Genomic DNA, 115,343 nt, shown 5'->3' on the forward strand with positions numbered 1-115,343 from the left:
ACTGAAAAAGATCAAGCTGCTACCTGCGTACATGACCATTGCACTAACCAATGGTCGTAACAACACATTTAAGTAATCCCAGAGGCTTAATTTAAGGCAACGGCAAATGGCCCAGGTAAAAAGAGGAAACATGAGTAAACTTGTAATCAATACGGCGTAGGCAGCCCCCATATACCCCGAGGAACCGATAAATAGCACCATCAGCGAGAGTAAAATAGTCACTCTCAAAGCTAGAAGGCCAGTGGTATATTTAGGTTTGCCGATGGCCATAAACACATAACCCACATTGGTATTTACACAGATTAACGCGCTGGCTAAGGCTAGCAAATGCAGGATTGGAATAGTCGTCAGCCAATTTTCCCCCAATATTACCGGAACAAAATAAGGGGAGATTAATGCAAGGCCAAAACTAGAAGGGATACCAACCATTGCGATGGATGACAGAACACTAAGATAGAGTGCTCTTAATTCTGCTCGGTCATGAGCTACTTTCGCGTATCCGGGGAAGGTGGCTCTATTAACCGAAGCGACAAATTCCGTGCTGGGTAAGTTTGCAAACTCATCACCAATACTGTAATGACCTACATATTGCACGCCAGCCATCTTACCTATGATCAAATCTTTGGATTTCATATTTAGGTAGCTCAACACATTGTTTAATAACAGCCAGCTACTAAAAGAATAGAGTTCTTTGCATTTGCTAAGACAAAAAGTGGGTCGATAAGTGCTCATTGTATAGGACAGCAGCAATCGAATCACAGTGTTAAACAGCATACCCAGTGCCAGGGCCCAATAATTTCTGAGCAAATAGGCGGCAATCAGGGTAAATGTTACTGCTAGTAGTTTGACCAGGAACTCGAAATGAAACTCTCTTTTGAAATTGAGTTCTTTTCTGAAGTTTACTGTGCCGATATTGCATAAACCATTAATGACAAACATGCCGGATAAGCAATAAGCCAGATGCTCTACACGAACGTCCTGATAGAAATCAGCAAGAGGTGATGCTGCAAATAGCATCATAAGGCAAGCCAAAAAACCGAAAATTACCTTCAAGGTCCACGACGTATTATAATGTTCCTCGGTTGCTTGTTGATTTTGAATTAGTACAACGTCAAAACCAAATGCATTGATCAGTTCAAGCAATGCATACACAGACATAACTAGTGCTATCAAACCGAAGTCTTCTGGTAGCAGCAGCCTGGCCAATATAATAGTGCTGACCATACCCATAGATTTTACAGCTAGTCTCAGGGCAATCATCAACATGGCCCCAGACAACACCTTGCTGTGTGTCGTTGTCATTAATTCCTATTCCAAACGTAAAAATGGCTGGCTACTCAGCTTTGGATATTGCACCAATTACTGACGGAGTGGTTAATTCCGTTTGCTTAATCTTTCTGGCAATTAACGAAGCTGCATACAGACTTGGATGATTATCATCAAAATACAACACATTACCATTCATTGCTGCAGAGCAGTATATGGCGTCACAGAAAATTTCACTGGGGTCGATAGCGATTAATCGTTCGGAGAATGGAAGACTATTCATTTTCTCTAAAAGTATGACATTTTTATGTTGATGTTCCTCAAGGGTTAATGCTTTGTCTAATTCTATTGAGAATTCATCTGACCAAATCGATCTAGGGGTTATCAACTTATTAATATGGTGCGGCAGTTCTGGTATTGGATAGGTCAAGTAAAGTGTTTTACCAGCCTTCAATAACCGGGTAATGATAGCTGTCAAGCCTTGCCAATGCAGCTCCCCAATTTGAGTCTCAGGCAGATGCTGGTATGCCCGTGGAATAAAATGCTTTGGGGACTGCCATCCTTGATGACTTTTGAATCCATACCAATAGGCACTGTAACGATACGTCAAAACAACATGGCTAATCTCGGTTGAATGTTCGAGCAAATAAACAGCCTCATTTGTCCAGGCTTTGCACCCCTGGGATGTTACTTCCTGAGCAAGGGTTGGCGGGCAGGAGCTGAATGTTAGGTGTAGCAGACCTTGATGCTGTTTGGCCAAGATCTCCCCTAATGCATAAGCCAGTTCAACACCATGACTGTCACCTAACACGGCCCACTTCACTGGTTTACTAAAGTAACGGCAGGCATCTTGGGGTCTGAGGTATTCGCTAGAGTCTGTGTGACATTCATTTCGTTTGGGGCTGTGTTGAATCGTGTTTGCCAAGTTAGGTAGCAAGAAACGTTGCGGTAGACCATCCATGGTTACTACAACTAATGCCGAGGTGCCTATCAGGGCGGCACCAACTGCAGAGAACTTAAAAATTCGTTGCTTTGATACTTTTTGTATATCTCTGAATGGCGCCTCTACATATCGCCAGCTTAGATAAGCCAGTAAAACACTCAGAAGTATCAGCAAAATGTATGTCTCTTGGGATGGGATTTGTATCGATTTAATCCGAGCAATTGCAAATAGCGGGTTGTGCCAAAGATAAAGTGAGTAAGAAATGAGGCCAACACCTACCAGTAATGGGTGACAAAGTAGCTTACCTATAAATGTGCAAGGGGTACAAAATAACAGTAGTATGAGGGTGGCAGATACTGGCAAGACGGCAGGTAAACTCGGCCAGGGAAGGTTACTGTCATAAAAAATTATACACCCGAACAATACCAATAATGCCAGCAGACTCATCAACTCCTGCTGCCAACGCTGAAAGCGCTCAGCTGTTATCCCACTCAGGGCAACAAGTGATCCGGCCAATAACTCCCAGCTCCGGCCGAATGGTAAGTAAAAGTTTGCGTCTTTCTGCCCAATGATCCCCAAATAAACGGAATAAACCAAAGATAATAGAATTAGAGCAAGAATTATCCACATGCGTTGAGTTCGGCTGTACTTCCAAATCAATGCTAGGAGTAGGGGAAACACGACGTAGAACTGTTCCTCTACCGCTAAACTCCAGGTGTGCAATAGCAGCAGCTCTTCCGAACTCGGAGCAAAGTACCCGGATTCCAAATAGAAATAGAGATTCGATACAAAGCCAAGAACGGCCAGGCTGCTTTGAGCTAAATTTGCAAAAGCATCTGCGTCAATTAATGAATAGGCGAGAAAACCACTGACCAGAAGCATAAAGAATAAGGCTGGCAGAATACGTCTGGCGCGTCTTTCATAAAATGTCAGGATGGAAAATTTATTTTGCTGTAAATCCGCCTGAATAATCGAAGAGATCAGATAGCCGCTGAGCACAAAAAAAATATCTACACCAATGAAGCCGCCCTGAAATCCATCAAAGCCAGCGTGGAAAAACAACACAGGAATTACGGCAATTGCGCGAAGACCGTCGATTTCTCGTCTGTAAGATGTCATTCGAAGTGTTCCGCATATTATTTAACGGTTACTTCGATACATCCGAGGCTGTACTAGGACTTTGTGCTGCTTATGACAAGGGCCACTTATGAGTAATACTTGATCTCGGAAGCTTAAAGGTTGATATAACGCCTAAGCATAGGGCCAATTGCTTTTGTCACACCAAGGGGCATATGCCGCCAAGTTTTTTCCGCCAACAGCCTGGCGGATGATGAGGTGCTGAGTTTATCTTCTTGCAGCTGTTTATAAGCAAACCACTCCAACGCATGTGGAGTCGCCCCCCATTGCGCTTTGAACTTATAGGTACCTTCGTTAGGCGTCGAACGACCGAAGTCAAATTCCTTGCGACCTGAATCAGCTATCCGGGCCAGCAACGACCAGTATAGCATCATGTTCGGCGCAAGCCGGTTGTATTCCTGTATAGTGGAAGCCCAAGGAATTGACGCGCGGTCTTTAGTCATCAACACAATTCCACCACCAACAGGTTTATTCTCAGAGTAGACTACCGACATCAGAATGCTATCTCCATAGCATTTTTCCAGTTGCTCAAACAGAGAAAAACCATGCACAGGTGAGCCTAAGTCTCGCATGTTGGCAACAAATACCTGATAAAAGTCATTCAGTAGTGTGTCATTTCTGCCTAGTTGACAGGTCAGGCCATTTTTTTCGGCCTTACGAATCTGGCTGCGCAGTTTGGACTTAAATGATGCCATTAAAGTCTCTGCATCTCCTGGCAAGGTAAGTAACATTCTCACTTTGGCCTGTGCTGATAGTTCCTCTTCTGGAACGGGCTTTCCAGCTAAGCGCAAACTGAATAATTCTGGCTGTTCCGCACAAAGCGACTCGGCGGCAAAATCAATAAGCTGTTGTGCAGTTTTGTTATCGTTTGCCAGAGGTCCGCCAACATCGCAGAAAGGCAGAGAGCAGTATTGAGTCGACTTAAGCGGCGGCTTTATCGCAACAACAGGCAGTATACCGACTATCTGACCGTCTTGTTTCGCTGCAAAATAATAACTAGTGTGTTTGTAAGCCGAAGTGATTGCTTGTCCCCAGCCGACATGATGGTAAGGGGTGGCATCAGGGTGCTGGTCGACATAAGCCTGCCATTCACCAAGCTGTTCCTTTTTTAACTGACTAAATTCCATCATTTACGCCTACTCATTGCACGTCCAAAAATCCGTTTAATTTGACCTCAGGCGCGCACAGCTTGCAAGCTAAGCTTTAATTTGCAATCAGCCAATTACTTGCTGTAGTTTGAGAAAGCAGCCTAAGTTACAGCTTGTATAGAATAGATTTGACCCCCAGCTATGGGACATGATTCGATATAAAAAGAATTGACACCCGGTGGTTTTCTGAACGCCATTATCTGATGTATAAGTGTGAGAATAAAAAAACGTCTATTGTATGTGGCTTACCACTATCCTCCCATTCAAGGTAGCAGTGGCGTGCATCGCACCTTGGCTTTCACGCGCTATCTTTCTGAACAGGGATGGGCAGTGACGCTACTCACAACCAGTCTGTCAGCCTACGCTGATTGGCATCCTCAGCAGGCAGACTACATCCCCAAGCGAGTAAAGGTTTTACGCGCCTGGGCTTGGGATGCGGTAAGACAATTGTCTTTCAGAGGTAAATACCTGAGCTGGATGGCATTGCCTGATCGTTGGCAAAGTTGGATCCCCTTTGCGGTAATACGTGGCTGGTGGGCCATCAGGCGCGAGCGCATCCCCGTTGTGATATCGACTTATCCTATTGCCTCTGCGCACATTATTGGTTATTTGCTGCACAAGCTTACCGGCGTGGCGTGGATAGCGGATCTACGCGACCCAATGGCTCAGGACTGCTTTCCAAAAGATGCACGTTTGAAACGTGTTTTCTATTGGATCGAAAGTAAAATGGTGAAGCATTGTCAGCGCATATTAGTAACTACTCAAGGCACGTTAGCGCTATATCGAGAGCGATATCCTGAGAAGCCTGCTTCATTCTGGCAATTGATACCAAACGGCTATGATGAGGTGCTAATTGATCCATTGATGGCAGATGATGCCAGAACGCATGCTGTCAGTTCATATTTTACCCTCTTGCATAGCGGCACAATAAATACCTATGACCGTCATCCAGGTCATTTGTTTGAAGCCATCGCGCAATTACAGACCGAAAAAAATCCTGCTATTGCCCGCTTGAAAGTCGTTCTAAGGGGGACTGGCATGGATGCCTACTGGCAAGAGCAAATCAGACGTCTGAAAATTACAGATACTGTTGAAGTGCAACCACTTTTGCCGGTTAAACAAGCGCTTTTGGAAATGAAGCAGGCAAGTGCATTACTGATTCTGCAAGACGTTAGCTGTAATTATCAGATTCCTGCCAAGACCTATGAATACATCAGATTGAAAAGGCCCATATTCGCGCTTACAGATGAAAAAGGGGATACCGCGGCACTGCTTAATTTAGTCGGTGGAAGTGTTGTTGTTCCGCTTACCGACACGTCTGCTATAAAGCAGGCGCTGTTGGCTTTATTATCGCCGAACTCTGTATTTCGTTTTCTTTCAGATGATGAGCTGAAACAATACTCCAGAGGTCATCAGGGTGAAACCTTATCTGCCTTGTTAATGCGAGTAATCAGTGAATAACATCTCGAAGAGCGTGCGGAGTTTGCACTGCGTAGTTTGTATTGACAAAACCGCCATTTATAAGGGTTTTACGCTCGGTGGCTATATTGTTTAAAAATGAAAATATCGCTATATGCCTGGAAATTTCGAATTAGGTTCTATTCGCCTTAAAGTATCGGTATATTCCGCATAGGTAAATGCATAAATTTATTGGAAAAACTACAAGCATTGTGTACCAGTAGGTTTTACAATCAAAGCTCGATGAAATTTCCGAATGCTGGATCTCATAGCCACCAGGGGTTTGTCATCAGTTAGTAAAAACACCGGTTCAATATACATTTGGTTAGAAGCTGATTTGTTGGGACATGGATTTAATGTGGTCGTTTGAATTAAAGCAGAAAGACGTTGGTGAATCAGGACAGTCGTATCACTGGACAGACGGTCTTAATTCTACACTGAGTTTCACTTCTCACCGAGACATGCATGTCTGGCAGTCAGAAAAACTCCATATTGGAGTGCTTGGCAGAATTCGCCCTTATGGGCAGCCTTATCCGAATCAATCTGACCTGGAATGGCTCGAAAACCTATGGCTCGAAGAGCCTGACCCCGCTGCTTTTTACCCTAAGATAAGTGGTTTCTTTATTTTATTGCTTGGCTGTCGTCGTAGCGGGCAGTTGAAAATGATCAATGACCATGTCGGTGCCTTGCCTTTGTATTGGCGGCATCAAGCTGGAACTACCCAAGCGGGTACTCGATTAGCCTACGTCGCGGGCGATGACGCCTCGGTTTCGCCGCAATCTGTTTACAACTATTTCTACTATCACTGCATTCCTGGCCCTTATACCTTGTATGCCAATGTGCAGAAATTGTTGCCTGGGAGCGGGATATCACTGAGTGAGCAGAGCGTTAAGCCCTTGGCGTTGTATATACCCCGTTATGACGTGGATACTGATATTCAAGCTTTGCAACGAGAGTGTTTCAGCCTCGTAGAGAAGGCTGTGGCTTGGAATGCGGGGCCAGAGTGTGGCGCTTTTTTAAGTGGTGGTTTGGACAGTTCAACCGTGGCAGGTATGTTGGCCAAGCAGCAAACACCGGCAAAAACCTTTTCTATCGGTTTTCACGCTAAGGGTTACGATGAAACACCTTATGCTGAGATTACTGCCAAACACTTTACCACTGAGCACCTGACTCACTATTTAGAGCCGGGTGAGATTACCGAGCATTTTATTGAGGTTGCAGCGGCATTCGACCAGCCTTTCGGAAACTCTTCAGCGCTTGCCGCGTATATTTGTGCCAAATTCGCTAAGCAACATGGTGTTTCAGTCCTACTGGCGGGAGATGGTGGCGATGAATTGTTTGGAGGCAATGAACGCTATGCAAAGCAAAAAATATTTGAGGTTTACCACAATCTTCCAGGATGGCTACGTGGTACTGCTGATGCACTTTTTTATGATTCACCGCTTGGACAATTACCCGTTGGAAAGAAAGTTCGTAGCTACATACAACAAGCCCGGGTGCCCATGCCGCACCGATTGCATACATACAATTTCTTAAAGCGCATGGATCCTGCCAGCATGTTTACTGACAATGTGTGGCAGGCTGTTGATCCCAATGTGCCAGGGGAAATGTACCAGCAACGTTATGACGCTTGCCCAGCCGCAGATATGCTGGAACGAATGCTTTACTTGGACTGGAAATTTACCCTGGCAGACAACGACCTGGTGAAAGTCACGCAAATGTGTGAGTTGGCTGGTGTCGAAGTACGCTTTCCTTTAATTGAGAAAGAGCTCGTCGACTTCAGTTGCCGTGTTCCAAGTAGTGAAAAACTACCGGGCAACAAGCTTCGCTATTTCTACAAGAACAGCTTCAAAGGATTTTTGGCTGATGAGACCCTAAATAAATCCAAGCATGGGTTTGGTTTACCATTTGGGGTTTGGATGAAGCAAGAACCGGCGTTGCAGGCTTTGACTAATGAGTTGCTTACTTCCTTTAAAACGCGGGGGATCATGCAACCTGAGTTTGTTGATCAAGCTATGCATATCTATCAGCAAGGCCATCAGGGTTACTATGGCGAATTAATTTGGATCATGTTGGTATTTGAAGCTTGGATGCAGAGACAATGATAGAAAACTTGCTGCATTCCATGTTGGCGTTGGGGGGACGTGTACTGACCCAGGGGCGGCTGTCCATTTTAATTTATCATCAGGTTTTACCATCATATGATGCCTTGCGACCAAATGAACCTACCGTTGCCGTATTTGACTGGCAGATGGCTTTGATTCGACGTTATTTTACGCCGATTTCCCTGACGGAGGGAGTAAGGCGACTAGCTGATAAAACCCTACCTAGCAATGCGGTTTGCGTCACTTTTGATGATGGCTATTTGAACAACCTGACCCTCGCCCAACCGGTGTTAGAGAAACATGGGATACCAGCAACCGTTTATATTGCCACCGGCTTCAGTGAAGGGAAAAATATGTGGAATGACCGCATATTACATTTGTTTGAACAGCGTGACCTGAAGCAGTTGAACTTACCCGGTGAAACTATTCAGATTCCAGAGCAGGATGAAGCCCGCCGCGAAATTGCCTATAGCCTGTTGAGGAAGAGTAAGTATTTACCGCCAGTTCAACGTGACGCCTTTGTTGACGAGCTTTACGCGTTGAATCCTCAGGTTGTCGAAGCGCAAAGTAAAATGATGACACCGGAGCAAGTACGCCAACTAGCAGCCCTGGGTGTGACAATTGGAGCCCACACGGTGGAACATCCTATTCTGGCTGTGTTGGATGAACAACAGCAATTGCAGCAAATTCGGGACAGCAAGCAACGTTTAGAAGCCTGGTTGCAACAGCCCGTTGAGCACTTTGCTTATCCCAATGGGGTATGGCCAAAAGATTTAACACAAGACACCATTAATATCGTCAAATCATTGGGATTTAGCAGTGCAGTGATAACAAATTGGGGTGCTGCTAAACAGGAGACGTCTGCGTTTGCATTGCCTCGTTTTACGCCCTGGGATCGCTCAAAGCTGAAATTCCATATACGGCTTCTGCTGAACATTTTGCGGCATAAGATTTAGGTTATGAGACGTAAGCCCCACCCAACGCCCACACTTACCTCAGTGTTGCCAAGTTTTACTGGCAATGTCGTGGATGAGTTTGTCCAAAAAGGCGGCGAATTTTCCTACAAAGCCAGAACTGCGCTGTACGATGTCTTTTCGCGTATAGATAAATCTATATTTGGTCAGCGAGTGCTGATACCTGCATTTCATTGCCCTACCGTTGTTCAACCTATTTTGAAGGCGGGATTCGAAGTTGAGTACTACCGCATAAAGAAAGATCTTCAGATCGATTTTGCAGAATTGGCTGACAAACTGAATGAAAATGTTGCAGCTGTAGTGATTATTAATTTTTTCGGCTTCGAGCAACCTCTTCAAGCGTTGCCAACGTTATGTGAGGCGAACAACACGTTACTTATCGAGGATTGTTCTCATTCTGTTGCAGCGATTTCCCCTGTTAGATTGTCGGGCGGCAGGGGAGATATCAGCATTTACTCTTTTTGGAAAATGCTACCGTCTGTTCAAGGAGGTGGGTGGGTAGCTCGCGCACCTGCTACTTTGCAGAAAACAGAGAAGAAGAAACCCGCACAACCCTTAATACAGTCACTCAGGTTGGGAAAGCAGATTGCGGAGCATATTTTTGACAATATGCTGTTGGGCCTGCGATGTATTCTGGGGCACTATCACTATCAGGATGATGTGAGGGTTGATTTTGACGCGCCGGTCGAAACTTCTCAGGAGGTTACGTTTTATCCGGTTGATGAATTACATTACGATTTTGACATCCCCTGGCTGAGTAAATACATAATTAAAAATGCCAGATTCAATTCCCAAGTAGCCGGGATCTTGAAGAACTATCAGGATTTATCAGATGATTTTTCCAAAGTTGAAGCATTTCACCTTCCCTATGCAGACTCAGAGCTTAATGTTGTGCCTTGGGCTGTTCCGGTGATATTGGAAAATCGCCAGCAGTATGACTACAAACTGCTGGCGAATGACGTTAGCTTTTTCACCTTTGGTGAAGAACTGCATGCCTCTCTCTACGATGGAAAAAGTGCCTCTCAGGCAGCGGTGGATGACGCCCGCTACTTATCTGGTTCAATGATCTGTTTTTCTATCCATCAAAATCTTAATTCGATTGATATTCATCATACCAAAAAAGTGGTGAATACGTTATTTAGTCAAAAAAGCTCCCTGTAGAGCTATCTGAAACTCAACTCTTTCGGTGCTAGCGTGGAATATGAATTAAATAAATTGCTGGTTTCAAGTATACCGGATATCACCAGTCCTGGAGTCTGCAATACGGCAGAGTGGTTTGCTGCAGTTAATGATGTTCACCAGTTGCCTGACGTTGTTGAAATTAATGCAGTTGACAATTCGGGGGCCGTTTGTTTTGTAGGTTTTGTTGAGAAAGAATATCGATTTTTGCCGTTCAAAACATTACACCAAGGGTGCTGGAAATACTCAACGCGAAGCAGTGTGGCTATCAGACTCGCTGCGCCTGTAGAGTCTATGGACGTGTTCCTGGATAATTTGCAAAGTCTGCAAGGATGGCACAAGAGTCGTTTGCTTCTGGTAGATAACTCCATTGCGCAAAATCAGTTAGTGGCAAGCCTAAATAAAAACGGCTTGAGACACCAGATTGAACAAGTCATTCAATCTCCCTATATCTGCTTACCATCGTCACTGGATGAATATACTGCGAGGTTCGATAAGAAGTTTCGGTATACCCTAAGAAATGGTTTGAAAAAACTGTCAGAGCAAGGGAAGGTGCAAGCCAGATTATATGAGACGCCGGAAAGATGTGCTGAAATGCTGGAGCACATCTACGAAATTGAGAAAAATTCCTGGAAAGAACAGGATGGCACCTCAATAACGAAAAATCCGATACAGAAGGCCTTTTACGAAAAATTCTCAGAGGTTGCTGCGCAACAAGGCTGGCTAAAAACTTTTATCCTCTTTGTCGATGAGCAACCGGTCGCGCATTGTTATGGCATGCTTTTCAATGGTGTATTCGAAAATCTAAAAATGAGCTACAAAAGCGAATTTAATGCATATTCTCCGGGAAATCTATTGAACCTGGAGATCATTAAATACCTGATAGCGCATAATGTGACGGTTTACGATTATATGGGAGTAGTGGAGCCATCAAAAATGAAGTGGACCAATGATATTTACTCTCAAAGCCAGGTTACTTTTTATAGAAAGAGTCTGAGCGGTAGACTGTTCTATTACTTCGATTTGTTTAAGTCCTGGTTTAAAAAAAGGTTTTCTAAATAGTGAATTGCTGTATTACGTCATAGGTCAATCTAAGGATAGTTAGCGTGTCGAATAAAGTATTGATGATCGCATTTCACTACCCGCCATTTTCAGGAAGCAGTGGAGTGCAGAGAACGCTCAGATTCAGCCAGTATTTAGGCGAATTTGGCTGGCACCCCATGGTGTTAACTGTCAATCCAGCGGCACACGAAAATATTTCAAACGGTCTTGATGTACCCGAACAGGTTGTGGTTAAACGCTCTCTGTGTCTGGATACCGCCCGACACCTTGCATTTCGTGGGAAATACCTCAATTGCCTGGCTTGGCCGGACCGTTGGTCGAGTTGGATATTCAGCGCAGTACCTAAAGGTTTACTGCTTAATTGGCAATTCAAACCTGATGTCATCTGGTCGACCTATCCTATTGCTACCGCACACTATATCGGCTGGGCAATAAGCCGGCTAACGGGGAAACCATGGGTTGCCGATTTTCGCGATCCTATGGTGGAGTTTAATGCGGTAACTCAACATTGGGCCCCGGCGGATAGGTATGTCAGGAAATTTCGCTTATGGATCGAGAAGCAGGCCGCCAAACATGCGGCTAAGTTGGTGTTCTGCACCGATGGCGCTAAACAGATCTGTTTCGAGCGTTATCCATGGATGGACCCGTCAAAACTCTGTGTTATCGAAAATGGTTACGATGAAAAGGTGTTTCAGGACATCAGCGCGCAAGTTTCTATTCCACCGCCTGAGGCAGAAAAACGAAAGAAGACTTTGCTGCACAGCGGCGTCTTGTATTACAGCTCTGACCGCAATCCCCAGGTTTTTTTGCAGGCTGTAAGGGAACTGAAAGAATGCGGAAAGGTTAGCTCGGATAATCTGGAGATTATCTTCAGGGCTAGTGGTTATGACTCGGTGTATCAAGACATGATTAATCAGTTAGGGCTAGACGATATAGTCAGATTGGCGCCGGCCATTCCATACCAACAAGCCTTAACTGAAATGGCTAATGTCGATGGATTGCTTATTTTTCAGGGGGCCACATCCAACCCGGCGGTTCCCGCTAAGCTCTACGAATATCTGCGGTGCCACAAACCCATTTTAGGTTTGGTGGATGAGCAAGGTGAAACGGCAAAGTTGTTGGCAGACTTTGATATGCACTGCCGGGCACCTCTTGATGATGTCGCAAAGATTCAAACGAACCTCCAGGCGTTTATGGATGCTTTAGGAGGGGCTCCTAAAGCTGAGCATTTGGTTAAAATTCAGCAGTATTCCCGCCGAAGTTTGACTGCCAGACTGGCCCAGACATTGAATGAACTGGTGGAAATCAGAGATAACCAGTCGGATAATCTTAAACACTAATTTTATGGGTATGCTGTTGTGCAAAAGCTGGTAAGCAAGATAGTTGCGCTGGATGAAGTTACTAACCAGAGCGGTCAGGAATGGGAAGCGCTGATTGAACGTTTTAGCTTTAATCCGTCGATGCGCCCTGGATGGATTGCTTGTTGCAGTGCTGCATTCTCCCAACCCGTAAAGGTGATGATGTTCTATAAAGACCAGCGTCTTGTTGGGGCGTTGCCCTTTTATGTATCTGCGAGACATCCGGGGCGGATCGAAGCGGCCGGAAATATGGTGTCGTATCATCAGCAACTGATTGTGGAACCTGAATTTACCCATGATGTGTTGTGTACTTTGCGAGACAATATGGCCGAAATGGATCTTAGCATGCTGTCTTGGGTTGGGGTGACAAAGGATGCTCAGCTTTTACAAGCGTTGCAGAGTGATAAGGTGTTTGGCTATCTTGAAATGGTTGGCGATAGTTCTCCTTTTATGCCTCTCAAGGAAGACTGGAAAACTATCCTGAGTGCTAAGAGTCGCAAAGTCAGATACAAAATTAATCATCGTCAAAAAGAACTGGAAGGTCGGCCTGAATTGCAAGTACGCCGTTTCGAGCAGGCGTCACCCGAGTTGCTGGAGATGATTTTATTTATTGAGCAAAAGAGCTGGAAAGTAGACGCTGGCATGGATATTTCAAGTAACCAGCGAGAGTCATCTTATTATGAAAAGTTGCTCCCCTGGCTGGCAGCTCAAAATAAATTGTGGGCAAGTGTCTTGTTGTCTGAAGGGCAGCCCATCGCCTATAACCTGTGTTATCGTGACCATGGTGTAGTGGGGCAGATGAAAACCTCATTTGACAATGACTTTAATGACATTTCGCCAGGTGCAATGCTGGTGGAAGATGACCTTCGTTTGTTAATAGACCAAGGTTATCAGGAATTTGATTTTCTCGGTGATATCATGCCCCACAAGATGATTTGGTGTAATGATGTTCGGGAGCATCTATGTGTGCATTTATATCCCAACACGTTTAAGGGACAGGTTGCTTTTTTTAGCGCTAAGTTGAGAAGATGGTTTAAAGCGACTTTCTTGCGTGTGAAAGGAAAAGAGTAAGAACATGAAAAAGCTGGTAGCTCTGTTGTTGCTTAACTGTTTATCATTTCAAGTGTTCTCCTTGGGATGGTTTGGCAATACGTTGAATGGACGGCAATGTGAGGGGAACAGTCAAGGCTTTGGCCCTTATGATTACTTTGAAGTTGTGGCGTCGGGTGAAAACAGTGAACTATGGAGTAAAGCCCGATTATGGGAAATAGACAGAATTCACTATGGTAAAGGAAATCGGCACGTAGCAGATAAATCGACGCTAACAGAAATCAATTACAAATTAGCCATGCAGGAATATGACTATACGCTCAGGGCCTACCCTAATCACGTCCCTGCATTGCAAGCTGTGATGGATTTGGAGAGACGAAGAGAACGCGAGTCGGCTATTCGTAAGGTGACTATTGTTCCCTTCAAAACTCCCCCTGAATGCTACTTTCAGCGAGCTATTCAGTTCCAACCTGGCCAGGCGCATCTCTATTTGGTTTATGCCGTTTACCTGCATAGGCAAAAGCAATTTGAGTTAGCTGAGCATCATTATCGTGAAGCCTACAAGCGCGATGAAAATCCGGAAACGGCTTATAACCTGGGTCTACTGCTGTTTAATAAAGGCGACTATGATGAAGCCCGTCGTTACTATGAGCTAGCCAGGGAAAAGCAATTTCCACTCGACGGTTTAGACAGATTGTTAAAAGCGAAGGGGTACTAGTTTCATATGAGTGGCGTAGGACGATTACTTGCTAAAGTGCGATGTTCTTTTTTGACGCTCTGCCTATTCACAGCAGGCGTACTTGCTGAGCCACAAATATTGTTGCAAGGAAAGCCGGTTGCTTCATTGGTCGATGCTTTTGCAGAGGCTAAACCCGGTGACGTGATTGAGCTTGGGGCAGGTATTTATAACCAGGCAGCTGTACTGAAAACTGATTTTGTCACTATTCGTGGTGTACCTGGCCAAACGCATCTGCGAACGGCCGCTATTGAGGGAAAAGGCCCGTTAGTGATTCGGGCTTCCGATATCGTCATTGAACATATTGAATGCTCCGGGATCAGCGTGCCACATAAGAATGGAGCATGTGTGCGGTTTGAGGGGAAGAATCTGGAACTCAATCATGTGTATTTTCATGATTCAGAGCAGGGACTCTTAACCGGACATGAACCTGGGCTGGTGGTTATTCGTAATAGTCGCTTTGAACGCTTGGGCAAAAATGGTCAAGCTCATGGCATCTATGTAGGTGGTGGAGAACTTTATATTGTTGATTCGTTTTTTCTGGCATCAAAAAGTGAAGGGATGGAAATCAAGTCTCGGGCACAGAAGACGGTGGTAGAGAGAACGACTGTTGCGTCGTTGGATGGGGTAGATAGCAGGTTACTGGATATTCCAAACGGTGGGGTGTTGGTTATCAGAGACAGTGTTTTACAACAAGGTGAGCAAACGTCTAACGGTGATATGATTGGTTATGGTCTGGAAGGCTATAAGCACGAAGTGAATAGCATCGAGGCCAGTGGCAATATCTTTTTGATGGAGCGAAATGGTATTAATACCTTACTGCACATTAAAAATGACCAGGTTGTGCCCTACGTTGTTGGGAATTTAATTGTGGGCCGTCCTGCAGCGGCGTTGCGTGAAGGGAATATGGTGTTTTCGAGTCGCGAAGAAGCCGGACTGCCAGCTGCGCCGGCCTTACCTACACTTCAGTAGCTGACAAAATAATCACAACAGAAAACTCAATAAAGGAACGCCATGTCAAATGCACCCGCCAGTGATCCCCCGGTTGAACTGAGTATTATTGTTCTGACCTTTAATTCTGCCAAGTGTGTGGAGAAATGTTTGCAGTATGCTTTTGGAGCGATGGAAAAGGTCGGTATTGATGGTGAAGTGGTGATCTTTGAAAACGGTTCTATTGATGGGACGGTAACTCTGCTTAACGCTGCCCAATCACAATACGGAGATAAGCTTAAGGTACTGTATTCCGAGATTAATTTAGGCACTACACGTTCCAGAAATGCAGCAATTAAGGCGTCCGAAGGGCGTTTTCTGCTGGTATTAGACTCCGATGCTTTTTTAACTCCGGAATGCCTGCGAAGAATGCATGACTTTCTGGATAGCCATACTGATTACGGAATGGTGGGGCCGAGACTGAATTACCGTTCCGGTAATTTTCAGTTGTCTTACGATGAGTTTCCTACCTTACAGCGCAAGCTTAGTCGTTATTTCTTCCTGCGTGGCATGGAACAAAATACCGAACAGCCTCAGCAGACTATTGAAGTGGATTACTTGATTTCCGCCTGTTGGTTATTACGCAAAGAGGTATTTGACATTGTTGGGCCACTTGATGAGGAAATTTTCTATGCTCCAGAGGATGTGGACTATTGTCTGCGGGTATGGAAAGCAGGATTCAAAATTGCTTATCTGCCTGACGTGGCTATGGTGCATGATGCTCAAGAACTGTCACGAGGCATAAAGTTTAACCGTTTTGTACTTAAACATGGTATGGGACTGTTGTATTACTTTAAAAAGCACGGCTATTTCTGGTCATTAAGTAAAACCAAGCAACAGATCGCCGAGCGAGTTCAATCGAGAGCGTCTTAGCACTAAACGCTCTGCTCGAGTGCTTATCCATTCACCCAATTAAAGATGAGAATAATGACGATATCCGGTCATTTTGTACCCACTACAGATGGAAATCTTTTTGCTACGCAGTTTGGTCCGATGTCCAAACATGCGGTGTTAATCTTGCCGGCCTTGTTTGAAGAAATGAATTTGTCCCGGGCGGTTATCGCCAAGCAGGCGCAGGCTCTCGCTTCGCGAGGAATGGGCAGTGTGCTGATGGATTACTATGGCACTGGGGATAGTGAGGGGGAGCTATCAGAGGGCTGCGCGCTTAGATGGCGTAAAGATGTTGTTGCTGTAGGTCAGTGGATGATTGGGCAAGGTGTGCAAACGCTGACATTGTGGGGGGTGCGTTTTGGTGCCCTATTGCAATTAGATGGACAAACCGAATTGGTTAAGCAGCTACCCGTAACTCGTCAGTTAGTTTGGAAGCCTATTACCTCGGGTAAAACATTGGTCAATCAACTGATGCGCTTGAAAGTAACCAATCAGGCCTTGGCTGGAAATGCCGAGAAGGTAGATTGGCGGGGGAAAATTCGCCAGGGAGAATCGGTAGAGATCGCTGGATACCTCCTGTCTGAAACCTTAGTGGCGAGCTTGGAAGCTATGCATATACCCATGGACGAGCCACTGTCCTCACTTTGTTGGCATGAATTGGGCAGCACCACTTTATTACCTGCTGTGGACAAATATCGTCTGGCGTGGCCAACCCATCAGTTTTTTGCGTTACCCAGCAAACCATTCTGGCAGTCTCCTGAGATCTTTGACGAGCCGGACTTAAATGAAGCGGTATTGAAAGGGGTTGGAATTGATGCATAACGAAAAGGCGATAAGTTTTGAGGTGGGGCAGCATCGCTGTTTAGGCATTGTGCACAAAGGCAAAGGTGAATCGCCTGCGAGAACGGGTGTGCTGCTGATTGTTGGGGGGCCGCAATACAGGGTCGGTAGTCACAGGCAATTTGTTCAACTATCCAGGGCGCTTGCTGATGCTGGTATTCCATCCATGCGTTTCGATTATCGCGGTATGGGCGACAGTCAGGGGAGAAAGGAATCCTTTGATGCAATAGATGACGATATTGCACAGGCAATGCAGGCCTTCCATGCTAATGCAGATATCGATAACGTGGTAATTTGGGGACTTTGTGATGCTGCGTCGGCGGCAATGATTTATGCCTCTAAAGATGACAGGGTTAAAGGCTTGATTCTACTTAATCCCTGGCTCGAGAACAGTGGCGCTAAGGGACAAACCATGCTGCGCCACTATTATTTGAAAAGACTTTTTAGCAAGGCATTTTGGAAAAAATTGTTAAGTGGTGGAGTTAACCTTAGCGGTAGTTTGCGGGATGCCGGTGGGCACCTTAAGGATAGTGTCAGCAAGCAGGCTGCTGAACAGGGCAGTTATCAACAACGTATGCAAAATGGCTTCAATGCTTTCGGTGGTACCACCTTACTTGTGCTAAGTGGCGTGGACTTGACGGCCAGAGAGTTTGAGCAACAGGCGCTTGGAACAAAAGGATGGACTGGACTTAAAAAGGAGAAAGTCCAAATTCATCGTATCAGCGAAGCCGACCATACTTTTTCCTGCCAGGCTTGGAAGCGTGAGGTAGAAAAACTCACCATTAATATGGTCATGGAAATGTCCCAAGATTAACATTGGGTTTTACCTCTCCCCCAGCATCAGACCCTTTAGTCTTGGGGAGAACTTTGTCATAACTTTGTGCATTAGTATTGCGATAATCAGGGAAAGAGGACTTGCAGTTAGCCAATATAATAGATAGCTGTTTTCGCCATGCTCAGGCTTGCCAAAAAGATACCAAAGAATCAGAATTACCGGGGCGTGAGACATAAAAAGGATGAAGCTGTACTTAGAATATCGTACTAGGTGGCTACCAAGCGCACTGCCAGCCAACTTCCCAAGAATGGGCCAGATGAGAAAAGGGGCAAGCATTCGAAGACCCTCTCGATTCTCAACTTTAAACAACACCAGATAGATGCAAAACCCGATAAACAGAGTGAAAAGCATCCAGGCAAATCTGTCCAATTTGCGCGGGTCAACCCCATACCAGGCTACCATAGCACCAGTTGCAAAACTGATGAGCATAGAATTACGGATTACCAGCATTCCATCCAGATTCCAGTAATATACAGCGGCGAGACAAGCGACAGTCAGAATAAAATTTACCCTCAGTAATAGCAGCAAGAGAGGGGACAGCAGACAGACCGCATATAGATCCCGTAAGAAGTTCAAGGGGTAATTGACAGGTTGCGTGTAAAGTCCAAGTAGCCCGTCCAACCATGCGTCAAGGCTGAATGGATATAACTGCGCGGAAAAAGGATGGTCTGATAAATGGTACATCTGCGCTATAAAAATGGCAGCAGCCAGAGGTATGTTCCATAGCAACAGCGGTAGGAGAATGGTTTTGCTCTTTTTCTTGAGCAACAGCCTAGGCTGCTGTGCCAGTGCAAACTTGAAAACTAAGTAACCAGACACCGCGGTGAGTACAGGAACGGAAGCCCGAAAAACGCCGTATGAAAAAAATGCCCGAACATAGCTGAAAAAATCCTGACCAACCTCGGCTAGGGGCTGATGGGGAGGTAGATGCAGAATCACAATGCCAAATATCATCACTATTCGGGCGATAGATATGCGTTGGCTGATATCCTTGTCAATCTGCATTGATGATTTTATTTATAACAGTATTTCGGTGACATGAGGGTGTCCGAGAAAATCCTGGGGGCTGGCTGTGGGGCCATAGGCACCAGACTGGAATATTACCAGCCAATCTCCGATAACGGCTTGAGGCAGCGTCATTTTATCTGCCAGTGTATCCAATGGCGTGCAAAGTGGTCCGACAGCCATAACTTTAGCCTCAGTTGGCACGTCTCCCATCTTATTGCCTATGGCAACAGGGTAGTTTTTTCGGATTACTTGGCCAAAGTTGCCTGAGTTTGACAAGTGGTGATGCAAACCGCCATTGGTCATCAGGAAGGTTTGGCCTCTGGATACTTTTATATCGGTAATTTTGGCGGCATAGATGCCAGCTTCCGCCACTAAGAATCGTCCCAACTCTATTACCAATTCTATATCAGCAATGAGAGGATATTGTTCGAGCAAGCGCTGCAGATTTTCTCCAATCGGTGTGAGATCTAAGCGTTCTTCGCCGGCGAAGTAGGGGATACCAAAGCCGCCACCCAGATTGATAGTTCTAACGGCAACTGGTGTTGCTTCAATAAGCTTATGGGCCAGGGCAAAAGTGTTATCATGGGCTTCGATAATGGCGTCCTGCTTTAGGTTCTGCGAACCCCAGAAGATATGGAAGCCACGAAAATCAAATTGCGAATAATCCAGTTCTGGCAATAATTCAAACAGACGCTCTTCATCGATACCAAACTGTTTAGGCCCGCCGCCCATTTTCATACCCGAGGCTTTAAGCTCAAAGGCAGGATTCACGCGAAAAGCGACAATAGGTTTTATACCTAACCGCTGCCCTTCATCTATAGCACGTTGCAGTTCAGTTTCTGATTCTACATGCAGGGTCACGCCCGCTACTATTGCAGCGCGAATTTCCCCAGCCTGTTTGGCCGGGCCAGCAAAACTAATGTCTTCGCTTGGCATACCGCTTTGCAATGCAAGTAGCATTTCTTTATGGGATGCAACATCAAATCCCGCCACTAATAGCCGCATACTGTTTACCAAAGCGGGGTAAGGATTGGCTTTGATGGCAAAGTGTAACTTGATAGAAGACGGAATATGCTGATGAAAAATCGCGACCTGGCGCTTTATCACCTCGAAATCGTAGGCATAAAACACCTCTTTATCCAGTATCGCCGCTATTTCATCCAGGCACTTGCCACCAATCAGTAATTGCTTGTTTTTAACGTCAAACTGATTCATGGGTGCATGCACCGGCACTGCTTTATTCATTGTGCATACCTCGATTTCAATTCCTGACTAATTGCACTTCTGTCTACCTTGCCATTCGGGTTGCGTGGCAGAGCATCAACCAGCTCAATATACTTAGGGTGCATAAAGTTAGGGGTGTCCTTTTTAATCAGTTTAAGAACCTCCTCCTGAGTTAATGCGCAGCCTTTTTTCAGCACAATTTTTACTGCAATGGCTTGCCCCAGTTCTGCATCAGCGACCCCACAGGCGACAACTTCGTCAATCAGGTCGGATGCTGCATAACAGGCGTCTTCAACCTCCATTGGGCTGACCCGGTAGCCTGAGGTTTTGATCATTTCATCACGACGTCCTACAAAGTATAAATAACCGTCCTTGTCCTTCTTGACCGTGTCACCTGACCACACCGCCATCTCAGTCAGCATCAAGCCGTTGACTGCTTTGGGAACAGGTTTAAAACGCTCGGCGGTCTTGTCTGGCGCATTCCAGTAGCCAAGACTGACATGAGGACCTCGATGGACTAGTTCACCAGGTTCATCCGGTGCGCACTCTGTACCGTCTTCCCGTACCACCATAATCTCCGCGTTGGGAATAGCCTTGCCCATAGAGCCAGGGCGTTCATCGACTAATTCAGGCGGCAGGTAAGTACTGCGAAATGCTTCAGTTAAACCGTACATTAAATAGGGTTTGGCCCTGTGAAATATGCGTCTAAGTTCGGCTAAAACCGGAGCGGGCATCGCCCCGCCGGAATTAGTAAAGTAACGTAATGATGCTGTGGCCTGTTCTGTCCACTTGGCTTTAATCAACTGTTGCCATAAGGGCGGAACGGCAGCCAGTCCGGTGACGCCGTGTTTCTCAATGGTTTTTACCACATCTCCGGGTAACAGATAATCCATCAACACACAGGTGGCGCCGGTTAAAAAGGCCGTCGTTATCTGATTCAGGCCGTAGTCAAAGCTCATGGGGAGCAACGCCAGGATCACATCGTCCGGGTGATTACCCAGGTACTCAGACACGCTTTCAGCACCAGCTAGAATATTCCGGTGCGATAGCACCACGCCTTTAGGTTTACCTGTGCTGCCTGATGTATACAGGATAGCAGCCATATCATTGTCTGTTGCTGTCACCAAAGGGCGGGCAGTGGCTGAGTCCAGCAATGAAGACAGAAAGTGCATCTGCTGGGGGATAGCTAATTGCAAAGGTTTATCTACCAGAATTACATGTTTTAGTTGTTCACATTGCGGCAAAGTACCTTGTAGAGTTTTAGCTCGATCCGAACTTGTTATTAGCACACTGACGTCGCAATCCGTCAGGATATGTTGGACTTGTGGTGCTTTGAGTACGTGATTAATTGGAACAAAAACTCCACCTGCAGCGCTACTGGCAAACAAGCTCAGCACGGCTTCTGGGCATTTGGGTAGGTAAACGGCAACTCTGTCGTGCCGCTTTATGTTTAATTCAGTCAATGCAGATGCCAGCCGTTGCTGTTCATTGTGCAATTGCTGGTATGTAAAATGTTGTTGCTTAAATATCAGCGCCGTTTTTTCAGGCGAGACATGTGCTGAATGCGTAATTAAATGATGAACAAAGCGGGCCATACGACAGCATAATTCCTTTGTAACCAGGCGGTTCCTAAATCACTAAAATAATGAAACAATGCGTATATTGAACAAGCGTATCGCCAATGTCCACGGATAGGCGGACGGAAAAACTAATTATTTTCAATTTACAGGAAATTTCATGGTTGCCGAGCACGTTAGAACTATCATTGTTAGCACTTTGCAATTAGACGAAGAGACCCAATTTGAACAGGATACGCCGTTACTTGGTGCTATTGCTGAATTTGATTCTATGGCCATTGTTACGTTGTTGACCACCTTAGAAGAAAACTTTGGGTTTGAAGTGGATGATGATGAAATCAGTGCGGATGTATTTGAGACTTTTGGTAGCCTGGTTTCATTTGTTGAAAACAAAATTTAGTTTTGGTGTGTAGCTATGTCATACAAGAATATTTTATTGGTCTTTGGCACTAGACCTGAGGCCATAAAAATGGCGCCATTGGTTTTGGCCCTGCGCGAGCATCCAGAGTTGAATGTAAAGGTATGTGTAACGGCTCAACATCGTCAGATGTTGGACCAAGTGTTGAGTCTGTTTGATCTGACCCCCGACTACGACCTGGATTTAATGCAACCAGGGCAGGATCTGTATGACATTACGAGTCGAGCATTGTTGGGCTTGAAAGGTGTAATGCAGGATGCCAAGCCTGACTTGGTTTTAGTCCATGGCGATACTACAACTACATTTTCAGCGTCGTTGGCGGCTTTTTATCAGCGTATTCCGGTTGGGCATGTGGAAGCCGGATTGCGTACAGGCAATATATACAGTCCATGGCCGGAAGAGAGTAATCGCCGTTTGACGGGGGTATTGAGCGCTCTGCATTTTGCGCCGACTCAAGGTTCAAGAGCTAACCTGTTGGCTGAGAATGTTAACGATGAAACTGTTTTTGTTACTGGCAATACGGTTATCGACGCGCTTTTGCAGGTTGTTGATAAGATAAATAGTGATAAGACGCTAACGGATAAGTTTGCCAGCAAGTTCGATTTTATCGACCCCAGCAAAAAGCTTATTTTGGTAACAGGGCATCGCCGGGAAAGTTTTGGTGGCGGATTTGAGCGAATCTGCCATGCGCTTCAACAGTTGTCCGAGCGAGACGATGTGCAAATCTGCTACCCGGTGCATTTGAATCCTAACGTCCGGGAGCCGGTAGAGCGCATCCTTGGTAATGCTAAGCAAGTGCACTTGATTGAACCGCAAGACTATCTGCCGTTTGTGTATTTGATGAGCCAGTCCTATCTGATTTTGACGGATTCTGGTGGTATTCAAGAAGAAGCGCCGTCTTTAGGTAAGCCAGTATTAGTCATGCGAGACACCACTGAGCGTCCAGAAGCCGTTGAGGCCGGTACAGTTAAACTGGTAGGAACCGATGATGGATTAATTGTCAGTGAAGTAAGTCGACTATTGGATGACAGCGATGCCTATCAACAAATGAGTGTGGCCCATAACCCTTATGGTGATGGCAAAGCTTGTGAGCGAATTGCGAACATAATTTTAGGATAAGAAAAATGGCATTTAAGAAAGTTTCAGTGGTGGGGTTGGGGTATATAGGCCTGCCAACGGCTGCCGTGATTGCGTCACGTGGTATTGAAGTTATTGGTATTGATGTGTCACAAAGAGCGGTTGAGACGATCAACCAAGGTAAAGTACACATTGTTGAGCCAGACTTGGATATGGTGGTCCAGGCTGCAGTAACTATGGGAAAACTGCGCGCTTCAATGACCCCTGAGCCTGCCGATGCTTTTATGATTGCTGTGCCGACGCCTTTCAAAGAGGGGCATCAACCTGATTTGTCTTACATTGAAGCTGCCGCAAAAGCCATTGCCCCAGTATTAGAGAAAGGAAATCTAGTTATTCTCGAGTCTACATCACCGGTAGGTGCGACGGAAAAGCTGGCTGCTTGGTTGCAGGAACAACGGCCAGACTTACATTTCCCAGGTGCGTCTAATAGCGAACCTAATATGTTCGTTGCGCACTGCCCAGAGAGGGTGTTGCCCGGACGCGTTTTGGAAGAACTGGTTTCGAACGATAGAATCATCGGTGGATTAACGGCTAAATGTTGTGAAATGGCTACCGAGCTTTATAAAACCTTCGTTCGCGGTGAATGTATCTCTACTAATGCTCGTACGGCTGAAATGGCGAAACTGACAGAAAACTCTTTCAGGGATGTGAACATCGCTTTTGCCAACGAACTATCAATTATCTGTGACAAACTTAAGATTAATGTATGGGAATTGATTGCATTGGCCAATCGCCACCCACGTGTAAATATTCTCAGCCCCGGCCCTGGTGTGGGGGGACACTGTATCGCAGTGGATCCTTGGTTCATTGTTGACTCAGCACCAGATGAAGCAAGGATTATTCGTACCGCGCGGGAGATTAACGATCACAAGCCGGAATATGTTGTCAGTAAAGTAAAAGCTGCCGCTGATCAATTCAAACGGCCTATAGTGGCGTGTCTGGGATTGGCCTTTAAGGCCGACATTGATGATTTAAGGGAAAGTCCTGCTTTAGATATCACTTGTGAACTGGCAAATGCCAATATTGGCCAGATTTTGGCGGTAGAACCTAACATTCAGGAACTACCTGGCAAACTACAAGGGCAGGGGGTTGAGCTTGTATCATTGCAGCAAGCATTAGAGATGGCCAATGTGTTGGTTGTACTAGTAGATCACAAACCCTTTAAAGCACTTCATAGCAACGACATCAATACCAAGGTTGTTGTGGATACCCGCGGTTTGTTTAGCCGTTTTTAGAACCCCTGCAATTTATAAAGGGCTCTGAAACCTTTAAGGTAATATCAGAGCCTTTTTCTTTGACTTTATTCTTTTTTAATTCATTGATAACTACTGTATCAGTATTAGCAAGTATGTATGATGGTGAGATAACCAAAATCAATCAATTCAGGTTGCTATGGTGTCTATTTTGTTGAGGAAGGAATCATGAAAACTGCTTTAAATACTATTGCAGCGCTTATTGTTGCGACAGCAATGTCAGCCTGTACTAATAAATCAGCTGAAGATCATATTACAAGTGCCCAGACTTTATTATTGGATGGCGACGAAGATGCTGCAGTAATCGAACTAAAAAATGCAGTAGTTCTAGCTCCGCAATCCGCTGATGTGAGACTCATGCTGGGCAGTATTTACCTTTCTCAGAGTGAATATGGCGCAGCCGAGAAAGAGCTAACCAGGGCTTCCGAACTTGGCGCTAATGCCGACCAGGTTATTCCGCTGTTGACTAAGCTTTACTATTACCAAAACGATTTTGGTCAGGCGCAATGGGTATTGGAAGAAGCTGAAATTGAAAGCCCTGACGCGCTTAGCAAAGCGCACTTATATGCTTTCTTGGCAAAAATATATTCCAGTGATGATCAATTGGAACAGCTAAAAGTTCCAGAGCAACTGATTGGTGACGATCGTTTTATTGCTTCGGGGTATCTTGCACTAGCAAAAAGGGATTTTGCTGCGGTGCAGGAAAGTATATCCAGTTTTACTGAAACTAGTAGTGAGCCAATTGAAAAAGATTGGTTACGCGGCAGAACCGCTTCGGCGCAGCAACACTATTCAGAGGCTGTTGAAGCCCTGACTAAAGTGGTTGAGCAACAGCCAAAGCTGTATATGGCCAAATTTCAATTGGCTGATGCCCTGACCCAAACTGGCCAGTTTGATGCGGCAGAGAAGCATATAGATGATTTGCTCAAAGTCAGTAAAGAAAATGCCTATGCAAATTTATTGAAGGCTAATGTGAGATTTTTGCAAAAGGACTATGCCGAGGCCTTACCGCCAGCTGAGAAGGCCGTACAAAATGGTATGGATATTCCGGCTGCCAATGTTATCGCCGGTATTAGCGCTTTTCAATTACAACGACTGGAGATTGCATATCGTTACTTGCAGCGAGCTGCGCAGAGTATGCCGAATGATAGTCAGATACATAAGGTGTTGGCACAGACTCAATTGTTATTGGGATATACCAATGAAGCCAAGAACACACTGAATGCGTTGGATGATATCACCAACAGCGCTGACTTGTTTGCCGATACCGGCATGCGTCTAGCATTGCAGGGTGATATTGAAGCTGCTAAGTCTTTTTTGAAGAAAGCGAATGAAGTTGACGCCGACAATGCATTAAATCTGCTTCGGGAAGGGTTATTGAAAATTGCCACGGCAGATGAGTCAGGTATCGCAAATCTTGAAGCCGCTATTCGACAAGACGAATCTTTAAAGCAAGGATGGGTCTCTTTAGCCAGAGAATATCTGCAAAAAAATGAGACTCAGAAGGCATTAGCGTTGGCTGATGAATGGGCAAAGACGGATGCAGCAAATGGTTTGACGCTAAAAAGTGTAATACTAACCCATCTTAATAAACCCGAAGAGGCTAAGCAGGCCTTGATGGACGTGTTGAAAGTGGAGCCTGAACATCTGGGGGCTAATCAGCTTTTGCTTAATGCTGAGATAGCGGAGAATGATTATCCGTCCGCCATAGCACAAGCTAAAAACATTCTGACCTTCCTACCAGACAATTTCAGAACGTTGATGACACTGATTCGGATTGGTGCGCTATCAGGACAGGCTGGCGATATTGAAAAGCTTCTGCAAGCGCATATGGCGAAAAATCCGAGTCTTTCTTCGCCGTTGCTGGCACTGGCAAATTTTTATCGTGCCAACGAGCAGCCTGAAAAAGCAATTTCACTATTGAATGAGAAAAAAGACAGCTTGGATGGCCGGGGATGGAAGTATTTAGGCGATAGTTTAATGCAGATGGAAGATGTTGTAGCAGCACGAGCTGCATACAAGTCCTGGAGAGAGAAGTTTCCTCAGGAAGAAGATGCCTGGCTGCGAGGTATAGGGGCCGCGGAAGTGCAGAATGATATTAGTGGTGCCAGGGAATTGGTGTCAACGGCGTTAGTGCAGTTTCCAGCTTCTCGAACCTTAAAGCTACTGCGAGTTAACTTTGATATCAAAGCCGGAGAAATTGACAGGGCCAGAAGAGAATTAGAGTTACTTCGCAGCAACTGGGGACCTGTGCCCTATTTGGTTCTGTTGGAGTGCCAGGTCATGCAAATGGATGGTAAGAATCAACAAGCGGCAACCTGTTATCGAGGATATTACAATCAATACCCCTCGCTGCAGTCAGCACTATTATTAGCCAATTCGCTGCACTTAAATGGTAAAGGGGAAGAGGCAACAACAGTCTTTGATGGGGAGTTGGAAAAACTAACAGGAAAGCAGAAAGTTAAAGCCACTAACGCGGCGGCAGAATTCTTCTCCGCCAATGCTTTACCCCGTCAAGCAATTAAATATTACAGTCTGTTAGATAAAGCATTGCCCAACAATGCCGTGGTGTTAAACAACCTGGCATGGAATCAGTTACAGGCAGCGGAATTGGATAGTGCGTTACAAAGTGCGAAAGCAGCTGAGAAGGTGGCACCCGAATCTGCCAGCGTCAAAGACACCTTGGGATGGATCTATTTTAAGCGGGGTGAACTCAACTTAGCTGAAAGCAGTTTGAGAGATTCTCTCGGTAAGCGGGATTCAAACAATGTAAAGCTGCATTTGGCTGAAGTCTTGATCGCCCAGGGACAAAAGCAAGAAGCCAAAACCTTATTGGAGAGTATTGATGCGCAGGAATACGCGGAACAAGTTGCCTCTTTAATCCAACAATTAAATTAACTTAAAGTTGGCTTAGTCAACTATGTCTGTTGGGCCTCAAATGCATTCGATGTGCTTGAGGCTTTGTTTTACCTGCAGTTTACAACGTAGATGCGTTAGACCTATTGCTTACCCATTTGGCAGCCCACACACTGCAGAATTGAATGTTTCGTATCTCTGGCTTTTCAGGTGTCAGTGTTTTTAACAGTATCGTGTTTTATTTTTGTTGGCTCAGAGTTGCTTTTAGAGAAAACTCATAAAAAACAATGTTTTAAAAAGTTGGCATAAAGGGTGCTTTGTACAGTTAGGCGGCAACGTGAATTTATTGGAATGTTGGTGAGTCGTCTCACAACAAGTCGTCTCACAACAATGTAAAGAACTTGAGGAGCGAAGATATGAAGAAGTCACTATTAGCAGTTTCTTTGTTAGCACTGGCTGGTACTGCAGCGGCTGACCCATTTTACTTGGATGTTGGCACCGCTTACGGCTCAGTGAATGTAGGTAATTGTGCAACTTGTACTGGCAACAAAGATGAAGCTACTATTCTGTATGATTCATCTACTACTATTATCGACGTTGATAACAACGGTATCGATGTTGGTGATACTGTAATCACTAATGGTGGTTTAGGTGTTTCCCTGTTGCCTGGCATGAGCAACCCGCACCCATCATCTGCTTTTGGTAGCCTGGATTCAAACCTTATTACTGGTTTCAACCCCTCAAGCACCAGCAACGACTATGGTATTTCTCCTGATGGTAGCTGGGTGGTTAGCTTTGGTTTCAGTAACCTGACCGGTGTGGTAAGTGGATTTAACGGCAGCATCCCTCTGCTTTCATATGGCCCAGGTGTTATCAATTTCTATGTATCAGAACTGGGCGGTGCTCAGCAGAATTTCATGAACGTGAATGTAGATTTCGGTGGTCCAGATGGCTTGGGTACTGCTATTTTCGGTGAAGTTGACTTCACTGGTATCGGCGCAATGCTTAGTCTAGGTGGAACTGACCTGAGAAACCTGTTCCATTCAGCAACTCACAGCTGTAATGGTAACGATGGCTTCTACGACATTTGGAATGAGTGTGGTGCAGGCTCTCTGGGTAATGACATCATGGAAATCTTCTTTGATGGTCACTTCGACACTAACGTATTGTTGAGTCAGTTTGCTGCTGATGCTGGTAATGATGGTGCTAATGGTGACGACATGTACTATGTCAGCACTAACCACGACGGAAGTGTCACTTTCCGCGTGCCAGAGCCAGGTACCTTAGCTATGTTTGGTATGTCTCTGTTGGCTCTGGGTGGTTTGAGCCGTCGTCGTAAGTCTTAATAGATTTTTGAGCTGATACAAAAACGGACACTTAAAGTGTCCGTTTTTTTTGCATCTTTATTTACTGTTATGCAGCCACCACATCTCAATGCTAACCTGCTATTCTTTCAGCAAGTTTTTCAATCGCCAAAACATGAGTTTTTGTAAAGGATTGCGGTTCCCACCGGGACGCCAGGTTTTTATTAGTTTATTTCGATAAGCATCAAAGTGCAGGCCATGCGGAGCACATATAACTTCACCTCGATCTAGCAGGAGCTTCAGCACATTGGTGCATAAAACGCCGGCTGCCAGAGAAATTCCCATACAGGTAGAAGGTACCTTCTTTTTAAGAAAGTTCACTGAGCTGCGTTCAACCAGGTAATGCCGTTGCTGTACTGAGGGAGATACACCAATAACAAAACGCATAATATTGTCTTCAAACATTCTTTGCTTCTGCTCGTCGGTATCGGTTGGCTTTGGATCCTGCATGCAAAAATATTCTTCAAAGCTCATTTTTCCAGGCATAAATACCAGCATGGCGGTTCCCATACCCATAGGGGCCGCAGTGATACAGGGAATTCCTTTTTCATAGCAGCGCTGGAAGACTTTTCGTCTGATATCCAGGGCAAAGATATCCAGGCTGTCTATATACACATCTACACCTTCCAGAAAGGCTTCTAGATTATCGTCATTGACCCCTTCGCTAAAATTTTTAACTTCTGCTTCAGGGTTAATACCTCTGAGGGTGTTTTCCATAACCTCTGATTTGGGCTTGCCTATAGTGGCCATCGAAGCACCAGCCTGGCGATTGAAGTTGGCCAGATCATAATCGTCTAAATCAGAGATATGAAAATGACCTATGCCCATCCTTGCACACACTATGCTGTGATCACCGCCAACACCACCCAAGCCGCCCACAGCAACGCGACAGTTCCTTAATTTCTCTTGTTCTTCGCGCGTTACCCAGCCGATATTTCGGGAAAATGCTTCTTTGTAGTTAAACATAAATTGTCCTCTCTCTTTTCCTGTTGGCTGAGTCTGTGTTGTCTATTAATGAGGTTCAAAGCTGTTTAAGCATTTCGCTTTTGATACTGGAGAGCAGTTTCTTAAAACCAGGACTTAACGTTTCGGGTATGCGATTGGGATTCACATGATAAGGAGCCCGTTTACCGTGATAATCGACCACAGGCCCAATTTGCTCAAAGGGAATGCCGACAAATCTTAAACTTCTGGCGAGTCGGGGCTCCATCATCACAAAGCAGTGGTCAATACCTTTTTGCAGCACCAGTGAGGTAGCGGATAGGTAGAGCCCTACCGCGATAAAGGGAAAACATCGTAGTTCCTGCTCAGAATAGATATCCATGTTAATGGCACCTGTCGCGGCTCCCTGATGCTTATCAACAGAACGTCTTCTGAATTCAGCTGGCACAGCGAGTCGTGATATTTCTGCTATGCGGTGACGTTCAAAACGGCTGGGTTGAAGGTGCTCGTTGCCTATGGCGGATTGGCAGTATTTTTCTATAGGTAGTTTCTGGTCTTCGCTGGATGAATAGATGACTCTTACGGTTCCAGCATAAGTACCTCTGGATTTATGTTGAATCAGACAATGATAAGCGTGGTCATCAAATTCGTCAGTTTCTAAGCCGGACTCTCGTGGTTCTTCAAACTTCAGTTCATCACAGTACACGCCATGTCTGATTTTAAAGCTCTCATTTTCTAACTCTGTTGTATTGACAAAGCATGGTTGGAGATAATGAGAAAAATGCGACGCAATGCTTTTGGCGTGCCTGTCAGCAATCATCTTTTGCAATTTTTTTGCCAGAACACCAATAACGGGAAGATTTGTCGCACGCTGTATCAGTTTCATTCCTAGTTTCCAGAAGTATTTAGCGCCTATTAAGTTCCTGAGGCTCTCCCTGAAGGAGGCAAACAATGTCTATTTAGCCGTAACATTGTTTATCAGAAAATAAGTTTATCACCTGAAATAGTTTAAGAATGTGATTTATTTAATATTTTCTGTTTTAGGTCAAAAAAGAAATTATACCCACCTTGGTGTTTCCATATCCGGTGTATTGGGTGCTTGTTTAATCTTAGCAAAGTTATCTGGTTGTCTTAACGAAATACACAATCAATGTTAGGCTTACTGATAACCACTAAACATTGGTAGTACAAGGATGAAACGGACGCTATTTGTTTTTTTGATACTTATCTTCGCGCCTTTAACGCAGGCGGCATCAGGCTTTGAAACTATTGTCGCAAAGATAAAGCCATCGGTTGTCGGAGTGGGGATCAGTGATCCTATGGGATCGCCACGAAACGTTTTACAAGGAACCGGGTTTGCCGTAGGAGATGGCACACTGATTGTGACTAATTTTCATGTGGTGGAAAAAGCTCTGGATCCCGAGTCATATCAACAACGTGTTGTCTTTATTGGTATTGGCGAGTCACCAAAAATTAGTCCAGCAGAAATCATAAAAACGGATCCAGGACACGATCTGGCAATTTTAAAAATCAAGGACTCGCTACCGCCACTGACTTTGGCTGATGATACATACCTGCCGGATGGCAGAGATGTTGCATTTACTGGTTTTCCTATTGGTGCCATATTAGGTCTATACCCTGCTACGCACAGAGGCATGATTGCAGCCTTGACACCGGTCGTGATCCCCAGCGCTAATGCGCAACAGTTAAGTATTCAGATGATGAAAAGGCTTAAAGAGCCCTTTATGGTATATCAAATGGATGCCACCGCGTATCCTGGTAACAGTGGTAGCCCGGTGTACGACATAAACTCAGGTGAAGTCGTTGCCTTGATTAATAAGGTATTTGTGAAAGAGAGTAAGGAGGCCGCGCTTTCAGCACCAAGTGGTATATCCTACTCTATACCCGTAAAATATCTACATGCGTTGATGGCTGAGCTTGAGTGATCGGTGTCTGTTTTTTTTACAAGTTGATTTTATCGGTTTGTAATATCTTTTAAAAACAACGCGTTGGAAGTTGGTGTGATTTTTGCATGATAGGGTGAGTTGTGTTTCAGTTACTGAACTCTTCAGCGCTGATCTATTTGTTAGGAATTAGGACATGAGTGACGAATATAAAGCTGTTGACTCTCTCGAGGCGGCCAACAATCAAGAGGGCCAAAACCTTAGTCGGCGCAAATGGTTAAAGAAGGCCGGAGTTGCTGCTCCAGCACTGTTGCTATTGGCTAATCGGCCTGCAATGGCGATGGGCTGCACGATCTCAGGATTTATGTCAGTGCAACTGGGAACATCCCTGACTGTACATGATGGTGCGACCTGTAATGGCTGGAGTCCAGGAAACTGGAAAAACCAAAATGGACAGATTAATGCTTGGGCGTGGAATGCCACAGGTGAAACACCTAATTCGATGTTCAAATCTATTTTCACCACGAACAGATTGTCCTCAACTTACATCAGGAAAGTGGTGGGGGGTGTGCCAGAAAGCATGCCAATGGGATTTACCAGTTATCTGTCTAGCACGCTAGGTCAGGAGCTACGGGGAAAGACAAAAACCAATTCTATTACCCAACATGCAGCGGCCGCTTTTCTGAATGCAGCGTTTTTGGCCAATGGCGGCGCTGGTTCAAATCCTGATCCTTGGATGCTGACCTATCCCAACGTGGAAGATATTATTGGTGCCTATCTGCTCTATGAAATTTCACATTTGTCTGCAGGAATACTCCAAGCCAGCAGTGATACTGTTTATCAGTTAGAGCGCAATGGAATATTACTTGGTCGGTCAGATACGATGACCGAAACTGAATATAGCTCGTTCTTTAACAGTATTGCCGATGGCGGTGGTAGTCAGGCTTGGCAGGACGGACTCTAAGTTTTGCCAACCGCATTTAAATAAGCAGTGAATTTGCGGTATTTTCAAGCAGCTCAAACACAACTGACCGAGTATATTACACCACCTCATTGGGTGGTGTATGTTGGTCACTACAAACGCACTTTGCTGCTTCCTCTCCAAGCAAAAGCGCTGTTTGACTTTCTCTGCCAAAATGGCCCTTTTCCGTTATCCAGTGACGAGCTTCGGACAAACTTTGTCGGTACGGATGACGAATTTTTCTTTTTGATTGATAAGCTTGTAACTTCCGGGTTGTTGGAACAGGCGAAATGACGTTATCGGACTATTCTTTATCACAACTGAATTCCAGGCTTTCTGGAGACGGAGTGTGTTTTAGGTCTGGGCGTTTTGTATCGCGAATTCGCAGTCCTATCACCGAGGTGGCAGCAGACTTACTCAGAGTTTATTCTGGTGCCGAGGTCTGTGAAGATCAATTTGTAGACTTTGATATTGAGCTTTTACCGTCGGGGGGCTACCGTCGCTTTTACAAACCCCAGGTTAATTTTAGCTTTAATGGTTATTTGCCGTTTCAGCCTCTACCGCAAGAACAGTCACTTCCATTGATGGAATGGGGACTAAACTGGTGTGTCAGCAATCACTTTCAACAAGCCTTAGTTATTCATGCTGCTGTTGTTGAAAAATACGGACGAGCTCTGATACTCCCAGGACAACCAGGAGCAGGTAAAAGCACACTTTGTGCGGCCTTGGTAAGTGTGGGTGGTTTCCGCTTGCTATCAGATGAGCTCACTATTATTGATTGTCATTCGGCACAAGTGTTGCCAAATCCCCGACCAATAAGTTTAAAAAACAAAGCAATTGATATCGTCGCTGGGCTTCAAAGTGGTTTAAATCTGAGCCGTACTGTAAGAGATACTCAGAAAGGCTCGGTTGCATTGTTGCAGGCACCTCCTGGCAGTGTAGCAAGCTGGAATCTTACCGCCTCCCCTGGCTTGATTGTTTTTCCTAAGTTTAAGGCTGGCAGCGAGGGGGGAACCTTGCAAGAACTTAGTAAAGGTGAAACCTTCCTTCAATTAGCCAATCAGTCTTTCAACTATCCAATTTTGGCAGAGCAAGGCTTCAATGCGATATCCCGGCATTTAGACCAGGCTCAGTGCTATCGATTTGACTACGATGGCGATTTAACTGCCGCAGTCGATGCGTTAGATGGGCTAATGCAAGATGTTTGAGAAGCTGATCGTTCGTGCACTTAAAAATCCTAGCGAGGTAAAAGAATTTACTCCAGCTCAGTGGCAGGAGTTTTTATCTCAGGGGTATCAAACAGGTCTGCTTGCAAGATTTTACTTTTTGTTTAAGACCCAGACATTGCTTCAGTTTGTGCCACCTCCGCTCAGTTGGCATTTTAACTCTGCTCATGCGCTGAGCTTGGCGCACCGTAGAGATATTCGCATTGAAGTTGAGCATATCGAGCGGGCTCTGAAAATGGTTGGAATTCAGCCGGTGCTCCTCAAGGGCGTAGCGTATGATCTGGCTCAGGATAAAGTGGCTGAGGGCCGGGTTTTTTCAGATGTCGATATTTTTATCAGTAAGACTGAGTTGGCAAGTGCTGAGCACGCACTAGGATTGCATGGCTGGAACATGGGGAAAATGACAGCCTATGACCGTTCCTATTATCGGCGATGGATGCACGAATTACCGCCGATGATCCATAGAGAGCGGGGGATGACATTGGATGTGCACCATAGCCTATTACCTGTCACCTGTCGGTATGCATTTGACCCTACTGAGTTGCAGTTTGATGTCAGTAACGGTCATTGTGTGTTGTCGCTTATCGACCGTATCATTCATGCTTTTTGCCATCTGCTGATGGAAAGTGAGTTTGAAAAAGGTTTAAGAGACCTATCCGATCTGGACTTGCTGTTTCGTCAGTTGGACACTGCAGCCCAGTGGAATCAGCTGTTAACTCGGACTGAGCAGTTAGGCGTGGGGCGGCTGTGTTTTTACGCTCTTCGATATGTTCACCTTGTACTTGCTACGCCGGTACCTGATTTCGTTTTACAGGGGAGTCAGCGCTGGGCGCCATCTGCGCCTGTTCTCGGACTTATGGATTGGGCGTTTCCCAAGGTTTTGGTCAACGCATTGAGCATGACAGCTTCATGGCGTATTAAGTTAGCACATTTTTTACTGTATTTACGTGGACACTGGTTACGTATGCCGCTGCATCTGCTGGCGCCTCATTTAGCGCGCAAAGCCTGGATGAGGATCTCAGGGAGTGCCGAACAAGAGACAGCTATCTGATACGACGGGCAGTGTATACTGGCTTGGTTTGTCACTATTCATAGGGGATGCACGTTGCTTGACGTTATAGGATATAGTCTCTGCCTTGTTGGTAACCTGTTGCTTTTCCTTTTGCTGTTAACTGTGCGACGTCCTGGGTTACCTAAGCGCTTGCTTTTGGTTGCTGTGGTGACCAACCTGTTATGGGCGTTGACCCACATAGGCGCAGCCACCGGAGTCAGCGGTTCATTTTGGTTGTTGTTCCTCGAAGGTGCCAAGTCATTAATTTGGCTTATGTTTATCTCTTCGGTGTTAAAACGTGATTTACATCGTTTAAGCTCACTGCTTTCACAGCCAGTAACGCTTTTTAGTCTCGCTTTACCACTTATGTTACTGCTGTTAGGCGCCCCTGGATTTCTGTCCTTCAAGTGGCTGCTGCTCATTCAAACCGTGATCCCGCTGGTGATGCTCATTTTACTCGAGACATTATACCGCCAGGCTGGCTCAGAACGATGGCATTACAAACCCTTGGTGTTGTACCTGGGGGCGACCAGCTTATTTGACTTTGTTATGTATGCTGATGCCACCATGGTTAGCAGTATAGACCCGATGTTCTGGACGGCTCGCGGTTATATTTATGCCTTGCTACTTCCTGCACTTGTGATTGCAATACGTCGTATAAAACATTGGGGCATAGAGATCTTTGTCTCTCGGGATGTGGTGCTACACAGTTCGTTACTGTTGCTCGCAGGTGGATATTTGTTCGTGATGGCGATTGCAGGCTATGCCATTCGATATATCGGTGGGGATTGGAGTGGCGCAGTGCAATTGGTACTGTTGTTCTTGTCCTTAACCTTGTTACTTGTGCTGTTTTTATCCAATACGCTCAGAGCCAGAATAAAGGTCTTCATCACCAAGCACTTTTTTGCCAATCAGTATGATTATCGTGAAGAGTGGCTAAAGTTATCGCAGTCATTAAGCGGTAGTGAAAACAATTTAAGACAGGTTTTTGATAATGGATTAAACAGCCTAATGGCGGCCATTAATTATTCGTCAGGTATGTTGCTCAAATTTAATGGTAAAAATCAGCAAATAATGAGTTCTATTGGCCATCCACCACTCACTGATATTGAGAAGGATGTATTGGAACAACTTAAAGTCTTTTTGCAGCAAAAGCACTGGTTGGTGGATATTGAAGAACTTCGTTATCGTCCTTTTGTTTATGAGGGACTCAAGGTTAACCATGCCATCCTAAATCAATGCCGTTTCCAGTTGGTGTTGCCATTTTATCGGGATGAGCAATTGTGGGGTGTGGCATTGCTGTATGCACCATCAGAGCAAAAAATCCGCTTAGACTGGGAATTGCGTGATTATCTAAACGCAGTTATCGCCCAGGTGGCAAATTATCTTTTTCACTATGAAGCGGCCAAAGAGGTGGCTGAGAATGCACAATTTGCTGCCTTTAACCGAATGTCGGCCTTCGTCTTGCACGACTTGAAAAATGTGCTGGCGCAAATAGACCTTATTTTGTGTAATGCACAACAGCACAAAAATAACCCTGAGTTTATCGAAGACACTTTTGAAACATTGGCGCATACCAAAAGTCGTATGGAAAAAATGCTCAGGCAGCTGACAGAGAAAAAAGAAGCCTTGCCGAGTAGCACGCGCACGCTTAATCTAGGTAACCTTGTTAAAAAAGTAATTCAGGAACGTTGCCAAGGCTTATTACCCATACCTAAATTAGCTGAATCCGATGAAATTGAGTTAATTTTGGACGAAGAGAAGTTTAGTAATGTTTTATATCACTTGATTAGCAATGCGCAACAAGCCACACCTGATGACGGTTCAGTTGAATTAAAAGTGAAGGTGAGCAAAAGTGACGAAGGGGCGCTGTTAGAAATTACTGACACGGGGTGCGGTATGTCCCAAGAGTTTATTGCAACCCGTTTATTTAAACCTTTTGATACCACAAAAGGTAATGCAGGCATGGGCATTGGTGCCTATGACGCTAAAAATTACATTGAAAAAGTCGGCGGACGTATAGAGGTTGTAAGCCAAGTCGGGCAAGGTACCAGATTCAGTTTGTTTCTGCCTGCGACTGCCGCCATTGATACGTAGAGGATAATAATATACATGGAAACACTGCTAGTTGTTGATGACGACCTGGGAATACAAAAACAACTGAAATGGAGTTTCAGCGACTATGAAGTAGTTTTTGCCGATGATCGGCAATCCGCCATTGCTCAGTTGCGGCGTTTCGAGCCAAAAGTGGTGACCTTGGATCTTGGTCTGCCGCCTGATCCTGCAAATGCTTCAGAGGGGCTGGCAACCTTAGCCGAGATTCTTAACCTGGCGCCTCAAACCAAGGTGATCGTCGTCACAGGTAACAATGATAAAGAAAATGCGCTTAAGGCCATTCAGTTAGGCGCATACGACTTTTATCAGAAGCCTATTGATTCAGATACCATTCGCATACTCGTTAGCCGTGCCATGACGCTGTTTGACCTGGAGCAGGAAAACCGTCAATTGGCACAGTCACTACCCGCTATGGGCAGAATTATTGGCAGCAGCGAATCCATTCAGCAAGCCAGCCGCAGAGCAGAAAAAATTGCTCAGACTGACGTCAGTGCACTTTTGCTGGGTGAAAGTGGTACAGGTAAGGAAGTATTTGCTCGTTCCATTCATGACTTAAGCGCCAGGCGCAACAAGCCTTTTGTGGCGATTAACTGTGCCTCAATTCCTGAGAACCTGCTTGAGAGTGAATTATTCGGTTATGAAAAAGGCGCTTTTACCGGAGCTAACAAAACCACCCCGGGTAAGATAGAGACTGCCCAGGGCGGCACTTTGTTTCTGGATGAAATAGGGGATATGCCAATAGGTCTGCAGGCCAAGATGCTGCGATTTTTACAGGAAAGGGTGATCGAACGGGTTGGTGGGCGTCAGGAAATACCAGTGGATATTCGGGTGGTCTGTGCCACGCACCGAGATCTGTCATCTATGGTGGCAGAGCAAACTTTTCGTGAAGACTTATTTTACCGGGTCAGTGAAATTACTATTCGCATTCCTCCGCTCAGAGAGCGGGGCAGCGACGTGGTGTTGTTGGCGCGTACCTTTCTGGGGGCCTACAAAGATGAATATGGCTCCAAGGTCAAAGGCTTTAGCGAGGCCGCCATTGAAGCCATGATGCAGCATCGCTGGCCAGGCAACATTCGCGAGTTGCAAAATAAGTTGAAGTCGGCAGTTATCCTCGCCGAAGGGAACCTGATTCAGGCCGACGATATGGGCTTAACGGCTGGGCAAAATGGCACAATGCAGAATATTAATTTGCGAGAGGTACGTGAAGAGGCGGAGAGCCGGGCAATCAGGCAGGCTTGGCACTTGGCTGAACAGAATATGTCTAAAACCGCAGAGTTACTCGGCATCACTAGGCCGACCTTGTACTCGTTGATTGATAAGTACCGGCTGGATGACATTAAACCCAGCAACTGACATTACTGCCGTTAAACGTAGATCTCAGACAGATCAAAGATAACTTGGAATAAAGTATTGTAATTGGTTACTTTGTGTGGAATATAAAATCCATTAACCTCTGTAAACAAAGCGCCCTGCTCGGGGCCAATAATAAATAAAGGTGTTCATTTGTCTGATTGGTTAACTATTCTCCCCCCTGTTCTAGCCATCGTTGTGGTGTTTTGGCGCAAGGAAGTCATCCTGGCATTGATGGTTTCATTGTTCTGTTCGGAATTGTTGCTGTTGGCATCATCTGGAAGCAGCCTGGTTCAGGCCGGTATGTTGGGACCGTTTCAAACGTTGGAACGAGTTGTTGCGGTTTTTAGCTCAGCCGGTAACACCCGGATCCTGATCTTTTCACTGCTGGTCGGTGCACTGTTAGCCTATATGCGTTATTCAGGTGGCGTAACAGCTATGGTGGAAAAACTGATCAATAAAGGGGTGGCCAAAAGCCAGCGCCAGGTAGGCTTGCTATCCTTCTTTTCCGGGGTCGTTGTATTTATTGAGTCTAATCTCAGCGTGCTAACGGCGGGTATCTTATCCCGGGGGTTGTTTGATCGTTTTAAGATGAGCCGTGCAAGGCTAGCTTATATTATCGATAGTACCAGTGCACCTATTTGTATATTGATCCTGTTAAACGGCTGGGGGGCTTATGTACTGGGTTTACTAGGCAATTATCCCACTGAGCAGTCGGCTGTATCTATCCTCATTGGCACTATTCCAATGAACTTTTACGCCTGGTTGACCCTGTTATTAGTGCTTTTCACTATCCTGACCGGCAAGGTCTATGGCCCGATGAAAGAGTCGGAGCGCCTGCTCAACCAAAACCAGGCTCACAGTGAAATTGATTTTGAGGCGACTAAGGCTCGCTTCATGATAGTGCCGCTGCTGACCATGGTACTGGGTATGCTGGGTTTTATGTACTGGACCGGCGATGGGCAGATTACGCAAGGGGATGGTTCTAAGTCTGTACTCTATTCCACCACTCTGGCCTGTATGGTGGCCTATGGTTTGATGCTGCAGTCAGGTCGCTTTAAGCACAAAGATCTGGTCGATATCGGCTTTAAAGGTATGGGAGAGTTGTTACCCCTGGTGTGTATTGTTTTGCTGTCACTGGCCCTGGGTAGCAGCCTAAAGTCGCTCGGTACGGGTGATTTTATCGCGGGCATTGTAGCTGAATCCTTACCCTTGTTTTTGATCCCAGCCTTGTTGTTTTTGGCTGGCGGACTGATTTCTTTTACCACTGGTACATCTTGGGGGACTTTTGCCATCTTGATCCCTATCGGGATGCCAATGGTGTTGAACCTGGGATTACCGCCAGAGTTAATTCTGGCAGCGATTTTGGGCGGCGGCGTGTTTGGTGACCATTGCTCGCCCATATCCGATACTACTGCTGTAAGTAGTATAGCGTCAGGTTGTGACTTGCTTGAACACGTACGCACGCAGCTTCCCTATGCTTTGTTCTGCGGTGTATTAACACTAGTGGCCTATTTGCTGGCCGGTTTGTTTTGGATTGGACTATGAGAAGAAAAATCCTGCTGACTGTGATGATGACGTCTGGCTGGGCAACGGCCCAGTCGATGCCGGAAGATTTTGCCGATATGACAGCTATGCTACCCGATGCGGTCTATGACATCCGTTATCACGGCAGCAATAACTTTGTTGGTATGCCTGTTGATGGTTACCTGGCACCCAAGTGCATATTACAGGGGAAGGCAGCCAAAGCGCTGGTAAAGGTGTCAGTGGCGGCCCAAGCGCAAGGCTATAAGTTGAAGATCTTCGATTGCTACAGGCCAACACAAGCCGTAGCACATTTTATGCGCTGGGCGCAGGACTTGGCTGATACTGCCACTAAAGCGGCGTATTACCCGAACCTTAGCAAAGACAAGTTGGTGGGGGAGTATATTGCTGAACGCTCGGGCCACAGTCGCGGCGCGACCCTTGATTTAACCTTGATGGAGCAAGACGAACAAGGCGAATGGGTAGAACTGGATATGGGTTCGCCATTTGATATGTTTGATGTGTTGTCTAATACCGAAAACCCATCGGTCACTGACGCCCAACTGCAAAATCGTTTTACCTTGCGGACGTTAATGGAAGCTCAGGGCTTCACCAATTACGATATGGAATGGTGGCATTACTCTTTGTCACCACAACCTTACCCAGATACTTACTTCAATTTCCCCGTTGAATAAGATGGGTTTATTAAGGCCTGCTTAGTGGCAGGCCTTAATTCTTGCCTAAATCAGCGAAGCATTTCCAAGCCCTTGATTTCTTTGATACCCAATCCAGGGGTGTTTTCTATACTTATTTCCGCGCCATTGAATTTCACGTTGCCGACCACTGGGTCAAAGGCGCAGAGTGATGGCCCATCCAGATCCACTTTGGTTATTACGTGAGATTTCGCTACCGCCAGGTGCGCTGCTGCCGCGACACTGATACTGGTTTCCAACATACAACCTATCATGCACTGAACATCAAAGGTTTCAGCGATATCTGCTATGCGTATCGCATTTGAGATTCCGCCGGTCTTCATCAATTTGATATTGATAATATCGGCAGCGCGCATCTTGATGAGATCTATCACTTCTTTGGGGCCAAAGGTACTTTCATCGGCCATAACGGGGGTATGTACACGCTCGGTAATGTACTTCATACCTTCCAGATCGTAGCCTTTGACCGGTTGCTCGACCAATTCAAGACGCACACCTGCGTCCTCAAGTTTAGTCAGCGCGTATACGGCCTCTTTGGCTGTCCAACCCTGATTGGCATCAAGACGAAGCAATGCTTTACCTTCTACAGCTGCATAAATCGCTTTGACTCGCTCTATGTCCACGCCAATGTCTTTGCCGACTTTTATCTTTAACGTCTCAAAGCCTTGGTTAACGGCATCAATACTGTCTTTTACCATCTTATCTATGTAATCGACACTGATGGTGATGTCGGTGCTGATGGTGGGTTCACCGCCGCCCAGAATTTTGTATAAGGGGGTATTGTAGCGCTGAGCAAATAAGTCATAGATCGCAATTTCTACCGCAGCCTTAGCACTGTAGTTTTTAACAATGCTGCCCTGGATCAAATGCGTGATTCGATTAAGATCTTCTATCTCTTCACCAATCAGCTTGGGTTTAATCATGGTCTTGATGGCTTCAATAATAGAACCATGAGTGTCACCCGTTATGACCGCAGTGGCAGGGGCCTCACCGTAGCCCACATGGCCGGTATCTGTTTCAACAATAACGATGACATCTTCGACTTTTTCTACTGTCCTTAATGCGGTTTTAAACGGGGTCTTAAGCGGTACCCTGAGCATGGCAAATTTGATATCGGTGATTTTCATATAAGACCCTTAGCGAACAGACTTGATGGTGTAAATCCGATCCAGATAACTGGTGGACTTAGATAGGTGCAAAGGCAGCAGCGGCGTGACTGACACGCCGTTCAAACCACCCTGATAGTAGTTACCCTGCTCATCCACATATGACATGCCGTGCACATCGTGGATCACATAGGGCTGACCCTGTTCCTCGCCCAGATACATAACAACATGGCCAGGAATATAAATGAGATCGCCCACTTGCAGTTCTTTCAGGGCATTTAATTTGTCTTGAACCGGGCTGTCTGCATCAAAACGAATATTTTGCCCGAACGCACCATTCCCTTGCTCTCCGGAATTGCGCGGCATCAATATGCCGAAGGTACGATAAATTTCTGACACAAAGCCAGTGCAGTCCCTGGCGTTGTAATCATGTCCCCAGCCATAACGTTCGCCCAAAAACTTAAAGCCCTGCTGAATAATATTGGCTTTGTTAAACGGCAGATAACCTTGATGAAGGTCCTGGTTACGGCTGATTAACGCCGGTTTGAAGGACAACTGGCCACTCTCTTCACGATAGGGGAGTTTCACCACATAACTAGCGTAAGGATTTTGCCCATATAAATAGTGTTTTACCGACTGGTTATCCAGCAGCGGCATCCGCACACCCATATCCAATTGTTTTTCTGATAACTGAGGTTCTTGTGGGTTGTAGTTGGTAAATACCTTGGCGCCTGTGACCACCACAAATGGTGCCTGCTGTCCGTAGCCCAGCACTTCTTCTTTGCTACCTAAGGCAACCGACGACTTAGGTAACCAGGCCAGATAATGATAAGCCCTGGCTAAATACCACTGGCCGTCCTTACTTTCATGCAAAATGGCCAGCGCATCGCCAGGAAACAACCCGGTTTCAATGAAACGGTCGATATCCAGATCCATCGCTTGGTTGTAGGTTTTCTCGGCTGACGGAAAGCGGCGCATATTGGTGCGCTCGGTAACCAAAGCAAACCTAATCGCGTTCTGTGGCTTAATTGCTGCAACGTTGAGGTTATCAAGATAACGCTGATAGTCTGCACTGCTTAGTTTAGTGCCATCGGCAAAAAATCTGTCACTGCTGGGAACGGTACTGATTTGGTTGATGGCCGCCTTGAGAGCATCCGCACTTAAGCGAGCGGGTAACTCGGACAGATTCTGCAATTCTTCTTGCTGCTTAAAACTGCGTTGGTTGAGTGATTTAATTTGCAACTCGTTGAGCAGCACAGTCTGCGCATCTTCCTGCTTTAGTTGCCAGTATTCAGCATGCAGGTGCTGGGGTTGAATACCAATAACATCAGTATCCGCAAAGGCTTGGGGCTGATAACTAGTAAGAGCAAAGCCAAAAAGCAATAGTAAAGAGTGTAACTTAATCATAGTTTTTCCATTCTCAGTGTCAGATGGCCGGCAACAGGTTACCAACCAAAATGCCTCCCGCTGTGCCGACTATATAACCCAGCAACGCCATTAGTATACCAACGGGGATAAGGCTGCGTGAGTAAGAGGCGGCAAGAATTGGCGCCGAGGCAACCCCACCTATATTGGCCAGTGAGGCTACGCCACAGGTAAACAAATCCAGCTTGAATAGCTTAGCCAGTATTAACATCACTATGGCATGCAGCAGCAGGATAAGTAGGCCTGAAAGAATAAATAAGGGAGCCTGACCGATGTTTGCAATGCTGCCTCTGGAGGCGATCAAGGCAATCAGCATAAATAGCATCAGCTTGGATAATTCGCGGTCTCCACCTAATCGCTTCAGTGGTGTTTGCGCTGCGATCAGGCCAAGTCCGGTGGCAATAACCACCTGCCAAGCCGTGCTGTTGAAAAACATGTTGGTTGGTAGCAACTGGCCTAAACTGATGGCGCTGGTTGATACCAAGGCGCCACAGCCTAACCAGAATAGCAGTGAAGCGCCATTGGCGGGGGCAATGCGCTGTTCGTCCAACTGTGCCGCAACCTGTGAAAGCCGTTCGCTGTCTGCACCACTCCAGCGATTGAACTTGGTGGCATGGGGAGTAAGGGCGAGCAGAATAAATACCCACACGGCATAGTCGATAGAATCCACCAGCAGCGCATAGCCCATGGCGTCTTCATTGATGCTGAAGATCCCTTGCACCGCCACCATGTTACCTGTGCCTCCCAACCAACTGCCTGCTAAGGCCGCAAATGTTTGCCAACTGTGCTCTGGTAGCCAGTTTTTGGTAAGCATGTACACAACAATAATGGCCATAACGATAGACGTTGAGGCTGCGAGAAAGGTTAGCAGTAGCCGGGGGCCTAGTTTGGCAATGATGCGCAGATCCGCTTGTACCATCATCAGGAAAATCATGGCCGGCAACAGACTTGTCTTGGTTGCTTTATAAGCTTGGTCTACAGCTGGGCTGGCTTGCCAGACTGAGAGGGTGGCTGCACAGAGAATCATAAAGTACAGCACAACTACGGCAGGTACGAGGGAGAAGAAGCGTCGCCCTACCTTTTCTTCCAGCAAAGCCAATAAGCCGGCGCTGGCCAGGATCAAGGTCATAAAACCTGTGACGGATTCGATGAGAGTAAACGGCATGCTCTGCAATGGGCCTCCTGCACTTGTTTAATAAATACACATGATGATTATCTAGGAATATTATTTCATATCAATACAAAAATAATAATAAATTATTTACAAGTGCCATGTTGGTGATATTTTATCCAAGAGCAGTTTTGCCTCTGGTATCACTAGCTCAAACGAAAAACAATAAAATCAAGGGGATAACATGTTGAACAAAGAACTGAAACGCACGGCTCTCAGTCTGGCAATATCCGGCATGCTGGGAATTAGTCTGATGCAATACGCCGGTACCGCTATGGCGGCAAACAACGACGGTGCCATTCACGGAACCGTGAGTAATGAGATGGCAGAGCATCTGCAAGATGCCCAGGTCACTATTGTAGACAAGGCGACAGGTATTAAACGTTCGGTCACGGTTAAGTCCGATGGACGCTTCCGTTTTCCCCGTCTGCCAATAGGTAGTTACGAGATTACCGTGCAGAAAAACGGTTACGAAACACTGAAACTGGACAATGTGTCGGTGGGAATAGGCAATGCCACGACGCTTGAACTGACGATGACCAGTGGCGATGTGGAAGTTATCTCGGTATCAGGTGCCCGTATTGCCATGATTGATACCACGTCCACCGAATCAGCATTAAATATTTCAGCCCTGGAGCTGGAGCGATTGCCTGTAGCCAGAAGCATTAATTCGGTCGCTTTGCTTGCCCCGGGCACGGCTGGTGGTGGTCGCCATGGTGGCTTGTCTTTTGGCGGGGCATCGGGTGCTGAAAACGCAGTCTTTATTAATGGTTTAAACGTAACAGACCCTGAGCTGCCTACCAGCTATTCCAGTGTTCCATTTTCTTTCTACAAGGATTTTCAGATTAAAACCGGCGGTTATTCCGCTGAGTTTGGTCGAACTACCGGGGGCGTTGTCAATGCGGTGGTGAAATCTGGTACCAACCAATTTGAGTTTGGTGCCGATGTCTACTATTCACCGGATGCTTTACGTGGCGATGGTAAGAATACTTATGACAAGCTAGGGCGTAAGGTGGTTAACCGAGAGAATGACAGTAACGACAGCTTAACGGCCTCTGTTTACGCTGCCGGCCCGATCATTGAAGACAAGCTGTTTTTCTTTGCCTTATATGAACCGCGTTTGGTGCAGAGTGATAGCTGGAACAGCACCGATACTCACTTGAGCAAATATGAGGATGACTCTGGTTTCTGGGGCGGCAAGCTGGACTGGTATATCACTGACGATCACTTGCTTGAGTTTATTGCCTTTTCAGATGAGTCAGATGGTACAACGGATATCATTAAAGACGGTGTTTTGGATTCGACCACATTAAGCAGTAGCGGTGGTAAGAACTATATTGCTACCTATACCGGTCACTTTAGCGAAGACTTTGTGATGAAGGCTATGTACGGTGAGCTGGAACGTCAGTATCGGAGCAATGCTACCACAGCCTTAGAATGTAACCGTGTCATGGATTACACCAAGCTTGGACCTATTTTTGATCTTAGTTGTACATCGCTGGGTATGACGGATGACCGGATTAACAAACGTGAATCCATGCGTTTGGATTTTGAATGGAACATTACCGATGCCCATTTGTTGCGTTTTGGTATGGATTATGAAACCCGCATCACCCAGATGGATCGCGCCTATCCTGGCACTACAGCTACCCGCTATGAAATTCGAGATGTGGTACCGGGCGGTTCGTTGAACGGTGAAACCCTCAGCGATGAATACGACTACTACGTGAGGGCACGTACCCGCAAGACATTTGGTAATTTTGAAACCGAAACGTCAGCCTTTTACGTTGAAGATATCTGGTCGGTCACCGATACCATCACATTAACCTTGGGGGCCAGGTACGACGAGTTCGACACCACAGGTGCCGGGGGAACTGGCTTTATGAAGGTCGATGGTATGTTCTCTCCGCGGGCAGGCTTTGCCTGGGACGTCAGTGGTGATGGTGAAACCAAGGTATTTGCTAACCTCGGACGTTATTACTATCCGCTACCTAATTCATTGGTGGCGCGTGAAGGTGGCGGTACTGTGGATGTTTCCAACTACTATTACATGGAAGGCGGCTTGTTGGTTGACGGTGTATGGCAGGGGGGCTTTACCGAAAATGTGATTTCAACCGGCCAGACGAATCTTACGCCTAATCTTGGCCCCATTATCGGTGAGGCCATAGAGTTTGGTGCGGTGGAAGCGGCTGAAGACCAAAGTTACCGAATTGATAACGACTTGGAAGCCAGTTTCCAGGATGAAGTGATTCTGGGGATGGAAACCATGCTGAATCAGGACTGGCGTCTGGGAGGCCGTTTGATCTACCGTAAATTCGAAAACGCGGTGGAAGACATGAAAGTTTACCGTGATTGGGGGGACTGCAACTCACCCGGCACCTGGTTGATTGGTAACCCCGGTAAAGTCATCAGCCTGCAACTGGAATGTAATGGTCAGATGCAAACGGTGGAAGTGGATTTGGGTAAAGAGCAGATTCAGGCCGGCCATGCGCAGAATAAAACTGATCAGGATATAGGTAGTCCGGTACCATTTAGAAAATATGGTGCCATGGAGCTGGTATTGGAAAAGCAATGGGATGACCTTTGGTCATTCTATGGTTCTTATACCTGGGCGCATAGCTGGGGTAACTACGAAGGTGGGGTAAACAGCGATACTACTAACAATGTGGCTGGTTGGTTGGAATATGGTGACGATCCAATGTATCTGGTCGGTGGCTACGGTAACCTGCCCAATGATGTACGCCATCAATTCAAACTGCGTGGTGCTTATGCAGTGACAGATCAATGGACTATTTCTTCCTCGCTGAATATGTCTTCTGGTCGGCCCTTGAATGTGAGAGGAGTAGGGAATCCGTATACAGAGGATGAGCATTACTATATGAACTGGGTTTGTGTGGAGAATTGTGCAGGCGATGACAGTGCCAGCCGCGTTTATAATGCGATACCCAGAGGCTCATATGGCCGCACTGATTGGCTGATCTCCCTGGATGCCAGATTGTCTTACAAGACACAAATTGCGGGCATGGATACCAGGGTATCGCTGGATGTTTTCAACGTCTTCAATACTCAGGTTGTTACACGCACGGATCAGTTCCTTACCGAAGTGGATAGTGTGGGGATTCCCAACGATGACTTCGGAGTAGCAACTGCTTTGCAGGGCCAACGCTCTATGCAGCTAAGCGCTTCAATCCGATTCTAATCGCTGTTTGTAGATCAAAAGGGGCATTTATTGCCCCTTTTTAATTAGTGTGTGGCCAGGGTTTGTCTATTCGAAATACTTATTTCCAAGTAGTCCGATGTTAGGAATAAAATATTTAAATCTTGTTAAAATGGTGCTAGGTTTAAGTCAGCTAAGTAATAAGCTGACAACAAGTGCATTGAATAAAAAGTACAACTGAACCTGGGATAACCTAAACATGAAACTCAACAAATCTGCTTTTAACAAAAGGCGCCTGGCATTGGCAACAAGAAGGGCGTTACGTACACCTCTTTACTCCATGTCTGCCCTGGCGTTGGCGAGTGCAATGGTATGCGCTCCGGCTGTGGCTCAGCAGGCTGGTGGGATTAAAGGAAAAGTCGTAGGTGAGCAAGGCGCTGCGGTGGCTGGCGTAACGGTAACTGCAACCAGTAATGTGATGCCAAAGCCGCGCACGGCGACGACCTCAGAAGATGGTAGTTATAACCTGCCACTTTTGATTCCTGGACGCTATGAGCTGACCTTTAAGGCCGCCGATGGTACCGAACGTAAGGCGGTGGCGAATGTATTACTGGATCAGGTATCGAACGTCAGTATCGTGTTGGCACCTGCAAGCGCTGATGATACCGAGGTCATCCAAATTATCGGTAGCGCCATTGTTCGTGAAGGTAACTCCTCTCTGACTAACTCTATCGGTGACGACGTCGTTGAAGGCTTGCCGGTAGGACAAAGTTATCGTGATCTGTTTAAGTTAGTTCCCGGTGTTCAGTATTCAGAAAACAGCACCTTAGGTCCTGCAGCCGGTGGTTCGGGTGTGGATAATAAGTACGGTTTTGATGGCGTTGATGTGTCACTGCCGTTGTTTGGTAACCTGGCTTCTGAGCCTTCCACTCATGATATCGAAATGGTGTCTATGGAGCGTGGTGGTGCCAAAGCCATTGGTTTTAACCGCTCTGGCGGTTTTGCCATGAATACCAAATCAAAGTCTGGTACCAATGAATTTAGAGGCAAGATCGAATATAAACTTCAAGATGCCAATTTTTCTGCTAGCCCTGAAGAAGGTATTGATCAGGAAGTCGACAAAAGCTGGGTAACCGCTAACTTTGGTGGCCCGCTAATTGAAGATGAACTGTTTTTCTATGCTTCTTACTATCGTCCGGAAGAAGACGGACAGAGCAAAACCACAGCTTATGGCGACGTTAAGCCTTATAAGAGTGTCAGGGACGAGTACTTTGGTAAGTTAACCTGGGCTCCAACCTATGAGTTGCTGCTCAATTTAAGCTATAGAACGTCTGAAAAGGAAGAAACGGCCGCTTCTATTGGTCAGTATGAAGCTGATTCAGCCTCTGCGGGTAATACTGCTGACCAGGACGTATTGATTTTCGATGGTTCATATATTATCGATGACTACACCACACTGAGTTTTCAGTACAGTGAATTCAAGCTGGAAACCGCAGGTGTACCTGATACTAAGTTGAGCGTCGTTCCTACTATTGGTGGCTCCTTGGATCTGGCTAACCTTGATCAAATGGGGTATTTGAACGTACCGGAGTTAAAATCTGATGAAGGTTTTGATAACGCTGGTGCACAAGCCTTGATTGATAAATACGGTTATCAGGAAAATGGTGTTCGTCGCGGCGGCGGTGGCGTCGGCGGTTTCTTCCAATACGATAATATTAACTTCTATCGTGACACCTTCGAGACAGCACTTAAGCATGAAATGATGCTCGGAGAATCAACCCACAACCTGCACTTCGGCTTTAAGTGGATGGAAAGTGAAGAAGAGTTGATTCGGGATTCCAATGGCTGGGGATCTATCTCTTATATTGGGGGCCTTGAGACTGCAACGGATGGTAGCCCAATCTATTATCGTAGCTATACCCAGCAATCCACTTTTGGTGATATTGAAAGCTCGGTGCCATCCATTGTGTCTTCCATTGAAACCTATAGCTTCGAAATCAATGACACCATCGAACATGGCGACTTTACCTATAATATCGGCGTACTGATCAGTAAAGATACTTACTACGGTCAGGGTTTACGTCCTAAAGATGGTACGGTTTCAGGTTTTGAGGTTGCACCAGGCAATAAATACAAGATGTACTCAATTGACTGGAAAGATTTGATTCAACCGCGTTTAGGGGTGGAGTGGCGTTATGATGGTGAAAATACCGTATTTGCTAACTTTGCCCAGTACAATCCTGAGGCCAGTTCTTTAGCCCGAGCCGCGTCCTGGGATAGAAACGCTCGTCCTCAATTAGAAGTGTGGTTTGATAAAGATGGTAACTATATCGAGTCGACCCCAAGGGAAGGCTCGTCTGGTAAAGCCTTCCAGGACAATATGCAGCCTCGTCGTATTGATGAGTTTACCATTGGTACCACTAAACAGCTGACAGATGAATGGTTCCTGCGCGGTCACGCCAGATATCGTGAGGGATCGCATTTCTGGGAAGATGTGCCTAATACCGCGCGCTTGTCCGGTACTTATGGCAGTGGTTCCGTTCCTGCACACATTGCTGACAGAGGTCTTTACGTAGATAACCTGGCTGACATCCGAGCCGAAATTGGCGGTTCTTCCTACGTTATTGCTGAAGTTGATGATGGTCAGACCAAGTACTGGGAATTGAGCCTGGAAGCAGAATGGAATGGTGACAACACTTATCTGAATGCGTCCTATGTATGGAGCCATTACTACGGTAACTTTGACCAGGACAATACGACGCAGACGAATGACGCCAATACCTTTGTTGGCTCGTCAAACTACAACGATGGTAACGGACGTTATTCCTGGGACAACAAATATGGGACGCTAAGTAGCGATAAGCCGCATTTGTTAAAAGTGTTCGGTTACTACACCACCGACTGGAATGCCAATATTGGTGCTTACTTGTTGTACCAATCTGGTCAGCCATGGGAAAAATGGGATCCAACCATATATGGCTATGCCAGTACTGTATCAGCGACTAACCGTTATGGTGAGCCAGCAGGCAGTCGTCGTGGACCTAGCCACTGGCAATTGGATTTGAACTATACCCAGGATTATCAATTGACCGATGATTTTGTGCTGAAGTTCAGAGCTGACCTGTTTAACGTGTTCGACCGTCAAACTGGCTATAGCTTTAATCCATACGCGTTCTCCGATACCTTCGGAGAGCCTCGTAGATACTACAATCCTCGTAGGTTACAGGTTTCTGTGGCGGTGGAATTCTAAGCAAAATAACCGGCCCTGCTTTGCAGGGCCATACTCAAAATCCTCGCCGTTGGTCGGGGATTTTTTTTAAGCAGTTCGCCACTTCTGCGGAGGCGAGACTGAGCAGTACACTACACAAGTAAACTAAGATAAGAGATCACTATGCCGTTTCAGAAGGGAATTATTCGCCGTACCTTGGTTGGGGTTGCCGCCATGGTAGGTTTGGTAGGATGCAGTAGCTTTTCAGTGCAGCAAATGCCATCACAAAGCTATAACCACAGAGTACAGTTCCTGGTCATGCATTTTACCGCCATTGATTATCAAAAATCGGTGAATGCGCTGGTAACGGGTAAACATGTGAGCTCTCACTACCTGATTCCTGAACGATTTGATCCAAGCTACCCAGGCGGCGATGATTTGCAGGTTTACCAATTGGTCGATGAACACGACAGAGCCTGGCATGCTGGCAGAAGCTATTGGCAGGGCCGGGAAGATCTTAATGACCAGTCCATCGGCATTGAAATTGTTAACGTTCCCCGTTGTGAGCGCCCTATGGGCCATCATTTTATGGACCCCGAGCAAAGCAGCGAACATGGTGACGGGCGCCTGTGTATTTTCCCAGACTATGATCCCAAACAGATTGAACTTTTAGTCAAGTTGTCTAAGCAGATTTTGGCGCGTAACCCTGATATCGGTCCAACCCAGGTAATAGGTCATTCAGATATTACGCCCAGTCGTAAGAATGATCCCGGTCCGCGCTTTCCCTGGTATCAGTTATATAAAGAAGGTATTGGCGCTTGGTATGACAATGATACGGTAAATACGTACTGGCAGCAGTTTAGTCATACCCCACCCAGCCTCAGTTTGTTGCAATCAGCGCTGCGTGCCTATGGTTACGGCATTCTGGAAACAGGCGAAATGGATGGTCAGACCTTAGACACATTATCAGCCTTCCAAATGCACTTCTTACCCTGGCATGTAAGTGGTGAAGCGTCGGATAAAACGGCCGCAGTTTTATTCGCTTTACTGGATAAGTATTTCCCTAAGAAACTGGAACGCTTAATGAGCCGCTATGCCAAAGAACAAGTGGCCGAGCCAGTTTTGATAACCCAGGTATTGCGTGGGCAGATAGACGAAGTTTTCCCCCAGCCAGAGCCCAGCACCAGAGTATTTATTAATGATCGTCGGGTATTTAAAGCCTATGCGGGTCAGGGCGAAATTATTATCGATAGTCAGGATGCGCAAAGTGCGGATATCTATATCAATGATCAAAAGCTGAATATTCAGCAGCCATTTGCAGCTAATCAGCAATATCGCTATTCCCTGTCAAAACGCACGCATAACGGCACTAACACACTGAAAATTGCCAATGTGCAGCCGCAGGGGGCGAGTATTCGCGTCACTATTCCTTATCCACAATTACAGCCAGCAGACAACAAGGCTTACAACTTTAAAGCCGTTGATACCCTGATTCAGGATGATATTGCCAAAGGCTTCCCTGGTGCCGTACTGATGGTGATAAAAGACGGCAAAGTGGTGAAGCAAACGGCCTATGGTTATCAAAAGCGTTATGATGAAAATGGCCAGCTACTGGCAAACCCACAGCCTATGCGCGCCAATACCCTGTTTGATATGGCTTCAAACACCAAAATGTATGCGACCAACTATGCACTGATGAAACTGGTGAGCCAGGGGAAGCTGGATATCAATAGCCCTATTGCCGATTACATTCCTGAGTATAAAGGCGGTGGGCGCAGTGTCAGAACGGTAAAAGATCTACTTGAGCATACGGCGGGATACGCCAGCGAAGTGCGCTTCTTTGACCGCAATAATGCCTTGGGCGAGCGATTTTTCTCCCAGAATAAGGCGCGTACCGAGCAATTGCTGATATCTCAGGTGCCTTTTGAAACCGGCCGACATGTTCGCACTTTATACAGCGATACCGACTATATGCTGCTCGGGCTTTTAATTGAACGTATCTCAGGTATGCCCCTTGATGCTTACGTGGAAACGCAGATTTTTCAGCCGCTTGGATTAACCAATACGGTGTTTAACCCCTTGCATAAGGGATTTAGCAAGGGCCAGTTTGCCGCCACCGAGCTGCAGGGGAACAGCCGTGACGGTCGCCTGAGCTTTGACAATATCCGTACTTATACCTTGCAGGGGGAAGTGCATGATGAGAAAGCTTTTTACGCAATGGGCGGCGTTTCCGGCCATGCCGGCATGTTTTCAACTGTGTCAGATATGGCGGTCCTCACCCAGATTCTGCTGAATCGCGGTGGTTACGGGCAACAGCAGGTATTCAGTGCCAATGTACTTGATCAGTTTGCTAAAGCCTCCGACGCTGATATCACCCAGGGCTTGGGCTGGCGTCGTGCCGGTAATGGGGAAAGGGCATGGCATTTTGGCCCTTATGCCAGCCCGCTAGCCATTGGTCACACAGGTTGGACTGGCACGGTGACCGTAGTCGATCCTGCCTACGACCTTGCCATTATTCTGCTGACCAATAGAAAGCATAGCCCGATTGTTGACTTGGAAAACGGCTATGGTTTCAGTGGCGATGAGTTTGAAACAGGACGCTATGGCAGTGTGATTTCACTGGTTTATGAAGCCATTTTAGGTAAGCCGTAAATCTTTTAATAGTAAGGAATTAAGGGATGATCCAAGCAAAAAAACAGTTATGCTATGGCGTTATACCCTTAATAAAAAAATGCATGACCAGAAGCTGGGTACAGAGGCGCTAGGGAGAGAATTTGACCTGTTTATTAAAGATGCAAGCCATGCGCGAAAACATGTCGTCCAGTGAGAAAAGGCTGGCTGACTTTATATTGGATAATACCCACTTATTGCGTGATTACTCATCACAGCAATTAGCCAATGCGGTGGGGGTCAGCCAATCCAGTGTGGTTAAGTTTAGCCAGAAGATGGGGTATCGGGGTTATCCTGACCTAAAACTGGCGGTTAATGAAAGCCTGGCCAGGGGCCTGGGCCTGCAAAACCAAAACGGCTCATTTGACAGCAATGATGAGAGGGAACTCATCAGCGATCTTATCCGCCAGGAAGCCATGAAGACCATTGACTACCTGGCAGAAGTGGAAATATCTGATGCCTTTAGCCAGGCGCTGGCAGTATTAATTAATGCCACATGCATACAAGTACAAGGAACCGGTGAGGGCCATTATCCTGCGACTCGACTTGCACAAGGGTTATGTCAGTTGCCCAAGCAAGTTCAGCATGTAAGCGATCAGCGCCTGGATCTATTGTTGGCTGAGCAAGCTGTCGATAACAAGGTGTTGGTGGTAATTAGTATTGATGACAGTGATAGTCACCTACAAGAGCTTATTAGAATCAATCGTAGTCACAGGGCTAAAATCATTGGCATTTGTAAATACGGAGATACGCGCTTGCCCAGTTTGTGCGATATTACCTTGCAAATGCTGGTGGACAGTCATCATCCAGACGTTGTGGTACCACCGCAAGCTATCAATCTCTCTTACTTGGTGGACTTGCTGGTATTGTCCCTGCAAAAAGGGGTAGGGAAAGGTTAATTTGCGCGAACCATGTCGCGTTGGGCGGCTTGTCTTTGTCTTCGTGTTCTCGGCATAGTTCGTGATGAGAAAATAAAACCTGTCAGGCCATTATTGGCCTTGGTAGCCATTTGGGTTTTGCGATTGCCAACGCCAGGTATCTTGGCACATCTCCTCAATACCTTTAGTGGCTTTCCAGTCTAATTCCTGTTCAGCCAAGCTGGCATCGGCATAGCAGGAGGCCACATCACCGGCACGGCGTGGCGCAATCAAATAAGGCACGGGTTTGCCGCTGGCTTGTTCAAAGGCTTTAACCATATCCAATACGCTGTAACCTTGTCCTGTGCCGAGGTTATACACCTTTAGTCCGGCATGTTGTTGCAGTTTATCTAGTGCTTTTAGATGACCGGCGGCCAAATCTTCTACATGGATATAGTCGCGCACTCCCGTGCCATCGGCAGTAGGGTAATCATCGCCGAATACATTTAATACTTCTCTACGCCCGGTGGCGACTTGCGCAACAAAAGGCATCAGATTGTTGGGAATACCATTGGGATCTTCACCAATACGACCAGAAGAGTGGGCGCCAACCGGATTAAAATAACGCAACAGGGCGATGTTCCAGCTGGGGTCGGCGTTGAACAGGTCTTTAAGAATTAACTCGACCATTAATTTGGACTGACCATAAGGGTTAGTTGGACGGCCGGTAGGCATGGACTCCACGAGCGGCAGTGACACCGGGTCGCCATATACGGTAGCAGAGGAGCTGAACACGAGGTTTTTAACACCATGAGCCTGCATGGCCTCACAAAGCACCAGGGTGCCATAAACATTATTCTGATAATAACGCAGCGGTTGTTCTACGGATTCACCGACGGCTTTGAGGCCGGCAAAGTGGATAACAGCTTCAATTTTTGACTCGGAAAACAGACGGTTAAGTAGCGCACTATCACGAATATCACCTTGGACAAAATCAAGGGACTTGCCAGTAAGTTGTTCAACTCGCTTCAATGACTCGGCCGATGCATTGCAAAGGTTGTCCAATACTGTGACCAAATGGTCTGCTTCCAGCAGTTGCAAGACGGTATGGCTACCTATGTACCCAGCGCCACCGGTGACTAGAATTCGAGACATTTCTTTACCTTCCTTATTGGTTATCTGATAGATATTTTTCACATAAAGCGTATTGAACCGGTTTGAGCACGAGTGGATAGGCCATAATGACCAGCGCCGCCCAAAACAGTGCCCACCAGTTGTCACTTGCTCGCATAATAAAAACAAAAAGTGGCAATAAGATCAGCAGCTTTAATATATTTAACAGCATCTTCTCAGGCAGACTGAGTTTACGTGCAGCCTGATTCAACCTGGCCAGCCTTTGATTTAACGGTAAGTGAGAAAGTGCCGGTATATTGCGGCTTGATAGGTATAGCTTCATGGCAAGTCAGCTGGCGGAAATCGTGGCGCAAGCATACCTGAAAATTACGACCTTTTCAGCTCGACCAGAATGTATAAAGCCTATACGTAAAATAGAAACGCCCGGCTGACCGGGCGTTCTTTGATTTATCAGGCGTTGGTTGGTTGGCCAACGGGGGCCTGGGGGGGAGTGTCCTGTTCGGGCTTATCTGCCAGTTTTTCCCAATGCCGGGTTTTCAGCGCCAGTAGGAAGACAACGATACCCACAGCAATGCTAAACAGCGTGATCTGCATAAACAGATCCGGCATTTCAGCTGGCTTTTCAGGATCAAAGTTACCGGCAAGCAGACCAGCAACTACGTTACCAATGGAGTAGGTAAGCACAAATACCCCCATCATCTGGCCAGCCATTCGCTTAGGTGACAGTTTACTCACGGCGCTTAAGGCGACCGGACTCAAGCAGAGTTCCCCTACAGTGTGCAGGAAGTAAGTAGCGATTAGCCAGAAGGGCGCCACTTTAAGGCCGCTGGCAGCCAATTGTGCAGCAATAAACATCACAATAAAGCCGGTGGCCATAATGATCAGACCTATGGCACTTTTAAAGCCGTACGATGGATTGATCATGCGCTTGCTGAGGTTAATCCACAGGGCTGCAAAGAAGGGCGACATAATGACCAAAAAGATCGAGTTAGCCGACTGGAACCAGGCTGTCGGAATTTCGAAGGTGCCGATCATGCGGTCGGTCAGGTCGCGGCCGAACAGGTTCAGAGAGGAACCGGCTTGCTCAAATCCGGCCCAAAAACAGGTGGATGCCACACAGACTAAAAATAAGGCCAGCAAACGGCGGGTTTCGTCACCGGTTAACTTGCCGAACATAAAGATAGCGGCGTAGTAAATCAGGAAAACAGCAGTAATGGCGATAGCAACATACTGCGCCATCACCACAGGATTAACACTCAGGTGGCCGCTCATCATCAAAAAGGTAATGACCGCCAGTGCAATAAGAAAACCAACAATTACCATCCAGCTAGTACGCACCGCTCCGGCTGATAGCGGCTCAGTTGGCCCATTTCCAATGTTGGCCAATTTGGGCAGGGTCTGACGATATTGAATTAAACCCAGACCCATACCAATGGCTGCGGCACCAAAGGCCCAGTGCCAGCCCATGTTAGTTTGCAAGTAGCCACAGATGAAGTAGCCGATAATAGAGCCAATGTTGATACCCATGTAATACAGGGTGTAGCCAGCATCGCGGCGCTGGTCTTCTGCGCTGTACAATTGGCCTACCAAAGCGCCGATATTAGGCTTCAGCAATCCGGTGCCTAATACCACCAGAATTAAGCCGAGGAAGAATGTTTTGTCTGAGGGGATAGCCAATACAATATGGCCGGACATAATAATTAAGCCGCCATACCAAACGGCCTTTTGTCCGCCAATCAGACGGTCGGCCATCCAGCCGCCGGGCAAACCCATAAAGTATACAGCACCTGTGTATAAACCATAAATCGCCGTCGCAGAAGCCACAGTGATAGCCAGTCCGCCTTCCTGTAAGCTGGCGGTCATAAACAGCACCAGCAGTGCGCGCATGCCGTAGTAGCTCATGCGTTCCCACATTTCAGTGAAAAACAGGGTGGATAGTCCGCCGGGATGGCCAAAAAAGGCAGTGTCGAGATTGTTATTGTTTGAAGGGGTTGTCATTAGTGCTGGCCTCCGCAAAAATTGCCGGCGGCCGGAAGACCGGAGTCGGATGGTTTCATTAATCCTTCCTTATTTAATAATAATTATCAGGAATCAAACGTTTAGCCGGTCATCAGACTAAAAATGGTACAAAAACCAGCCAATACGCACGCTGCAAACGCTCGGTTATACCGTTCACCTCAGTTGAATGCAAGTGTATTGCGGTAAGTTCAATAGCTGAGCTCTGTGGTTGATAGGATCTCAAAACCTATTGCAGAGGACTCTTACCAGATGCGCATTTTGTAGCATATTGTAGCTGGTGGTAAAGGCGCTGCTTTGCTACCATTTCGCATCAGATGTTTTGTCGGTCTGGAACCTGTTTACTCAGCTTTCCTGGGTTCGCATAACTGGAACAGATTAGCACCAAGTTTATTATTAGTTTTGTCGTCGCAAAGATATTTGACGTATTTTGAAATTTTATTATTTGCGCCCCCAATTTTTCTTGCTGAGAAAATCGTGAAGATTAGAAAGATAAATGAATGTAGAGCGTCGGATGTTATTTCTTGTTATGGCTGATTGTATCTTTATTTTATTAGAGCCAAGGAAATAATATATGTTGGCGTATCTTGAGATAATACCTTTATTCACCGCATTTTTTGTGGCGTTTTTATCTTTGGTTGTAATGACTCCTTTTGCGCGTCAACTGGGTTTGGTTGATTCGCCTGACATTAGGAAACGCCACACTGGTGTGGTGCCATTAACCGGTGGGGTTTCTATATTTCTAGCGGTATTAGTTGCTAGTTTAGCTACCGATGCATGGATGAAAAACTATCCTCTATTTTTTACAGCATCGGCAGTGATTATTTTATTAGGTATGCTGGATGACCGTTTTAATTTAAGTGCAAAGGGACGCTTATTTTGTCAGTTTGGTGTTGCCTCCATCATGGCTTGGAGCGCTCAAAACTACATCACCGATTTAGGCGATATTTTAGGTTTTGGTGAGCTCTACTTGGGCACAGCCGGTTATTTTTTTACACTTGTTTGTGTTGTTGGTGTAATTAATGCCTTCAATATGATTGATGGAATTGACGGTTTGGCTGGTGGAATGAGCCTGGTCGTGTTGTTCTCCGTCGTATTTCTAATGTTAATGTCGAATAATGGTGGTGCAATTATGGCGCCGCTGATTATCATTGCTGCTATTGTCCCTTTCCTTGCCTTTAATCTTAATATCAAAGGGTTCCGTGGTAACAAGATTTTCATGGGAGACTCTGGCAGTATGTTTATTGGCTTAACCATTGTTTGGTTGCTGGTAGAGTTTACTCAGGGGAACAAACCAGCAATGCGTCCAATCACCGCAGTTTGGTTAATTGGATTACCTCTTATGGACATGGCTGCAATCATGTATCGCCGGGCTAAGCAAGGCCAGTCAATGTTGAGACCAGATAGACAGCATTTGCATAATATTTTTATGCGGGCCGGATTTTCCCAGACAAAGTCTCTGATAATTATCGTGTGTTTGGGGGCGGTTTACTCGGCGGTCGGAATCAGTGGCGAATTGTTTAATGTATCTGAGTCCGTAATGTTTTATCTTTTTGTAGTTGTACTAATCCTTTACAGCTTTGTGTTACAGAATATATGGAAAATACTAAGAATAGTCAGGCGTTGGAGAAAACGCGTATAATTCGCCAACATTGTGTTGGTGATTTTTAATTATAAAATCTAAAAATAGCGACATGTTTAAAAAAAATATTTTGGTTATTTTTTCTCTTTCATTTATGTATGGTTGTGCGTCTGCACCCGAGCAACCTGTCTCTACAAGGGCACTTGTAGCCACCACAGCTGAAATTGATTATCGAACCTTACCTTCGTCCTACACCAACTTGTTAAGTTCTCCTAAGACTACCGATGTGCAAATTGGCAACTTCACTGCAAGCATTGGTGACCTATATTTTTCAGCCGCTGGCTATCCATGCCGGAAGCTGAAGTTTCAAAGTGACACTGCTGCGCAAATCAATCTTAACGTGGCATGCCAGCGAAAGGCAGGAAGCAACTGGTCAATAACCAGGCCTGTTCTAGCAAACGATACACAGGTTTGGATAATCGAGAATAATTGATGAAGAACTTAACCGCATTGTTATTTGTGATGTTATGCGTTGTTTTCGTTCATAACGCTGTTGCACAGTCTGCCTCGAGCCAATCTTATTTAAACGATGGCACTGCTACGCAATCTTTTGTTCCTAATGCCACAGTGCCCCAAATGCAGGCGCTGCAAAGCGATCAGGGCAGCAGAATCGATGTTTCTCAATATATGCAAAAAGGTGGGTATGGCTATCCATTGCCTGGTCAGCCTCTAGCGGGGCAGATTGGCGCTGATCCAACTCAGGTGCAAGCATATGGAGCAAATCTGTTTTTTGGCAACTTTGAGGCGCAGAGAAGCGACGGTATCAACCCTGACTACAAAATAGCACCGGGAGACAAAATATCGATTTGGCTTTGGGGAGCAGTTAACTTTGCAGAAGTGTTGACCGTTGATAATCAGGGCAACATTTTTATTCCTGATGTTGGCCCTGTGAGGGTAATCGATCTCCCCGCCGGCAGTCTCAACAGCGCCGTAACTGAGCGAATCAAATCGGTCTATGTAAGTAACGTTAATGTCTACGTTAATTTACTGGTTGCCACACCAGTCAGTGTATTTGTGTCTGGTCCCGTACAGCGACCTGGTAAGTATGCTGGATTGACGTCTGATTCTGCGCTCTACTATTTACAGCGTGCAGGTGGGATTGATCCTCAAAGAGGAAGTTATCGACATATTTCCCTGATAAGGGACGGTGCCGAAATTGCAACTTACGACCTGTATGAATTTCTTAGAACAGGGCGTTTGGATTCTGTACCGTTTAAAGACAATGATGTTTTACTGGTTGGTCAGCAAGGACCTGTTGTTACAGTAGAAGGTGCTGCCCGTTACCCATTCAGGTTTGAACTGGACAAAACGGTTTCTGTCGGTAGAGACCTAAATTTTTATGCCAGACCGCTTAGCAAAGCAAGTCATGTAGGTATCTTCGGCGACAGGGATACCGGTCCTATCTCCGTGTACTTGCCGTTAGCCGAGTTTGACGATTTTCAGGTTAAAGACGGTGACCGGGTCTTATTTAATGACGATTTAAGAGCAGACGTGATCAGCATTAGAGTGTCCGGTAGCTATCTTGGTCCCTCGTTTTATGCAGTCAAAAGAGATGCGCGTTTGCTGGATTTGTTGGACTACATTCAGGTTGATAAAGAACAGGCGAACATCAAATCAATTTACATCAAACGAAAAAGTGTCGCAGAAGCACAGAAACGTATGATCGAAGAGTCATTACAACGACTAGAACGTAGCGTATTTACCGCACCCGCATCGTCTACCGGGGAAGCCGGTATTCGCGCCGAAGAAGCAAAATTGGTGGCCAGCTTTGTTCAACGGGCCAGGAAAATAGAGCCTTTAGGTAAGGTGGTGATTTCATCCGGAAACAATATTGCCAACGTTCGGCTTGAAGAAGGAGACGAGATCGTTATTCCGATCAAGAGCGATTTGGTTAATATTGCTGGCGAAGTACTTCTGCCTCAGGCCGTGGTATACAACAAAGATGCGAACATCAGTGACTATATTGCATGGGCCGGGGGATTTACCGAGCGTGCTGATCCGGATCGGATCGCGGTAGTTCATGCAAACGGACTGACAAGCTTTATGGAAATCAGCGATGGTCGTGGTTGGTATTCTGCATCGGTGCAAGACAACATCAAGCCTGGAGACGAGGTGATTGTTTTACCCAGGGTAGACACCAAAGTGTTGCAAGCAGTGAAAGATATTACGCAGATAATCTACCAAATTGCTGTTGCAGCGAATGTTGCGCTTAAAGATTAATCTCTGCTCAGGTTCACGCTATGAGTAGCATTGCTAAACGCGGTCCCTGGGGAATATGGAAAGATGTTATCTTTGCGCTTTTCGCAAGGGAGATTCGCGTCGGCTTCAACGATAAGTTAGGTATTGGCTGGGCTATTATTCAGCCGGTCTTGTTTATCTTTATTTTGTCTTTCCTGCGTGGGAGGCTAAATGGTGGAGAAACCCACGGCATTCCTACGTTTGTCTTTATGGCCTTCGGCATGGTGCTGATTCAGTGTTTTCTGCAAACTTTCCTGGCTGGCGCGAAGGCCATTAAGAAAAACAAAGCGTTGTTTGCATTCCGGCAGGTTCAGCCAATTAGCGTTGTCCTGGCGAGTGGACTGTTTGAGCTATTGGTAAAAATATTCGTCAGTCTGGGAATGGGACTGATGATGTATTTTCTTGATCTGGAATTACAACTGTCGGACCCGTTGAGTCTGATGTTTTATTTTTTTTCCCTCTGGTTATTCTCGTTATCTCTTGGGTTTATTGTCGGGCTAGTTGGTTTGTATATTCCTGAGGTGGATAAAATACAGAACCTGATGACCCGACCACTTTTTTTCATCTCAGGCGTATTTTTCTCGCTGCAAGATTTCCCGCAAGAATATTGGTGGCTGCTTGATTGGAACCCAATACTCCACGCTATAGAGTTGAGCCGCTACGCAGCATATCCTACATATGGTCAGGTCGGGGTAAGCAGCACTTATCTGGCTATGTCGGTGTTAACCTCTACCTTTTTGTGTTTGTCCATTTATCAGGCGTATTGGAAAAAGGCCATTTCCAGATGATTAGTTTGGTCAATGTCACCAAGTTTTATAAGACCAGCTTGGGCAATAAGTACATATTCAAAGATCTCTCCTTTGATATTCCAATTGGGCACAATATTGCCATTTTGGGATCAAATGGAGCGGGGAAGTCAACATTGTTTCGTTTGCTTGCTGGCAGTGAATACCCGAACAAAGGAAAAGTACATTGCACTTTGAATGTTTCCTGGCCGGTTGCTTTGGCGACTGGAATTCACCCTGAAATGACTGGTAGAGAAAACACGCGCTTCATTGGCAGGGTAAATGGAGTAAAAGATTTAAATCGTTATGAAGATCGCGTGAAGCGATTTGCGGAGTTGAGAAACAACTACGAGTTGCCAGTGAGAACTTATTCAAGTGGCATGCGTTCCAGATTGGCTTTTGCCTGTTCTATCGCCATTGATTTTGATGTCTATCTGATAGATGAAGTGACGTCTGTCGGGGATGCTGGATTTAAACGTAAAGCCAAGGAAGCGCTGTTGGAGCGCAGTAAAAATGCCAATGTCATCATGGTAAGCCACGATATGCGAGATATTCGCCAGTTTTGTGATAGTGCAATTGTATTACACCAGGGCGAATTAACTTTTTATAACGATTTGGATGAAGGTATCCGGAAGTACCAGGCGCTTTAAAAAAATGACCAAAGAATCACAACGAGAATTAGAGCTACGGTTAGATGAATTCCGACGGGAATCCCTTGCAGAGGGGGATTGGCGACGCCCTGTAAGGCTTTCTATGGCTGCTGGGAAATTAAAAGATACGGATCCTGCGCTAGCGCTACGAATCTATCAACGAGTACGGGTGCTGCAGCCAGACTCTGCCGTGGTTCGCAAACATATCAAAGAGTTAAACGCCTTACTGCGCAGAACCAAGCCAGAGTTGATGCGCAGCTCTTCTAATGAAAACACCACGCCAGAGCCACAAGGTCCTGTTGAGCAGATACAGCCTGAGCTATCAATGCAAGAGCGTGTTAAGACCTTTCTGAAAACCCCGCTGTCTCTGGCTGTGTTTCTGCCATTCGTTATTTTTGCATTTTATCAGTTGGTTTGGGCCAGTGACATGTATGAAAGTCAAAGCCAATTGATTATTCAGCAGCCCAGCGGAGTAAGTACTCTCGACCCTTCTATGGCTTTATTGTCTGGCCTGACAGGCAAAAGCAGTAGCCCGGATACTGAATTGGTTAAAACCTACATTCATTCAAGTGATTTGTTGGCTTATCTGGAAAACGAAATAAAGTTTACCGCCTATTTCAGTGGTTCTGATGCCGATATGTTTAGTCGTTTATCCACGGATGCCAGTCTCGAAGACAGGTTGTCTTACTATCAAAAGCGTATAAGTGTGGAAGTGGATGATGCATCCAAAGTTATTACGCTTAAGGCGCAGGCCTTTGATCCTGAATATGCGCACCTGTTATCAAATACTATTGTTCAGCGCGCAGAGTGGTATATCAATAAGATAGGTAATCAATTGGCTGAGGCACAGTTGCAGTTCGTTAAGAAAGAGCATGAGCAGGTAGAGGCCAGGTTACAGAAGGCAAAACAGGACCTGCTGATTTTTCAACGTGAGTATAATTTACTTGACCCTATTGCCGAAGGAATGGCGCTTCAGCAAATTACCTATGCACTAGAAGGGCAAATTGCTGCCAAAGAAGCTGAGCTCAGAACGCTGAAAGGGAGTATGAGCGAAAATGCATCTGCGGTTATACAGACCCGTGAACAACTGCAAAGTCTGAAATTACAGCTTAAACAGGAACGCGACAGGTTGACGCGCAATGATGGTCTCTCTCTAGACGCTGATTCAATGGGCGTGAATGAAATTCAAGCCAGATTCAGTAGCCTGAAGACCGAACTGGAATTTGCTCTGGAAGCGCTTTCCGCCTCTTTAGTGTCGTTGGAAAAATCAAGGATAGAAGCTTATCGTCAACTCAAATATCTGGTTATCGTTGAATCACCAACCTTACCTGAAGAAGCGAAATATCCCCGTGTTTTACACAACCTAACGCTATTTCTGGCGGTGGCCTTTATGCTCTTTGGTATTGCCAAAATCATCCTGGCTACAGTAGAGGAATTACGTTGACACTATATTCATTAATTCATTCATATTTAAGTTAATTGGGTAACTGATAATGCGCAAAGGTATTGTGCTGGCCGGAGGGTCTGGGACACGTTTACATCCTCTGACTAGTGTCGTCAGCAAACAACTTATGCCGGTTTACGATAAACCGATGATTTACTACCCCATATCCACTCTAATATTGGCGGGTATCCGCGATATATTAATCATCACCACCCCTGAGGAGCAAAGCAGGTTTAGTGCTTTATTAGGTGACGGTAGTCAATGGGGGGTTAATTTTAGTTATGTTGCACAACCTTCTCCAGATGGCCTGGCACAGGCATTCATATTGGGTGAGGAATTTATTGCAAATGACCCTTGTACTTTGATTCTTGGAGACAATATTTACTACGGCCACGATTTACAGCTTTCTCTTTTGAATGCCGCCAAGCGGGACTCGGGCGCCACAGTGTTTGGTTATCACGTCAATGATCCTCAGCGATATGGTGTGGTTGATTTTGATGACGACTGGAATGCTCTTTCTATTGAAGAGAAACCGGCGCAGCCTAAATCGAGCTATGCTGTGACCGGTTTGTATTTCTATGACAATGATGTGGTTCAGCTGGCCAAGCAGGTAAAGCCATCTAAAAGAAATGAGCTGGAGATAACCGATTTGAATTCGTTGTATCTTCAGGCGGGTAAGCTCAGTGTCGAGCTGTTGGGCAGAGGGTCTGCTTGGCTCGATACAGGTACCTTGGATAGTCTGTTAGATGCCGCTAACTTTATTGCTGCCATTGAGAAGAGGCAGGGGCTGAAAATAAGTTGTCCGGAAGAAATTGCTTTTAGGAAGGGCTACATCAGCGCCGAGCAATTGGAAGCATTAGCCCGTCCCCTGATAAAGAGTGGGTATGGTATGTACCTCATGAAAATACTGCACGACAAGGTGAAATAGGCCCACTATGCAAGTTATAGAAACCGCAATTCCTGAGATCAAAATTCTCGAACCACGTTTGTTTGGTGATGAGCGGGGATTTTTTATGGAAACCTTTCGTGATGATTGGTTTCGACAGCATTGTGCTGATGTGCAATTTGTACAGGATAATCACAGTCGTTCTTCTCAAGGGATCTTAAGAGGACTTCATTATCAGACACAGCAAACGCAAGGAAAATTGGTGCGAGTTGTGGCGGGCGAAGTGTATGACGTGGCTGTTGATGTTAGAAGAGATTCACCAACATTCGGTCAGTGGGTGGGGGTCTACCTTAGCGAGCAGAATAAGCGCCAGTTATGGGTTCCTGCTGGATTTGCGCATGGGTTTTATGTTACCAGCCAATTCGCAGAATTTGTTTATAAATGTACAAATTATTATCACCCCGAGTCTGAGGTCAGCATCAAATATGATGACCCGTCATTACAGATCGACTGGCCTCTTCTTGATGGGGTAGCAGTCTCACTGTCTGCGAAGGACCGTGACGGTGTATTGTTTGCTGAGGCGCCAAGCCTCTGATTGTTGAGATGCAAATATGTTTGTAGTTATCGGTAAGCAAGGGCAATTGGCTCAGGAACTAGCAGCACGCTTGAACGACAGGGCTATCTGCCTGGGCCGCAATGAGATTGATCTCACCAGCATGCGAGGCATTGAGGAAGCGTTGGCTGGGTGCTCTGTCGATGCGATTATCAATGCCTCGGCCTACACTGCGGTAGATCGGGCGGAAAGTGAGGCGGATTTAGCCTATTTGATCAATCAAACCGCCGTGGGCAATCTGGCGCGCTATGCTAAAGCGCATTCTGTTCACTTGGTGCATGTTTCTACCGATTATGTCTTCTCAGGGCAAAAGGGCAGTCCTTATTTGCCAACAGATGAACTCGCCCCTTTAGGGGTTTATGGGGCTAGCAAGGCTGCGGGTGAAAAAGAATTGCATGCCGTCATACCAGAAGGTGGCTGTATTCTGCGTACCAGTTGGGTGTACTCAAGGTTTGGTAACAATTTTGTCAAAACCATGCTGCGCTTGATGCAGGAGCGGGACGCGCTCTCTGTCGTTGATGACCAAATCGGTTCCCCAACAGAAGCATCAGGTTTAGCGCGGGCTTGTATTGAAGCGGCGGAAAGAAAGTTGTCGGGGGTTTATCACTACACGGATGAAGGCGTTGCAAGTTGGTATGATTTTGCCAATGCCATTCAGGATATTGCTCTGGAATATCGCATTTTACATAAGCGAATTCCTATTACTCCTATTCCGAGCGCTGCTTTCCCTACGCCGGCAAAACGGCCCAATTATAGTGTGCTTGATAAGCAGTCCTTGCGTGCCACATTCACAGGATTGTGTGGGCGTCATTGGCGGGAGCCGCTAAGAGATTTGCTTATCACTTTGGCTGACAAGCCCTGACGAATTGATAGCTTTTGTTTGAGACGAAGGCCCAACGAGGTAGAAAAAATGACAAGACGTATGTTGGTTACTGGGGGGGCTGGTTTTATCGGTGCCAATTTTGTGCATTACTGGCTGTCCAGACACCCACAAGATAGCGTTGTGGTATTAGATGCGTTAACTTACGCTGGCAACGAACAAAATTTGGCCTTGGTTAGTGGCGAGCCTGGGTTTAAATTTGTCAAAGGTGATATTTGTGACACGGCTTTGGTCGAAACCTTACTGAAGAAAGAGGCAATTAATACTGTTGTACACTTTGCCGCGGAATCTCATGTGGACAGATCTATCAGCGGGCCTGATGCCTTTATTGAAACCAATATTCTTGGTACTTATAGTCTGCTGAAGGCATCTAAAAAGGTATGGATAGACGAACCCAAGGCCGCGGGTAAAGAAATACTCACACATAGGTTTCATCATGTAAGCACGGATGAGGTGTATGGTAGCCTTGGACCTGAAGATCCCGCCTTTACTGAAACTACAGCATATGCGCCTAATTCGCCTTATTCAGCCAGTAAAGCCGCCAGCGATCACTTGGTCCGGGCTTATCACCACACCTACGGATTGGACGTGACGACCAGCAATTGCTCGAATAACTATGGTCCTTTCCACTTTCCTGAAAAGTTAATTCCATTGATTATTACCAATATTCTGCATGACCAGCCTTTACCTGTGTACGGCGATGGCAAACAAATCAGGGACTGGTTGTATGTTGAAGATCATGCACGGGGCATTGAGCTTGTTCTTGATAAAGGGCGCGTTGGTGAAAACTACAATATTGGCGGGCACAATGAGTGGGCCAATATCGACATCGTTCAGCTTCTGTGTCAATTGATGAATCAAGCCTTCTCTTCACGCCCCGAGTTGGCAGCCCGTTACCCCTTAGCGACGCTGGCGGCGCAAGGGCGCAGTGAAGAACTGATTCGGTACGTTACTGACCGGCCTGGGCATGATCGCCGGTATGCCATTGACGCGACAAAAACAGGTCAGGAACTCGGCTATAAACCGCAGGAGAGCTTTGCCTCAGGCATAGAGAAAACACTTAACTGGTATCTGGACAATCAATCTTGGTGGGCGCCGCTGAGAGGCTAATTTTTTTGCTCAGCAAAGAGGGTCTTTGCTGAGCATTATCTTTATTGGTGGGCAGTTAAGCGTGTCGCGTTACTTAACGATAAACTTCTGAGTCACCTTTCGTCCTTCTGTCTGATCTAAGTTTTCTGCTAGATATAATTGATCAACAGCCATTTCAACTGTTTCACCATTTACCTCAACTGATACTTGAACAGGGAAAGATACTGATAAGCGGCTTAGCACTTTTTCCCCTGATGTATAATCAACCGAGGTGGCAGCTTTCAATTCTGGGCTGCCTTCACAATGCAACTTAGTCAATACCGAGCCTGGCTGTTGGCGAGACAACTCCGTTTGTACATCCTGTGCGATGAACTGTTTGGGGTCGTCGCCTCTACCTATCAGGTGGATGATTTCTTTCACCTCGTCAGCACACTCAAAACCGGTAATCAACGGGGCCGTCTGTGGGGCCGCCCAGGAAGACCAGGATACAGTTAAAACTAACAATGCGACGTTTGCTTGGTATTTCATCATATTCCTCTTAAGCAATATCTCTGGCTACAGCCTTTGTTCAGGGTTAAAAATTGGTTGATAGCTCGTCGAATCTTTTGCGCTGAAGTTCATCTGTCAGGGCTTCCGCTTCATCAGGCGAGCTTAGTACATAAGGGATAACCATTATCATCAGTTCAGTGCGTTTTCTATCCTCGTCGTCGTTGCGGAACAACTTACCCAGCAGGGGAAGCTTGCTTAAATAGGGAACGCCTGAGTCGGTTACCGAGGCGGTTGAGCGAATAAGTCCCCCCAGCAAGACTGAGCCGCCATCCCGCAGAGACACCGTGGTGCTTATTTTCCGCTTGGAAACCGTGGGCGAGTCTATTTCACTGGTGGCATTGCCCAATGCCTCACTTAGTTCCTGGTTTATTTCAATGTCCACAAACCCTGTGGCATGTACGGTGGGGCGAACTTCCATCAATATGCCGGTGTTACGATAAGATATGTTCTGAATAATCGGCGCATCGGAGTTGGTGGTGGATTGGCTGTTTGATGTCAAAACCGGTATCTCGTCGCCAACTTCTATTTTTGCTTCCCCGCCACTTTTAACCATAATACGTGGGCGGGCACGAATAGAGGTATTCTGGTTTTTATAGAATGCACTTAATACGGCACGTGTAATACCTGCACTGTTCAGTGTTAGGTTCAGACCGGTATTGTTAATATCCAGTAAACTGTTTGGTGTGCCACTGACACTGGTATTGGCGGCTTTGCGGATCCAATCTATACCGGTTTGCTCTGTATCATCAAGTTTTACCTCGGCCAGAATAATTTCGACCATGACAGATGGTGCAGGTTTGTCTAAGCTTTTGATAATAGGGAGAATTTGCAGCCAGTCTTTGCCGCTTCCGCTATACAGTATGGTATTCAAATGCTCGTCTACCGCATACTTTCCTTTGGCGTCATCATTTGATATTGCGTTGCTTTGGCTGCTTCGTTGCGATGGCTGCGAATTACCGGATGACGAAGTGCCAAGCGAAGAACTTTCCTTTGCTGCTGCTCTGTAGCTGGCCACGCCCAGATTGTTTAATACATTCACAATGTGACTGGCTTGAGTACTCTGAACCTGATAGCTAAACAAGCCACTTTCTACCGTACTGTGGCGCTCCTTTTCCAGGGTTTTGGCCCAGTCGATGACATGGTTTAATACATCGGCAGAGCGGGCAAAAATAACTAACTGGCCAGATGAACTGAGGGGCAGAAGGCGTATCGCCGAGGCGCCATCGCCAATCCGTACTGAGTAGCCTTGACCGAGTAGCACTTTTTCTAAATCCTTGGCCAAATCATCAACAGTAGATATGTCAGGACGTATTACCCGGCTGTACATGCCATCCATAGTTGGTCTGTCGAGTAATTTAGTGGCCGCCAGTGCTTGTTCAACAATTCTTGAACTGCCTTGCAGTATCAGTGCGTTTCTGGCTGGGTCTTCTTTTACTGTCAATTCCTTGTTCGGAAACATCTGGGTTAGCCAAGAGCGCACCATTGGTGTGGTAGTGGCGACCAGTGGGTGTATGTAGAACACAGGTCGACTGGTGGCCGGTACTTCGGGCAGAGCTCTGCCGCTCACCAGCAAAGGTTGTTCGTTAGACGTTGCATTAGATGAAAAGTCAAACACCAGAACATTATCTCTGACATAGGTAAATACACCGTAAGTTCTCAGTGTTGTGATGGCTAGATTATACAGTTCTTTTTGGCTGACCTGTGAGGTTATCCGCATAGTTACCAGATCTGCGGCATTGCTCACACTGGGTTCAACGATAAAATTTAAACCTAATTGATTGCCAAATACTTCATTGATAAAAGTGCCCACTGGCATGTTGTTAAATGCAAGCCGACTGACTGGTTGCTCAGTTAGCCCCGGAATGACATATTCCTTTGCCTGCTCCTCAGCCAGCTCAGGGCTGAGATGCGGCGCATCAAATATTTCCATTCCTGGGCGCAGACTGGTTTCGCTTTTACTTAGTGTCGTCGCTTGATCCTGGACGGGCGTCTTGGGGTCCCTTAATGGTGTCGAGAATATTTCGTCGTCTTGTTGTGCAACCTGATAAGCCGGTCCTTTTAACGTAGCGCATGACGCCAGACTCCCCAAGGTTAGGGTAACCAGCAGGGCTTTATGAATACGGTTAAACAAATAGTTATTCTTGTTTTGCATAGTAATACTTTTTCTCACTTACCTGGCTCACTCTCGATTTTTCCACTGTTCGAAGGCTCGAACAGGTACTGAGTTTGTAATTCACCTGTGTTCTGCTGTTGCCAAACGACGTAATCTCTGCCGATTTCTGCAAGAGACCAGTCAGGCAACCAATGCTCCCCTACAGTTAAGGTTACTGGCATGTTCTGCCCAGGGAGCTTAAACATTGCACTCTGAGGCGTATCAGCCACTAAAGCAATGAGTTTACCGTCTGCTAAGGTAAGTGGCATCTCTGCCACTTTGGATGTGCTGTCAGGTTCTACAATTGGTGGGGAAAACTGTGAAATCCCTGTGACCGCGTCTTTCCACTGGTAGTGAAGACGACCTTTTTCACTTTCAAGAATGGATAGATCCGCTCTGGTATTTAATGCAACCTGCTGCAAGTTTCCAACCCAAGCTAACATGGAGCACGAGAACAATATAAAACCGGCCATGAAGGCGATACGATTATTCATGTTCTTGATACCTGTACAATAAATCGATCACCATATTGAGCGTATTAGACGCCTTGGGTGAATATTGGAATGAGGCTATGCGTCGATGACCCACACTGGCATCGAAAAGTGAGAGTACGTCAACAAAATCCTGGTCAGAAAGCTGGCCGGAAATGTCAATTCGCACTGACCAGTAGTGTTGCTTTTCAGCTTCTATTGTTTCTGCACCGATTAGGTTTAAACGTTTACGGATAAGCTTTTTACCAATTAAGTCCTCGGCGTCAGCCAACGCTTTAGCTTCCGCAACGCTACCCGATACAGCAGTAGGTATTTCTTTATTAAGTTGAGCAAGATGTTGTTGACTGTTGCTTAGCAGTTCCTCGTTAAAAGGGCTGTTTGCTGACTCTGTTAACCGGGCTAAAAGTCGCTGTTGAGTGTTTAAATCCTCTTTTTGATTTCCAATCTGGTCAATCAATGCTTTACCAGCAGAGAGAATCAATATCCATACAACCAGCAATAGCAGCCATTGCAGTCGTGGAGTCCGTTTCAGTTCATTGGTTAACTTGTTGCTGTCCAAATTGGGCTTTTTCACCTTTGTTTTGCCTCAATAATCCAGGCCCCGCCAGAAGAAAATGGGCGAATACTAACACTTTGCAATTCCGGGATGGTTTCTAAATCAGTAATCAGTTGGGCAATATCGATATTCTCTCCTTGTAATTCAAGCTCCATGGCTTTGTTTTGCCATCTGATTTGATTGACTTTCCAACTGCCTTGTTTATTTATTTTTTCCGCAACCAAGCCTAGCGTTTCTGGTAACTGGCCATGAATGTTGAGCCACTCGTTTATGAGCTGCACTTGCTGCTGTTGTTCTCTTAAGGCGGTCTGTTGGACTATTCGCTCGCCAGACAATTCACTGAGTCTTTCACTTTCTTGTTTGGTACTATGCTCTTGCATGCTCAGTGTCAGAAAACTTATAGCGAACCAAAGGATAAAACAGAGTAATGTGAAACCACCTATGACAAGCCAGGTCAGGGGGCTAACTAGTGTTTTCTTTAACTTTACCTCAGTTGCCCAGGGTTTATTTGTTTCAATCGCCACTGATTCCTGTGCATGACTTTTCTCATCGACTATTTCGCAAGAAACTAAGACAGCATTGTGCCAAGTTTGTTCATAGGTAAATCGTTGCCCTTTGATCACAAAATCGCCATCGGGAAGTGCTGTTTGCAAGGCCGTTTCAGGAATGCCTGAGAATGCCTGATTTGAAAACCAAATATGCAAGCCAGCAGGGCTAATATGTGAGTAGTGAAAGCCGTTAACAAAAGGGCATAGCGTTTTAATCTGGAGGCTTGTCCAGTTCTCTAACTCACTCTGTTTGAGTTGTTTTGGACGAGGACGAAAAACATAGATCATCCAATTTTCCGAGTCGCACTGATATTCTGGAGGCCATATCCACGAGCTGACGCGAGGCAAAATTGCGTCAAGCCACGTGTTAATCGAATAGGGAGTTTGCTGTTGGATCAAGCTAATTTCACTTCAATTCTAAAATCGCTGTGGTGTAATATACGCGATTAAGGTCAATAGGTTAATCGCTTCTTCGCATGGATATATGCGGTTAGCATCTACGCAAAATCACAAAAACGTGGGAGGCTGGCAAGAGTTTGGCAAGCCATATCTATAAAGATGCTGTCCATTTGGATGCACAATTATCCACTTATCTGATCGAAAAGATGTCCTTGAGTCATGAGGATATCCAAAAGGCCCAGGCAACGGCTTCTGAACTTAAGTGTTCATTGGGCGATGCGGTGTCCCGACTGGGTTTTTGTGGCGAAGATTCGTTATGGGAAGGGATTGCCAGTGTGACAGGGTTACCCCTTGTTTCAACGGTTGGTCAATGCCCTCAATCTCATCAGGTGCTTTCCACTAGTCTAATTTTGGGTATCAGCATTGATTGGTGCATGGACCATCAGGTTTTCGTATCGGCTTATGAATCTACCTTGGATTTGTACTGTGTTGATATTACCGATAAGTTCGCTCTGGGTGTGTTAGGTAATATTGCCACAAATTACCAAATTAACCTTCACTTGATGACGCCAGCTATGGCGGCGAGTTTGTCTGATGACCTTTCGCGAGAGCGAGCTGTTTCAGAATTGTTCGGCAGAAATAGTACAGATATAGCGGCACTGGCCGAAGAGGCTCCGGTTATCAATTTGGTGAACAGCATTATAGAGCGTGCTATTCAGGCCGAAGCCTCTGATATTCACATCGAGGCAGGCAGTCAATCTATGCTGGTAAGGTTCAGGGTTGATGGGCGCATGATCGAGTTTATGCAACAGCCTATGACGCGTTTCGCGGCTATTGCATCACGTATCAAGCTGATGTCGCATTTAGACATCGCGGAACGACGTCTTCCACAAGATGGTCGATTTACCACTCGTGCCAACAAGCGTGAATTTGACGTGCGGGTTTCTACCGCGCCCGATGTTCATGGTGAATCGATTGTTATGCGCTTACTGCCTAAAAAACGCGATGAACTCTCCTTGGACGGTCTTGGATTTGAATCCGATCATTTGGCGCTAATGCGTCAATGGGGCGCACTGAGCAACGGTATTGTGTTGGTTACCGGACCCACGGGGTCGGGGAAATCTACCACGCTTTACGGGCTACTGGCTGATATTCGCACCGGTCATGAAAAAATTGTGACGGTGGAAGACCCTGTGGAGTATCAGGTCGAGGGCATCACTCAGGTTCAGGCCCGACCAGATATCGGTTACACTTTTGCCAAAGCACTGAGAACCTTTTTACGCCAGGATCCCGATGTGATTATGGTGGGGGAAATTCGTGACAAAGAAACGGCAGATATTGCCGTGCAGGCCTCCTTAACCGGTCACCTGGTATTATCAACATTACACACTAATGATGCCTGTTCGGTATTCCCTCGGCTGTCTGATATTGGCGTAGAGCCATATTTAGTGGCGGCCACTATACAAGGGGTGCAGGCCCAGCGATTGGTGCGTAAGCTGTGCAGTGAATGCAGTGAACCCACAGATGCGCCTACTTTTATCCGCCATATGGGGGAACTGCAAGGCAACTGGCGTAAGCCTGTTGGCTGCCATGCATGTCAGGGGCGCGGTTATCGCGGCCGCATTGGCGTTTATGAGCTGGTACCTGTTACTCCGGAAATGCGAGAACTCATAACCTCCAGATCGCCGGTCAGCGAGATAAGGGAGTTGGCGAGAAAAGCAGGCTGTCGAACCTTGATGGAAGATGGTTTGCTTAAAGCGTCTCGCGGCATCACCAGTGTGGATGAAGTTCTGCGGGTGTGTAGTCAGGGTGAATCTGATTCATGAAGTTTCGCTATCAGGGAATCGAAATCGCGACAGAACAGCGCGTTGAAGGTGAAATAGACGCCGTAAGCTATGCCGAGGCCATTCGACAACTAGCGGATAGGCGTATCGAAGCCTTTGCCCTTGAGGAATATACCAAGCCTACCAAGCACGGGCGAAAGGTTAAAGTATCGGATTTGGTTTTGCCGCTGCAAGAACTGGCAACACTGACACGATCCGGTGTCGCTCTGATTGATGCAGTGAAGGCACTGGCACAAAACGAAGAACACCCGAACCTGGCAAGAGGATTCGCCGCCATAGCCAGCAGAATCGAAGGTGGAGATACGCTCTCTTCCGCAATTTTGGAGTCCGGATTACCTTTTCCTGAATACGTCGCGCATTTGGTCAGTGCGGGTGAGGCAGGGGGGCAATTGGCTGGGGCGCTATCGGACGCGTCTGCACAAATGAATTATGAGCAGTCGGTAAAAAGTGATATCCAAAGTGCATTGACATATCCATTGGTGCTGATTGGCTCAGGCTTGGTTGCCATGTTGATTATCTTTTTCGCCGTTGTACCGAAATTCAGCCATATGCTCGATGGTGACAAGGAATTACCTACTTTGGCCTTTTTGGTGTTGTCGGCTGGTCGTTCAGCAAATGAGTCTCCCCTGCTGCTGTTTGGTTTTGTGGGTGCTTTGGTTTTGCTGATTGTACTTGTCCTTGGCAACCCCAAAGTAAGACGGGCTTTGATGGACCGAATTATAGACTTACCTGTTATTGGTCCATGGTTGGCCGAACAAGATGCCGCACGCTGGGCGTCACTTTGTGCGGCTATGTTACTGGCCCGGGTAAATCTGCTTACGGCGTTAAAGCTATCTGCTGCGTCATGTGCATATACCAAGCGTCGCAAACGCGCGTTAGCCATGATCCAGGATGTGCAGGATGGGGTAGCCTTTACCGAGGCCTTGAGCCGTTCCAGATTGGTACCCGGTACCTCTTTGAATTTAGTGGCGGTTGGCGATAAAACCGGTCAGTTGGCCGAGATGTTAAAGGCGGTCGCCGCGTTGCATGACACGTCATGCAAGCGACGAATGAAGCAGGTTCTCACCTTGATGGAACCCATTGCCATTTTAATTGTCGGCGTATTAATTGGCGTGATGATATTGGGTATTGTTTTGGCTATTACGGCCTCAACAGATATTGCTATTTAATTATGGGGAGTACAAATGAGTCAAAATAAACAGCGTGGGTTCACCATGATTGAATTGCTGGTGGTGCTGGTTATTCTCGGATTGTTGGCAGGCCTGGTTGGCCCGCAGTTTTTTGGCAAGGTAGACAGTTCTAAAGTACGTACAGCAGAGACTCAGGTGAAAATGCTGAAAATGGCGTTGCAGACGTATCGTTTGGATGTTGGAAGTTATCCAGCCAAACTAGCGGACCTGAGAAGTGCCCCGGCCAATGCTAAAGGCTACTGGGCCGGTCCGTATCTGGACGATGACATTCCATTGGACCCTTGGGGCAATTCCTACCAGTACCGACTCGATAGCGCCGCTGAGCAGGGGTTTTACCTATACAGTCTCGGCGCTGATGGTGTTGAAGGAGGCGAAGAGCTTAATGCCGAAGTTGGTTACTTCCCTGCGAAATAGCCTGGGTTTTACCATGATCGAGTTGCTGGTGACCTTGGTGCTGCTCGGCTTGATTGTCGCTGTTGTGGCGCCGGGGATGGAAGCCTGGTTGATGGCTCGCGAAGCTGCTGCTCAGCGTGCGATGGTCGCCGGTAAACTCATGTTGTTGCCTCTAGAGGCTAATCGCAGCGGCCAGACTATCCGCATTAACAGTGCCACAGACCTTGGACTCGATGATGTGGCATTGCAATTTGAACCTGCCATCGAAATAAACAGCAATGGGTATTGTCGTGGCGGGGCTTTTACCCTGACACAAGGGCAGCGCGACTATCACTTTGATGTGCTGCCTCCATTTTGTGAAGTGAAGCAACGTGACATCAACTCCTAAGGGGTTTTCCCTCATCGAGGCACTGGTTGCATTGGTCATATTGTCTCTGGTGTTTAGTGCGGTATGGGGATGGTTTGGCACTGCTGCAACCTCAACTGTCAGAATTCAGCATGCGACTTCGTTGCCAAATCTGTTTAACCAGTTCACCCAGTATTTGGAACTAGAGGACTTGCGCCAAACGCGCACGGGAAGTTACCTGATCGGTAACTATCAAGTGGACTGGCAGGCGTCTGTTGCCAAGCAATCATCCACGGAAATTCACCGCCGGCAACCCGCGTGGATTGTTGCCCTGTTTGATGTGCAGGCCGATGTTCTAAAAGATGGCAGAGCCGTCTCGACCTTTTCTACCCAAGTGGTTAAACAGTGGCGTGACCCCAATTATATCGAGCCCCTAATGTCCCAGGACCAATAAATGCAATGGGTTATGTTTGACAGATTGAAGTTGCTACGCAGCCAATATCCTACCCTGCGGTCTGTTAATCAGGGCGGATTTACCTTGATAGAAATGCTGGTTGTGTTGGTCATTTTGGCGATGACCACAACCTTGCTGGCCCAGGGACTTGCCACCACCTGGCGCAATTTTGAGAAAATGGATGCAAAGATATTGGTTCAATCCAGTGCAGATTTACCGGTAGTCTGGTTTCAACAGAGCATTCGCGGGGCTGTGCTTTACCATCCCTACATCGCCAATGCCAAAGGACTGAAAAACTCATTTGAGTTTGTCAGTTCTGCACTACCTGATGACAGTGCGCATATTCCCCAGGGCATGTCCTGGCAGATAGTGGCTGACAATAACTACTGGTATCTGCAGTGGCTGAATCAAAACAACCCACAACTTGCCGTAGAGATTCAACGATTCGATCAGTCTGCCCATTTTGAATATCTGGTTGAAGATAGCTGGCAATCGGAATTCTTACCTGATACAGCAGTGCTTCCACGAGCGGTTAGAATTGTTAATGGGGACATTGTCTGGGCGATGGCCGTAATCGGTCGTCCGCAAATTGCGGATATGCCTCCGGAACTTCAGGCCTTTGGCATCTATGAGTTTGGAGGCTGAGATGATGGTTCGGGACCGGCAACAAGGAGCGGCATTGCTGGCAGTGTTGATTGTGTCTGTTGTATTGGTGACTTTGTTGGGGGCTTCGTCTGTATTGCTCAATAGTCGTTTGCAGATTGCTGAAGCATCTAAAGCGAGAATGGCAGCCGACGCCAAAGCGTACGCCAAAATCAATCAACTTATCTATTTGCTGTCAACGCAGCGTCGCACTGTGGCTGGGGTAAGCCAGGGAATAGCTACAAAGACCGCTCAGACCAATGAAGACGGTCTGTATCTGCAGCCCATCGCCGGGGACGAACTTCGTACCGACGGATTTTTATACCAAGAGCAGGACATAGAATTTTCTATTCAGAATGAGGATGGCCTGCTACCTATTAATTCATCTTTCCAATATTGGTTAAAACTCTGGCTAAAAAATACCGGTTACAGTCTCAGTGAACAAAGCTATTTTGCCGACAGACTCGCAGACTACGCGGACGGTGACGATTGGCAACGCCCGGCTGGGGCGGAAAAGGCCACTTATCTGCTGCAAGATAAGATGTTACCTATGAATTTTTTATTACAGCAATGCTCAGAATTAGCGCAGGTGTCAATGTGGGATGCTTTGGTGACAAATCATCCGCAGATCCTGGCACATTGCAGTTTGCGTCGCAGTCCGCGACTGAATATCAACGCCATCCCGATATCATTGTGGCAAAAACTCTGGCCTGGCTCAGTACAAAGGTTAACCGAAGCAAGAGCGCGAGGTCGCTGGCTGATAACCTATCAGGACAGTTATTTAATTGAACCTGCACTGGCCCTGATCCCCGAAGAATATTATTCGCCACTGGGTGGTGAACGCTATATTTTAAGCGTGACAGCAAAAGGTAACACACAAAAAATCAGTGTTGAAATTGGTGAAAAAAATAACCGTCCTTTTACGCGGCGGACTATTTATTAATCAGTCAGATAATTGATGCAATTTATCCGCACTTATGAATCCGCATAACCTATGAGATTTATTACAGAATTTATCACTTTGTTGCATTGATAATTATATTTGCTGATAAATTAAGCAAGTGGCTGAAAAGCCTGTAAACAAAAGGCCAGTGCCATTGTAGTTCGGGCAAATTTACACTATAGTTGCGCCTTCGGTGGGGGCATGCTAAAACTTACCTCGTCAGCTCAATCGGTAAGTTAGTGTTAATACTGATAAAACTACACTTTAAAAGAGTTGATTACTACAATCTGGTGTTGTAGCTTATTGGGGGTAGTCTGGTGAGTGGTCACCGAGGACTTGTTGGCACATCGCCACGACTAACAAAAAACTATAGTTACTCTTGCAGGAGTTTTTAAATGTTAAACAAGAAAATCCTAGCTGTTGCTGTTGCTTCAGCTTTCACTATGAGCGCTCAAGCTGCTATTACGCTGACGGATACAACAGCGGACCTGGTGACTTACGCTACTGAAACTTTTACCTCAACTGATCTGAATGCTGACGGCTTGTTGCCTGTAGATGGTACCGCTCTTGATGTGGTTACCAACTTGGGCTTTACCGTTGCAGCTGGTACGTCTAAGTACGTCCGTATCGACCTGTCTGCAGGTGAATTCGCTGCAGTTCCAGCTTTGGCCGGTGTTAACGTTGATGCTGGTGTTTCATCAGGTGGTGATGGCGAATCTTTCGTTATTTTTGAAATTACTGGTGATAACGGTGGTACACCGGTTGAATTGCCTGCGGCTACTGTAGTTACTTTGTCGGCTGCAGATTATGCTATTTCTACTACAGCAACTAACACTGTAACTTATGCTCTGTATGAGTCTGCTGCTAATGCTGTTAACCAAACAGCCGGTACAGCTCTGTCTACTCGTTCAGAAGCTATGACTAGCACTGCTTCTGCCAGCACTGGTACTTTCACTGTACCTGGCGAAGTAACTGCAACTGTTGGTTCTAAGTTCCTGAAGTTTGTTGACCCAGCTGATTCAAGCAAGACTGTTACCGAAATCGCTGTTGGTGCTGTTGATGCATCTAAACTGCTGAAAACTGGTACTTTCTTGACTCCTGCTGGTGCAGCTGTTGTTGTGGGTGATCTGTACACCACGCCTCAGGATATCACCTTTGCTGGTGACTTCAGCTTCGGTACTTGGACTACTGACTCTGCCGCTGACTGTTCTAACGCCGGTACTGCGGTAACCCTGAACAGTACTAAGACTGCTGCCACTGCTGCTAACGTAGCCCTGGGCGCTGTTTCTTACCTGTGTGTAGACAACGGTACTAAGAAGCAGACTATGAACAAAGGTTCTTACAGCGCAACTCTGTCTGCTAAGCCTAAGTTGACTAACACTGTTGGTAAGATCGTATACAACACTACTACTGTTGAAGTACCTTACGTGACTACGTTCTCTGCTTACAACCAGCGCGTATACATCGTGAACAACGGTGTGGTTCCAGCTACTTACAGCATGACCTTCACATCTGAAAACGGTGTTGTTGCTACTGCTTTGGGTGCTTCTAGCGGTTCTGTACCTGCTGGTGAAATGGTAGCTCTGAAAGTGACTGACCTGGTAGATATCGCTGGTAAGACTCGTACTTCTGCTATCATCGAAATCGAAGCTGAAGACGAAGACGTAATGGTAAGCAGCCAGACTGTTAACCTGTCTACTGGTGGTACTGACACTGTAGTACACAACTAAGCATCAGCTTGTTGTAAAAAGCCTTCGCTAAGCGAAGGCTTTTTTTTTGAGTGAGGTTTTGTTTTAAGAAGGAAAGTCATGTCTGTGATTCGACCTGCGGCCCTATCGGCGATACTCTGTGCCCTGAATGCCTTTGCGGCGCCTTTTGAACTGGGCAAATCTGCCAGTTTGTTTTATGCCCTGGAAACTGTCTCTGCCCAGCAAACCGAAAACATTCTGATTTCTAGTGCCGGGGATACGCTTAATGTAAAGTTTCCAGCCGGCTTTTCTTTATCCTCTGATCAGCGTTATGTTCGCATTGATCTAGTTAACGGCCAGTTTGCCGCGGCACTGCCAGCCGCGGGTTTAGCCGCGTCAGCAGACTACACCTCATTGCTGAGTGCTGGAGGCGCTGTAGGCGATAATTTCGCTATAGTGCAAGTTTCCGCTGCCGTGCCCAAGGGACCTGAAACGCCGTTAGTCTTGCCATTAACCAGCATTCAGATTGATAGTCCGGCGCAGCCGCTGACCTTTGTTTATACCTTGTTTGACAGTGCGTCTTCCGCGGTAAATAAGGGCCTGTACCTATATCGGGCTCAGGCCGAATTGCTACACTTGCAAAGTGGTTTATCCGAGGCCTTTGCCCAGGGATTTGAGCATAGGGTTGGATTTGGTACGGATTTTGTGAAATTTTCTTCTACCTTTCGCTCTCCGGCGGTCTTTTCGCTGGGAGACAGTGATGGTGATAAGGCCTCATTGGCTAAGTTCAGAGCGGATCTGTTGATTCAGCCCAATGCTCGAAAGGTTAGTGACTCCTCAATTATCAGTGATTTTCGTGATCTGCTGAGCAACGTGAATAGCAAAGCGCCCAGTGCTTTGCTTCAAGGGGATTTCTCGGCTGGAAATCTGCACTTAAATGCCGCTGACAATTGTGGCGGAGCAAGTCACGAGTTGAGTGTGCAAGACGGTGCCCGGGAGGCGAAAGTCAGTTTAGATAATCTCATCAGCTTTCCCGTATTATGCATGGATGTGAGTGAGAATCGTGAAAGAATAGTACGATCTGAATACCGCTTGAACCTGGGATTGGGCGCTGATGCGGCTTATTTCGGTCGGGTGCGATACGATGGCGCCAGAGTTGACTTACCTTATATCAGTGGATTTGGCGAATACCGACAACGTATCACCTTGGTGAATCACACCGGATATAACGTCAGGTATATCACTGAATTCTTCGCTGAACAGGCTGTTCAGGGAAATTTTGAACCTGGGTCACTTAGTCAGGGAGTTATCCCAGCTAAAAGTGCACTGAAACTGGATGCTACCGACTTAGTTAGCATTGCCTCCGGCGTGCCAACCAGAGTGAGTGCCAGGATCCTGTTGGATGCCTTACCAGAAGATGTTTCAGCTTCTGTTCAGATTGTTGCTGTGCGCAGCGGGCAGCCACCAATGACTAATGTTCTACAAATCTTGTCTAACTAAAAGGCTTTTTAGTAAGGTAACGACATTGAGTTAGAGAAGGGGAATGCGTTGGCCTGACTTCGGGTGAGCGGGTTCCCTTTTATCGATATTAAGGTTCTGAAATGAATGACAGGTTGGATGACCTGAGGGCGCTCATCGCCAAAGGGAAATATAAAAAGGCACTTCCGCTTCTCAAAAAGTTTAATCAAAAATCGCAACAACTCAGTTATGAAAGTCTGGAGATGGAAGCGGGATGTTTATTTTTTGAAGGGCAATATCGTTTATCCAGAATAAAAACACAACAGGCCTTGCGACTGGCCACACTGCCCGAACAAAAAATAGCGTGCCTTGGGAATATGGCGAAGGCATCAGAAAAGGCTGGTGACAAGAAAGACGCCTTGCAATGTCTTTGTGAATTAGTAAAGCAAGACCCTGGGGGGCAATATCTCGAGCCGCGTTTAGTCGCGCTCCAACTGGCTTATCAGTTGCAAGAGTGGGAGATCATCAAACAGATTGGCCCATCCTTGGTGAAGTTTACGGCGTTCGCTACACCCTCTTTACTGATAATGGCGCAAGCCGCCATATCGCAAGGTGAATCTACGCTCGCTCTCAAACATCTGGACACTATTGCACGACAGATTCGGATGAATGAGCAACATATCATCAAGCCAGATGAAGTTATTTCGTTGTTCACCTGCTATAAAGCCTTGTCTGCTTACACCGCTATGGAAGAATTGTTAGAAAAGCTCAAACCCGCTTTTGAGCAAAGCGACTGGTTCCGGCTATTGGTGCATGGCTTATCTGCAGAGTCGACGGGTGTAAGTTCATCGTCTGCAACCACAGCCGAAAAAATCGGCAACGGACAGCCTCCGATTATTAGAGGCAACAATGCCGGCGCAATAAAGGCCCTGACATCCCTAAGTCGAACAATGCTGCAACTAGGCGCGAGGTTCCATTCTGCCTTAGTGTTTGAGGTGGACGGTGATGACATCTGTGTCAAACTGAGCCAATCAGAGGCGATTGGGGGGATAGGGATGGACATTCCGCTCAAATGCTTGCCCGTTCTCTCTGACTATCGCTTCTACTTGTCTTCAGAATATAACCTCAATTTCTCCCTCAGCAAGCACCCCTTGAATGAGGCAGCAAAGCCGATTATGCAGTGTTTGGTTGAGCTATATAACGCCTGCAACAAACTGGTTTCATGGCGAAAAAGCTATCCTTTGTTCTCTCTGACAGGTATTCGGCCCGTATTTGACAAGTTACTGCAGGCACGCTGTGATGCCGAATATTATCAGGCTTGTTATGCTGACTCGGCTGACGCCATTGATGAACAGGTCTTAATTAGCAGCTTCTTCAACTCAAGAATACTCCAATTGGATAGCGGCCTTATTCGGAATTCAGGTGGAAAGCCTAAACACTCAACAGAGCTGGTATTTATCCCCATGATTGAGTTGATTAACCATAAAATGGGCGCGCCAGGTTTCTTGTTAGATAGGTCCAGACTATGCATTCAAACCAAGTATGAACCCGGTGCAGAAGGTGACGAACTGTTTGTACAGTACAATTTGGATGATCCTGTCGTCACCCTCTTGAGGTATGGTTTTTTCGATGCTTCAGTTTCTTGGATTTATACCGTACCTTTGGTGCTCAACACTACAACCGGACTCACCCTTGTTGTACACAATCAAGTAAAACAAGCTGGCAGTAATGTTGTACCTGAACATCTGAGAGACATTCCCGAGCATTACCCTGCAATTCTTGTGCGTGAAGGTTCTGATGTATACTTGAGCAAGCTTGTTATTCCTGGAAAATCGCAGATCAATGCCTTGCCTCGAGTGATTGCCGAGGTGCTCAAATCTGTTGATGTCGAGCACAATTTTCAAAACACCGAGATTCTAAATGCGGAAGTGGAATATCTCATGAGTCAGCTCTTGGATGCTAATCAGCAATACTGGCAAGACCTGGATGTTTGTATTAAACAACAGCAAACTAGTTCCAATAGAATTCCGGAAGCGACTTTTGAGATACTTAGTAAGCTATGTGAGTTTTGCTCAGATCATCTTGCTTCTTATGTGGCTAATTCAGGCTATGCGCGATAATTCGCTAAAGTGCATCCCTGTTGTAACTGAATAAACACCGTGATTGAAAACATAACCCTTATTACCGGTATCCCAAGATCGGGCACCACTTTATGCTGTAACCTGTTGAATCAGCGTGATGATGCGGTTGCATTACACGAACCCATCAACCCATCAAGACTTGCTGGCGGCGTGAGTGCAGGCAGGGCAGGGATGGAAATTGAAAGCATTATCCTGCAGTTACGTGAGGACATTGCTGCAGGGCGCCCATTTGAGAATGGCGACAAAGCCGGCCTCTCCATTGATAATCCTGTGGGCCTATCTACGAAAGATGGAAAAAGGCAGGTCGTTGCTCAAAGGGGCCTTGTTTCCATTCCACCCAGAGAGAATCAGCATTTTCGCTTGATCGTAAAACAGAATGCACTGTTTACCTCATTGCTGACGCAGCTAGAAGTGCGTTTTCCTATTGTTGCCATAGTCAGAAACCCTGTAGATGTTTTGCTCTCCTGGATGACAGTTGACCTGCCAGTGAATCGAGGACGGGTACCCGCCGGTGAACGGTTTAGTGATTTTCTTCGAAATACGCTTTTACGCACTGATAGTGTTTTTCAGCGCCAATTGATTATTTATACCTGGTTTATGCAGCAGTTTATTGAACATGAATTGTCTATAGTGCGCTACGAGGATGTGGTTGCTAGTGCTGGCACTGTACTGGATGAAGCGCTGGGTTTTCAGGCGTTAAACCGCTCTCCTTTGAATTATCAAAACAGACAATTTGCGCCAGCGTTACTTGATGAGTTGCAGAGTAATCTGACTGAGATAACAAAACTCTCTCGGTTTGGTTTGTATAGTGAGGCAGAAATAGCGCGCGCGATGACATCGGCCATTGGGGCCGGGGAGTAATATGTCAAATACAACAAACGCTCCTCAACCTTTCTACCTGTGCAGCGGGTTTCACCGCAGTGGTACTTCCATGATTGCCCAGTGTCTTGCCAAAGGGGGCATGCACATGGGCAATGAGTTAATGGGCGCGAGTTTCAGTAATCCACTCGGCCATTTAGAAGATATGCCAGCAGTCAGATTACACGACAAATTATTTGAGATTAATGGCACAAACTGGCAGTACTGTGATGACAGCCCATTGATCAAACCAAACTGGCTGCAAAACTATCTGAAACGTTATATTCAGGCACGCAACCAGAGCGGCGGGATACAAGGGGTTAAAGACCCAAGAGCCCTTTACTTCCTTAAAGATTGGCAAGTGGCTGGACAACAGTCAATACGATACATTTTCATCTACCGGCATTGGGCTAGTGCAGGACAATCGCTGCTCAATCGTGCGAGCAGACATTTAGTCAACAGTGTTGCACCCATTGCTGCCAATCGACTCAATTACCGCTTTTGGCAAGAACCTGAACTGGCCTTCCAAATGTGGTTATCCAGCAATAAGCGCATGCTGGATTTTTATGCCGCACATCAGGACAAATGCGTGTTGATTGCACAGGAGGGCTTTGCAAAGGGACAGTTTGATGCACAGCCACTGGCTGACAAGCTGGCATTGCCAGTTCAGTGTTTGACGCCCAGCGAGTTCAAAACTGAGCTGATGACCTCGAAGGTGGATCCTGCCGCGTTGGCCTTGATTAGTGCGGAACTTCGTGAGCAATTGGAGCACGTCTGGGCACGGCTGCAAAGTCTTGCCGATGTGTCTGCACCTGAGATGCGTTCACTTTCGTCGAATCATACCTCGACTGGACGAGCTGAAACTGCAATAGCTAAGGCTGACAAAGCGGCCAGGCCGGCATTCCAGCTAGAGGGATTAAATTGGGCTGAGCTGTTGGGCTTTTTGCCCCGGATACCCGAACGTTTGCTTGAGCAGGATGTATTTAATAGCGCATTTGGTAGACCATTCGGTTCAGTAGAACAGTATTTGTCGCTAGCGAAGGTGACTCACCGGGCTGGTTTCTATGCGTTGACCAAACTGGCCAAGTTAAGAGCGATGCATGTGCAGGCCGGCCATTGGCGGATTAAAGAGTGGTCATTGTTTGCAGACGAATGTGACGCTTGGTTTGAACAGGATGACCAATCCATGGCGCAGTTGATTCCTTTCTCGCTGCGGCCCATGCATGAACGGCAACAAGGTACCTTGCCGTTAATTGACGCCTTGCCTGATATAGATGAGCAAACCTTGCTTACCAGAATGGCCAAGTTGGCCATTCCTGCGGCAAGAAAGGCCATTGAAGCGACATTGCTATACAAAGCACTGACCACGCCTGCGCAATATCAGCAATTATCTCAATTAGCCTTGAGAGTGAGAGCTTACACCTTGGCGGAGTTTGCCATCATTAAGGCATTGCGTTTGCACTATCACGTCGATTATTTGGTTGGCCTTGGAGACATTTATCACCAGCAGAAGTTACTTGTGAAGGCTTTTCAGGTGTATGAAGAAGCTAATTCTCTGAGTCCGCAGCAGGTGGCTATTCAAGTGCGTTTGGCCCAGGTTTGCAGTGCTCTGGGAGATATCGACCGCTTTAATGTTTATCGGGAGAGGGCTATACAACTGGCTCCTGAACACCCCTTGGTTAAAAAGTGGATGTCAGATGAATATTCCGCCGTGGGCGAGAAAAAAGCCGATAACCTATACGCCGACATGATCAGTATGCTGAGCTACGAGGCGCAGAGTTATGAAGACATCGTGAAAATTTCGCAAATGGATGAAAGCGAAGGCTTGACGCTGGATTTACATAATCTGCGAGTTAGTTTCTTACTCAGAGACAACCAAGCCTGGCTTGAAGAAGCAAGCCTTGGCTTATCGGTGGCGGCGACGGCGCACTTGCGCAGCAGTATCTACCGGCAATGGAAAAAACTCTGGCCCACACCATTGTTGAATAGCTATCTGGGATTGGAGGTTGAAGACGTGTCCTTTACCCAGAATGATCTGGCCAAGTCGTCGGAGACATTGCCAAGGATCGCGCTTTATATCGATACCAGCGATCCAATCAGGCTCCAAGCACTGTTGTCATTGGTTGATTGTCGTCAGGCATTGTTTGATCTGTATATTCTCACCACGTCGGATAATCAAACTGAGATTGAACGGTTGTGTGCTGACTGGCCAGGTAAAACGCATATTTGGTCAGCATCCCCAGAGGTTTCTGAGCCGCAGGAGTGGTTGGCATTTTGTCTACAACATGAGGCAAATTATCCGGCCATCGTAAAGTTACATACACACACTAATGCGCCCAGTGGGCAAATATGCAATCGGCTTTTAGGTCAGTGGTATGGTTTGCTGGGAACCGACGAAACCGTACAAAAGGCATTACGCTTATTTGGTCAACATGCACAGGCCGCATTGCTGGTTCCACCTTATCTTCCAGAGGATGCGGCAGAGTTACGCCAAAATGCTTGGTTTACCTCGTATCAGCAAAAATGCGTGAGTTTGGGGCTGCCTATGCCTTCTGACTTGGTTGTCGTCCCGACCGAACGCATGTTCTGGTATGCACCAACTGCCCTGGCTAGGCTGGAACTTGATAAGGCGCTAGCGCTAAATGAAGACTTTTATAAATTGTTGCCCAGTGTGTTAGAGCATGTTGGCTACAAAACCCAGTCTATTCATCTGTTGTAGAGGCTTTGTTTAATACCTGCAGCCAGGTCTTTGGGGATTCTCCCGCGAGTGCAAAATACATTCGGGCGTACAGCCTGGCGAGGCGCTCGCCAAGAGTACGCTTGGTGAACGGGGCAGCAAAGACGGTTTCTGATGGAATGAAATGGCGATGAATATCCAAAAAGCGAAAAATCTTGGTTAGGCTTTGGTCATGCTCATTCTGCAGTTCTTCCTGGCTCATTATCAGAATTTGTGAGGCGGGTATAATATTGAACATTGCCTGTAACTGTCGGCCATAACGTCCTCTGTCCAGGTAAGATTGAGTGCGAAGCGGTGAGTTAAATGACCAGTCTTTTTTACGTCTGGCCAGATGAAGACGCAATGGTTCGAGCAAAAAAGCACTTAACATACGGCGGGTTTCCTTGCCCGTGCGTTTTGACATTTTGTAGTGCGACACGGCGCGCTCGACTGGGTCTCGCAGCATCAGAATGAACTTCGCATCAGGATTGTATTGATAACAATTTTGCAGAAAGCTGGGATCATAAATCGTGATGGGGGTGGCATCACAAATAATGGGTTGTCCGCCATAGCCTTGGGTACGTCGTTGGTATTGACTGCGCGCGAAGTCGAGTGGGTTGGCGTGGGTCGCATAATCCGGATGATCAAATATATGTGCTTCTTTTCCTCTCACCAGGAAAACGGCTGGGTGCTGTTGCAAAAAGCTGGCGAGTGCTGTTGTGCCTGCTTTTTGAACGCCAATGATATGTAAATTAACCAATTTCACGCGTTGTTTGGTGTCTTGCAAAAAGGCGGATACCATAGCCCGTCAGACTCAAATTGTCACCTCAATAGGAACCTGCTTGAAGATGCCGCGTAAAACAGTTTCTTTTCATCGACGCTATTTAGGGTATACGGGAGGGCACCAGAAAGTCAGAGATTATATTGGGCACCTTTTGACGCAGGATTCTCTGTCCTTGCGTTTGTGGCTGGAAAATCGCTCAGCGATTCAGACGGGACTGTTTGAAGATATTGACAATGTTGAGTACGAGCAGAGCTATCGTCCGGATCTGGCTGATATCGTGTTTCTTGCCGGTATGGACTGGGATGACTACCTGCCATTCGCTAATGATGCGCAGCCAAAGATTAATCTTATCCAGCATGTCCGCCATGGTGATAAACAGCATCCGTTATTCAAATTTTTATCTCATCGCGCTATACGGCTATGTGTCTCAGAGGCGGTAAGACAAGCTATTCTTCCTTATGCTAACGGCCCTTGCCTGACAATTCGTATGGGACACAAAATCCCCCTGCTGACTTATCCTAAGTCGACGCAGCTGTATATCCTCGCGACGAAGAATCCTGAGTTGGGGGGACGTGTTAAAAACGATGCCATAAAGCTAGGCTTGTCTGTGATTTTGCATGACAAACCCGTTGAACGACATGTTGTTCATCAGTCAATGGCACAAAGCATAGTGACTCTCACATTACCCAATAAAACGGAAGGGTTTTACTTGCCGGGCATTGAGGCGATGGCCTTGTCTGATTGGGCAATTGTGCCTGATTGTGTGGCCAGTCGAGAGTATTCCTCTTCGTTTGCCAATGTGACTGTTTGTGAACGTGATACGGCGGCCTGTATTTATGCTGTGCAGGGGGCATTAGCAAGTTATCGGGGTGTGTCAGGTAGATTACGCAGATGGATGGGCAAACGCATTGCACAAAGTTATAGCCTGAGGGCTGAACAGCGTGCTGTTCAAAAAGTATTTCAGCAAATACCTTCCCTATGGTAGGTAGAAGCTTACGGGCTATCTAACCGGTAAAACAGATGAATATCTTCTGTGCCATATGTTAGTATTCGCGCTCATTTTCGCCGCCGATGTGGTGATTTAACAGAACTAAACGTGTTTTTTACTACAGTGACAACCATGAACAGAACCGTTGCTTTACGTGATTTCGGATTTAACTTTCTGGGCCCTATCTGTAGCGAATATCTGCATGCTTTAGAACAGCTTTGTCAGTCTGAGTCGCCCCGGAAATTAGTCTTTCTGGCGCGTGAAGGGTATTTTTTGGAACAGGTTTATCAGCACTTAGTCTCAAAAGGGCTGATGTCTTCTTACCCTGCCGCATATCTCAACGTGTCTCGTACCTTTTTGTTTCGTATCAGCATAGCCGACCCCTATACATGGCAATGGAGCCTTTACCACAAGTATAAAGGAACACTGGCAGACCTGTTGGTTGGCCGATTTGGATTTACGCTCTCACAACTAGCTTCATTGTTTACCGAAGAAGAGCTTGCGGTTAATTATGAACTTCCTGCGCAAGGTGGTGACCTTGAGCTGGTATTGAGTCAGCACCTGCCAGCCTTAAAATCTATGGTTCAGGAGAGCAGAAATGCCTACCTTGATTATTTACAAAGTCTCGGAATTGGCACCACTGACACTCCCTTGATGATTGATGTGGGCTATAGCGGTACCATTCAAAAGATGCTGACGCGCTTACTGCAATGTGAAAGCCAGGGCCTCTATTTTATTACCACCGAAGATGGGCTTCATGATATTGAGGGCTTCCAGGCGAGTATCTCTAGTGTGTTTAAAACCGGCGTACGTATGGGACACGGCTATCTAATGTTAGATAGATCGTTGTTTCTTGAGTCATTGCTCACCGCACCTAATGGGCAGTTTGTGGAAATAGGTAGAATGTCTGAGCTTACTGAACCTAAGTTCCATTTCTTTTATGGCCGTCAGACGCGTACTCAAAGTCATTTTCAGGATCTTCACGTTGTATTTGCTGGAGGGCAGCAGGCGATAGAGCATTTTTTCAGGCATCGGATTCGATTTAGCACAGAAGAAATAGAGTGCATGTATCAGCAATACGTAACGAAGCGCAACCTTCTGCCAAGGGCTGTTTGTCCATTGTTTGATGTGGATGACGTTATTTCTGGAAATGGCAATGTGAACCCTTTGCAGTTATTTGGGGTATGACCAATGAAAACCTTAGTTAGGCGCTCCCTGGCTGGCGCATATAGAACGCTTACTCTGTTGCTCCGGGGACGTGAGTTTCTAAGAGTTAAGCGCCAGTTACGCATGGCGAAGAATGCAGGGGTTTTTGACCTGGAATGGTATCAACAACATTACGGCATGTTCCGCAGTGAAGTGGCCGCCTTTGAGGATTATCTGGCCAAAGCTCACTACGCCAATGTGAACCCTTCTGCCAAATTTGATACCGAGCATTATCTTCGCACGCATTTGGATATTTATCACTCAGGCAACAATCCGCTATTGCACTATCTATATAACGGTCGCTATGAAGGTCGTTCAATGCAGGAAGCACGTCCCAGATGGTTGCCGTCTGGCTATTTGGTGGCGAATGAAACACCGACCTGGCATCAGCAGAAAGTGGCTATTTGTCTGCATATTTATTACCCGGATTTCGTTGACAAATTTTTGCAATGTTTGAAAAACTTTCCGCTTAATGTTGACGTCTTCGTTGCTTGTGCCAGCGAAGAGATTTGTCAGGACGTTACCCGGCGTTACAGCAAATTAAAACGAGTCGGAAAGCTGCAGGTGGCTAGAGTACCCAATAGAGGTCGCAATTTTGGGCCTCTGCTGGTGGAGTTTGGTCCGGCTTTGCTTGAGTACGATTTAATGTGCCATTTGCACTCCAAGAAATCGCTTTATTCAGGACGTGAACAAACCCAGTGGTTTGATTATTTGAACCAGTATTTGTTCAAAGATAAGCACGTGGTTTCTTGCTTGTTGAGGCTATTTGATGAACATCCAGAGCTTGGGATTTACTACCCAACATCGTTTTGGATGATGCCACCTTGGGTGAATCATTGGACCTGTAATAAACCTTTTGCCAAAGAGTTTGAATCGCAGTGGGGCATTGACCTAACTCAGAACTTTATCAGCTATCCGGTTGGCGGCATGTTTTGGGCTCGGCCCAAAGCCCTAAAGCCATTGTTGGAAAAAGTGTATAAATACGAAGATTTTCCAGCGGAGCCATTACCTAATGATGGCTCTTGGTTGCATGCTTTAGAGCGTGCGGTGGGATTGCTGGCGGAGAAAAGTGGCTACAAACAGTTTTTCTACTATCCGCCTGCTGGCCATTTTACCGATGACAAGAGTCATATCTTTGCGGGTTACCATAAACCACCAGAACAGCTATTTACAGAGCTGAGACGCTTTGACCATATATCTTTTGATGTGTTTGACACTGTGCTGAGCCGCAAGTTGAATGAGCCGGACTATGCAAAATATCAGGTAGGGTTATATTTGCAGGAGCAGGGACTCATGCCAAATGCACAGTCTTTCGTTTCGTTACGAAATGAAACAGAGTTTGCGCTTAGAAAACAGCACAATTTTGCTGGCGACGTATGCATTACACAGGTTTATGACAGACTGGCGGTGGTTATGGATCTCGACTCAGACCATGCCAAGGGGCTAATGGAACTGGAATTTGACCTTGATATGCAACAAATCGTGGCTAAGCAGGAAATGGTCGATTTGGTGCATAAACTGTCCGACTTGAACAAGACCATATGGTTCATCTCTGATACTTACTACAGTCACCAACAAGTGGAAACGTTACTGCGAAAGGTGGGAATTACTGCGCCATTCCGGTTATTTGTGTCAAGTGAACTTGGGTTTCGGAAGGACCGGGGAGATATGTGGCAGCATATTAGCGAGCTCGTGAGTGGTTTGTCCGGCTCCTATATTCATGTGGGAGATAACGTTCGCTCCGATGCTCAGTTGTGTGGGGATCATGGTCTCACTAATTTGCATATTCTGCATCCCAACGACAAATGGCAGGCAGCAGGAATGCCGCCGATTAACAGCGATAATCAAGGAGAGATAAATGAAGCCAACATTTTCAAATGGGGCCCACTGGTCAGTAATCTGGGTCGTTATCCATTCTTTGGCGAATAATTTGACAGCAAGCATACGATGAATACTTTTTACCTACATGTGGGACCCCACAAAACAGGCACTACTGCGTTGCAGAAGTTTTTACTAGACAATCGAAGTACCCTGTTTAAGAACAATCTGGTTTATCCCAAGCGTTACCAAAGCATTTTTGGCCATCACCCATTTCGGGCGTTATTGGACGAGCAAAGACTGACCGATGAAGATATTTCGTTTTTTAATAACGAACCTCACGACTTTCTGTTGTCTAGTGAAGACTTTATATCTCTGAACCGGGATAAATTTGAATACCTACGCAATACGCTGGACAACAAGCATATTGTTGTTATTTATGCGTGGAGACGGGCAAGTTACAAGCTTTATTCAATCTGGCAGGAAACCGTGAAACATGGTGGTACGGAGAGCTTCTTTGCTTACTACCATGACCATCTGGCAAGGCCTGGACAAAGCCAAATGCTATCGGCAGATTTAAAGGTCGCTATGTTTTGCCATGTTTTTGGCAAAGAAAACGTTAAAGTCCTGGACTATGACGCATCTCAGCGCAGTCGCAGTTTGATACCGGATTTTATGAATGTCATCGGACAACCTTATCAGGACGACATGATTCAATCTGACAAGAATCCTGATGCTGTCAATCGCTCTATGGACATCGCGGATATTGAAGTAATCCGGGCCCTTAACCATGTATTCAAAGCAAATTTTGGCGTGACAGGTTCCTGGGTTCGCAATCAATACATTAAACATCTTCCAGCGTTAGTTGTGGCCGGGTTAGATGATTTGAAGGCCATTGTGCGAAGCGCTGAACGGGAATTACGGGTAGGTAATTATTTTGTCGATAGCCGCTGCGAAAAGGTGATGCTCAGCCGTTTTAGCGACAACCTGGTTAACTATCAACCTAATAATGAGCTAGCAAGTATCAAAGTTGTTAGTGACGAATGGGCTTTCAGCCTGCCAGCGCAACAGTTAATTGGCAAAATTGCACATGTTTTGAGGTTGGCTGATGAGTGAAACCTCTGTTTCCGGAGCGCCACTGAAAGTTAAAATCGTCGCGGTGGCGAAAGATGAAGCTGCCTATTTGACCGATTGGGTGCATCATCATTTGTTTTTTGGCTTTGATGATATAGAAATCCATATCAACAGAACCACTGACAACTCATCCCAGGTCCTGGCTGATATCAACAAAGAGTATCCGAATGTCACCTGGCATGAAGCTGACTGGATTGATATGTGCCCAGCGTCAGCCAAAAAACAGATCCAGTTTATTGTTTATGCCAGGGCCTTAGATATTGCCAGGCGTGAGAATTCAGCAACCCATATTCTGTTTTTGGATATTGATGAATTTTGGTGCCCTATGGACTTCGAGACGAGCATTAAAGGTTGTCTGAACACCTTAGGGGCAGACAAAGCGATTTTCTTCGAGTGGTTGAATGATTTAGGTAATGAAGAACCTTTTACAACCTTAACAAAGGTACTCTCTGGAAATCTTTCGCCTTTAGGCAAGACCCTACTGCCAGTCTCTGTAGCTATTCATGAACTTAAGCATCATGTGCCACAACTTGCCGTTGGGGAGGGACCATTGCTGGCTGATGGGCGAACCTTTGTGGGCCGCGATAATCTTGAACAAGCCGTGTTGCCAGAGTTGAACAGCCTCAAACCATTTTTTATCTTTCATCGTGCGCACCGTTCTGAATATGAATATGTTTCTTTGCTATACCGTGGCAGACCGGGCAACAACTTTGCATATAAGAACAATCGAAATGGTTTACCCAGGCGAGGCGGAGTAACAAAAGAGGTGATTTTTCCTAGTCCGCAGTTTGTCGAATACCAGAAGAGTCTGCAGCAATTCAAGAAACGGGTTAAGCATACTGAGCATGATGATGACGCGCGACAGTTTGTGCATGAGCGTTATGCGACTGCGGTTGAGAACATCACTGCAAATCTGCCTGAACATTATAAAGACATGGTCCGTATTTTCACGGGGGTCAGGGTTGACGAAGTTCGAACGCAATTTCAGGCCTTTCGCAAGATTTATGCCCAGCAGCACTCGCGCAATGTGGAAATACTAAAGCAGCTTGCCCGGCATGCCGTCCCACACGATGTGGACGAGGCCATTGGCTATCTGGAGCAAGCGCTAGTCATACGGCCCAAAGGACCACAGATAAAAGCACTTCTGGCGGAATTTAAAGAGCGTAAGGCGAGACGGCAGGGATGAATTATCAATTGTTGTTTAAGGTTCTGAAGTTTGAAGGAGTTCTCTTTTCTTTTCGATGGGTTGAAAAATGACCATTGCGTCGAGCTATCCTTCAGTTAGCCGCTCTGGAGCTAAAGTAAAGCTGGTCGCTGTGGCGAAAGATGAGGCACCTTATTTAGCCGAATGGGTTCACCATCATTTACATTTTGGCTTTGATGAAATAGAAATTTACATCAACAGGACATCCGACAACAGCGAGCAGATTTTAAACAAAATCTGTTTGCACCACCCAAATGTCAGCTTCCAATATGCCGATTGGATTGACGCCTGTCATGATAATGTCCGTCGCCAACTCCAGTTTATTATTTATGCCAAAGCTTTTGCCGAAGCCAAGTCTGCCGGGCGGGTTGATTTCATTATGTTTCTCGACATAGATGAAATGTGGACACCGAATAACATGCAGAAAAAAGTAGGTGACTATTTAATCGATTATCTTGATGCTGATTCGGTGTCTTTTGGCTGGATAAACGAGCAGGGTGGTAATGAGGCATTTCAAACTATTAGTAGCAGCATCAATGGGCAATTAAGCCCACTGGTGAAAACTGCTGTTAATGTCAGGGCTGAGATGGTGGAAGTTGCCTTACACTTACCTAAAACCAAACGTTTAGAGAATAAAGTGTTTGGCGGTGAATCGTTTCTGGGGCAACCCACTAACCGCGAATGTTTGCATCCCGACCTTATCAGGATAAGAGAGGTCATGATTGTACATAGAATGTTCAGATCTGAGTCAGAGTATATTGCAACATTAGGGCGAGGACGGCCTTCGGACGATTTTCCACTTAAACTAAACCGCGGCGGTTATAATAAGGCATCCGGCGCTCACACTGTCTTTGCGCTTCAGCCGCCCGCTTACCTGGCATACCGTACTGCTTACTCGGAATTTATTCACGCCTGTTTATTGGCGGATGACTTGCAGTATGCTCAGCAGTCTGTACTCGCCCGCTGTGATTGGGTGTTAGATAACCTTACCTCAATGCCAGTAGAGGTGCTCGACCAAGTATTAAGAGTGTTTGAGGGGTGCAGTGATGAGGTTAAACGCCGGGTCGTAGAGTCTATTAAAGTTTCTGGGATGCTAGAAACATTGGATAACAGGCAAAATGCGTTAACCTTGGCGATGCGCGTCCGCCCCCTGAATTTTCAGCTAGCCAAGTATATTATGGCAAAAGCAGCGTTGCTTTAGTTTTGCGTGACGGACCTTAATCACTTAATGGACAGACTACGGCCATCATTTCCATCTATGAATAAGACATTGAAAGTTAAATTAGTCGCTGTAGCAAAAGACGAAGCTGCTTATCTTCCCGAATGGATCCATCATCATTTGTATGTTGGTTTTGATGCGATTGATATTTACCTGAACCGAACATCAGACAATAGTGCAGAGGTCCTCCAACGGATTCAACAGCAGCATCCAAATGTAAATTTCTTTTATGCAGATTGGATTGATTATTGTCCACCGGAAGTCTCAAAGCATATCCAGTACTTAACCTATGCAAAGTCCTTTCAGGATTGTCGAGACTCAGGTGAATTTGATTACATGATGTTTTTAGATATCGATGAGTTTTGGATGCCCAAAGACTTGTCTTTTAAAGTCCAGAACTGTCTTGAGGAAAACGCTGATGCTGACTGTATTTCCTTTCAGTGGCTCAATGAGGAAGGCAGTAGCAAGTCATTCTCAGCATTAAACCAGAGCATCCGTGGTCGACTGTCACCTTTGGTTAAATCGCTTTTCCGGGTAAATGCGAATGTCGCCCAAGTTTCTTTGCATGTTCCCCGTTTGAAAAAAGGAAAATCTGTACTTTGTGATGGCAAAAAATTCAAACAAATGGAAAAGAAACGTGAATGCCTGCATGAGAGCCTCCATCAGTTACGCGACATAATGATCGTACATAGGCTTTTCAGATCTGAGAGAGAGTATTTATCGCTGCTCAATCGTGGACGCCCGTCTGATGAAGTACCCTTGAAATTAAATAGAGAGGGATACAACTTTGCCGGAGACCCTAGCGAGGACGTGACATTTTCAATAAAACCAGGGGCTTTCCGGGTTTACCATCAGTCTCTACAAAGGTTCATATCATCGTCGAACTTAGATGACGTCATAGCAGAAGCCCGGCAGTTTGTTGAAAATCGCTACAGAATGACGTTACGTGACATTTGTCGGGTTCCTAAAGAATATTTTGTGGAAATGGTGAGGGTTATTCGTGGCCTGACCCTCAAATCGGTGTTTAAAGATATTCGGTTAACTATTGATACCTATTTTGCAGTGAACCGTTGTAATTCGTCCGGTGAATTAATTGCCCTGGCTAAAGAAGTAGAACGTGTAGATTTACGTTTGGCATTAGAAGTTTGGAAGAAGGCTTTAGAGCTCAGGCCAAACGGACCAATGATTAAGGCAAGGATCGCTGAATATGAGTCAATTGAACTTAAACCAGGTATGAAGCGTTCAGATCTTCGTAAGTATCATAATTAGGAAGTATGTTATGCGGATAATATCCGTTGTTATTAGCGTCTTGTTTTTGGTTGCATGTGGTGGTTCTAGTGAACAGTCTGTTCCGAGCAGACCTGAACCACCCAAACCCGACTTGCCTGATTCAGGTTACCCTGATAAACCGAATGTTGTGATTATTTTTACCGATGATCAGGGATATGCGGACTTAGGTATACAGGGTTCCAGGCAAGATTTGAAAACGCCTAATATTGATAAGCTGGCTTCTCTTGGCACACGTTTTTCACATGGCTACGTTACTTCCCCTCAATGTACACCGTCGCGAGCTGGCCTAGTTTCCGGGCAATACCAACAAAGATTTGGCGTCGATGAAAATCGCTTCACACCGATGCCCCTGGATATTGATACGATTGGTAGTCGTTTCCAGCGGCTTGGTTACAAAACTGGCATGATTGGAAAATGGCATCTGGAGGTCATGGGCAATTCTAGTGAGTGGTTAGAGAAAAACCACCCAGATTTTTATGCTTCCAATCAAAGTATTGAAAAGCTCCCTTTGCAGTACAAACGGCCTTTTTTTCCTGACGAGCGTGGTTTTGATGATGTGTTTTGGGGATATGAGCGTCGCTATTGGACGAATTTCGAACTTAACGGTAGCGACAAGTCAGCCGGCTACCAAATCAAGGAGCAATATCGACTGGATTTAACTGCACAGGCTGCAGGTGCATTTATTGAGCGCAATGCGGAAAATCCCTTTCTACTCTATTTTGCGCCATATGGTCCTCACGTTCCTTTAGAGGCGACAGAGTTCTATTTATCACGCATTCCAGAGAATATGCCGACTAGACGTCGTTATGCTTTAGCTATGATGGCGGCTATTGATGATGGCGTGGGGATGATTGTAGATAAGTTAGAAAAACACGGACTAATGGACAACACCATTATCTTCTTTATCAGTGATAACGGTGCACCTTTGGGGGACGATATGACAGATGCTCCCTTGGATAAACGCGGTGAGGCATGGAATGGTTCGCGAAACGATCCTCTGATCGGTGAAAAAGGCATGTTGACCGATGGAGGAATTCGCGTGCCTTACCTTGTTAAGTGGCAGGGGCATTTTCCTGCCGGTAAGGTAATTGATAAACCTGTATCATCACTTGATGCGGTTTACACCGCTTTGGAACTGGCCGGTGAAAAGTCCTTGTCTGATTTGGATGGGGTCAGTTTGCTGCCAGCGCTGGAAGGCAATGCTGATTATCTGGATGAACGAGCACTTTATTGGCGTTTTTGGATGCAACGGGCTGTGCGAAAAGGAAAATGGAAGTATCTCCAAGCTGGTATTCGCAGGGAGTTCCTTTTCGATATGGAGTCGCAAGAGGGAGAAACCTTGAATGTTATTGACCTGCACCCAGCTGTGGCTGATGAACTCCGACAACAACTCTTGCAGTGGTCTAACGAAATGCAAAGGCCTGACCCTATTGTTGAAATCCCTGCTCCGTTTGGCGCTAGATATGATCACTACTTGCCGCCGCCTCAAGGTTGAGAAAAGACGGATAATTTGTGCCGTCATGGCCTTACTAACAATATTGGGGTTTGAGTGGTAAAGAAGGTTGCAGTTGGTTTTTTGAAATGGGGTGTCAGCCAATTACCTAAGTCGTGGCGACGTTACGCCCGGCGGCATAATGGCATAACCAACAGATACACAAAATGGTTGAGACAAACCGGACATGTACAGTACTTCCCTCCTGAGTGGGTGTTACAGAAACGGTTTGAAGCCAATCTCTGTCTGCAGGAGCGGGAGATGGCCGCGCTGAGTTATTCGGGAGCTGCGCAACCGCGTTTTATATTGATGGTTGGCAATGCATCTGAGCAGTCATTGGCTGACAGCATTGATAGCTTGCTTGCACTGGACGAATTGAAGCTTTCTGAATTTAAACTTGTACTGTGGGCGGAAGCGTCACAGGCTGACCTGTGTTGTGGATTTATTTGCAGACGATGGGGCGCTCTGCAAAGTGCCTTGAGTGTTGTCAGTGATCTCGGGGAACTTGCTCCTTGCTGGGATAATAATGCGGTTTTTTTATATAGGGAAGGCGAGAGACTGCATCCCAAACTGTTGATGGTGCTGGACAACTGGCCATTACAGGATGCATCACTGGCATATACAGACTGTGATCACCTGGGCGATAACGGACTTAGGTCTACCCCTCAGTTTTTTCCAGATTGGAATCCCGATCTGCAATTAACCATCGGCTATGTCGCCACAGGTGTATGGATTAAATCGTTCAGCCTTATTCGTTATGAAGCACAACAGCCATATGCCAATTTTATCCGACACTGGCTTATGAATACTGCATTGGATGATCGGCAGCATAGCGTAGAACATATTTCCTTTAGTCTGTTGCACAAAAGGCAGTCTGAAGTCGATTTGCTTCAAGCCCTGCCTAAGAGCCTTGCTAACAGGTTGTCGACACAGGCTCAGTTTGTTCAACGTAACCCAAATTGCTTGCAGTTTGACTGGCAGTTACCCAGTAAACCACTGGTAAGTTTGATTATACCAACAAGAAATGCCTGGCAACTGGTTAAATCTTGTATAGATTCCATTTTAAAGCTGAGTTCCTACCAATATTTCGAGATTTTGTTGGTTGATAATAATTCTGACGAGGTTGAGAGCCTGACTTACTTTAAGCAGATCTCGGAACACCCTAAAGTTCGTCTACTTAAATATCCAGGAGCTTTTAATTATTCCGCAATTAATAATTATGCCGCGCGACAGTGCCGTGGGGAGATTATTGGTTTAGTAAATAATGACATTGAAGTAATAAGTGAACATTGGCTTGCCTCTATGGTTGCCCAAGTTATGCGGCCAGAGATAGGCTGCGTTGGCGCTAAGTTGCTTTACAGTGACAAGAGTGTTCAGCATGCTGGTGTCATAATGGGCTATGGTGGCGGAGCTGGACATGCACACAAATTTTTTGCAGCAGATGCACCAGGCTATATGCAGCGTTTGGTTGCCAGTCACAATGTCAGCGCAGTAACGGCGGCTTGTTTGCTGGTCAAGCGAGCGGACTTTGAAAAGGTTGGAGGGCTTAACGAACAGGATTTAAAAGTTGCTTTTAATGACGTTGATTTCTGTTTGAAGGTTCGGGAGTTGGGACGGCGCAACCTGTTTTGTGCTGAGGCGTTACTTTTTCACCATGAGTCTGTATCAAGAGGAGCCGAAGATACTCCCGAGAAAATGCAACGTTTTGAATCCGAAGTGGCCTATTTAAAGCGTACATGGGGAGCGGTTATTGCAAATGACCCAGCGTACAATAGGCATTTGACGTTGAAACAAGAGAACTTTTTGGTGGCCGATAGCCATGAGTATCGGCCTTACTTCGGTTGCCAAGGATAGGATTATTATGCTGGTTAGAAACGTGGTGCTGGGATGTTGTCTGCTTCTATTGGCCGCCTGTGAAAAGCACAGTCAAACTCAGCATCACCTTGAGGAAGGGATGCAATGGGTGAGCGGCGCTACCATCACGCTCGGTGACGGTGCCATTTATCCAGAAGAGCGAGGACAACGTAAGGTAATGGTTGCGCCATTTCTTATGAGCAAAACAGAGGTTACCAATAGGGAGTTTCGTGTTTTTGTGGAAGCAACAGGGTATAAAACGACTGCGGAGAGAGTACCGTCTGCTATTGATTATCCTGATCTGCCAGCAGAGATGAGAGTTGCCGGGTCTGCGGTGTTTTCTATGCCTGATGCTAACAAGGGTCCTGCGAGAAGTATGAGCTGGTGGGTCTTTGTACCCGGAGCGTTTTGGGCAGCCCCACGGGGGCCGGGGTCAGATATAAAGGGTCTGGATGATTACCCCGTGGTTCACGTCTCTTTCGAAGATGCACAGGCATACGCGACATGGAAGGGACATAGGTTGCCGACTGAAGCAGAGTTCGAATTGGCAGCACAAGGCATGCAGGCAATGGAAAAAGGTCGCTACATAGCAAATACCTGGCAGGGGGAATTTCCATATGCTAATGATGCAACAGATGGTTATGCAGGGCTGGCACCGGTTGCACAATTTCCGGCAAACAAACACGGAATATTTGATTTACTGGGAAATGTTTGGGAATGGACATCCAGCTCTTTCTTTTCTGGGCATTCAGAAAATCTTTCAACGTTGTTAGAAGCCAACCCGGGCGGCTATTCTGCATCGCAGCCTGGCGTGCCAGTAAAGGTTGTAAAAGGGGGATCTTTCCTATGCGCAGAAAATTACTGTGCCAGATTTCGTCCCGCTGCACGACAGGCGCAGGATAGGGGGCTTGGGACTTCCCATATTGGCTTTAGAACGGTTAAAGATATCAATTAGAGGCAGAATTATTTCGCTGTTTCTGTTATTTTCCCGCCATTTTATCCATTTCAGCGGTTTTGTATCGCTGTTTGTAACACTGCACTGAATTTCGTAGAGAGTAGATTGAATAATCAATTTGAGTATTTGGGTAAGAGCTTGCAAGGTCTGAATTGCCAGGTAGTTGTGGCTATGGCGGTATATCAGGAAGACCGCGCTGAATGGGTGGCGCAGGCGATTGATAGTATCCTCGATCAAACCTATCGAGATTTTATTCTGGTCGTTGTAGTTGATGGTCCTTTGCCATCGGCCATTTCTTCTTTCCTGCGGGAAAAGGAGCAACGTAATGCCCAGCTTGTCGTATTACTGGGGGCTGAGAATTTAGGGCTTAGTTCATGCATGAATGAAGTGATAGACCGATGTGCTGACTTGTCGCCTAAATACTTGTTCAGAATGGATGCAGACGATATTTCTTCTACAGAGCGACTAAGTAAACAAGTCAGTTTTTTTGAGCATCACCCTGAAGTGTCGGTGCTCGGTACATCATTAGTTGAGATCAATGAAGCTGGTGTTGAAGTGGGAGGAAGGAAGCTGCCACTATCTCATCAGGAGATTCTGGAGTTTTTGCCGAAGCGCTGTTCGATGAATCATCCAACGGTTGCTTTCCGTTACCGCGTATTTGAGCAAGGCTTTCGCTATAGGAAAGAGTTGAAAAATACACAAGATTATTTCCTTTGGATCGAGTTGATGCACGCAGGTTATATATTTGAGAACCTCAGTGAGCGTTTGCTTAAATTTAGGCGGGTGAACGACTTTTATAAAAGAAGGGGTTTTAACAAGTCAGTTAATGAGTTTAGAGCCAGATGGATGGCAATGAACAGACTTAAGCGCTATTCCCTCTCAAATGTACTCTATGCATTGTCGGTATTAGCATTACGTATTATGCCGGCCAAAGTGGTGAAACTGGCTTATAAGCTTGACAGGCTGATTCTGGACAAGTTGGTGAAGCATTGAAAATTGGTGCTGTTGTCATTTTGTATAAACCAGACCTGACAGAGGCGAGGGCGCTGTTAGGCAGTCTGGCTCGCCAGGTTGATTTGGTTTGTGTCATTGATAACTCTCCACTCAGTATGTATTCCCCGCTTACCTTAAGTGAGCATGGTAATTTGGCTTTTCATCACTATCCCAACAACCTTGGTATTGCTACAGCACAAAATGAAGGACTGAAACAGCTAATTGAGGCTGGCTGTAAATATGCGTTGTTGTTTGACCAGGACAGTCAGTTTGAAACTGATTTTGTTGCGAGAATGACTTACGTGTTTCAAAAGACCAAGCGGCAGAATTTAAAGGGATTCGCGGCTATTGGCCCCTCTTTAGTCTGTGCTTTTACTCAGGAAATAGTGCGACCGAGGATCCAAACCGAGATTGAACGCTTTGATGATGTTTCCTCCGTCCCGCAAATCATTGCATCAGGAATGATGATAGATTTGGACCACCTACAGCAAGTTGGTTTTAAAGATGACTCTTTGTTCATAGATGGTGTAGACCATGAATGGTGCTGGAGAGCGAGAGAGCATGGTTTTTCCATAGGTTTGGCATTAAATATCTTTATGCTGCACAGGCTAGGTGATGGACGACGTAAGTTCGCAGGAATTCCATTCAAAGTAGGTTCTCCTGTCCGTCTTTACTATCAATTCCGCAACATTTTTATATTGTCTCGTCGGTCTTATGTTCCTCTCTATTGGAAATTGCGCAATTTTGCTGTCATGCCGCTACGTATTTTTGCCAACAGTATTCTTTTGCCTAATAGAATGATTAGGCTCAGATTTATGACTCGAGGCATTTTAGATGGCATGCGTAATCGTTCAGGTCCATTGCGGGAAAATGCCAAAAAGTAGTGAGTCATTGAGGCTTACCATAGACGACTCCTGCGCGCCCCGATAGTTGTGAACTTCCATATAGTGTCAATTTTACGCCTAAGGATTTTGTCTTAACTAGTTGAAATTTAGGGATGAAAAATTGGCATAGTCCCTGCTTTACCCTTATGTCTGTTTTATAACGTCCAAGTTTTGACATGAGGTAGCCATGGTGAGTCAATCCGTATCGGGATCTACATACCACACCATTCCCAATGTTGCTTTTCTGCCGGATGAGGAAGAGCTGTTAGGGCTTAAGCAGCAAGCGTCACGCTTGCAGCACTTGTTGGAAGTGATGCCTGCCGGGGTGATAGTGGTCGATGGTAATGGCCAGGTGCGTCAGGCTAATCAAGTGGCTGTTGAACTCTTAGGTGAACCGCTGGAAGGCGAAGCCTGGCGAACTATTATCAATCGTTCGTTCAAACCTCGCGCCGATGACGGCCATGAGGTGTCGCTGCGTGATGGGCGTAAGGTGAAGCTGGCGACCAGTCCATTGGAACTGGAGCCAGGTCAGTTGATTGTCATTACCGACCTGACCGAAACCCGCCGTTTACAGCAGCAGCTAAGCCATTTACAAAAACTGTCATCCCTGGGACGTATGGTTGCCTCCCTGGCGCATCAGATTCGTACGCCCTTATCGGCTGCCATGCTGTATGCCGCCAATCTGCAAAACAGTACCTTAGCGCCGGAGTCGCGTGGGCAGTTCGCCGACAAATTATTGTCTCGCTTAAAAGATCTCGAGCAGCAGGTTAATGACATGCTGCTGTTTGCCAAAAGTGGTGAGCAGCAAGTGGTCAGCGAGTTATCGCTGCAAAGTTTAATGTTGGAAGTGGAATCGGGGGCCGAAGCCATGCTGATGGCACGTCAGGCTATTTTAACCGTTGAGCTTCCAGAACCTGACATTTTGGTTTTGGGTAACAAGACCGCGCTGGCTAGTGCATTACAGAACCTTATTCACAATAGTATTCAGGCTATGCCAAGAGGTTGTCGCATTCACCTGCAGGCCAATCGCGACCCTGGCAACGAAGAGCAGGTGGTTATTTCTATCGCAGACAATGGCCCGGGTATACCGAAAGCCGAGCTAACCCATATTTTTGACCCCTTTTATACCACCAAGTCTCAGGGAACCGGCCTGGGCTTAGCGGTGGTTAAGGCTGTTGCCCAGTCGCATCAGGGTAATGTTTGTGTAAGCAACGTAGAGCAGGGCGGTGCAAGGTTTGAAATTCGACTGCCCTTGCTTCGGCAACTGGAGCCAGCGCTAACGCCTAAGGAGTGTAGAGGATGAGTAACAGCAGAATTCTAATTGTTGAAGATGATGCAGGTTTGCGTGAAGCACTGATCGATACCTTGCTGCTGGGGGGATATGAGATCCTCGAAGCCGATAGCGCCGAAGCGGCAATGGTGTTGCTGAATCAGGAAGACGTTGATCTGGTGGTCAGTGACATTCAAATGGGCCAGATGTCTGGCTTATCTTTGCTGCGTAGCATCAAGCAGAAGCTGCCTAATATGCCAGTGTTGCTGATGACAGCCTATGCCACTATTGATGATGCAGTGCAGGCCATGCGAGACGGCGCTACCGATTATTTGGCGAAGCCTTTTGCACCGCAGGTACTGCTGAATCTGGTGGGGCGTTATGCGCCGGCACAAAAGGTTGAGTCCCGGCAGCCTGTGGTGGCTGATCCAACCAGTAAAAAGTTGCTGGAGCTGGCGCAGAAGGTCGCTAAGGCCGATGCTACCGTGATGGTATTGGGTCCTAGTGGCTCGGGTAAGGAAGTTTTGGCTCGCTATATACATGATCAGTCTGGCCGCGCAGAGCAACCTTTTGTGGCGATTAACTGCGCCGCTATTCCAGAAAATATGCTGGAAGCTACCTTGTTTGGTTATGAGAAGGGCGCCTTTACCGGTGCATTGCAAGCCTGTCCTGGTAAGTTTGAGCAGGCACAGGGCGGCACCATTTTGCTGGATGAGATCACTGAGATGGATCTTGGCCTTCAAGCCAAGTTATTGCGTGTTCTGCAGGAGCGCGAAGTGGAACGCCTTGGCAGTCGCAAAACCATTGATTTGGATGTGCGGGTGATTGCCACCAGTAACCGGGATTTACGTCAATCTGTGAGTAAGGGCGAATTTCGCGAAGACTTGTACTATCGCTTAAACGTATTTCCCTTGACCTGGGCACCCCTTGTACAGCGTCCAGGAGATATCATTCCTCTCGCTCAACATCTGATTGACAGGCACAGCCAAAAAGCTGGCACCCCAATCCCACAGTTGACCGCCGCTGCCAGGAACAAACTGCAACATTACAGTTGGCCCGGTAATGTGCGTGAATTGGAAAATGTGATCCAGCGAGCCCTGATTCTGGCCAGTGATAACCAAATTGATGCCCTGGATTTGATGTTGGAACAGGATATCCCACAGGATGTTCAGGAACTGGACTGGGAGCCGGAAGGCAGCAAACTGGGGATGGAACTGCAGCAGCAGGAACATCAGATTATTCTGGATACCCTTAAGTCATGCAATGGCAGTCGTAAGGCCGTAGCTGACAAGCTGGGGATCAGTCCACGGACTTTGCGTTACAAACTGGCCAGAATGCGTGATGTGGGAATAGAAGTCCCAGCTTGATGATTTTCTATGGGAAGTGATATTTCCACCACAAAGGTCACATAGAATACTAAGAAAAAACAATATCTTACAAGGGGCTGATTGCTTTTTAGCCCTTTGTGCTTTTCGTGTTCTTCTTGTTGATTGGGTTTTATTTTCCACCAGCAAGAGAACGCCGTATCTATCCTTCTCAACCAGCCTGGTTAGCCGCCAAATTCCCGTCATTCGCCTCTTTTGTGTATTTTAACTCATTGAAAATAAAGGGCTATATATGTTGGCATCAGTATTGCTATGCCTTTGTTAGTCAAATTTTCCACACCGATGAGTTTGGAGCAGTCAATGGACATCAAGGCACAGTCTTTGTACAGCGAACTTCAGTCACTGGCCCGTCAGGCTGGTATGGATGCCGCTCAGGCTCAACCGCTGATCAGCAACCCCAGTTCGCAGAATTTTGGCGATATGCTGAAAACGGCATTGGATAACGTCAACGATCTGCAGTTTGATTCCCGAAACAAACAAGTTGCTTTTGATATGGGTGATACCAGTCTGAGTTTGGTGGATGTCATGGTTGCCAAGGAAAAGTCCGGTATCGCTTTTGAAGCCACAGTGCAGGTGCGCAATAAGGTACTGGATGCCTACAAGCAAATAATGAATATGCCGGTGTAACGGGAGACTAGATTGTGGCAGATGCAACTGGTACAGAATTGGCCGTAACAGGCAACAGTCCTGAAGCGGATAACACGCCGGAGCAACGTTCCGGTTTTATGGAAGGCATGGGCGGTATCGATCTGCTGCGTCAGATTACCCTGATTGTGGCACTGGTTATCTGTGTGGCCATTGCGGTATTTATCGTTATCTGGGCACAAGAGCCGGATTATCGTCCTCTGGCCAAAATGCCTACCGAAGAGCTGATTCAAACCCTGGACTACCTGGATCAAAACCAGATTGACTATCGTCTGGACGGTAACGTCGTCTATGTAAACGAAGATCAGTACCAGAATATTAAGCTGGGCATGGCTCGCCAGGGCATTAGCCAGGAAGCCAATAGCGGTACCGATATCATCATGCAGGATATGGGCTTTGGGGTAAGCCAGCGGGTTGAGAAAGAGCGCCTGAAGCATGCCCGTGAGCAGCAGTTGGCTCGTACTATCGAGGAAATCAGTGCTATCACTCGCGCCAATGTGCTGTTAGCGCTACCTAAAGAAAGTGTGTTTGCCCGGGTTGAGAAAAAGCCCAGTGCCACTGTGGTATTAACCCTGCGTAGGGGGGCGGTGCTATCCGGCGAAGAAGTGGATGCCGTAGTGGACATAGTGGCTTCTGCCGTGCAGGGTATGGAGCCTGGCAGAGTGACAGTGACTGATAATAATGGTCGCTTGTTAAACTCAGGTTCGCAGGACTCCCTGGCTGCGCGGTCACGTAAAGAATATGAAATCGAGAAACATCGCGAAACTGAGTATCTGCAGAAAATTGACTCCATTCTGATCCCGGTTCTTGGCCTGGGGAATTACACCGCCCAAGTGGATGTCAGCATGGATTTTACCGCCGTAGAGCAGACTCAGAAGCGTTATAATCCTGACTTGCCTGCGGTGCGTAGCGAAATGACAGTGGAAGAGAACTCGGTGGGTGGCATTGCCGCTGGTATTCCTGGTGCCCTGAGTAATCAGCCCCCTCTTGACTCGAATATTCCCGAGCAGGCGAATAGCAATAATGCCAAGTCGGTAACCCCAGGCCGCTCACACAAAGAAGCGACACGCAACTACGAGCTGGATACCACCATCAGCCATACTAAACAGCAAACGGGGGTTATTCGTCGTTTGTCAGTATCTGTGGCGGTAGATCACACCCAGCAAACCGCAGCAGATGGTACAGTTACCTCTGTGCCTAAGACGCAGGAAGAGCTGTTGAATATTCGTCGGGTACTGCAGGGCGGTATCGGCTTTGACGTAACCCGAGGCGACTCTTTAGAAGTTGTTAGCATTCCCTTTAGCCGCATTGATGATCTGGCGGTTACCGAAGTGCCACTGTGGGAGCAGGAATGGTTTATGCGGGCGTTACGTCTGGTGGTCGGCGGTCTGGTGATTATCACCTTGATCCTGGCTATTGTCAGACCCATGCTTAAGAAACTTATCTACCCAGAAGATACCCGCGAGGCTGATGCCTTTGATGCAGACTCCGGCTTGGATCTGGGCGATGAAACCATCAGTATGCTGTCTCAGGAATTTGACGAAGGCCAGGTAGGTTTTGCACCGGATGGTTCCTTGATGCTGCCGGATCTGCATAAAGATGAAGATATACTTAAAGCGGTACGCGCGCTGGTGGCGAACGAACCCGAGTTGTCAGCCCAGGTTGTTAAGGGCTGGCTGATGCAGGATGAATAAGCATGGCAACCAAACAAATAACAAAAGTTCCAGAAGAAGCAACGTCCAGTCCTGGTTATGATGTCAGTAAGCTCGAAGGGGTAGAGAAAGCCGCTATATTGCTGCTGAGCTTGTCGGAAGAAGATGCTGCACAGATCCTGAAACACCTTGAACCCAAGCAAGTACAAAAGCTGGGTACCGCGATGGCGAGCATGGAAGACATGACGCAGAACAAAATCACCGCGGTGCATAAGCATTTTATTGAAGAAATTCAGAATTACAGCACCATTGGCTTCCAGAGCCAGGAGTTTGTGCGTAAAGCCCTGACGGCCGCATTGGGTGAAGATAAAGCGGCGAATCTGATTGATCAGATCCTGATGGGCGGCGGTGCCAAAGGCCTGGATTCACTCAAGTGGATGGACTCTAAACAAGTGGCCAGCATTATTCGTAATGAGCACCCGCAGATCCAGACTATTGTGTTGTCCTACCTGGATGCCGAACAATCGGCGGAGATCATTGCGCAGTTCCCTGAAAAGGTGCGTTTGGATCTGATGATGCGGATCGCCAACTTAGAAGAAGTGCAGCCAGCCGCCTTGCAGGAATTGAACGAGATTATGGAGAAACAGTTCGCCGGCCAGGCCGGTGCTCAGGCAGCCAAAATGGGCGGCCTGAAGTCGGCAGCAGACATCATGAACTACCTGGACACCAATATCGAAGGTCAGTTGATGGATGCCATCCGCGAGCAGGACGAAGAAATGAGTCAGCAGATCCAGGATCTGATGTTCGTCTTCGACAACCTGGCCGATGTGGACGATCGCGCCATGCAGACTATCTTGCGCGAGGTGCAGCAGGATGCGCTGCTCAAGGCCATCAAAGGTGCCGACGAAGAAGTCAAAGAAAAGATCACCAAGAACATGTCCAAACGGGCAGCCGAAATGCTTATCGACGATTTGGAAGCCATGGGACCGGTTCGAATCAGCGAAGTGGAAGCCGCGCAGAAAGAAATTCTGTCTGTGGCCCGTCGTTTGGCCGACGCCGGCGAAATTATGCTGGGCGGCGGTGGCGGCGACGAGTTCCTGTAATTAATAACGGGGTAAAAGTGGATGAGCGGTTCCAAAATCCTCAAGTATCAAACCCAGGAAGCTGGAGTGCGCTCCTGGGATCTGCCTTTTATGGAAGAAGCGCAGCCACAGCCTGCAGATAAAACCAATGCCATTAATCGCAGTAGCGAGTGGAAATATGAACCGCCTGAGGTAGAAGAAGAAATTCTGCCGCCTACGGCTGAGGAAATTGAAGCCATTCGTCAGTCCGCCTATCAGGAAGGACTGGAAGAAGGCCGCCAGGCCGGACACGAGCAAGGCTTGTTGCAAGGTCGCGAGCAAGGTCTGGCCGAAGGCAGAGAGCAGGGCCTGGCAGAAGGGCATGCCGAAGGGCTGGAAGCGGGTCGTCAGGAGGTTGAGCAAGCGGCTGCAATATGGCAGGAGCTTGCCAATAAATTGACAAAGCCAGTTAGCCAGGTGGATGACCAGTTAGAAAATGAGCTGGTGCAACTGGCTGTTTCCCTTGCCCGCGCGGTAATTCGTACCGAAATTCAAACCAATGAAGATGTTTTACTGCAAGCTATCAGTGAAGGATTAAAGGTTCTGCCCATTGAAGAACGTCGCTATCAAATGCATATGCACCCGGACGATGTGCAGTTGATTAAACAGCATTTTTCTGTGGAACATATTGAAGCACATCATTGGCAGTTTATTGAATCTCCCAATATGCAAAGAGGGGGCTGCGATATCGTTACCGATACCAATGCCGTGGATGTTTCTATCGAGCGGCGCGTGCGCCAGGTGCTGGATAAGTTTTTGCTTGAGCAGGGCTTGAGTAAAGAATAAGGCTACGGGCTACGGGCCAGACAAATCTGGTGGAAATCAGCTCGTCCGTTATGAGTCAGACTTGAGGCCGACAAAGCGTCCAAACTGAAACAGGTATCATCTTGCCAAACCTAAAAGACAGAATTGCCGCCTATCGCCAGCAGATTCCGCAGGCTCACACAGTCGCTGCCGGTAAGCTGGTCAGGGGCATTGGCCTGACCCTTGAAGCTGTCGGTTGCCAGATGCCGGTGGGCAGTCAATGTCTGGTGCAAACCATAGACGGTGAGATTGAAGCCGAAGTGGTGGGCTTTGCGGAAAATATTACCTATCTGATGCCCACCGAAGCCGTGCGAGGTATTGTGCCAGGCTCTAGGGTTCAGCCACTGTCCCGCGAGCAAGGTATTGGTGTGGGCATGGAGTTGTTGGGCCGGGTCGTGGATGGCAACGGCCAGCCCTTGGATGGTTTGGGCGCCATCAAGGTTGAAAAACGTATTCCCTTAAGTCGTGCGCCTATCAATCCTTTATCCCGTCGTCCTATTGGCCAGCCTCTGGATGTTGGCGTGCGCTGTATCAATTCGCTGATCACAGTCGGCGTGGGTCAGCGGATGGGCTTGTTTGCAGGTTCCGGGGTGGGTAAAAGTGTGCTGATGGGCATGATGACCCGCGGCACTAGCGCTGATGTGGTGGTGGTCGGTCTGGTTGGCGAGCGGGGCCGCGAAGTCAAAGAATTTATTCAGGATATTCTGGGCGAAGAAGAGCGCCAGAAATCCGTAGTGGTGGCTGCGCCGGCCGATACCTCACCACTGATGCGCCTAAAAGGCTGTGAAACCGCGGTTGCTATTGCCGAATACTTCCGCGATCAGGGCATGAACGTGTTGTTGCTGGTGGACTCGCTTACCCGTTATGCCATGGCGCAACGTGAAATCGCCCTGGCCGTGGGCGAACCGCCAGCCACTAAAGGCTATCCGCCTTCGGTATTTGCCCGTTTGCCAGCCCTGGTGGAAAGGGCGGGGAATGGCAGTGATGGCCAGGGGGCCATAACCGCTTTCTTTACCGTACTGACCGAAGGTGATGATCTACAGGATCCTATTGCTGACTCTGCGCGGGCTATTCTGGACGGTCACGTGGTATTGGCTCGTCGTCTGGCCGACAGTGGTCATTATCCGGCTATTGATGTGGAAGCCTCTATCAGTCGGGTGATGCCGATGGTGGTGAGTGATGAACACCTAAAAGCCGCCAGACGGATCAAGCAGGTTTACTCAACTTATCAACAGAACCGAGATCTTATCAGTATCGGGGCATACAACCGCGGCGCTGACCCCAGGGTAGATCTGGCGATTAAGGCCGAGCCTGTGATCAATAAGTTCCTGCAACAAGAGATGAAGCAAATACTGCCTTATGACGAAAGCCTGGAAGGTATGGCCGCGCTGGCCAAAGGATTAGGTGAAGGCTGATGTCGACACGTCAACTTGAACAGGTGGCCAAATGGGAGCAGGAAAAAGAAGATAAACTGGCCCGAGACTATCGTCTGGCCGAGCAAAATGTGCAGGCCAATGTGCAAAAGCTTACCGGCCTGCAAAGTTACCGCCTGGATTATCTTAGACAGTTGCAACAACGTGCTAATCAGGGCTTGGGGGCGCTTTCCTTTGCCCAGCATCAGGCCTTTATCGACAAATTGGATAAGGCCTGTCTGCAGCAAAATCAGATTATTGCCAATGCTAAGGCTGTTGCCCAACAGCGCAGAGCGTTGTGGTTGCGGCAACAGCAAAAACGCAAGGCTGTTGAGATGTTGATTGAGAAAAAACGTCAGCAAGCTCAGCAATTAGAGAACAAACGCGAGCAAGCCTTGCTGGATGAAGTGGCCATTCAGCGTTTTGTTCGTCGGCAACTACAAAGCTAGCTACTGAGTTTCCTGAGGTTGGAACGCTAATTGCTAACATATTTGGCAAGAGTGTACGAAAAGTGTCAATTCCCTTATTTATTAAGGTATTGGCAAGACCAGTTTGATTGAGACAGGTTCTATGATGCAACAAGTTGCCGCTTCAAAGCCACAGATTGCCGCTACAGCCGCTATGCCGGAAGACAGCCCGTTGGCACTGGATAATGGTCAGGCCGAATTGTTCCGTGAACAGCTAACCCTCGAACAATCTAAGGGTAAACACAGCATTGAGCCTGTACGAAAAGGCGGTCCGGAAAAGCCGGGATTTGAGGTAGTAGAGAAACAAGGCAATGGGAAGCCTGCTCAAGAGAGCGAGCCGGTCGATGATGCCACATCAGAAAGCACAACCTCAGAGGCAGAACAGAATGTCTCTGCCAAGGCTGGCGATGCCGCACCGACAGAGAAAGATCCTAAAAAAACTGATGGTGCTGAATTTGCCAGTACCAAAGCATCATCATCTGAATATTCAGAACCATCCGAAGACGCATCTGATAGCACTGACCAGCAAGCTGATGATTGGCTCAAGCTGGTTTATCAGTTGGTATTGGGCCCGTCGGCAAACGCAGATGTTCAGATAGATCCTGACGCATCGGAATCAGCACCAACCGATGTTGAGTTGGAAAAAGCCCAAGCAGGCGATGTAGATGTGGTCTGGACTGAGGATAATCTTGCTTTGCTGCAGAAGCTGGGACTGGATCCTGAGGTGCTGCAAGACATGCTAACACCTCAGCAGTTGCAGGAATTCAAAGAGCTGCTGGCTGACATGCCTCAGCAACCAGAAGAACAGATGTTTGCCGAGGTATTACTGATGCTTGGACAGGTCATGGACGCCGAGCAGGTTAAGCAGGTGCCCGTAGAATTGTTCGACGCTAAGGGGTGGGAACACCTGGTCAAATTAGGCTCCGAGAATGGGCAACAAGCGCCCTTTCAGGAACTGGCCGCAACGTTGCCGTTGATGACGGACGAAGAAAAAGCCGCGCTTCTGAAAGTTAAAGTGCAGGACGGGGTGCTCAGCCTGAATCAATTAACTGCGGTGATGCAAACCACACTGCCTGCAGTTGAAGATGTTAAAAGCATAAAAGAACAGGCTACTGCCGCTACTGATGAGTTGGGTAAACAAACCTCTAGTGCAGCAGAGGTCACCGAGGTGAGTAAAGAGACTGCCAAAGCGCCCACTTCAGATAAAAACCTGACGTTGAAAGAGCTGGTGCAATTGCCTGAGAAGGAATTAGACAAAAAATTGACTGAGCTGGCCGAGCGTTTACCTGTGAAGCAACAGGGGCCTGAGGCCGTGAAAGATTTTGTTGCCAGTCTGAAAGCCGGTATTGCCGAATTTAAGGCGCAGTTACAGCAAGGCAGAGAGCCGGGCCTGGATCTGCAAAGTCTGGTGCAAAGCAGTTTGAAAGAGCAGGGTATTCAGGTTTCTCAACCTGCGCTGCAGCCAGAGTTACAGCGGTTTGCTGCGTTATTGGAAAATCCGTCTGTGTCTCGCCAGGATGCCTTTGACCCCAGCATTCGCGGGGTAGCCGAGCGTCAGGTTCAGGCTGAAACCGCACATATACACAGTGAATCCGCTAAAGCCGGAGGCAGCCAAGCCCACAGTGCACTGGATAAAGCCATTAATATCGCTAAACCTGAGGCCGCTATACAACTCGCCGAGCGGGTCAGAATGCTGGTTAACCTCGGTAATATGAGTGCGGATATTCGTCTTGACCCACCTGATTTGGGCTCCATGCAGGTGCGTGTGCAGATGCACGGTGAACAGGCCAGCGTGAACTTTGTAGTGCAATCTCAGCAGGCCAGAGACATGCTTGACCAGGCCGTACCCAGGCTTCGGGAGATGCTAGCGGAGAAGGGCATTGAACTGGGGCAATCCTTTGTTCAACAGGAAGGAAAAGGCCAGCAGTTTGCCCAGCAGCAAGGTGAGGCTGAGCAAGATTCCGGGCCTGATGTGGGCGCTGATGCACTGGCTGAAACCGAACTTCGTGTGGTGAATGGTCGCGTGGGCGGAATTGATTATTTCGTTTAAGGCAATTGCGTTAAAGCATTGCTATTCCGCTGGCGCTGGATAAGATCCGCTTAAGGTATTTGATTCGAGACGGATAATGGCAGAAAAAGAACTGGAACTGGAAGACGGCGGCAAGAAGAAAGGTAAGATGATGATTATCATCATTGCCGCAGTGGTGTTGGTTATAGGTGGGGCCGCAGCTTTTTTCCTACTGGGAGGTTCTGATGAACCTGCCATGGACGAAAGTCAGGCCATGAGCCCGACCCCAGGTGCATCCGACGGGGCGGCGGTATCTAACAGTGCCGCGCTGGGTTCTGCGCTTTATGTGGCGATGCCAAGGCCCTTTGTGTTCAATGTACCGGGCACAGGACGCGATCGTCTGGTTGAGATTAAGGTGCAGTTGCTGGTCCGTGGTGCCGATAACGAGGAACAGGCCAAGATGCATATTCCAATGATTGAAGGCACCCTGCTCAGAGTCTTTTCCAGTGCCAACGCCGATGATTTGGTCACCGAAGCGGGCAAGATTGCCTTGCGTGAACAATCCATCAAAGAAGTAAAAAAGGTGATGCAGGAAATTGCCGGCAAGGACGTGGTGTCTCAGGTGTTGTTTACCGGCTTTGTAATGCAATAGGAACTTACAGGTGAGCGATTTATTATCCCAGGACGAAATTGACGCGCTATTACATGGCGTTGACGAAGTCGAAGAAGAGGAAATAGACAGTTCCGAACGAGGTGGTTCGGCGCTCGAATATGACTTCTCTTCGCAGGACAGGATAGTCCGTGGGCGTATGCCGACCCTGGAGATTGTAAACGAGCGCTTTGCCCGGCATATGCGGGTGAGCTTGTTTAATATGATGCGCCGCAGTGCCGAGGTGTCGATAAACGGCATTCAAATGATTAAGTTTGGTGAGTACGTACATACCCTGTTTGTGCCTACCAGCCTCAACATGGTGCGTTTCCGTCCGCTTAAGGGCACGGGGCTTATCACCATGGAAGCCCGTTTGGTATTTATCCTGGTGGATAACTTTTTCGGTGGTGACGGCCGTTACCATGCCAAGATCGAAGGGCGGGAATTTACCCCTACAGAGCGGCGTATTATTCAGATGCTGCTCAAGCTTATCTTTGAAGATTACAAAGAGGCCTGGGCACCGGTGATGGACGTATCCTTTGAGTATCTGGACTCTGAAGTCAACCCTGCCATGGCCAACATCGTCAGCCCCACCGAGGTGGTGGTGATCAGCTCTTTTCATATCGAGCTGGATGGTGGCGGTGGTGATTTCCACGTGGCCTTGCCTTATTCCATGCTGGAACCCATACGTGAATTGCTGGATGCCGGTGTACAAAGTGATAAAGAAGACACCGATTTGCGCTGGAGTAAGGCGCTACGCGACGAAATTATGGATGTGCAGGTAGAAGTATCTGCCACCCTGATGGACATTGAGTTATCGCTGCAGGAAGTGATGGATCTGCAGGAAGGCGACATTATCCCTATTGAAATGCCCGAGCATGTGGTGCTGTTTGTTGAAGACTTACCCACCTACCGCACTAAGATGGGCCGCTCAAGAGACAACATCGCCCTGAAGATTACTGAGAAGATACCCAGACCGACCTCAGTGAAATCCGAATTGCAATTGCTGACCAAAGGCGGCCGACGTTTGGATTCCGATGCCGAACTGGCCAGTCTGGAAGATGATTTATAGTACCGATAATCCGGTTATATAGCTTTGTTCCGCAAACGCGGAAACCAATTGATAGTGAGGTAGCGCGATGAGCACCGAAAATGATGATGCAATGGACGATTGG

General features: G+C 46.7%; 96 protein-coding genes (2 of these 96 cut by a window edge). 76 read left to right on the forward strand and 20 right to left on the reverse strand.

The genetic code is table 11. The features are described 5' to 3' along the window. From J0A65_RS10905 to J0A65_RS10915, 3 genes are all read right to left on the reverse strand, one after another. Positions 1-1,302 carry the 5' portion of a lipopolysaccharide biosynthesis protein gene (locus J0A65_RS10905; protein WP_206594214.1) on the reverse strand. 195 nt of this gene lie to the left of the window's left edge, so only the first 1,302 of its 1,497 coding nucleotides appear in the window; it begins with the start codon at positions 1,300-1,302; its stop codon lies beyond the left edge, outside the window. A gap of 31 nt (positions 1,303-1,333) precedes the next feature. Next, complete coding sequence (locus J0A65_RS10910) at positions 1,334-3,328, reverse strand: acyltransferase family protein (protein ID WP_206594215.1); 1,995 nt, start codon at positions 3,326-3,328, stop codon at positions 1,334-1,336. A 113-nt stretch (positions 3,329-3,441) separates the two neighbouring features. Then, positions 3,442-4,476: a FemAB family XrtA/PEP-CTERM system-associated protein gene (locus J0A65_RS10915; protein ID WP_232849882.1), complete on the reverse strand. Its 1,035-nt coding sequence runs from the start codon at positions 4,474-4,476 to the stop codon at positions 3,442-3,444. Positions 4,477-4,773: 297 nt separating this feature from the next. Here J0A65_RS10915 and J0A65_RS10920 point away from each other — a divergent pair, with 297 nt between their 5' ends. The 12 genes from J0A65_RS10920 (at position 4,774) to J0A65_RS10975 (ending at position 17,951) form a co-directional block, all read left to right on the forward strand. Next, the gene (locus J0A65_RS10920; RefSeq protein ID WP_332874332.1) at positions 4,774-5,955 is read left to right on the forward strand and encodes a glycosyltransferase; all 1,182 of its coding nucleotides are present in this window, start codon (positions 4,774-4,776) and stop codon (positions 5,953-5,955) included. Positions 5,956-6,299: 344 nt separating this feature from the next. Further along, positions 6,300-8,057, forward strand: coding sequence for an asparagine synthetase B family protein (locus J0A65_RS10925; RefSeq protein ID WP_232849883.1), 1,758 nt, complete (start codon positions 6,300-6,302; stop codon positions 8,055-8,057). Further along, positions 8,054-9,013, forward strand: a complete 960-nt coding sequence (locus tag J0A65_RS10930) for a polysaccharide deacetylase family protein (protein ID WP_206594217.1) — start codon at positions 8,054-8,056, stop codon at positions 9,011-9,013. The genes J0A65_RS10925 and J0A65_RS10930 overlap by 4 nt, the downstream gene beginning before the upstream one ends. A 3-nt stretch (positions 9,014-9,016) precedes the next feature. Beyond that, positions 9,017-10,192: a DegT/DnrJ/EryC1/StrS family aminotransferase gene (locus J0A65_RS10935; RefSeq protein WP_206594218.1), complete on the forward strand. Its 1,176-nt coding sequence runs from the start codon at positions 9,017-9,019 to the stop codon at positions 10,190-10,192. A gap of 33 nt (positions 10,193-10,225) precedes the next feature. After that, on the forward strand, positions 10,226-11,272 hold the full coding sequence (locus J0A65_RS10940; protein ID WP_206594219.1) for a GNAT family N-acetyltransferase: 1,047 nt from the start codon (positions 10,226-10,228) through the stop codon (positions 11,270-11,272). A gap of 104 nt (positions 11,273-11,376) precedes the next feature. Next, the gene (locus J0A65_RS10945) at positions 11,377-12,612 is read left to right on the forward strand and encodes a glycosyltransferase (protein ID WP_206594220.1); all 1,236 of its coding nucleotides are present in this window, start codon (positions 11,377-11,379) and stop codon (positions 12,610-12,612) included. Positions 12,613-12,630: 18 nt separating this feature from the next. Further along, on the forward strand, positions 12,631-13,701 hold the full coding sequence (locus J0A65_RS10950) for a GNAT family N-acetyltransferase (RefSeq protein ID WP_206594221.1): 1,071 nt from the start codon (positions 12,631-12,633) through the stop codon (positions 13,699-13,701). Positions 13,702-13,705: 4 nt separating this feature from the next. Further along, positions 13,706-14,398, forward strand: a complete 693-nt coding sequence (locus J0A65_RS10955; protein WP_206594222.1) for a tetratricopeptide repeat protein — start codon at positions 13,706-13,708, stop codon at positions 14,396-14,398. Between the two features lie 6 nt (positions 14,399-14,404). After that, positions 14,405-15,388, forward strand: coding sequence for a right-handed parallel beta-helix repeat-containing protein (locus tag J0A65_RS10960; protein ID WP_206594223.1), 984 nt, complete (start codon positions 14,405-14,407; stop codon positions 15,386-15,388). A 42-nt stretch (positions 15,389-15,430) separates the two neighbouring features. After that, positions 15,431-16,279, forward strand: coding sequence for a glycosyltransferase family 2 protein (locus J0A65_RS10965; RefSeq protein WP_206594224.1), 849 nt, complete (start codon positions 15,431-15,433; stop codon positions 16,277-16,279). Between the two features lie 54 nt (positions 16,280-16,333). After that, positions 16,334-17,119, forward strand: coding sequence for an alpha/beta hydrolase family protein (locus tag J0A65_RS10970; RefSeq protein ID WP_206594225.1), 786 nt, complete (start codon positions 16,334-16,336; stop codon positions 17,117-17,119). After that, positions 17,112-17,951 carry a hydrolase 1, exosortase A system-associated gene (locus J0A65_RS10975; RefSeq protein WP_206594226.1) on the forward strand — a complete coding sequence of 280 codons (840 nt, stop codon included), beginning with the start codon at positions 17,112-17,114 and terminating at the stop codon, positions 17,949-17,951. The genes J0A65_RS10970 and J0A65_RS10975 overlap by 8 nt, the downstream gene beginning before the upstream one ends. 9 nt (positions 17,952-17,960) lie before the next feature. Here the strand turns inward: J0A65_RS10975 and J0A65_RS10980 are convergent, their stop codons facing one another. The 3 genes from J0A65_RS10980 to J0A65_RS10990 are packed head-to-tail and all read right to left on the reverse strand — an operon-like array spanning position 17,961 to position 21,799. Next, positions 17,961-18,977, reverse strand: a complete 1,017-nt coding sequence (locus J0A65_RS10980; RefSeq protein ID WP_206594227.1) for an acyltransferase family protein — start codon at positions 18,975-18,977, stop codon at positions 17,961-17,963. 12 nt (positions 18,978-18,989) lie between these two features. Next, positions 18,990-20,225 (reverse strand): pyridoxal-dependent decarboxylase, exosortase A system-associated, encoded by a 1,236-nt coding sequence (locus tag J0A65_RS10985; RefSeq protein WP_206594228.1) that lies wholly within the window; start codon positions 20,223-20,225, stop codon positions 18,990-18,992. Next, the gene (locus tag J0A65_RS10990) at positions 20,222-21,799 is read right to left on the reverse strand and encodes an acyl-CoA ligase (AMP-forming), exosortase A system-associated (protein WP_206594229.1); all 1,578 of its coding nucleotides are present in this window, start codon (positions 21,797-21,799) and stop codon (positions 20,222-20,224) included. The genes J0A65_RS10985 and J0A65_RS10990 overlap by 4 nt, the downstream gene beginning before the upstream one ends. A gap of 142 nt (positions 21,800-21,941) precedes the next feature. Here J0A65_RS10990 and J0A65_RS10995 point away from each other — a divergent pair, with 142 nt between their 5' ends. The 5 genes from J0A65_RS10995 (at position 21,942) to J0A65_RS11015 (ending at position 28,791) form a co-directional block, all read left to right on the forward strand. Then, positions 21,942-22,181, forward strand: coding sequence for an acyl carrier protein (locus J0A65_RS10995; RefSeq protein WP_206594230.1), 240 nt, complete (start codon positions 21,942-21,944; stop codon positions 22,179-22,181). A 15-nt stretch (positions 22,182-22,196) separates the two neighbouring features. Continuing rightward, positions 22,197-23,318 (forward strand): non-hydrolyzing UDP-N-acetylglucosamine 2-epimerase, encoded by a 1,122-nt coding sequence (wecB, locus tag J0A65_RS11000; RefSeq protein WP_206594231.1) that lies wholly within the window; start codon positions 22,197-22,199, stop codon positions 23,316-23,318. A gap of 5 nt (positions 23,319-23,323) precedes the next feature. Continuing rightward, positions 23,324-24,571: a UDP-N-acetyl-D-mannosamine dehydrogenase gene (wecC, locus tag J0A65_RS11005; RefSeq protein WP_206594232.1), complete on the forward strand. Its 1,248-nt coding sequence runs from the start codon at positions 23,324-23,326 to the stop codon at positions 24,569-24,571. 186 nt (positions 24,572-24,757) lie between these two features. Then, positions 24,758-27,487, forward strand: a complete 2,730-nt coding sequence (gene prsT / locus J0A65_RS11010; protein WP_206594233.1) for an XrtA/PEP-CTERM system TPR-repeat protein PrsT — start codon at positions 24,758-24,760, stop codon at positions 27,485-27,487. A 374-nt stretch (positions 27,488-27,861) separates the two neighbouring features. Continuing rightward, the gene (locus J0A65_RS11015) at positions 27,862-28,791 is read left to right on the forward strand and encodes a PEP-CTERM sorting domain-containing protein (protein ID WP_206594234.1); all 930 of its coding nucleotides are present in this window, start codon (positions 27,862-27,864) and stop codon (positions 28,789-28,791) included. A gap of 99 nt (positions 28,792-28,890) precedes the next feature. Here the strand turns inward: J0A65_RS11015 and J0A65_RS11020 are convergent, their stop codons facing one another. Then, positions 28,891-29,775 (reverse strand): ThiF family adenylyltransferase, encoded by an 885-nt coding sequence (locus J0A65_RS11020; RefSeq protein WP_206594235.1) that lies wholly within the window; start codon positions 29,773-29,775, stop codon positions 28,891-28,893. Between the two features lie 55 nt (positions 29,776-29,830). Further along, complete coding sequence (locus tag J0A65_RS11025; protein ID WP_206594236.1) at positions 29,831-30,637, reverse strand: PEP-CTERM/exosortase system-associated acyltransferase; 807 nt, start codon at positions 30,635-30,637, stop codon at positions 29,831-29,833. Between the two features lie 307 nt (positions 30,638-30,944). Between J0A65_RS11025 and J0A65_RS11030 the strand changes: the two genes are divergently transcribed. The 9 genes from J0A65_RS11030 (at position 30,945) to J0A65_RS11070 (ending at position 40,577) form a co-directional block, all read left to right on the forward strand. After that, on the forward strand, positions 30,945-31,697 hold the full coding sequence (locus tag J0A65_RS11030) for a S1 family peptidase (RefSeq protein ID WP_206594237.1): 753 nt from the start codon (positions 30,945-30,947) through the stop codon (positions 31,695-31,697). Positions 31,698-31,851: 154 nt separating this feature from the next. Then, positions 31,852-32,619 carry a hypothetical protein gene (locus tag J0A65_RS11035; protein ID WP_206594238.1) on the forward strand — a complete coding sequence of 256 codons (768 nt, stop codon included), beginning with the start codon at positions 31,852-31,854 and terminating at the stop codon, positions 32,617-32,619. Between the two features lie 33 nt (positions 32,620-32,652). Then, positions 32,653-32,910 carry a hypothetical protein gene (locus tag J0A65_RS11040; protein WP_206594239.1) on the forward strand — a complete coding sequence of 86 codons (258 nt, stop codon included), beginning with the start codon at positions 32,653-32,655 and terminating at the stop codon, positions 32,908-32,910. Further along, a complete protein-coding gene (locus J0A65_RS11045) occupies positions 32,907-33,824 on the forward strand; it encodes an HprK-related kinase A (RefSeq protein WP_206594240.1) in 918 nt (305 codons plus the stop codon). Before J0A65_RS11040 ends, J0A65_RS11045 begins: the two co-directional genes overlap by 4 nt. Beyond that, positions 33,817-34,893, forward strand: a complete 1,077-nt coding sequence (locus J0A65_RS11050; RefSeq protein WP_206594241.1) for a nucleotidyltransferase family protein — start codon at positions 33,817-33,819, stop codon at positions 34,891-34,893. The genes J0A65_RS11045 and J0A65_RS11050 overlap by 8 nt, the downstream gene beginning before the upstream one ends. 54 nt (positions 34,894-34,947) lie before the next feature. Next, positions 34,948-36,990: an XrtA/PEP-CTERM system histidine kinase PrsK gene (prsK, locus tag J0A65_RS11055; RefSeq protein WP_206594242.1), complete on the forward strand. Its 2,043-nt coding sequence runs from the start codon at positions 34,948-34,950 to the stop codon at positions 36,988-36,990. A gap of 15 nt (positions 36,991-37,005) precedes the next feature. Further along, the gene (gene prsR, locus J0A65_RS11060; RefSeq protein ID WP_206594243.1) at positions 37,006-38,361 is read left to right on the forward strand and encodes a PEP-CTERM-box response regulator transcription factor; all 1,356 of its coding nucleotides are present in this window, start codon (positions 37,006-37,008) and stop codon (positions 38,359-38,361) included. 150 nt (positions 38,362-38,511) lie between these two features. Beyond that, positions 38,512-39,906 (forward strand): Na+/H+ antiporter NhaC family protein, encoded by a 1,395-nt coding sequence (locus J0A65_RS11065; protein ID WP_232849884.1) that lies wholly within the window; start codon positions 38,512-38,514, stop codon positions 39,904-39,906. Next, positions 39,903-40,577 carry a M15 family metallopeptidase gene (locus tag J0A65_RS11070; RefSeq protein ID WP_206594244.1) on the forward strand — a complete coding sequence of 225 codons (675 nt, stop codon included), beginning with the start codon at positions 39,903-39,905 and terminating at the stop codon, positions 40,575-40,577. The genes J0A65_RS11065 and J0A65_RS11070 overlap by 4 nt, the downstream gene beginning before the upstream one ends. Before the next feature lie 50 nt (positions 40,578-40,627). Here the strand turns inward: J0A65_RS11070 and J0A65_RS11075 are convergent, their stop codons facing one another. Genes J0A65_RS11075 through J0A65_RS11085 form a run of 3 tightly spaced genes read right to left on the reverse strand, consistent with a single transcriptional unit; the run spans position 40,628 to position 44,291 of the window. Beyond that, complete coding sequence (locus J0A65_RS11075; RefSeq protein WP_206594245.1) at positions 40,628-41,722, reverse strand: dipeptide epimerase; 1,095 nt, start codon at positions 41,720-41,722, stop codon at positions 40,628-40,630. A gap of 9 nt (positions 41,723-41,731) precedes the next feature. Continuing rightward, entirely contained in the window at positions 41,732-43,108 is a 1,377-nt protein-coding gene (locus J0A65_RS11080; protein WP_206594246.1) for an NlpC/P60 family protein, read from the reverse strand. A gap of 19 nt (positions 43,109-43,127) precedes the next feature. After that, entirely contained in the window at positions 43,128-44,291 is a 1,164-nt protein-coding gene (locus J0A65_RS11085; protein ID WP_206594247.1) for a DUF819 family protein, read from the reverse strand. 190 nt (positions 44,292-44,481) lie between these two features. Between J0A65_RS11085 and J0A65_RS11090 the strand changes: the two genes are divergently transcribed. The 4 genes from J0A65_RS11090 (at position 44,482) to J0A65_RS11105 (ending at position 54,231) form a co-directional block, all read left to right on the forward strand. Next, positions 44,482-47,496 carry a TonB-dependent receptor gene (locus J0A65_RS11090; RefSeq protein ID WP_206594248.1) on the forward strand — a complete coding sequence of 1,005 codons (3,015 nt, stop codon included), beginning with the start codon at positions 44,482-44,484 and terminating at the stop codon, positions 47,494-47,496. 217 nt (positions 47,497-47,713) lie between these two features. Further along, on the forward strand, positions 47,714-50,704 hold the full coding sequence (locus tag J0A65_RS11095) for a carboxypeptidase regulatory-like domain-containing protein (RefSeq protein WP_206594249.1): 2,991 nt from the start codon (positions 47,714-47,716) through the stop codon (positions 50,702-50,704). 141 nt (positions 50,705-50,845) lie between these two features. Beyond that, entirely contained in the window at positions 50,846-53,314 is a 2,469-nt protein-coding gene (pbp4b, locus tag J0A65_RS11100; RefSeq protein ID WP_232849885.1) for a penicillin binding protein PBP4B, read from the forward strand. Positions 53,315-53,436: 122 nt separating this feature from the next. After that, positions 53,437-54,231: a MurR/RpiR family transcriptional regulator gene (locus J0A65_RS11105; RefSeq protein ID WP_206594250.1), complete on the forward strand. Its 795-nt coding sequence runs from the start codon at positions 53,437-53,439 to the stop codon at positions 54,229-54,231. Between the two features lie 90 nt (positions 54,232-54,321). Here J0A65_RS11105 and galE read toward each other — a convergent pair whose 3' ends face one another. From galE to J0A65_RS11120, 3 genes are all read right to left on the reverse strand, one after another. Continuing rightward, entirely contained in the window at positions 54,322-55,344 is a 1,023-nt protein-coding gene (gene galE, locus J0A65_RS11110; protein ID WP_206594251.1) for a UDP-glucose 4-epimerase GalE, read from the reverse strand. Positions 55,345-55,357: 13 nt separating this feature from the next. Next, on the reverse strand, positions 55,358-55,645 hold the full coding sequence (locus J0A65_RS11115) for a DUF6170 family protein (protein WP_206594252.1): 288 nt from the start codon (positions 55,643-55,645) through the stop codon (positions 55,358-55,360). 128 nt (positions 55,646-55,773) lie between these two features. After that, on the reverse strand, positions 55,774-57,321 hold the full coding sequence (locus J0A65_RS11120; RefSeq protein ID WP_206594253.1) for a peptide MFS transporter: 1,548 nt from the start codon (positions 57,319-57,321) through the stop codon (positions 55,774-55,776). 592 nt (positions 57,322-57,913) lie between these two features. Here J0A65_RS11120 and wecA point away from each other — a divergent pair. Genes wecA through rfbB form a run of 10 tightly spaced genes read left to right on the forward strand, consistent with a single transcriptional unit; the run spans position 57,914 to position 67,587 of the window. Continuing rightward, positions 57,914-58,981: a UDP-N-acetylglucosamine--undecaprenyl-phosphate N-acetylglucosaminephosphotransferase gene (gene wecA, locus J0A65_RS11125; protein WP_206594254.1), complete on the forward strand. Its 1,068-nt coding sequence runs from the start codon at positions 57,914-57,916 to the stop codon at positions 58,979-58,981. Between the two features lie 52 nt (positions 58,982-59,033). After that, positions 59,034-59,414 (forward strand): hypothetical protein, encoded by a 381-nt coding sequence (locus tag J0A65_RS11130; RefSeq protein ID WP_206594255.1) that lies wholly within the window; start codon positions 59,034-59,036, stop codon positions 59,412-59,414. Then, on the forward strand, positions 59,414-61,201 hold the full coding sequence (locus J0A65_RS11135) for a polysaccharide biosynthesis/export family protein (protein WP_232849886.1): 1,788 nt from the start codon (positions 59,414-59,416) through the stop codon (positions 61,199-61,201). The genes J0A65_RS11130 and J0A65_RS11135 overlap by 1 nt, the downstream gene beginning before the upstream one ends. Before the next feature lie 20 nt (positions 61,202-61,221). Beyond that, entirely contained in the window at positions 61,222-62,007 is a 786-nt protein-coding gene (locus tag J0A65_RS11140) for an ABC transporter permease (RefSeq protein WP_206594256.1), read from the forward strand. Further along, a complete protein-coding gene (locus tag J0A65_RS11145; RefSeq protein WP_206594257.1) occupies positions 62,004-62,654 on the forward strand; it encodes an ABC transporter ATP-binding protein in 651 nt (216 codons plus the stop codon). Before J0A65_RS11140 ends, J0A65_RS11145 begins: the two co-directional genes overlap by 4 nt. A 4-nt stretch (positions 62,655-62,658) precedes the next feature. Beyond that, the gene (locus J0A65_RS11150) at positions 62,659-64,098 is read left to right on the forward strand and encodes a KpsE/RkpR family capsule polysaccharide export protein (RefSeq protein WP_206594258.1); all 1,440 of its coding nucleotides are present in this window, start codon (positions 62,659-62,661) and stop codon (positions 64,096-64,098) included. Between the two features lie 49 nt (positions 64,099-64,147). Beyond that, positions 64,148-65,026, forward strand: coding sequence for a glucose-1-phosphate thymidylyltransferase RfbA (gene rfbA, locus J0A65_RS11155; RefSeq protein WP_206594259.1), 879 nt, complete (start codon positions 64,148-64,150; stop codon positions 65,024-65,026). Positions 65,027-65,033: 7 nt separating this feature from the next. Further along, complete coding sequence (gene rfbC, locus J0A65_RS11160) at positions 65,034-65,579, forward strand: dTDP-4-dehydrorhamnose 3,5-epimerase (protein WP_206594260.1); 546 nt, start codon at positions 65,034-65,036, stop codon at positions 65,577-65,579. 16 nt (positions 65,580-65,595) lie between these two features. Then, positions 65,596-66,459: a dTDP-4-dehydrorhamnose reductase gene (rfbD, locus tag J0A65_RS11165; RefSeq protein WP_206594261.1), complete on the forward strand. Its 864-nt coding sequence runs from the start codon at positions 65,596-65,598 to the stop codon at positions 66,457-66,459. A gap of 48 nt (positions 66,460-66,507) precedes the next feature. Beyond that, complete coding sequence (gene rfbB, locus J0A65_RS11170) at positions 66,508-67,587, forward strand: dTDP-glucose 4,6-dehydratase (RefSeq protein WP_206594262.1); 1,080 nt, start codon at positions 66,508-66,510, stop codon at positions 67,585-67,587. 69 nt (positions 67,588-67,656) lie between these two features. Here the strand turns inward: rfbB and J0A65_RS11175 are convergent, their stop codons facing one another. The 5 genes from J0A65_RS11175 to J0A65_RS11195 are packed head-to-tail and all read right to left on the reverse strand — an operon-like array spanning position 67,657 to position 72,150. Beyond that, positions 67,657-68,094 carry a hypothetical protein gene (locus tag J0A65_RS11175; RefSeq protein ID WP_206594263.1) on the reverse strand — a complete coding sequence of 146 codons (438 nt, stop codon included), beginning with the start codon at positions 68,092-68,094 and terminating at the stop codon, positions 67,657-67,659. Between the two features lie 46 nt (positions 68,095-68,140). Next, entirely contained in the window at positions 68,141-70,267 is a 2,127-nt protein-coding gene (locus tag J0A65_RS11180; RefSeq protein WP_206594264.1) for a type II secretion system protein GspD, read from the reverse strand. Between the two features lie 14 nt (positions 70,268-70,281). Further along, positions 70,282-70,761, reverse strand: a complete 480-nt coding sequence (locus J0A65_RS11185; protein WP_206594265.1) for a hypothetical protein — start codon at positions 70,759-70,761, stop codon at positions 70,282-70,284. Next, positions 70,754-71,332: a hypothetical protein gene (locus J0A65_RS11190; protein WP_206594266.1), complete on the reverse strand. Its 579-nt coding sequence runs from the start codon at positions 71,330-71,332 to the stop codon at positions 70,754-70,756. Before J0A65_RS11190 ends, J0A65_RS11185 begins: the two co-directional genes overlap by 8 nt. After that, positions 71,329-72,150, reverse strand: coding sequence for a hypothetical protein (locus tag J0A65_RS11195; protein ID WP_206594267.1), 822 nt, complete (start codon positions 72,148-72,150; stop codon positions 71,329-71,331). Before J0A65_RS11195 ends, J0A65_RS11190 begins: the two co-directional genes overlap by 4 nt. Before the next feature lie 248 nt (positions 72,151-72,398). Between J0A65_RS11195 and J0A65_RS11200 the strand changes: the two genes are divergently transcribed. From J0A65_RS11200 to J0A65_RS11255, 12 genes are all read left to right on the forward strand, one after another. After that, positions 72,399-74,087, forward strand: coding sequence for a GspE/PulE family protein (locus J0A65_RS11200; protein WP_232848617.1), 1,689 nt, complete (start codon positions 72,399-72,401; stop codon positions 74,085-74,087). Continuing rightward, positions 74,084-75,274 carry a type II secretion system F family protein gene (locus J0A65_RS11205; protein WP_206594268.1) on the forward strand — a complete coding sequence of 397 codons (1,191 nt, stop codon included), beginning with the start codon at positions 74,084-74,086 and terminating at the stop codon, positions 75,272-75,274. Before J0A65_RS11200 ends, J0A65_RS11205 begins: the two co-directional genes overlap by 4 nt. Positions 75,275-75,289: 15 nt before the next feature. Further along, positions 75,290-75,709 (forward strand): type II secretion system major pseudopilin GspG, encoded by a 420-nt coding sequence (gspG, locus tag J0A65_RS11210; protein ID WP_206594269.1) that lies wholly within the window; start codon positions 75,290-75,292, stop codon positions 75,707-75,709. After that, positions 75,678-76,076 (forward strand): prepilin-type N-terminal cleavage/methylation domain-containing protein, encoded by a 399-nt coding sequence (locus J0A65_RS11215; protein ID WP_206594270.1) that lies wholly within the window; start codon positions 75,678-75,680, stop codon positions 76,074-76,076. The genes gspG and J0A65_RS11215 overlap by 32 nt, the downstream gene beginning before the upstream one ends. Next, the gene (locus J0A65_RS11220; protein WP_206594271.1) at positions 76,060-76,488 is read left to right on the forward strand and encodes a PulJ/GspJ family protein; all 429 of its coding nucleotides are present in this window, start codon (positions 76,060-76,062) and stop codon (positions 76,486-76,488) included. Before J0A65_RS11215 ends, J0A65_RS11220 begins: the two co-directional genes overlap by 17 nt. After that, the gene (locus J0A65_RS11225; protein ID WP_206594272.1) at positions 76,489-77,133 is read left to right on the forward strand and encodes a PulJ/GspJ family protein; all 645 of its coding nucleotides are present in this window, start codon (positions 76,489-76,491) and stop codon (positions 77,131-77,133) included. Position 77,134: 1 nt separating this feature from the next. Continuing rightward, the gene (locus J0A65_RS11230; protein ID WP_206594273.1) at positions 77,135-78,073 is read left to right on the forward strand and encodes a hypothetical protein; all 939 of its coding nucleotides are present in this window, start codon (positions 77,135-77,137) and stop codon (positions 78,071-78,073) included. A 395-nt stretch (positions 78,074-78,468) separates the two neighbouring features. Then, positions 78,469-79,803 (forward strand): hypothetical protein, encoded by a 1,335-nt coding sequence (locus tag J0A65_RS11235; RefSeq protein ID WP_206594274.1) that lies wholly within the window; start codon positions 78,469-78,471, stop codon positions 79,801-79,803. 78 nt (positions 79,804-79,881) lie between these two features. Further along, positions 79,882-81,261 (forward strand): hypothetical protein, encoded by a 1,380-nt coding sequence (locus J0A65_RS11240; protein ID WP_206594275.1) that lies wholly within the window; start codon positions 79,882-79,884, stop codon positions 81,259-81,261. A 101-nt stretch (positions 81,262-81,362) separates the two neighbouring features. Further along, on the forward strand, positions 81,363-83,339 hold the full coding sequence (locus tag J0A65_RS11245) for a hypothetical protein (protein ID WP_206594276.1): 1,977 nt from the start codon (positions 81,363-81,365) through the stop codon (positions 83,337-83,339). A 39-nt stretch (positions 83,340-83,378) separates the two neighbouring features. After that, the gene (locus tag J0A65_RS11250; protein WP_206594277.1) at positions 83,379-84,221 is read left to right on the forward strand and encodes a sulfotransferase domain-containing protein; all 843 of its coding nucleotides are present in this window, start codon (positions 83,379-83,381) and stop codon (positions 84,219-84,221) included. 1 nt (position 84,222) lies between these two features. Next, positions 84,223-86,937, forward strand: coding sequence for a hypothetical protein (locus J0A65_RS11255; RefSeq protein WP_206594278.1), 2,715 nt, complete (start codon positions 84,223-84,225; stop codon positions 86,935-86,937). On the opposite strand, the gene J0A65_RS11260 is transcribed toward J0A65_RS11255, so the two are convergent. Next, positions 86,921-87,721 carry a sulfotransferase family protein gene (locus J0A65_RS11260; protein WP_206594279.1) on the reverse strand — a complete coding sequence of 267 codons (801 nt, stop codon included), beginning with the start codon at positions 87,719-87,721 and terminating at the stop codon, positions 86,921-86,923. The two genes, J0A65_RS11255 and J0A65_RS11260, sit on opposite strands and share 17 nt — an antisense overlap. Positions 87,722-87,869: 148 nt before the next feature. Between J0A65_RS11260 and J0A65_RS11265 the strand changes: the two genes are divergently transcribed. The 24 genes from J0A65_RS11265 to fliN all read left to right on the forward strand — a co-directional run. Then, on the forward strand, positions 87,870-88,703 hold the full coding sequence (locus tag J0A65_RS11265; RefSeq protein WP_206594280.1) for a glycosyltransferase: 834 nt from the start codon (positions 87,870-87,872) through the stop codon (positions 88,701-88,703). Positions 88,704-88,838: 135 nt separating this feature from the next. Then, positions 88,839-89,894, forward strand: coding sequence for an HAD family hydrolase (locus J0A65_RS11270; protein WP_206594281.1), 1,056 nt, complete (start codon positions 88,839-88,841; stop codon positions 89,892-89,894). Positions 89,895-89,897: 3 nt separating this feature from the next. Beyond that, on the forward strand, positions 89,898-91,841 hold the full coding sequence (locus J0A65_RS11275) for a rhamnan synthesis F family protein (RefSeq protein ID WP_206594282.1): 1,944 nt from the start codon (positions 89,898-89,900) through the stop codon (positions 91,839-91,841). 174 nt (positions 91,842-92,015) lie between these two features. Next, positions 92,016-92,846, forward strand: coding sequence for a hypothetical protein (locus J0A65_RS11280; RefSeq protein ID WP_206594283.1), 831 nt, complete (start codon positions 92,016-92,018; stop codon positions 92,844-92,846). Further along, positions 92,839-94,050 (forward strand): glycosyltransferase family 2 protein, encoded by a 1,212-nt coding sequence (locus J0A65_RS11285; protein ID WP_206594284.1) that lies wholly within the window; start codon positions 92,839-92,841, stop codon positions 94,048-94,050. The genes J0A65_RS11280 and J0A65_RS11285 overlap by 8 nt, the downstream gene beginning before the upstream one ends. A gap of 67 nt (positions 94,051-94,117) precedes the next feature. Then, the gene (locus J0A65_RS11290; RefSeq protein ID WP_206594285.1) at positions 94,118-95,269 is read left to right on the forward strand and encodes a glycosyltransferase family 2 protein; all 1,152 of its coding nucleotides are present in this window, start codon (positions 94,118-94,120) and stop codon (positions 95,267-95,269) included. Between the two features lie 57 nt (positions 95,270-95,326). After that, the gene (locus J0A65_RS11295) at positions 95,327-96,556 is read left to right on the forward strand and encodes a glycosyltransferase family 2 protein (protein ID WP_206594286.1); all 1,230 of its coding nucleotides are present in this window, start codon (positions 95,327-95,329) and stop codon (positions 96,554-96,556) included. 10 nt (positions 96,557-96,566) lie between these two features. Next, entirely contained in the window at positions 96,567-98,072 is a 1,506-nt protein-coding gene (locus tag J0A65_RS11300) for a sulfatase family protein (protein WP_206594287.1), read from the forward strand. Between the two features lie 258 nt (positions 98,073-98,330). After that, positions 98,331-99,923 (forward strand): glycosyltransferase family 2 protein, encoded by a 1,593-nt coding sequence (locus tag J0A65_RS11305; RefSeq protein WP_206594288.1) that lies wholly within the window; start codon positions 98,331-98,333, stop codon positions 99,921-99,923. 7 nt (positions 99,924-99,930) lie between these two features. After that, positions 99,931-100,878, forward strand: coding sequence for a formylglycine-generating enzyme family protein (locus J0A65_RS11310; protein WP_206594289.1), 948 nt, complete (start codon positions 99,931-99,933; stop codon positions 100,876-100,878). A gap of 105 nt (positions 100,879-100,983) precedes the next feature. Beyond that, positions 100,984-101,871, forward strand: coding sequence for a glycosyltransferase (locus J0A65_RS11315; protein ID WP_332874331.1), 888 nt, complete (start codon positions 100,984-100,986; stop codon positions 101,869-101,871). After that, positions 101,868-102,755, forward strand: coding sequence for a glycosyltransferase family 2 protein (locus J0A65_RS11320; RefSeq protein WP_232849887.1), 888 nt, complete (start codon positions 101,868-101,870; stop codon positions 102,753-102,755). Before J0A65_RS11315 ends, J0A65_RS11320 begins: the two co-directional genes overlap by 4 nt. A 187-nt stretch (positions 102,756-102,942) precedes the next feature. After that, on the forward strand, positions 102,943-104,058 hold the full coding sequence (locus J0A65_RS11325; protein WP_206594290.1) for a sensor histidine kinase: 1,116 nt from the start codon (positions 102,943-102,945) through the stop codon (positions 104,056-104,058). Then, positions 104,055-105,392 (forward strand): sigma-54-dependent transcriptional regulator, encoded by a 1,338-nt coding sequence (locus tag J0A65_RS11330; RefSeq protein WP_206594291.1) that lies wholly within the window; start codon positions 104,055-104,057, stop codon positions 105,390-105,392. Before J0A65_RS11325 ends, J0A65_RS11330 begins: the two co-directional genes overlap by 4 nt. 318 nt (positions 105,393-105,710) lie before the next feature. Continuing rightward, complete coding sequence (gene fliE / locus J0A65_RS11335) at positions 105,711-106,037, forward strand: flagellar hook-basal body complex protein FliE (protein WP_206594292.1); 327 nt, start codon at positions 105,711-105,713, stop codon at positions 106,035-106,037. Between the two features lie 14 nt (positions 106,038-106,051). Then, positions 106,052-107,749 carry a flagellar basal-body MS-ring/collar protein FliF gene (gene fliF / locus J0A65_RS11340; RefSeq protein WP_206594293.1) on the forward strand — a complete coding sequence of 566 codons (1,698 nt, stop codon included), beginning with the start codon at positions 106,052-106,054 and terminating at the stop codon, positions 107,747-107,749. A 2-nt stretch (positions 107,750-107,751) separates the two neighbouring features. Then, entirely contained in the window at positions 107,752-108,810 is a 1,059-nt protein-coding gene (gene fliG, locus J0A65_RS11345) for a flagellar motor switch protein FliG (protein ID WP_206594294.1), read from the forward strand. Positions 108,811-108,831: 21 nt separating this feature from the next. After that, the gene (gene fliH, locus J0A65_RS11350; protein ID WP_206594295.1) at positions 108,832-109,614 is read left to right on the forward strand and encodes a flagellar assembly protein FliH; all 783 of its coding nucleotides are present in this window, start codon (positions 108,832-108,834) and stop codon (positions 109,612-109,614) included. Between the two features lie 98 nt (positions 109,615-109,712). Then, positions 109,713-111,047: a flagellar protein export ATPase FliI gene (fliI, locus tag J0A65_RS11355; RefSeq protein ID WP_206594324.1), complete on the forward strand. Its 1,335-nt coding sequence runs from the start codon at positions 109,713-109,715 to the stop codon at positions 111,045-111,047. After that, positions 111,047-111,493 (forward strand): flagellar export protein FliJ, encoded by a 447-nt coding sequence (gene fliJ / locus J0A65_RS11360; RefSeq protein WP_206594296.1) that lies wholly within the window; start codon positions 111,047-111,049, stop codon positions 111,491-111,493. The genes fliI and fliJ overlap by 1 nt, the downstream gene beginning before the upstream one ends. A 1,708-nt stretch (positions 111,494-113,201) precedes the next feature. Further along, on the forward strand, positions 113,202-113,561 hold the full coding sequence (locus tag J0A65_RS27910) for a flagellar hook-length control protein FliK (RefSeq protein ID WP_416135306.1): 360 nt from the start codon (positions 113,202-113,204) through the stop codon (positions 113,559-113,561). Between the two features lie 76 nt (positions 113,562-113,637). Next, positions 113,638-114,171 carry a flagellar basal body-associated protein FliL gene (gene fliL, locus J0A65_RS11370; RefSeq protein WP_206594298.1) on the forward strand — a complete coding sequence of 178 codons (534 nt, stop codon included), beginning with the start codon at positions 113,638-113,640 and terminating at the stop codon, positions 114,169-114,171. 10 nt (positions 114,172-114,181) lie between these two features. Continuing rightward, positions 114,182-115,240, forward strand: a complete 1,059-nt coding sequence (fliM, locus tag J0A65_RS11375) for a flagellar motor switch protein FliM (protein WP_206594299.1) — start codon at positions 114,182-114,184, stop codon at positions 115,238-115,240. Positions 115,241-115,307: 67 nt separating this feature from the next. Beyond that, on the forward strand, positions 115,308-115,343 hold the 5' end (the start) of the coding sequence (gene fliN / locus J0A65_RS11380; RefSeq protein ID WP_206594300.1) for a flagellar motor switch protein FliN. The gene runs 366 nt beyond the window's last position; only the first 36 of its 402 coding nucleotides appear in the window; it begins with the start codon at positions 115,308-115,310; its stop codon lies beyond the right edge, outside the window.

Source organism: Bowmanella yangjiangensis (genome assembly GCF_017255015.1).
Taxonomy (GTDB): Bacteria; Pseudomonadota; Gammaproteobacteria; order Enterobacterales; family Alteromonadaceae; genus Bowmanella; species Bowmanella yangjiangensis.

Excerpts from the sequence above, each read along its gene's own strand:
- J0A65_RS10910 (WP_206594215.1), bottom strand. The coding sequence starts at position 3,328 with ATGACATCTTACAGACGAGAAATCGACGGTCTTCGCGCAATTGCCGTA.
- J0A65_RS10915 (WP_232849882.1), bottom strand. The coding sequence starts at position 4,476 with ATGATGGAATTTAGTCAGTTAAAAAAGGAACAGCTTGGTGAATGGCAG.
- J0A65_RS10925 (WP_232849883.1), top strand. The coding sequence starts at position 6,300 with ATGGATTTAATGTGGTCGTTTGAATTAAAGCAGAAAGACGTTGGTGAA.
- J0A65_RS10930 (WP_206594217.1), top strand. The coding sequence starts at position 8,054 with ATGATAGAAAACTTGCTGCATTCCATGTTGGCGTTGGGGGGACGTGTA.
- J0A65_RS10935 (WP_206594218.1), top strand. The coding sequence starts at position 9,017 with ATGAGACGTAAGCCCCACCCAACGCCCACACTTACCTCAGTGTTGCCA.
- J0A65_RS10955 (WP_206594222.1), top strand. The coding sequence starts at position 13,706 with ATGAAAAAGCTGGTAGCTCTGTTGTTGCTTAACTGTTTATCATTTCAA.
- J0A65_RS10960 (WP_206594223.1), top strand. The coding sequence starts at position 14,405 with ATGAGTGGCGTAGGACGATTACTTGCTAAAGTGCGATGTTCTTTTTTG.
- J0A65_RS10965 (WP_206594224.1), top strand. The coding sequence starts at position 15,431 with ATGTCAAATGCACCCGCCAGTGATCCCCCGGTTGAACTGAGTATTATT.
- J0A65_RS10970 (WP_206594225.1), top strand. The coding sequence starts at position 16,334 with ATGACGATATCCGGTCATTTTGTACCCACTACAGATGGAAATCTTTTT.
- J0A65_RS10975 (WP_206594226.1), top strand. The coding sequence starts at position 17,112 with ATGCATAACGAAAAGGCGATAAGTTTTGAGGTGGGGCAGCATCGCTGT.
- J0A65_RS10980 (WP_206594227.1), bottom strand. The coding sequence starts at position 18,977 with ATGCAGATTGACAAGGATATCAGCCAACGCATATCTATCGCCCGAATA.
- J0A65_RS10985 (WP_206594228.1), bottom strand. The coding sequence starts at position 20,225 with ATGAATAAAGCAGTGCCGGTGCATGCACCCATGAATCAGTTTGACGTT.
- J0A65_RS10990 (WP_206594229.1), bottom strand. The coding sequence starts at position 21,799 with ATGGCCCGCTTTGTTCATCATTTAATTACGCATTCAGCACATGTCTCG.
- J0A65_RS10995 (WP_206594230.1), top strand. The coding sequence starts at position 21,942 with ATGGTTGCCGAGCACGTTAGAACTATCATTGTTAGCACTTTGCAATTA.
- wecB (WP_206594231.1), top strand. The coding sequence starts at position 22,197 with ATGTCATACAAGAATATTTTATTGGTCTTTGGCACTAGACCTGAGGCC.
- wecC (WP_206594232.1), top strand. The coding sequence starts at position 23,324 with ATGGCATTTAAGAAAGTTTCAGTGGTGGGGTTGGGGTATATAGGCCTG.
- prsT (WP_206594233.1), top strand. The coding sequence starts at position 24,758 with ATGAAAACTGCTTTAAATACTATTGCAGCGCTTATTGTTGCGACAGCA.
- J0A65_RS11015 (WP_206594234.1), top strand. The coding sequence starts at position 27,862 with ATGAAGAAGTCACTATTAGCAGTTTCTTTGTTAGCACTGGCTGGTACT.
- J0A65_RS11020 (WP_206594235.1), bottom strand. The coding sequence starts at position 29,775 with ATGTTTAACTACAAAGAAGCATTTTCCCGAAATATCGGCTGGGTAACG.
- J0A65_RS11025 (WP_206594236.1), bottom strand. The coding sequence starts at position 30,637 with ATGAAACTGATACAGCGTGCGACAAATCTTCCCGTTATTGGTGTTCTG.
- J0A65_RS11030 (WP_206594237.1), top strand. The coding sequence starts at position 30,945 with ATGAAACGGACGCTATTTGTTTTTTTGATACTTATCTTCGCGCCTTTA.
- J0A65_RS11035 (WP_206594238.1), top strand. The coding sequence starts at position 31,852 with ATGAGTGACGAATATAAAGCTGTTGACTCTCTCGAGGCGGCCAACAAT.
- J0A65_RS11045 (WP_206594240.1), top strand. The coding sequence starts at position 32,907 with ATGACGTTATCGGACTATTCTTTATCACAACTGAATTCCAGGCTTTCT.
- J0A65_RS11050 (WP_206594241.1), top strand. The coding sequence starts at position 33,817 with ATGTTTGAGAAGCTGATCGTTCGTGCACTTAAAAATCCTAGCGAGGTA.
- prsR (WP_206594243.1), top strand. The coding sequence starts at position 37,006 with ATGGAAACACTGCTAGTTGTTGATGACGACCTGGGAATACAAAAACAA.
- J0A65_RS11070 (WP_206594244.1), top strand. The coding sequence starts at position 39,903 with ATGAGAAGAAAAATCCTGCTGACTGTGATGATGACGTCTGGCTGGGCA.
- J0A65_RS11075 (WP_206594245.1), bottom strand. The coding sequence starts at position 41,722 with ATGAAAATCACCGATATCAAATTTGCCATGCTCAGGGTACCGCTTAAG.
- J0A65_RS11080 (WP_206594246.1), bottom strand. The coding sequence starts at position 43,108 with ATGATTAAGTTACACTCTTTACTATTGCTTTTTGGCTTTGCTCTTACT.
- J0A65_RS11085 (WP_206594247.1), bottom strand. The coding sequence starts at position 44,291 with ATGCCGTTTACTCTCATCGAATCCGTCACAGGTTTTATGACCTTGATC.
- J0A65_RS11090 (WP_206594248.1), top strand. The coding sequence starts at position 44,482 with ATGTTGAACAAAGAACTGAAACGCACGGCTCTCAGTCTGGCAATATCC.
- J0A65_RS11095 (WP_206594249.1), top strand. The coding sequence starts at position 47,714 with ATGAAACTCAACAAATCTGCTTTTAACAAAAGGCGCCTGGCATTGGCA.
- pbp4b (WP_232849885.1), top strand. The coding sequence starts at position 50,846 with ATGCCGTTTCAGAAGGGAATTATTCGCCGTACCTTGGTTGGGGTTGCC.
- galE (WP_206594251.1), bottom strand. The coding sequence starts at position 55,344 with ATGTCTCGAATTCTAGTCACCGGTGGCGCTGGGTACATAGGTAGCCAT.
- J0A65_RS11115 (WP_206594252.1), bottom strand. The coding sequence starts at position 55,645 with ATGAAGCTATACCTATCAAGCCGCAATATACCGGCACTTTCTCACTTA.
- J0A65_RS11120 (WP_206594253.1), bottom strand. The coding sequence starts at position 57,321 with ATGACAACCCCTTCAAACAATAACAATCTCGACACTGCCTTTTTTGGC.
- wecA (WP_206594254.1), top strand. The coding sequence starts at position 57,914 with ATGTTGGCGTATCTTGAGATAATACCTTTATTCACCGCATTTTTTGTG.
- J0A65_RS11130 (WP_206594255.1), top strand. The coding sequence starts at position 59,034 with ATGTTTAAAAAAAATATTTTGGTTATTTTTTCTCTTTCATTTATGTAT.
- J0A65_RS11135 (WP_232849886.1), top strand. The coding sequence starts at position 59,414 with ATGAAGAACTTAACCGCATTGTTATTTGTGATGTTATGCGTTGTTTTC.
- J0A65_RS11140 (WP_206594256.1), top strand. The coding sequence starts at position 61,222 with ATGAGTAGCATTGCTAAACGCGGTCCCTGGGGAATATGGAAAGATGTT.
- J0A65_RS11145 (WP_206594257.1), top strand. The coding sequence starts at position 62,004 with ATGATTAGTTTGGTCAATGTCACCAAGTTTTATAAGACCAGCTTGGGC.
- J0A65_RS11150 (WP_206594258.1), top strand. The coding sequence starts at position 62,659 with ATGACCAAAGAATCACAACGAGAATTAGAGCTACGGTTAGATGAATTC.
- rfbA (WP_206594259.1), top strand. The coding sequence starts at position 64,148 with ATGCGCAAAGGTATTGTGCTGGCCGGAGGGTCTGGGACACGTTTACAT.
- rfbC (WP_206594260.1), top strand. The coding sequence starts at position 65,034 with ATGCAAGTTATAGAAACCGCAATTCCTGAGATCAAAATTCTCGAACCA.
- rfbD (WP_206594261.1), top strand. The coding sequence starts at position 65,596 with ATGTTTGTAGTTATCGGTAAGCAAGGGCAATTGGCTCAGGAACTAGCA.
- rfbB (WP_206594262.1), top strand. The coding sequence starts at position 66,508 with ATGACAAGACGTATGTTGGTTACTGGGGGGGCTGGTTTTATCGGTGCC.
- J0A65_RS11175 (WP_206594263.1), bottom strand. The coding sequence starts at position 68,094 with ATGAAATACCAAGCAAACGTCGCATTGTTAGTTTTAACTGTATCCTGG.
- J0A65_RS11180 (WP_206594264.1), bottom strand. The coding sequence starts at position 70,267 with ATGCAAAACAAGAATAACTATTTGTTTAACCGTATTCATAAAGCCCTG.
- J0A65_RS11185 (WP_206594265.1), bottom strand. The coding sequence starts at position 70,761 with ATGAATAATCGTATCGCCTTCATGGCCGGTTTTATATTGTTCTCGTGC.
- J0A65_RS11195 (WP_206594267.1), bottom strand. The coding sequence starts at position 72,150 with ATGATCTATGTTTTTCGTCCTCGTCCAAAACAACTCAAACAGAGTGAG.
- J0A65_RS11205 (WP_206594268.1), top strand. The coding sequence starts at position 74,084 with ATGAAGTTTCGCTATCAGGGAATCGAAATCGCGACAGAACAGCGCGTT.
- gspG (WP_206594269.1), top strand. The coding sequence starts at position 75,290 with ATGAGTCAAAATAAACAGCGTGGGTTCACCATGATTGAATTGCTGGTG.
- J0A65_RS11215 (WP_206594270.1), top strand. The coding sequence starts at position 75,678 with ATGCCGAAGTTGGTTACTTCCCTGCGAAATAGCCTGGGTTTTACCATG.
- J0A65_RS11225 (WP_206594272.1), top strand. The coding sequence starts at position 76,489 with ATGCAATGGGTTATGTTTGACAGATTGAAGTTGCTACGCAGCCAATAT.
- J0A65_RS11230 (WP_206594273.1), top strand. The coding sequence starts at position 77,135 with ATGATGGTTCGGGACCGGCAACAAGGAGCGGCATTGCTGGCAGTGTTG.
- J0A65_RS11235 (WP_206594274.1), top strand. The coding sequence starts at position 78,469 with ATGTTAAACAAGAAAATCCTAGCTGTTGCTGTTGCTTCAGCTTTCACT.
- J0A65_RS11240 (WP_206594275.1), top strand. The coding sequence starts at position 79,882 with ATGTCTGTGATTCGACCTGCGGCCCTATCGGCGATACTCTGTGCCCTG.
- J0A65_RS11245 (WP_206594276.1), top strand. The coding sequence starts at position 81,363 with ATGAATGACAGGTTGGATGACCTGAGGGCGCTCATCGCCAAAGGGAAA.
- J0A65_RS11255 (WP_206594278.1), top strand. The coding sequence starts at position 84,223 with ATGTCAAATACAACAAACGCTCCTCAACCTTTCTACCTGTGCAGCGGG.
- J0A65_RS11270 (WP_206594281.1), top strand. The coding sequence starts at position 88,839 with ATGAACAGAACCGTTGCTTTACGTGATTTCGGATTTAACTTTCTGGGC.
- J0A65_RS11275 (WP_206594282.1), top strand. The coding sequence starts at position 89,898 with ATGAAAACCTTAGTTAGGCGCTCCCTGGCTGGCGCATATAGAACGCTT.
- J0A65_RS11285 (WP_206594284.1), top strand. The coding sequence starts at position 92,839 with ATGAGTGAAACCTCTGTTTCCGGAGCGCCACTGAAAGTTAAAATCGTC.
- J0A65_RS11290 (WP_206594285.1), top strand. The coding sequence starts at position 94,118 with ATGACCATTGCGTCGAGCTATCCTTCAGTTAGCCGCTCTGGAGCTAAA.
- J0A65_RS11295 (WP_206594286.1), top strand. The coding sequence starts at position 95,327 with ATGAATAAGACATTGAAAGTTAAATTAGTCGCTGTAGCAAAAGACGAA.
- J0A65_RS11300 (WP_206594287.1), top strand. The coding sequence starts at position 96,567 with ATGCGGATAATATCCGTTGTTATTAGCGTCTTGTTTTTGGTTGCATGT.
- J0A65_RS11305 (WP_206594288.1), top strand. The coding sequence starts at position 98,331 with ATGGCCGCGCTGAGTTATTCGGGAGCTGCGCAACCGCGTTTTATATTG.
- J0A65_RS11310 (WP_206594289.1), top strand. The coding sequence starts at position 99,931 with ATGCTGGTTAGAAACGTGGTGCTGGGATGTTGTCTGCTTCTATTGGCC.
- J0A65_RS11325 (WP_206594290.1), top strand. The coding sequence starts at position 102,943 with ATGGTGAGTCAATCCGTATCGGGATCTACATACCACACCATTCCCAAT.
- J0A65_RS11330 (WP_206594291.1), top strand. The coding sequence starts at position 104,055 with ATGAGTAACAGCAGAATTCTAATTGTTGAAGATGATGCAGGTTTGCGT.
- fliE (WP_206594292.1), top strand. The coding sequence starts at position 105,711 with ATGGACATCAAGGCACAGTCTTTGTACAGCGAACTTCAGTCACTGGCC.
- fliG (WP_206594294.1), top strand. The coding sequence starts at position 107,752 with ATGGCAACCAAACAAATAACAAAAGTTCCAGAAGAAGCAACGTCCAGT.
- fliH (WP_206594295.1), top strand. The coding sequence starts at position 108,832 with ATGAGCGGTTCCAAAATCCTCAAGTATCAAACCCAGGAAGCTGGAGTG.
- fliJ (WP_206594296.1), top strand. The coding sequence starts at position 111,047 with ATGTCGACACGTCAACTTGAACAGGTGGCCAAATGGGAGCAGGAAAAA.
- J0A65_RS27910 (WP_416135306.1), top strand. The coding sequence starts at position 113,202 with ATGCTGGTTAACCTCGGTAATATGAGTGCGGATATTCGTCTTGACCCA.
- fliL (WP_206594298.1), top strand. The coding sequence starts at position 113,638 with ATGGCAGAAAAAGAACTGGAACTGGAAGACGGCGGCAAGAAGAAAGGT.